This window comes from Acidocella sp. (assembly GCF_050253495.1).
GTDB lineage: Bacteria > Pseudomonadota > Alphaproteobacteria > Acetobacterales > Acetobacteraceae > Acidocella.
In genome coordinates, this window is record NZ_JBFWIX010000014.1 from 1 (window position 1) to 83759 (window position 83759).

At 61.6% G+C, this 83759-nt stretch carries 66 protein-coding genes and 1 pseudogene; 30 read left to right on the forward strand and 37 right to left on the reverse strand.

The genetic code is table 11. The features are described from left to right. The coding region (locus tag AB7D48_RS11535) for a helicase-related protein (RefSeq protein WP_427979144.1) at window positions 1-1244 on the forward strand (1244 nt) is incomplete at its 5' end. Between the two features lie 26 nt (window positions 1245-1270). Here the strand turns inward: AB7D48_RS11535 and AB7D48_RS11540 are convergent. The 6 genes from AB7D48_RS11540 to AB7D48_RS11565 all read right to left on the reverse strand — a co-directional run bounded on the left by AB7D48_RS11540 (window position 1271) and on the right by AB7D48_RS11565 (window position 13614). Further along, window positions 1271-2215: a hypothetical protein gene (locus tag AB7D48_RS11540; RefSeq protein ID WP_427979146.1), complete on the reverse strand. Its 945-nt coding sequence runs from the start codon at window positions 2213-2215 to the stop codon at window positions 1271-1273. Next, on the reverse strand, window positions 2216-2764 hold the full coding sequence (locus AB7D48_RS11545; protein ID WP_427979149.1) for a hypothetical protein: 549 nt from the start codon (window positions 2762-2764) through the stop codon (window positions 2216-2218). It lies immediately after the preceding gene. A gap of 364 nt (window positions 2765-3128) precedes the next feature. After that, on the reverse strand, window positions 3129-6413 hold the full coding sequence (locus AB7D48_RS11550) for a DUF499 domain-containing protein (protein ID WP_427979151.1): 3285 nt from the start codon (window positions 6411-6413) through the stop codon (window positions 3129-3131). Window positions 6414-6415: 2 nt separating this feature from the next. Next, window positions 6416-9289 carry a DUF1156 domain-containing protein gene (locus AB7D48_RS11555; RefSeq protein WP_427979153.1) on the reverse strand — a complete coding sequence of 958 codons (2874 nt, stop codon included), beginning with the start codon at window positions 9287-9289 and terminating at the stop codon, window positions 6416-6418. 14 nt (window positions 9290-9303) lie between these two features. Continuing rightward, window positions 9304-12744, reverse strand: a complete 3441-nt coding sequence (locus AB7D48_RS11560) for a protein NO VEIN domain-containing protein (RefSeq protein WP_427979156.1) — start codon at window positions 12742-12744, stop codon at window positions 9304-9306. Between the two features lie 111 nt (window positions 12745-12855). Continuing rightward, window positions 12856-13614, reverse strand: a complete 759-nt coding sequence (locus tag AB7D48_RS11565) for a hypothetical protein (protein ID WP_427979159.1) — start codon at window positions 13612-13614, stop codon at window positions 12856-12858. 391 nt (window positions 13615-14005) lie between these two features. Between AB7D48_RS11565 and AB7D48_RS11570 the strand changes: the two genes are divergently transcribed. Then, on the forward strand, window positions 14006-14938 hold the full coding sequence (locus AB7D48_RS11570) for an ArdC family protein (protein ID WP_427979161.1): 933 nt from the start codon (window positions 14006-14008) through the stop codon (window positions 14936-14938). Between the two features lie 58 nt (window positions 14939-14996). On the opposite strand, the gene AB7D48_RS11575 is transcribed toward AB7D48_RS11570, so the two are convergent. The 3 genes from AB7D48_RS11575 to traD form a co-directional block, all read right to left on the reverse strand. Further along, complete coding sequence (locus AB7D48_RS11575) at window positions 14997-16577, reverse strand: type IV secretory system conjugative DNA transfer family protein (RefSeq protein WP_427979163.1); 1581 nt, start codon at window positions 16575-16577, stop codon at window positions 14997-14999. Between the two features lie 73 nt (window positions 16578-16650). Then, on the reverse strand, window positions 16651-17004 hold the full coding sequence (locus tag AB7D48_RS11580; RefSeq protein WP_427979165.1) for a hypothetical protein: 354 nt from the start codon (window positions 17002-17004) through the stop codon (window positions 16651-16653). A gap of 168 nt (window positions 17005-17172) precedes the next feature. Then, window positions 17173-17718 carry a conjugal transfer protein TraD gene (gene traD, locus AB7D48_RS11585; RefSeq protein ID WP_427979167.1) on the reverse strand — a complete coding sequence of 182 codons (546 nt, stop codon included), beginning with the start codon at window positions 17716-17718 and terminating at the stop codon, window positions 17173-17175. A 300-nt stretch (window positions 17719-18018) separates the two neighbouring features. Between traD and AB7D48_RS11590 the strand changes: the two genes are divergently transcribed. The 4 genes from AB7D48_RS11590 (at window position 18019) to AB7D48_RS11605 (ending at window position 22558) form a co-directional block, all read left to right on the forward strand. Next, window positions 18019-20403 (forward strand): AAA family ATPase, encoded by a 2385-nt coding sequence (locus tag AB7D48_RS11590; protein WP_427979169.1) that lies wholly within the window; start codon window positions 18019-18021, stop codon window positions 20401-20403. Between the two features lie 144 nt (window positions 20404-20547). After that, the gene (locus AB7D48_RS11595; protein WP_427979171.1) at window positions 20548-20781 is read left to right on the forward strand and encodes a helix-turn-helix domain-containing protein; all 234 of its coding nucleotides are present in this window, start codon (window positions 20548-20550) and stop codon (window positions 20779-20781) included. Next, a complete protein-coding gene (locus AB7D48_RS11600; protein ID WP_427979173.1) occupies window positions 20781-22103 on the forward strand; it encodes a type II toxin-antitoxin system HipA family toxin in 1323 nt (440 codons plus the stop codon). Before AB7D48_RS11595 ends, AB7D48_RS11600 begins: the two co-directional genes overlap by 1 nt. Before the next feature lie 185 nt (window positions 22104-22288). After that, complete coding sequence (locus tag AB7D48_RS11605; protein ID WP_427979175.1) at window positions 22289-22558, forward strand: ribbon-helix-helix domain-containing protein; 270 nt, start codon at window positions 22289-22291, stop codon at window positions 22556-22558. A 20-nt stretch (window positions 22559-22578) separates the two neighbouring features. Here AB7D48_RS11605 and AB7D48_RS11610 read toward each other — a convergent pair whose 3' ends face one another. Together AB7D48_RS11610 and AB7D48_RS11615 are read right to left on the reverse strand one after the other, a co-directional pair. Continuing rightward, window positions 22579-22965, reverse strand: coding sequence for a PIN domain-containing protein (locus tag AB7D48_RS11610; RefSeq protein WP_427979178.1), 387 nt, complete (start codon window positions 22963-22965; stop codon window positions 22579-22581). Next, window positions 22965-23210: a FitA-like ribbon-helix-helix domain-containing protein gene (locus AB7D48_RS11615; RefSeq protein ID WP_427979181.1), complete on the reverse strand. Its 246-nt coding sequence runs from the start codon at window positions 23208-23210 to the stop codon at window positions 22965-22967. The genes AB7D48_RS11610 and AB7D48_RS11615 overlap by 1 nt, the downstream gene beginning before the upstream one ends. Window positions 23211-23767: 557 nt before the next feature. On the opposite strand from AB7D48_RS11615, the gene AB7D48_RS11620 reads away from it, so the two are divergent. Then, on the forward strand, window positions 23768-24676 hold the full coding sequence (locus AB7D48_RS11620; RefSeq protein WP_427979183.1) for a tyrosine-type recombinase/integrase: 909 nt from the start codon (window positions 23768-23770) through the stop codon (window positions 24674-24676). 6 nt (window positions 24677-24682) lie between these two features. Beyond that, window positions 24683-25882 (forward strand): IS91 family transposase, encoded by a 1200-nt coding sequence (locus AB7D48_RS11625; RefSeq protein ID WP_427979186.1) that lies wholly within the window; start codon window positions 24683-24685, stop codon window positions 25880-25882. Window positions 25883-26358: 476 nt separating this feature from the next. Here AB7D48_RS11625 and AB7D48_RS11630 read toward each other — a convergent pair whose 3' ends face one another. From AB7D48_RS11630 to AB7D48_RS11645, 4 genes are all read right to left on the reverse strand, one after another. Then, on the reverse strand, window positions 26359-27297 hold the full coding sequence (locus AB7D48_RS11630; protein ID WP_427979188.1) for a hypothetical protein: 939 nt from the start codon (window positions 27295-27297) through the stop codon (window positions 26359-26361). 332 nt (window positions 27298-27629) lie between these two features. Next, on the reverse strand, window positions 27630-31613 hold the full coding sequence (locus AB7D48_RS11635; RefSeq protein ID WP_427979190.1) for an NACHT domain-containing protein: 3984 nt from the start codon (window positions 31611-31613) through the stop codon (window positions 27630-27632). A 6-nt stretch (window positions 31614-31619) separates the two neighbouring features. Next, the gene (locus AB7D48_RS11640) at window positions 31620-32027 is read right to left on the reverse strand and encodes a DUF6375 family protein (RefSeq protein ID WP_427979192.1); all 408 of its coding nucleotides are present in this window, start codon (window positions 32025-32027) and stop codon (window positions 31620-31622) included. Next, on the reverse strand, window positions 32024-32899 hold the full coding sequence (locus AB7D48_RS11645; RefSeq protein ID WP_427979195.1) for a radical SAM protein: 876 nt from the start codon (window positions 32897-32899) through the stop codon (window positions 32024-32026). The genes AB7D48_RS11640 and AB7D48_RS11645 overlap by 4 nt, the downstream gene beginning before the upstream one ends. Before the next feature lie 369 nt (window positions 32900-33268). On the opposite strand from AB7D48_RS11645, the gene AB7D48_RS11650 reads away from it, so the two are divergent. The 3 genes from AB7D48_RS11650 to AB7D48_RS11660 all read left to right on the forward strand — a co-directional run bounded on the left by AB7D48_RS11650 (window position 33269) and on the right by AB7D48_RS11660 (window position 37438). Beyond that, window positions 33269-34480: a DUF932 domain-containing protein gene (locus AB7D48_RS11650; protein WP_427979306.1), complete on the forward strand. Its 1212-nt coding sequence runs from the start codon at window positions 33269-33271 to the stop codon at window positions 34478-34480. A 190-nt stretch (window positions 34481-34670) separates the two neighbouring features. After that, complete coding sequence (locus AB7D48_RS11655) at window positions 34671-36836, forward strand: ParB/RepB/Spo0J family partition protein (RefSeq protein ID WP_427979197.1); 2166 nt, start codon at window positions 34671-34673, stop codon at window positions 36834-36836. 68 nt (window positions 36837-36904) lie between these two features. Further along, window positions 36905-37438 carry a hypothetical protein gene (locus AB7D48_RS11660; RefSeq protein ID WP_427979199.1) on the forward strand — a complete coding sequence of 178 codons (534 nt, stop codon included), beginning with the start codon at window positions 36905-36907 and terminating at the stop codon, window positions 37436-37438. An 85-nt stretch (window positions 37439-37523) separates the two neighbouring features. On the opposite strand, the gene AB7D48_RS11665 is transcribed toward AB7D48_RS11660, so the two are convergent. Together AB7D48_RS11665 and AB7D48_RS11670 are read right to left on the reverse strand one after the other, a co-directional pair. Continuing rightward, on the reverse strand, window positions 37524-37949 hold the full coding sequence (locus tag AB7D48_RS11665; RefSeq protein WP_427979201.1) for a type II toxin-antitoxin system VapC family toxin: 426 nt from the start codon (window positions 37947-37949) through the stop codon (window positions 37524-37526). Next, complete coding sequence (locus tag AB7D48_RS11670; RefSeq protein WP_427979204.1) at window positions 37946-38188, reverse strand: type II toxin-antitoxin system Phd/YefM family antitoxin; 243 nt, start codon at window positions 38186-38188, stop codon at window positions 37946-37948. Before AB7D48_RS11670 ends, AB7D48_RS11665 begins: the two co-directional genes overlap by 4 nt. Window positions 38189-38385: 197 nt before the next feature. On the opposite strand from AB7D48_RS11670, the gene AB7D48_RS11675 reads away from it, so the two are divergent. The 8 genes from AB7D48_RS11675 to AB7D48_RS11710 all read left to right on the forward strand — a co-directional run bounded on the left by AB7D48_RS11675 (window position 38386) and on the right by AB7D48_RS11710 (window position 51550). Further along, window positions 38386-39570 (forward strand): DUF7146 domain-containing protein, encoded by a 1185-nt coding sequence (locus AB7D48_RS11675; RefSeq protein WP_427979206.1) that lies wholly within the window; start codon window positions 38386-38388, stop codon window positions 39568-39570. 403 nt (window positions 39571-39973) lie between these two features. Beyond that, window positions 39974-40912: a DUF2493 domain-containing protein gene (locus AB7D48_RS11680; RefSeq protein ID WP_427979209.1), complete on the forward strand. Its 939-nt coding sequence runs from the start codon at window positions 39974-39976 to the stop codon at window positions 40910-40912. A 701-nt stretch (window positions 40913-41613) separates the two neighbouring features. Further along, window positions 41614-41937: a DUF736 domain-containing protein gene (locus tag AB7D48_RS11685; protein ID WP_427979211.1), complete on the forward strand. Its 324-nt coding sequence runs from the start codon at window positions 41614-41616 to the stop codon at window positions 41935-41937. Between the two features lie 969 nt (window positions 41938-42906). Continuing rightward, window positions 42907-44766: a DUF7380 domain-containing protein gene (locus AB7D48_RS11690; RefSeq protein WP_427979214.1), complete on the forward strand. Its 1860-nt coding sequence runs from the start codon at window positions 42907-42909 to the stop codon at window positions 44764-44766. A 127-nt stretch (window positions 44767-44893) separates the two neighbouring features. Beyond that, window positions 44894-45142, forward strand: a complete 249-nt coding sequence (locus AB7D48_RS11695; protein WP_427979216.1) for a FitA-like ribbon-helix-helix domain-containing protein — start codon at window positions 44894-44896, stop codon at window positions 45140-45142. Beyond that, on the forward strand, window positions 45139-45558 hold the full coding sequence (locus AB7D48_RS11700) for a type II toxin-antitoxin system VapC family toxin (RefSeq protein ID WP_427979218.1): 420 nt from the start codon (window positions 45139-45141) through the stop codon (window positions 45556-45558). Before AB7D48_RS11695 ends, AB7D48_RS11700 begins: the two co-directional genes overlap by 4 nt. Before the next feature lie 45 nt (window positions 45559-45603). Beyond that, window positions 45604-50562, forward strand: a complete 4959-nt coding sequence (locus AB7D48_RS11705) for a hypothetical protein (RefSeq protein ID WP_427979221.1) — start codon at window positions 45604-45606, stop codon at window positions 50560-50562. Window positions 50563-50707: 145 nt separating this feature from the next. Continuing rightward, window positions 50708-51550, forward strand: coding sequence for a hypothetical protein (locus AB7D48_RS11710; protein ID WP_427979222.1), 843 nt, complete (start codon window positions 50708-50710; stop codon window positions 51548-51550). A 498-nt stretch (window positions 51551-52048) separates the two neighbouring features. Here the strand turns inward: AB7D48_RS11710 and AB7D48_RS11715 are convergent, their stop codons facing one another. The 8 genes and pseudogenes from AB7D48_RS11715 to AB7D48_RS11750 form a co-directional block, all read right to left on the reverse strand. Further along, on the reverse strand, window positions 52049-53254 hold the full coding sequence (locus AB7D48_RS11715; RefSeq protein ID WP_427979224.1) for an IS91 family transposase: 1206 nt from the start codon (window positions 53252-53254) through the stop codon (window positions 52049-52051). Between the two features lie 3 nt (window positions 53255-53257). Next, the gene (locus AB7D48_RS11720) at window positions 53258-53464 is read right to left on the reverse strand and encodes a tyrosine-type recombinase/integrase (RefSeq protein ID WP_427979226.1); all 207 of its coding nucleotides are present in this window, start codon (window positions 53462-53464) and stop codon (window positions 53258-53260) included. Window positions 53465-53544: 80 nt separating this feature from the next. Next, a pseudogene (locus tag AB7D48_RS11725) lies at window positions 53545-54171 on the reverse strand (tyrosine-type recombinase/integrase); the annotation flags it as partial. A 161-nt stretch (window positions 54172-54332) separates the two neighbouring features. Then, window positions 54333-54572 carry a hypothetical protein gene (locus AB7D48_RS11730; protein ID WP_427979229.1) on the reverse strand — a complete coding sequence of 80 codons (240 nt, stop codon included), beginning with the start codon at window positions 54570-54572 and terminating at the stop codon, window positions 54333-54335. 749 nt (window positions 54573-55321) lie between these two features. Next, complete coding sequence (gene hpnK / locus AB7D48_RS11735) at window positions 55322-56101, reverse strand: hopanoid biosynthesis-associated protein HpnK (RefSeq protein WP_427979231.1); 780 nt, start codon at window positions 56099-56101, stop codon at window positions 55322-55324. A gap of 3 nt (window positions 56102-56104) precedes the next feature. Continuing rightward, window positions 56105-56572, reverse strand: a complete 468-nt coding sequence (locus tag AB7D48_RS11740; protein ID WP_427979234.1) for a DUF1178 family protein — start codon at window positions 56570-56572, stop codon at window positions 56105-56107. Further along, window positions 56569-56826, reverse strand: a complete 258-nt coding sequence (gene grxC / locus AB7D48_RS11745; protein WP_427979237.1) for a glutaredoxin 3 — start codon at window positions 56824-56826, stop codon at window positions 56569-56571. Before grxC ends, AB7D48_RS11740 begins: the two co-directional genes overlap by 4 nt. Before the next feature lie 42 nt (window positions 56827-56868). Then, the gene (locus AB7D48_RS11750) at window positions 56869-57603 is read right to left on the reverse strand and encodes a ComF family protein (protein ID WP_427979239.1); all 735 of its coding nucleotides are present in this window, start codon (window positions 57601-57603) and stop codon (window positions 56869-56871) included. On the opposite strand from AB7D48_RS11750, the gene AB7D48_RS11755 reads away from it, so the two are divergent. Beyond that, window positions 57604-58380 (forward strand): methyltransferase domain-containing protein, encoded by a 777-nt coding sequence (locus AB7D48_RS11755; RefSeq protein WP_427979242.1) that lies wholly within the window; start codon window positions 57604-57606, stop codon window positions 58378-58380. On the opposite strand, the gene radC is transcribed toward AB7D48_RS11755, so the two are convergent. The 4 genes from radC to AB7D48_RS11775 form a co-directional block, all read right to left on the reverse strand. Beyond that, window positions 58375-59130, reverse strand: coding sequence for a RadC family protein (radC, locus tag AB7D48_RS11760; RefSeq protein ID WP_427979245.1), 756 nt, complete (start codon window positions 59128-59130; stop codon window positions 58375-58377). The two genes, AB7D48_RS11755 and radC, sit on opposite strands and share 6 nt — an antisense overlap. A 73-nt stretch (window positions 59131-59203) precedes the next feature. Continuing rightward, window positions 59204-62266, reverse strand: a complete 3063-nt coding sequence (locus tag AB7D48_RS11765) for an efflux RND transporter permease subunit (protein ID WP_427979248.1) — start codon at window positions 62264-62266, stop codon at window positions 59204-59206. Between the two features lie 7 nt (window positions 62267-62273). Beyond that, complete coding sequence (locus AB7D48_RS11770) at window positions 62274-63419, reverse strand: efflux RND transporter periplasmic adaptor subunit (protein ID WP_427979250.1); 1146 nt, start codon at window positions 63417-63419, stop codon at window positions 62274-62276. 13 nt (window positions 63420-63432) lie between these two features. Then, window positions 63433-64929 carry an efflux transporter outer membrane subunit gene (locus tag AB7D48_RS11775; protein WP_427979253.1) on the reverse strand — a complete coding sequence of 499 codons (1497 nt, stop codon included), beginning with the start codon at window positions 64927-64929 and terminating at the stop codon, window positions 63433-63435. A 108-nt stretch (window positions 64930-65037) separates the two neighbouring features. Between AB7D48_RS11775 and AB7D48_RS11780 the strand changes: the two genes are divergently transcribed. After that, entirely contained in the window at window positions 65038-65688 is a 651-nt protein-coding gene (locus AB7D48_RS11780; protein ID WP_427979256.1) for a TetR/AcrR family transcriptional regulator, read from the forward strand. A gap of 22 nt (window positions 65689-65710) precedes the next feature. Here AB7D48_RS11780 and moaA read toward each other — a convergent pair whose 3' ends face one another. The 7 genes from moaA to AB7D48_RS11815 form a co-directional block, all read right to left on the reverse strand. After that, window positions 65711-66682 carry a GTP 3',8-cyclase MoaA gene (gene moaA / locus AB7D48_RS11785; RefSeq protein WP_427979259.1) on the reverse strand — a complete coding sequence of 324 codons (972 nt, stop codon included), beginning with the start codon at window positions 66680-66682 and terminating at the stop codon, window positions 65711-65713. Between the two features lie 36 nt (window positions 66683-66718). Beyond that, on the reverse strand, window positions 66719-66895 hold the full coding sequence (locus AB7D48_RS11790; protein ID WP_427979261.1) for a DUF3553 domain-containing protein: 177 nt from the start codon (window positions 66893-66895) through the stop codon (window positions 66719-66721). Then, entirely contained in the window at window positions 66882-67484 is a 603-nt protein-coding gene (locus tag AB7D48_RS11795) for an RluA family pseudouridine synthase (RefSeq protein WP_427979264.1), read from the reverse strand. The genes AB7D48_RS11790 and AB7D48_RS11795 overlap by 14 nt, the downstream gene beginning before the upstream one ends. A 46-nt stretch (window positions 67485-67530) precedes the next feature. Next, on the reverse strand, window positions 67531-68127 hold the full coding sequence (locus tag AB7D48_RS11800; protein ID WP_427979267.1) for a GNAT family N-acetyltransferase: 597 nt from the start codon (window positions 68125-68127) through the stop codon (window positions 67531-67533). Window positions 68128-68235: 108 nt separating this feature from the next. Then, window positions 68236-70155, reverse strand: coding sequence for an RNA polymerase sigma factor RpoD (gene rpoD, locus AB7D48_RS11805; RefSeq protein WP_427979269.1), 1920 nt, complete (start codon window positions 70153-70155; stop codon window positions 68236-68238). Window positions 70156-70234: 79 nt separating this feature from the next. Beyond that, on the reverse strand, window positions 70235-72055 hold the full coding sequence (gene dnaG, locus AB7D48_RS11810; RefSeq protein WP_427979272.1) for a DNA primase: 1821 nt from the start codon (window positions 72053-72055) through the stop codon (window positions 70235-70237). Next, window positions 72055-72513, reverse strand: a complete 459-nt coding sequence (locus AB7D48_RS11815) for a GatB/YqeY domain-containing protein (RefSeq protein ID WP_427979274.1) — start codon at window positions 72511-72513, stop codon at window positions 72055-72057. Before AB7D48_RS11815 ends, dnaG begins: the two co-directional genes overlap by 1 nt. An 83-nt stretch (window positions 72514-72596) precedes the next feature. Between AB7D48_RS11815 and carA the strand changes: the two genes are divergently transcribed. The 5 genes from carA to AB7D48_RS11840 all read left to right on the forward strand — a co-directional run bounded on the left by carA (window position 72597) and on the right by AB7D48_RS11840 (window position 79378). Then, window positions 72597-73925 carry a glutamine-hydrolyzing carbamoyl-phosphate synthase small subunit gene (gene carA / locus AB7D48_RS11820; RefSeq protein WP_427979277.1) on the forward strand — a complete coding sequence of 443 codons (1329 nt, stop codon included), beginning with the start codon at window positions 72597-72599 and terminating at the stop codon, window positions 73923-73925. Further along, window positions 73925-74314, forward strand: coding sequence for a hypothetical protein (locus AB7D48_RS11825; RefSeq protein ID WP_427979280.1), 390 nt, complete (start codon window positions 73925-73927; stop codon window positions 74312-74314). Before carA ends, AB7D48_RS11825 begins: the two co-directional genes overlap by 1 nt. Window positions 74315-74385: 71 nt before the next feature. After that, window positions 74386-77628 (forward strand): carbamoyl-phosphate synthase large subunit, encoded by a 3243-nt coding sequence (gene carB, locus AB7D48_RS11830; protein WP_427979283.1) that lies wholly within the window; start codon window positions 74386-74388, stop codon window positions 77626-77628. Between the two features lie 78 nt (window positions 77629-77706). Continuing rightward, on the forward strand, window positions 77707-78180 hold the full coding sequence (gene greA / locus AB7D48_RS11835) for a transcription elongation factor GreA (protein ID WP_427979286.1): 474 nt from the start codon (window positions 77707-77709) through the stop codon (window positions 78178-78180). Between the two features lies 1 nt (window position 78181). Next, window positions 78182-79378, forward strand: coding sequence for a threonine ammonia-lyase (locus tag AB7D48_RS11840; RefSeq protein ID WP_427979289.1), 1197 nt, complete (start codon window positions 78182-78184; stop codon window positions 79376-79378). A 305-nt stretch (window positions 79379-79683) separates the two neighbouring features. Here the strand turns inward: AB7D48_RS11840 and AB7D48_RS11845 are convergent, their stop codons facing one another. Beyond that, window positions 79684-80013, reverse strand: a complete 330-nt coding sequence (locus AB7D48_RS11845) for an FYDLN acid domain-containing protein (RefSeq protein ID WP_427979292.1) — start codon at window positions 80011-80013, stop codon at window positions 79684-79686. Window positions 80014-80112: 99 nt separating this feature from the next. Here AB7D48_RS11845 and aroA point away from each other — a divergent pair, with 99 nt between their 5' ends. From aroA to AB7D48_RS11865, 4 genes are all read left to right on the forward strand, one after another. Next, window positions 80113-81447 carry a 3-phosphoshikimate 1-carboxyvinyltransferase gene (gene aroA, locus AB7D48_RS11850; protein ID WP_427979295.1) on the forward strand — a complete coding sequence of 445 codons (1335 nt, stop codon included), beginning with the start codon at window positions 80113-80115 and terminating at the stop codon, window positions 81445-81447. After that, window positions 81444-82070, forward strand: coding sequence for a (d)CMP kinase (gene cmk, locus AB7D48_RS11855; protein WP_427979298.1), 627 nt, complete (start codon window positions 81444-81446; stop codon window positions 82068-82070). The genes aroA and cmk overlap by 4 nt, the downstream gene beginning before the upstream one ends. A gap of 140 nt (window positions 82071-82210) precedes the next feature. Next, a complete protein-coding gene (locus AB7D48_RS11860; RefSeq protein WP_427979301.1) occupies window positions 82211-83023 on the forward strand; it encodes a transporter substrate-binding domain-containing protein in 813 nt (270 codons plus the stop codon). A gap of 181 nt (window positions 83024-83204) precedes the next feature. Beyond that, window positions 83205-83759: amino acid ABC transporter permease (locus tag AB7D48_RS11865; protein WP_427979303.1), on the forward strand; the 555-nt coding region annotated here is incomplete at its 3' end.

Below are 83759 nucleotides of genomic sequence, written 5' to 3' on the forward strand. Positions count from 1 at the left end.
AGTCCGCTCCAGACACAGAGCAACGGCTATATTCAGAAATTGAGAACACGGACAATTGGCCGGCACTTGTCTTCGTCTCTTCACCAGACAAAGCGAATAAATTAGCAACTGACCTAGTCAAACATAAAATCCGCGTCGGTGCCGGGCAATCCTTATCGCGGTGGATGGTTGATAATTACGGCGCGAAATGGGAGCTAAGCGATGCCATTCTTTCAGGCATAGGCGTACATCATGGGCGCATTCCTCGCGCCCTTGCCTCAAGATTTATTAAACTCTTCAATGACAAGAAAATTCCGGTTTTGATATGCACCTCCACCCTTATCGAAGGCGTCAACACCGCGGCAAAGTCTGTCCTTATATACGACAAAACTATCGCAAAGCGTCCATATGACTTCTTCACATTCTCTAATATTAGAGGTCGAGCAGGGCGCCTTGGGCAGCATCACGTAGGTCGTGTATTCCTGTTTCACGCGCCACCCGCTCAAGAAAATGTAGAGGTCACAGCTCCGTTGTTTGGTGACCCTGATGAGGCGCCTGACGAATTCGTAGTTCATATGGAGGAGGAGGATGCTTCTCCGAAAGTGCTCGATCGCGTGCAAGATATGGCGCAACGCATCGGGCTTGAGGCTTCTCAAATAAGACGATTTTCAGGATTAGGGATCGATACATTGCTCGGTCTACGATCCGCAACGTACAGTGCCATGAGAGCTAGGGCAGATATCGTTTGGAATGGTTGGCCATCATACGAGCAACTACAGGCTGTCTGCACGGTAATATGCAAAGTCGTCAATTCTCACGCTTTTGGTTGCGCATCCGAACGCCAGCTCGCAATGTATATAAATAAGCTACGACATGCGACAACAATGCGTGAGTTTTATCACTGGCATTCCTCCAGCTACAAAGGGCAGCCTGAACTGATCGACAATGTTTTCAAGTTTCTTCGTGCTGCGGAATACAGTCTTCCAGAATACTTCGCGGTCGTAGAGCTATTCATCAAAACATTCGCATCTCACTCATACGCAGATTATTCGCTTGTTTTAGCTGACCTACCTCGGTGGTTTCGCGCTGAACCGTTGAAGATTCTCGAAGAAAGAGGTGTGCCGATTCAGATTTCAGAACGCATTATCCGAGACGGCGACACAGTGGCCATGCTTAGTGACCGTTTACGCAGAGTTGCCAACAGCGATAGCACAACGTTCACTCCCATGGAGAAACACTGGATTAATGATGCGTTGCCCAGATAAAACCGGCTAGCCTTGACCTTTCCCTCTTACCTCTCCGGTACCCACCCAGCCGGGGCAGCCCCGGCCGGAATGATGAGTGCGCAGGGCTGGTTGGGTGCGGAGGCGGTCAGGGCCCGCAGCTGGGTCAGGGTGGGGCCATCGAGGGTGAGGCCTTCGATTTCGAAATATTCGGCGGCGCTGGCGCTAGGTAGGCGGGGGAGTTCGGTTTTGGCTTCGTCCCAAGCGGTGGTTGTTACGCCAAGCAGGTTGCTCAGGTGGCTTTCCGGCTGGCGCAAGGCGGCGGTGAAAATACCGCGCTTGCGACGGTAGTCTTCGGCATCCTGCACGATTTCGGCTTTGGCTACATCGGCACCGCTGGCCAGAGTGATGGCCCAGGATTTGGCCTGGGTGATGGCTACATACATGCGCCCGGTCTCGGTGAACAAGGCGCTCGATTGCAGTGGCGCGGGCAAGGCGCTGATGTTGTCCATCTGCTGCAACAAAAAATGCTGGCTCGCGCGAAATGTGGCGATATGCGGTGCCAGTTGCTCGTACCGGCCGTCGCGTTCGGCGTCTTCGCAACCTTTGAAAGCGGCATAGACGGCAGCGCGCTTATCGGCCCATACCGCCTGCCGCAGCCACGTAGTATCCTCTTTTATGTCTTTAACGTGCGTTAAAATCTTATCGATCTTGCTCTCGATACGCTCCAGTTTTTTCATAACCACAACAAAACCAACCACCACCACGGCAATAACCGCTGTTGCCGCCACCGCCACTGGTGCGGCCAGCGCAGCACCTGCCGGCAGGCCACCGATGGCCGGTACAGCTTCAAGCGCATTCCCGCTAGCGTCGGTGGCCGGTTTCAGCCAGGCCACAACCGTCTTACTGTCGATTTTACGGATCACACCACCGACTTGTTCATAGACCCCGCTATCCAGCCCGGCACGAATCCAGTCCGGCATTTTGAACGCAACTTGAATGATTTGCTCCACTCAGTCCTCCAGCAGGTTGCCGTACACCAGCGCCCGGTTGCGCAGACGCATGATCGCGATTTTCAGCATGATAAAGGTGGTGATGCCCCAATTGGCCGAGAGCGCGTACTCCACCATTCCCGGCATAGAAAGCCAGCTCGCCCGGCGCGCGAGGGAGGCTGATCCCTTATCCTTAAACGCAGAAAACTCAGCCTTGCTGATGGCATTGATATCGTATTTCTCCAGCACCAATCGTTCAATTTCGACAACAGGCGCGGTCCCGGCGGCATCGATACGATGCCGCCCACCGATCCAGCGCACACAGTCTTCATAACTCAAGGTCTTGCCCAGGGAATGTGAACCTTGGTTTGCAATATCTGTAACGATATCAGGAATCAGCGCATGTCCGCGCATCCTCCGCTCTCGTAGCGAGCGCGGCACATGGACGGTGGTGACGGAGAGCATTTTATTGCCATAGGTCCGCGCCATCAGCTCGGCCAGGGCGGTAACTTCATCGGCAGGACAGGCACCCAGAAAATTATAAAGTTCCGGTGATTCCAGACGCTCCAAATGTGCAAGCCCCGCCATACGTCAGCCTTCATCGCGTTACCTGAACGATGTCTGCCGCAGATCCGTTGCGCCGTCCATAGCATTACCTCAGCCGCAGCCGCACCAACCCGCTTTCGCAAGCCATTCTCTAGCCGCCTCGCGATGCACCGTTAGCCGTGCGGTTGCGGCCCAAAACGCTTTGCTCTGGTTCTCGTGCAGCAAATGCGGCACCACATAATCCCGCACACAATCCGGCGTGCATATCTAGCGCCAGCAGGAGCCGAAGCGCTGTACTACGCCAAGCTGGAAATACAGCCCATGACTGCGTAACTTAAACCAAAACGCCTCCGATAAATACGGGGCGGTTCAGTCCGCAGTCTTTGTGTTACTCAAACCCCGTCGAATCCAGCTTGAACTTTAACTGCCGCGCATTATCCCTCACCACGCCAATATCCGCTTCCTCAAACCCTTCCTCCGCGTCCGCCTCTATTTCTAGCGTCAACGTCACCTTTGCCGAACCATTGCGCTGCAATTCCAGCACCACGGAATTCAGGATCGTCTCGAACGATTTGATCGGCCGCGACGGGTCGATTTCGACTGCTCCATAGAACCGGGTCGGTTTCGCGGCAGGTTTCGGCCCCACCACTGATTCGCTCGGCCCTCCCCCTGTCACCACCCACTCCGGCTTCGCCTCTGGCGGCGCTGATACCTGGCTCTTCTGCACCAGCGCCGCCGCCGTACTCACCAGCACCGCGCTCTCGGGAAAATGTTCCGGAGCCGCTCGCCCAAATGCCAGGCCAATATAATTTCCCGTCGCTTCGTCATACTTGTCCGCGTACCCGAACCGCGCGTCAGTGTTCGCCACACCCTCCCGAATTGCGCCTTCCAATACCAGCCGGTCGCGGATTTTCGGCAGATAAGCGTATGAGGCAAACCATTTGGCCACTTCACTGACTGTCAGATGCGGCGAGCCCTCCGGCCAGAGTGGATTTAGCGCCACCCATAGGCTTTCCGGCCCTAACTTATCCTTTACGATGCTGTCGCCTTTGATCTTCTCATTCACCGCCGCTGGAATCGTGATGCGGTCCTTACTCGCCAGCGTCACCTGATCCAGGTCGAACGGCTTGCCTGCCGTCTCGCTCTTCACCGGGTAGAGAATATGGCTCCACGCTAGTCTCACGGCCCGTGCCGCGCCATCTCGCTTGCTCTTCGCTTTCTCGGCCGCGTCACGCATCTGTGCGGGGGGCAACTGGTCCTTCATCCGCTGGTCGCCCGCAATATCCGCCCACGCCAGCGCCTGCCGCACCGCATCCCGTGCCGCCGCGAGCTGTCCCTCATCTGCCGCGACAAAAATCAGCGCGTTGCGGAAACTCCGCTGCGACGATCTGCACCGAGTCAGCCCTTCAACTACAGCGTCTGTCGCCAGAGATTTCGCCGCTGCCTTCCCCGCGTGCGGGGTTCCCGGCCCCAAAATCACGAGGGACAACGCAGAGACATCATCCATCGCCGCCGGATCATCCGGCGCCGCAAATACCCAGGCAAACCCGCCTTTGCTCTTCGCGTCGGTTTTCAGTAGCTCGATAATGTCGGCATCTACCTCATGCTCGGCTAGCGCCTTCGCCTTGTCGTCCGCCAACCGATTCAGCGTCGGCTGGGTGGAGAACCAATACCGCCCACTTTCCTCGTACAGATACGTCGCCCGCTCGCTCAGCTCACGCAGCGCCTCGCCGAAAATCGCCAACTGGTCACCGGGCTCCGCGCAGGCCAGCCGCAGCCCAGGCCCTGTCACCCCTGCATTCGGTTGCCCAGCCAGAGGAGCTGTACACAAAAACACTGCCCTTGCCGCCCGTGTCGCTGCCCGTTGCTGCGAGATTCGGCGTGCCGGATTCACCTCCATCCGATCTGGCAGAGACCCAACCCCATCCACTTCCCTGTCGATGACGGCGCCAAACCCTGCATCCAACGGATTAAGCGCACTCGCCCGCACCCGCTCGTTCGCCACCGGAATACGTGCCGGCGTAATCAACGGATCAGGCACACGGGCCTGCCACAGCACGCCAATGACATTCGCCATAAACTGCAACACCCCGCGCGTGCGCTGGAATTTGTCCAGGCTCGCCCAGTCCTTTGAGAGCCTGTCGAACAGCTCTGGGTGGATGGGATAAGAAAGCCGCAGCAATTCCTGATAGCGCGGCTCTTTCGCCTCCGGCGGAAACTCTGCCTGGTTCTTGCGGTAAAGGTCGTAAAACGCCTTCACCGTCTCATCCCGCGCTTTCTCGCCATCGGCATCCAGCGGCTGAAACAACCGCCGCCGTATGATCTCATACGTCTCGTTGCCCGAGGCCGGCAGCCACGGCGAATGCACGCGCCCGAACACGCTCTCCAATCGCTTCAGCGCCGCCAGCCCCTTGTCGCCGCCTGCCTGCAAATTGCTCTCCGGCAGCGAGCCGATAATGAGAATCCCCGGCACCATCTTTGCCGCTTCTGTCAGCGACTGGATGAACGACAAAAATGCCTCAAACCTTTCATCCGGCAACTGCCGCGCATAGGCCACCAACTCATCCAGCAGAATCAGTGCTGGGCCGGAGCGCTTGAACAGCTCCACCAGCCGCGCTGAGCCCGGATTCGTCTCCTTCGCCTCGGCCTCCGCTACCAATTCCAACCCATCTGCTCCCGCCAAACGCCAGGCGATGTAGCCCCACAGCGTCTTGACCTTCGGCCCGTCCTTCAACGCTAGATGCGTATCCACCCCCGCAGCGGTTCCGACGAATGCGGCCACCTTCGCGGGCTGCCAAGCCGTCACCCCTGCTTTTGCGGCAAGCTCGGGCACACCTTTCAGCGGCCCCAACTCGCTCGCCTTTGCCAAATGATACGCCGCCAACATTGTATGTGTCTTGCCGCCACCAAAAGCGGTTTGCAGACCGATCACCGGGTCGCCGCCTTTGCCGCCCAGCCGCTCCAGCACCGTGGTCAGCACGCGCTGCAACCCTTCGGTAAGGAAGGTGATGCCGAAAAACCCATTGGCCGTGGCGTAATCGCTCGCAGCGTCCACATTGCCGGAATCCACCGCGAACAAATCCGCCGCGAATTCCGCCTGCCGGAACCGCGCCTCCATCACATCCGCGTGCGGCAGCGCCACCTCGATCCAAGGCTTCAGTTTCGTGGCCGGAGCGTCCTCCGGCTGCGCAAGGGACAAGGTTGGCCGGGCTTCCGGCACGGGCGCAGGCGTCGCGGCCACGCCGGAGGTCCGCTGCGCTTCATACAGCCGCTTCACCTCCGCCGTGATGTTTTCCGCCGCTTTCACCGCGCGCAGGAGTTCCAGAATTGCATCCAGATAGCGCAGAGCCTCCGCATCTTGCAGTGGCAGCGTCAGATGTGAGGTGCTGTTCCGCGCATCGAATGCGACTGTGACGAAACTGCGAATCCGGTGCCGCTCGTTGCGGGAAAATCCTTCCTGGAACGTCTCGTTCCAATTATCCAGGATCGTCTTCAGCAACCCGTACACATCCAGTGATGCATTGGCCGTACTGCCTGCCGCGCGGCTAGCATAATGCAGCCAGTTCGCCCCGTGTCTGGCCTTCATCTTGGCTTCGACGAATGGCCGCAAACCATCTTGCAGATGGTCGAGCCCTTCCCTTACGCGCCGCAACGTTTCCTTCGCCCCTGACATCTTTACGCCCCTAGATCGAACAGATCACGTTCCCTTGGCGCACCCTTTGGCGCCAGGGTCTCGATATTCGCAGCCTTGTCTTCCAGCTTCGGCCAAATTTCGGCGAGTTCGTTGTAAACCAGCGCCTCGGCGGACCACCCTTTTTGCGTCGCGATCTCGAATAGCCGATAGGCCAACTTGCGGGCCTCAGCGGATTTCGGCCCCATGTCGGCAACCAACCGTGCCGCATCCTCCTCTCCACCATCATCGGCGCGGAGCGTGCGGGCCACATGCTGCACGCATTCCCACACGGTCAGATGTGAGTCCTTGGCCGGGTTCCAATCCACCGGTAAGTTCTCCCGCGCGGTAAGAGCCGCTTTTCCCTTGCGGTCCTCGAACACTTCGGAATGAAACAAAGCGCGGTCTGACGTGTTCTTAGCAGTGCAGAGCATGATGAGGTCACCAGAGGGCCGCGGATCAAAACCGTAGGAGGCGTACCATACCAGTGCCACCTGGGTTTCGGCATCGAATGCCGCGTCCAGTTCGTTCTCAATTTCCTCCCAAACGCGATTGATGAGCGCCAAAGCGGTTTTCACGCTCATGGCGCTGTCGTCATCCTCCAGAATTTTGGCGTAGCGCGAGAACACGCCCATGCCTGGGCCGATAACTGATTGCTGCATATCTACTGGACCGACACCGGCTTTGCGAATATCGTCGATGGCATCGGGTAATTCACGTTTCAACAAGCGAAGAAATTCACCGCGAGTGATCGTCGGTGCGTCTATCTGTTTCTTGCGGCAAACGAGGACGATGGATGATGCGAGCGCGTTTGTGTCTATGCTAATAGTGCGTGCTCCACGCTCCGTTCTCACCGGCCAAGTACCATCGACGATCAAACCTGCATCGAAAACTGCCTGGAGAAAACTCGCCCAGCCTGCGGACGTAATTCCATCTTGCGCGACTTCAGATTGCTTAAAGGCGTAATAGATCGCGAGCGGCTCACTTTCCGTTGCCGCATTGCGAACGGCAATGAGCGCTTTACCCATACCTTTCATGAAAAGCGCTTCCGCTTCTTCTTTGCCGCCATGTCTATATGGCATCGCAACCAATTCCTCGACCTTCGGCACGGCCAGACGTCGGAACAAGTCTGGCCAGACGCCGGGCAGACAACGCCGCAGCCAGACATAAAAGAAATCGGAAAGGTCTGCGTATCCAATATTGTCGTAGTAGGGAGGATCAGTAGAGATCAAAATCGGTCGGACCGGAAATGAGTTGGCAGAAGCGTTGATATTAAAAACCCTCCCGCACGACGCGGTCGGAATATCTCCAAGAGTCCGAGAAATACCGGCAATTGAGACGGAAAAATCACCAGCAGCCTCAGCTAAAATGTTAACCTCGGCGAAATCCCACGTCATGGGCAACGCTTGCCTGGCAAAGGTGGATTTTGCCTGATCCCTGGTAGGGCTCCAAAGGACTACCGTGGACGAGTAGTCAGCCATTTTGCTCACGCCCAAACCCAAATATGTCGCCACAGCATCGGCATAAGCGATGGCGCCGGAGCCGCCTAGGTGGAGCGGCGTGGGGTCGTTGCTGAGACCAGCAGTGCGGGCAGCTTCGACCATGAGTTCGCGCGCGTCACTCACCAAATCCGAAAAAGTCGTGAGCGCAACGAGCTGCCTTTGTGTGAATAGGGATGCGGGTGTATTCAAACCAAAATTGCGGCACCAGACATCACGAGGATTTGGCGCCAGTTCAATCTCAAGACCATTAAGGTCAACTGTAGGGAGCTGGTTCGGTATCTGAGCCGCCGCGGCGGGAAGATAAATGCGTCCACCTTTGCCTTCAGCAACAACGGCGGTTACGACCTTTCCAATTCGATTGGCGGTGCCTTCGGCTGCAACATAATCTCGGCTTGTAACCTCGCCACAATGCAGACATTGAAATATACCTGACATACCGCGCTTGAGGCCCTTAGACGGATCGGTACAATGTTTTGGTACTTGGTTTGATACGTCGAAGCTCAGAGGTGCCCCCGGCTCGGAGGGCACGAGATAACGCTCGCGGCCCTTTTTTGAAGATAAAACAAAAGAGCTAAGTAAAGGCATTTCCTTTTGGCATGCAGGATTGGGACAAACAACGGTACGCGCCCAGAGCCAGGCAATCACCGTCGCCTCGGATCCATTCGGCAATTTCGCTTTCGGGTACAGATGGCCAATGCGCTTTTCTGCCATTTCGCGCATCCATTTCCCGTAATAGCGCACATCCTCTGCCAGCCCTTGTGCGCCTTTGCCGTTCCAATGTCCGCGCGCAAGCTCCTTCTGCGCGTCGGGGTTGACCGGCGGCAGTCCGGCAAATTTCGGCGGAATTTCCACCAGTGCCTTGCCGATGAGCACGGCGACGGGGTTGAGGTCCGACCCATAGGCCCGCAGCCCTAGCCGCTGCGCTTCCAACGGAATCGATCCGCCGCCGGAAAACGGGTCATAAACAGGCGGTGCCTTGGTTTGCAGGTAGTCGAGAATCGCCTTGCCGTCATCCGGCGGCGGCGGTTCCTCGTCCAGCCCCCAGGCGACGGAACGCGCAATCTCGTACCTCGCCTCGTTCAAAATATCTTCGTCGTTCGATGCCTCCCACGGCACCATCCGCGCGATTACCCGATGCAGTCGCCGCCGCTCAACATCCTGCGCCTCAACCGTGGGGAATTTTTCGGGCCAAGATGACGGGTCATCGACCAGTTGCGCGAACAGCACTGCCCGGCACGCTGCCAAGGGCCGCCGCGCCCACCACAAATGCAAGGTGGAAGGATGCCCGTGGCGGATGGATTTTTCCCGCGCCGAGGCTTTGTTAATCTCTTCCAGAGGAATAGAGATTTCGATGAGCTTTTTACGAATCTTCGTCACAATTAGAAACTACCTCAAATCGCCAGTTTGGACAGGGATGCGGCCATCGTTTCAAGTTCTTTGAGGTTGAATACCACCGCCGTCTCGGCAAAGCCCAACTCGCGGCGGAAGAAACGCTGCACATAAACAGGTTGTTGAGCAAACCCGGCGCTCACCCGCACCAGCGCCAGGTGAAACGCCTCCGGCGCGTTCAAGGAGGCGAGGATTTCGTTTTTGGTCACGATCACGTCCCGCGCATCCTCATGCCGCCCCTTCACCTCGATGAAGCGCAGGTGGCCGGTGCGGGCATCACGGCTCTCAATGTCCCAGCCCTTCTTCTCGGCCGAGACATCGCACGGATCATTCCCCAGCCGTCGCTCATGCTCCATCACCGCCTCCATCGCCAGACGTTCCACCGCCGCCCGCGCATCCGGGTCTTCCGAGAAGCCCGTTGCCTTGGCCGGTTCGGCCGCGCGCAGCATTCCACCGGGAATGATGAGCGCCGCTCCTTTCAGCACGGGAGCGAGGGCGCTTATTTGACGTTCCCGGTCAAGCTCCGCCTGGCGCTTGTGCAGCCTGTCCGCCATGCGCTGGGCTGTGGCCTCGGCATTTTGGGCGTTGATCCGCTGTTCCTTGCCGGCGCGCTCCTCCTCCCGCAGCCGGGCGGCGCGGGAGTCCCAGTAATTGATTTCACGATTCAGCCGGTCGCGCACCTCACGCTCGACCTTGGCAATCTCAGTCAGCCGCCGCGCCTTCACCGATGCCAGATGCTCCGGCACCAGAGAGGCGATCGCGTAGCCAAGGGCACGCTGTTCCACGCCGTCCGCGAGCCACGGAGCAGTCATCACGCCCGCAACCTGTTCCCGCTGCTCAGGCGTGATGGGCTTGTAGTCGAGGTACGGGGCTGAGCCACCATCCGCCGCCGAGCCGTCTTCTTTAATATGTATGAATTGCAGCTTTTGGGAGATAACCCGCGGCTCCCCCGCGCGGCCCACACGCCCATCACGGATGGCATGTTCCAGATAGACCAGCAACCGTGGCTCCTGGCTCTCGTCCGATTCGTCAACCAATACCCCACCCTGGGAGAGCAAAGGCTGGAAGCGTTCCAGCACGACGTCCACCACAGCGTCGAGCAGCGGGTGGCCGGGGGCGACCAGCTCCGCCTGCGGCTGGCCAGGGATGAGGGTCTTCTCGAAAGTGATGCGGGCATAGCGGTCCAGCACCGGGTCGCCACGGCCAATCAGCCGGTCACGCTCCTTCAGTATTCCAGGCACGCGGGTGATTTCGAAGCGGTCCTTTTCCCGTTCCGTAATGCGACCGCCGAGGGTGGTGAACGCCTCACGGAAAAACCCGCCGATGAAATGCGGTTGCAGGCGCCTTGCCTGGGCGCGCTCCATCTCCTCGCGGATGGCCGTCACCGTGCGCGGGTCCAACCCTTCGGAAGTCAGCTTCCGCTCGGCCACCAGTGTCTCGATGGTGGCGACATCCACGGCGCCATCCACCTTGCGGAACAGTTCCGCCTTTACCTCCGGCTGGTCGCCATAACGGATGGCATCGACCAGCAAGACGCGGAGTGGCTGGCCCTCGAACAATTCGCCCAGCACGTCGTAGACCTTGCCGCCCAAGGCCGCGCGGGCTTCTTCCAGCTTTTCCAGCAGGCGGCGATAAACCTCGCCCTCGCGCGTATTGGCGGCGCAGAGGTTCCACAGATGGCAAACTTCTGTCTGGCCGATGCGGTGGATGCGCCCGAACCGCTGCTCCAACCGGTTCGGGTTCCAGGGCAGGTCGTAATTGACCATGAGGTGCGCGCCGCGTTGAAGGTTTACGCCTTCCCCCGCCGCGTCGTTGGCGATCATCACGCGGACGACCGGGTCGCTGTTGAAGGCGGCAATAGCTGCGCGCCGCGCCTCCCGTGCCACGCCACCATGGATGGTGACGACGGCGTCCGGGTCGCCCGTGCGGGCTTCGATCTTCTGCTTGAGGTAGTCCAGCGTGTCCTTCGGCTCAGTAAAGATGAGGATTTTACGCCGCAGGCCCGTGGCCGGGTCGAACATGATCGGGTCGTCGAGAATCGCTTCCAGCTCGCGCCATTTCGTGTCTCGGCCGGAGAGCTTCAGCCGCAGGGCGCGTGATTCGAGGTCTTTGAGGATCACAATTTCGGCCTCAAGCTCGGCCAAGGTCTGCGCCGCCGTGGCGGAATCGACGATCTGATCCTCCGCCGCCTCACGCTCAGTACCTGGGGCTTCATCGTCATCGTCCGGGTCGATCTCAGGCAGGACAGCGCCCCTGGACAGCGCGCCGCCGCCATCGCGGACCAGGCGCTCCTCGCGCAGCCGTTCTTCCAGCCGTTTGCGGCGGCGTTCCAGCGATCGATGAATTGCGGCAGGAGAAGATGCGAGCCGGCGTTGGAGAATCTGCAACGCGAAGCCGACAGAATTGCGCCGCCCATCCTCCGCGCGGTCGGCACGGTTCATCTCATCGCGGACGTATGTGGTAACTTCCTGGTAGAGTGTGGCTTCCTCAGGCGAGAGGTCATAGCTGGCAGTGTAGGCAAAGCGTTTGGGGAACAAGGGCGAACTGTCAAAACGGTAAAGCTCCTCCTTGGTCAGGCGGCGCATCATGTCCGATACATCGGCCTTGTGCACGCCTTCGCGGAACCGGCCCTCAAAGCGGTCAGCGTCGAGCAACCCCATAAAAAGCTGGAAATCGGCCTCCTTGCCGTTGTGGGGAGTGGCCGACATGAGGAGCAGGTTGCATGCCCGTGACCCAAGCAGCTTGCCGAGCTTATGGCGCTGGGTCTCCTTGACCTCCCCGCCGAAATACGAAGCGGCCATACGGTGGGCCTCGTCGCAGATGACAAGGTCCCATTCAGGGGCAGCATCCAGCCTGGATTTCAGATCGTCTGACCGGGCTGCCATGTCGAGCCGTAAGATAAGACGGTTGCGTTCGACAAACGGGTTGCCGGTACGAGAAGCTTCGATCTGGTCGCGGGTTAGAATGTCGAAGGCAAGGCCGAATTTGTCGGCCATTTCCTCTTGCCATTGCTCGACCAGGCTGCCCGGCGCCACGATAAGGCAGCGCTCCAGGTCGCCGCGGATTAGCAACTCCTTGATGAGCAGGCCGGCCATAACGGTTTTGCCGGCGCCCGGGTCGTCAGCCAGCAGGAAACGGAGCGGTAGGCGGGGGAGCATTTCGCCGTAAACCGCCGTGATCTGGTGCGGCAGGGCCTCGATCTGGGAGGCGCTGACAGCGAGATATGGGTCGAAAAGATGGGCGAGCCTGATGCGGTACGCCTCTGAGGCAAGGCGCAGCAGCGCGCCATCGGCGTCGAAAGCGAAGCCCCGGCCGGGTTCGACCAAATCGAAGGCCGCCTCTTCTCCCCGGTAGACCAGGCGCTCACCGACCTTGCCGTCGGCCCGAAAGACGATGTTAAGCGCATCCGCTCCGAACCGACTGACCTGGACGATTTCTGCCACGCCCGCGGGGGCGAGGCCCCCGAGACGCGTTCCCGGCCTGAGATCGTCAAAATGGATCACTCAGCGATACTCCCCGTTGACGGTAGGCAGATGTGCCCCGCGCCAAAGACATTATGACCATTCCGGCTTATAGGCGACCTCCAGGATGGCTTTTGATGCGTCACCCCGCGTACGGTAACGGCCAATCGAGGTGCCTCGCTTATCGTCGAGCGTCTTGACCTCTAAAACTTCGAACTTCGGCGCAAGGGGAGAGGTCTCCTTTGGCAGGGGCTTCAGCCGAAAGAGGCGGCCATTTTTGCGGCAATGGAGGTCGGGAACACCAGCGGCTACGGTCCATGGACAGTCGGCACCCGAACGCAGCCGAGCCTCAACCCGCCGCTTATTTTGTTCAATCCGCTCACTATTCTCCTCCTCCCGCTGACGCCTTAGGCGCTCCTCAGCACCCCAGGTCCACTCCTCCAGCCATCCCAAGATGGCTATGAACTCAGTGCCTTTGGCCTTTTCCTCGGCATACGCGGTGAGTGACGCCTCTTTGATGGCCTCATCCGGCCCGCGTGAATAACTACCATATTCATTCCGAAGCGCATAAAGCCGTTGCACAACATCTGTCGTGGTCAACTTCTCTCCCGGCAATATGTTCAGAGCGTCCAAAAGGTCATCCAGAGGCACCCAAACATCCACCACACGGCCGATAATTTCTTCTCGATCCTTGTCCCACTTGGTCCAGAGCGATGTTGGCCCGTAAGCAACATCAAGAATTTTTCTGGCAATTTTCGGAATTTCTGCGTCCGACGGAAATTTCAGCGGCGGTCGGGCGCTATATTCGTATAACATCCGGATAACATCGTGCAGCCGGTCATCATCGCGCATGTAACCTCCTATGTTTACTCAGACATAGTTTAAAAGATTGCGCAGCCCGATATTTTGCCGTGATCAGCATTTTCAAAGAAAATGCCATTATATTGCTTTTTCGAACCAATGTTCCGTCAGGTTATATCTTCCATTCCAACAACCTTGATCGGCCGAGCAAATCCTCTGGCCGCAGACGCGGCCATGCCCTGGCTGCGCCAGGCTTAGGGGCCAGCCCCTCGGCGCGCTGCAAGGCGCTTCCGCCCAAAACGACAGACGAAATGTCCCGCTACGCGGTCAATTTCGTTGCGTTTTGGTTCCCCGCGAAGCGCCTTGCAGCTTGCACACCCCGGTCTCGCCGACGGGCAGAGGAGCAGCGCGCTGCCCCTCACCCCTAAAGGAGATCAAGGATATGGCCCAAACATCAAGCCGTTCCGATATTTATTCCCGGATTACGGACAAGATTGTCATGGATTTGGAACAGGGGGTTCGCCCCTGGCTGAAACCATGGAGCACCGAACATACGGCGGGCAAGATTACCCGTCCGCTGCGGCACAATGGCATTCCTTATAATGGCATCAACGTTATCATGCTGTGGTCCGCGGCCGTGGCAAAAGGCTATTCCTGCTCGCATTGGCTGACCTTCAAGCAGGCCTTGGAACTGGGCGGCAACGTCCGCCGTGGTGAAACCGGGGAGCTTGTGGTCTATGCTGACCGTATCAAGCGCACCGAGATCGACGCGCATGGCGAGGAATGCGAGCGGGAAATCCCTTTCCTCAAGGGCTATACCGTGTTCAACGCCGAGCAGTGCGAAGGCTTACCGGCACAGTACACGGCTAAGGCGGAGGGCTCGGTGCTGCCCCCTGCCCAAAGGCTGGAATCAGCAGACCGATTCTTTGCGGCGACCGGCGCAGATATTCGCCAAGGTGGCACGCGCGCCTATTATGCCGAAGGCGCCGATTTCGTGCAGATGCCGCCATTTGAAACTTTTCGCGATGCCGAGAGCTACGCCGCGACCTTGGCCCATGAGCTGACCCATTGGACGAAGCATGACAAACGCCTGGCCCGTGATATGGGCCGCATCAAATGGGGCGATGAAGGCTATGCGCGGGAAGAGCTTGTTGCGGAATTAGGCAGCGCGTTCCTGTGCGCTGATCTGGGCATCACGCCTGAAACCCGTGAGGATCATGCCGCTTATATCGCGACCTGGCTGAAAGTGCTGAAGGACGACAAGCGTTTCGTCTTCTCGGCGGCGAGCCACGCGCAACGGGCGACGGATTATCTGCACAGCTTGCAGCGCCAGGATTTCCGCGGTCCTGCGGAAGCGGAAAGGGCCGCCGCTTGAGGCGGCCCATTACCAAAATTTTCGGGCGCCTCGCGGCGCCCGATTTGCGTTGCATCGGCTACGGCCTGTCGAATTTTCCGGCAAATTCCGCGTCCGCGTAATATCGCAACTTCCTGGCAAGGATCGGCCTTTGCCCGGTGAGGAACAGCAGTTGCTTGCTTTGGGCCATATTGCGCACCTCATCGGGGGTGAGCAGCGCCCGGCCGGTATGTTGTTCGGAGAAAGTCAGGCGATCATTGGTCCAGCCCTGATTAGGATCGCGGCTGGTGGTCTCGAATACCCTGGTTTCCTGGCCGAGCAGATCGGAGACCAGGCGCGCGCTGTCATGGTCATTGACGCCAAAAACCTGAAGGACACCGGCGTTGCTGAGGAAGGTTCCGGCACTCTGACCGTAATTGGCGCGAAGCTGGTGGATATCCTGCAGAATGGGCCAGAGTTGCACCCCATAGCCTGCCATTAGGCCCATGGCCCGTTCGACCGGCGCCAGATGGCCAAGTGCCGCAAATTCATCGAGGAGGTAGAGCACCGGCGCGGCGGGCCGCCCCGTCGCTCGGGCCATATCCTGCAAGCTTTGCGTCACCATCAGGCGCAGCCATCTTGCATAGGCACCAAGGCGATCCGGCGGCAGGACCAAGAACACCGTCGCGGTTTCTGCCTTCAAATCGCCGAAGGCAAAATCCGAATGTCCGAGTGCTGCCGTCATGCGCGGGCTGTCGAGGAAATGGGTGTGGCGCTGCGCGGCCGACAACACCCCAGCCGCCTCGCGGTGGTCCTTGCCGAGATGCCGGTTGGCGGCGCGCGCGACGAGTCCCGCCACGGCCGTGGTACCTTGCATCTGCATGAGCAAGTCCGCGAACGCATCGGGTGCTGCCGTCAAATACTCGCGCAGCGTTGCGAGGGATCGCCGGCCAGGCTGCTCTTGCGCGACGATGTACAGAATGAGCCCGGCGATGAGCGCCTTGGCCTCCTCGTTCCAATGCGCTTCCGCCACCTGAGCGGGTGGGTCATAAACCAGTGCATCGGCCAGAATGGCCGCTTCCTCCGCCACGTCCAGACTGGCCGCATCAAGCGAAGCCAGCGGGTTGAAGGAGGCCGAGACCCGGCCGGTGACGCTGAACGGATCTAAAATATGGACCTTCCCGAACAGGCCGCGGGCACGTCCGGCGATGCGGGTATTTTCGCCCTTGGGGTCGATGCAGATCACCGAGCGGTCGAGAGTCAGCAGATTCGGGATGATGGTGCCCACGCCCTTGCCGCTACGCGTCGGGGCCATGGTCAGCAGATGGGCGGGACCAGCATAACGCAGCAGCTTGCCGGAATTGAGATCGCGGCCAAGCAGGAGACCATGCTTATTCTGCACCAGGCGCGCGGTCTCTTTCTCCGTGGCAAAGCGTGCCGTGCCATGGGTGCCGCTTTCCCGGTCGCCAAAATGTTCAAGGAGGGGACGCGTGAGCCCCCAGACCATCGCGACGAGCAGCGCGATGACCGTCACGACGATGAAGACGGTATTGGCGATCTTGGAATGATCGAGATGAAAGTCCGTCATGACACCGGCGCCGGCGAGGCCGATCAAGGTCATGGCCAAGATCATCCACAGGATCGTCTTCAGCAAATAGAGTGGCGCCCATAAAGGGCTCAAAAGAATCGCCTTGACGGCCCAGCCTGGATTACGGCGTATCTGCCGCAGCAAATTGCGGAAGGCTTGTGCGGTCTTACCCAAAGAGCTGGTGCCAAAGGGCCGGAAACGTCGTGAAGCTCGCATCCGTCACGACGACGCCCAGGACGAAGCCGACCCCCGCCCAGATATAGCGGTCCCATTTGGTTGGCTGCTGCCCGGCTAGGCGCTGGAGCGCGATGGTTACGGAGCGCATATCGGCAGACATGGCATCGGCCTGCAGGGCTGACTTGCGCATGGCCTCGGCCATGGCCCTGCGGGCCGCCTCGGATTCGTCCTTCAGCTCTTTGGTGACGGCCACATTGTCCAGCAATGTCTGCACAATCGCCACGGTGGGATCGGTGATATCGATGTTTTCGGATGGATCCGCCTTTTTCGGAAGATCGGGCATTTCCGGCCTCCGATGCGGCCCGGCCGCTTGGCTTGCGTCAACCTGCCCCGCCAGTCGCCGCCAATAGGCCCCCTCCCCCACGTCTAAATCTCGCCGCCCATGGCCCGCGGCTTCATCACTGCCCTCGGCTCCGCTCATATGCCGGACCTCGTCAGGACTGACATGGGCCTATTCCCGAGGTGCCAGCGGCAGCGGCTCGACCAAGCCGCCGCCAAGCTCGGCCTCGCTTTGAATGTCGGCGGGCTCCCCGGTGCCATCCCATGCCTTGGCCGCCGCGTTCCATTTAAAGCCGCGTTTTTTCAGCGCGGTCAGCACCGCCTCACCTGGCGCCTCCCCAAAGGACACGCGCAGCGGCACCAGCACGGTTTTAGCGGCTTCCGCCGCCCTCGCCTGCTTGCCGTTCGCGCCCAACTCGGCCCTTGCCGTATCGGCCAGTTCGGCCAACATGGCGAACCCGCCTTTCAGCTCATCATCATTCCACCGGCTCAGCCCGGCGGCCACGGCGAGGCCGCCGACGCGGTATTTCTCCCGGTCTTCGATCTTGCGTTTAGCAACAGCTATGCTGGCTCGGCGCGTGGCAATCTCGGCCGTTTGGCGCAGGAGCTTCAGCTCTTTCAGCTCCAGCGCCTCGGGTGCTGGCAGTTTGCTGCCCCCCTTTGACTTGGCGACCAGCTCTTCCAGGCGCCGCAGAGCAGCCTCATCGAATCCTGCCATGTTCTGTCTCCAAAAACTGACAAAAACAACGGAACAGAAAACGGCTACAATTTTCACGAGAACAATGTAAACTTAATACAACCAGGCTGAACGACTCTTCATGTTCGAGTCACCCTGAAGACAGACGCGCCCTAGAAAATCAGTCTAGGCTCAATATACGCTTTGCTCCGCAAAACGTGGTTGAGGGTGGTGCCGATGCACCGCCGAGAGAGTTGGCCCCGCTCGCTGGACCGCCTGCCCTGGGACGGCATGGTGCCACCAGTAGCGCCAAATGAAGGCTGCCGCAGAGGAAGGACAAAGATGGCGAGCCGGTTTGTCCGCGTCGAGATCGTCAAGGCCGGGGCGGGCAGCAGTGCCACCGGCCTGTCGGCCTATATCGCGCGCGATGCCCGCCTCGACCAAAGCGGCACGCCGTTTAATTTTGCGCACAAGGCGGATGAACTGGAGGCTCGCGGCCTGATCCTGCCCGCCAGCGCGCCGGAATGGGCGGTGGACGCGGCGCAGGTCTGGCGAGCAGCGGAGCGGGCCGAGCAGACGATCGATCGGCAAACCAACGAGCTGCGTTGGAAGAAGAACGGGCAGATCGCCAAGCACATGACGATCGCCCTGCCACGTGAGGCCACGCCGGAACAGCGCGAAGCCATGTTGATGGAATTCGTGCATCGGGAGATCGACCCACAGAAGCATGGCGTCGTGGTGGAATGGGCGATCCACCGGGAAGAGAATAATCCCCACGCGCATCTGCTGATCAGCACGCGCACCTTGGAAGGCGGCGGGTTTGGCAAGAAGGCCCGCGCCATGAACCCGGACTTCGTCAGTAAAGGGGCCAACCATTTTATCAGCGAAGCGGAGAACTGGGACATTCGCTGGGCGGAATTCCAGAGGGAATATTTCGAGCGGTTGGGGATCACCGCCGACATCCGCGAACGCCGAACGGTGCCGGAGGAGCATTACACGCGCGGCCAGCTTTTGAATGAGCAAGTCATCGCCGACCGAGCGGAAATCGCCCGCGCCAATGCAGCCGCCGAGCAGGCGAAGCTGCGCGACCCGGACGAAATTTTGCTCCGCCTCACCGCGCAGAAAGCGGTTTTTACGGCGCGCGATCTGCGCCAGGCTTTGAACAAATCCGGACTGGAGGGCGAGGAGCGCGCGGCGCTGGAAGCCCGGATCATTGGTCATGCCGATGTTGTGCCGCTGCTTGCCGATGGCCGCGATGAGATCGGCTGGACCACACGCCAGGTCCGCGACGAGGAAATGGCGATCATCGGCGCGGCTGAGCGCATTAGCGAGTCATCCGGCCGGCCACTTGGTCGCGCCGGCCGCGCAGAACTGGCGCGCGCCGAGTTGACGCCAGAGCAGCGCGCGGCGGCCGAGCACGTCACGGACGGCCGGCAGATCAGCATCGTCATCGGCCGAGCCGGGACGGGGAAGAGCCATACCTTGAATGCGGTGCGACACGCGTTCGAGGCGGAGGGGTATCGCGTGATCGGCCTGGCCCCGACCAATGCCGTGGTGGCGGATTTGCGCAAGGATGGCTACGGCCATGCCGCGACCTTGCACCGCGAACTGGGACAGTTGGAGCGGGACCCGTCACGCTGGGATCGCAAGACGGTCGTCATGGTGGACGAGGCAGGGATGATGGATAATGCCATCATGGCGAAGCTGCTGAAGGGGGCAGAGCAGAGCGGCGCCAGACTGGTCCTGGCCGGTGACGACCGGCAATTCGCCTCGGTGTCGCGCGGCGGGATGTTCACCGAATTGGTCAACCAACATGACGCGGCTGAGCTGAAAACCGTCTTGCGGCAGCGTCAGGCCTACCAGGCCAAAGCCAGCGAGGATTTTGCGCGAGGCGATATCCATGCCGCGCTGGAGGCGTATGACGCACGTGGCCAGGTTGTCTGGTGCGACAGCTTGGCCGATGCGCGACAACGCGCGGTGGCGGCGCAGGCGTCAATCGACGGGCTGAGCTTCCTCTATGCCAGTACCAACAAGGAGGTGGAGGAGCTGAACCGGGCTGAGCAGCAACGGCGCCGAGCGGACCTTTCTGTGAAGGGCAATCCGATCCAGGCGCATGAATTCAAGACGGTGCGCGGTGACGTGTCGATTGCCGCCGGAGAGCGGGTGCAATTTTACGAGACCGACCGGCAGCTCGGCGTGGCGACATCGGAGTTTGGCACCGTCAAAACCGTGGCACCGAGGCGCATGGAAATCATGAAGGATGACGGGGCAACCGTCGCGTTCGACCCGGTGAAATACGACAAATGGGGGCTGGGCTATAGCGGCACGGGCTATAAGGGCCAGGGCAAGACGCAGCCCACAACGGCGGCCGTCTATGACAATTCCTATGCCTGGGATGCCCGCGCGGCCTATGTCATCGGCACACGGCACCGGGAGGATTACCGGCTCTTCGTGCCGCGCGAGCTGGCACCGGACCTGCCCGCCTTGACCGGACAGATCATGCGGCAGCGGGAGGATAAGGGGGCCTCACTGCGGTTCGAGGCGGCTCAGTCGAACCGCGCGCGCTCCGGCTTGGCAACCGACCAGAAACTGCGCGCGTCCTTGGCGAAGGGCCGGGAGACGCTGATCGCTGCGCAAGCCGAGCAGGCACGGCAGGCCGAGGAAATAAGAAAAGCCCAGGAACTGCGAAACACGCTCAGGCCAAGGGGGCCGAGATTGGGGAGATAAGCCTCGCACCGCGATATTCCCGATCGCGCGTATTTTGCCGCTTCCGAGGCACAATTTATCAAAATATTCCCGATCTGGCATATTTACCTTGAAATCCAGAGAAACCAGGAGCATGTTCCCGATCGGGAATTTTTTTGACGTTGCATGACTGACGATCTGGCAAAAGCATTTGGAGACATGGTTAGGGCCAACCGGCGCAAGGCTGGGCTGACCCAGGCCGAGCTTGCCCTGATCTCCGGGACCGGCCTGCGCTTCATCATTGACCTCGAAGCGGGCAAAGCGTCCTGCCGGCTGGGCATGGCCTTGAGGGTGGGCAAGGCCCTCGGCATAGAGATGACGAGCGCCAGCACGAATGCTGATTTGTCGGAGGCGCCATAATGGCAGCCACGCCGGTTTTCTATGAGACCCAACTCGTTGGCGAAATCCAGGCAAACCCGGATGGTTTGTTGTCATTCAACTATGCCGACGCATGGCGGTCATCGGCCGCTGCCTTCCCGATTTCCGTGCTGGCCCCACTCAGCGCCACGGGCATGCCACCTTCTGTCTTCACGCCCTGGCTGACCAACCTTCTTCCGGAAGGCCATGCGCTGACCATGATCGGGAAAACAGCGGGCGTCTCACCCGGTGACGTTCTCGGCATTCTGGACAGGGTAGGCCGAGATACGGCCGGTGCGCTGAGTTTTGGCGGCCCTGCCGAACGAGGGGAACCGCGTTATTCGAAGCCTGCTGGCGACCAGTTGGAGCGGATCATCAATGATCTGCCCAAAAGGCCGTTCCTGGTTGAGACCGAAGGTGTCTCGATGAGTCTGGCGGGGGCGCAGGAGAAGCTGCCTGTTGTCCTCGTGAACGGAGAGATCGCGATTCCGCTGAACAACAACCCGTCCACCCACATCCTGAAGCCCGACAATTCCCGACTGGAAGGAAGTGTGCAGAACGAGGCTTTATGCCTCACGCTCGCGAGATTGCTGGGGCTGAACGCGGCAAGCGTTACGACCGGGCGGGCGGGGGCGCGATCCTATTTGCTTGTCGAACGGTATGACCGGATGTTGAAGCATGATGAATGGACCAGGCTGCACCAGGAGGATTTCTGTCAGGCTAGCGGCAAACCGCCAGCATCGAAATATGAACATAACCAGTCCGGTCTGCGCGGCCCCAGCCTGCCGGATTTGTTCGACGTCGCTGCACGGTTTTTACCACCGAGAGACCGGCTCGCCCTCTTGGACGCAGCGATCCTGAATGTGCTGATCACGAACGTTGACAGCCATGCCAAGAATTATTCAATCCTGATCGATCATAACGGCGCCCGGCTGGCACCTCTTTACGATCTCATGTGCGGCCGCGTCTGGGAAAACATCACAAAAAACATGGCCCAGGAAATCGGCGGCCAACGCCGGGGGCGGCATTTGTATCGCCGGCACTGGAAGAGACTGGCTGAAGCGTGCGGGTTCAACAAGCGAATGGTCGTGCAGCGCGTCGTTAAACTCGCGAACCAGGTTATAGCCAAGGTCGATAATGCCGCAGCGGCGGTTGCGGCGATGCCCGCCGGGGGCCATTGGGGGCTCGAACTGGCAGTTAATGAAATTAAGAACCAGGCGAATAGCACGATACGGAATGCTGAGGCCGTTGATCAGCTCGATGGTGCAATGGATGAAGGTGGGCTGGGGGATGATGGCGAACTCATCAGTCCCGTGGATTCTTGAAAAATGCTCGGTTACATTTGGTTTTTTACCAACATAGCGTGATCCGCATTACCGCCTGATGGTTATTCGCCGCAGAGCTTGCAGTGAATAGGGCCGCAATCGCCGCACGGTGTATCTCCGTTTTGCATATTTGGGGAAACCATGTCCTGTAGGTGAGCGATAAGCGCTCATCTACAGGAGTGACCATGCCCAACGACACCATGACCCGCTGGACGGTATCCGTGTCGAAGGATACCGACATTTCGGTCCGCAGCTTTCTCGCCCAGCGAGGGATGAATAAGGGGGATTTGTCCAAATTTATCGAGGATGCCGTCAAATGGCGCATCCTGGACCGAACCATGGCTGAGGTGCAGGACAAATTTTCTGATCTGGCGCCGGATGAGCTGAACAACCTGCTCGACGAAGCCGTTGCCGCTGCGCGTGGCCCCCGTCACCCTATTCTGTCCAGGGATTGATAACCTCGACCTCACAGCCCTCAAAATCGCTCACATTGCGGGTGGCAAGCTCTGCGCCGCGCGACTGGGCGATAGCCACGATCTGTGCATCGAATTGGGAAATCGGCTTTCCTTCTTGCCGGCGGCCGGCGGCCGGCGGCGATGGCCGCGTATGCGACCGCCGCCGCGCTGTCAAAGGGCAGAATGCGTCCGGTGAAATCCTCGGCAAGCATCGCATCGACGGCCGCCATAAGGTCTGCCCGTCTCCGCCCCTCAGGGAGCAGCGTGGCGCCGTAACGCAACTCAGCCTCCGTGACGGCGGAAATGAACAAGCTGGCTGCGGGCTGTGCGGCAAGCCAGGACATGACGGCCGGTGCGGGCGCCGGGCGCATCAGTTCCGAGACGACGTTGGTGTCGAGGAGGATCATCAGTCAAATATCGGCGGTTCACGCATCGGTTCGCGCGGTGCCAGAGGCAGATCAACACCTCCCAGGGCGGCAAATCGGCCGCGAATGGCCTCGGCCAGATTGGCAGCGGGCTGGGGTTGCCGGTTGAGGGCAGAGCGCAAGATGTCCCGTGCCTCATCCTCCATCGACCGGCCGTGCACAGCCGCCTGAATACGCAAACGCGATTTCAGCCCCTCATCGAAGTTACGAATGGTGATACTCGCCACGGCCGTCGCCTCCAAAACGCAGCATTGATGACAATGCCATCATTGATAGCAAGAATTGGCGAAAATTTCTACCCCTTCTTGTGAACGGGAGGCGCGCAATCCATCCGGGCGCGGAGATTGAATGGCTTAATCTCCGCACAACCGGCACGGCATGGATTACCCGTCCGTGATGGGGGCGCCCGCTATTTAAGAGCGCTTACCGTAGCTCAGTCGCTATTTAAGCCAATCACCAATTGATTAAATAACGCAGCGCCAGCCACGGCGACGCGCGACCTCGCCGATCTCGTCGACAAAACGCCCTGGTTCGCGTTGGCGAACAGCGGCATGCCCTTTACGCCTTGCCTATTCCACTCGTCCCGGTTGCACCGGTTGTGATCAACACAAATGGGGATGTCGCAAGACAACCATCGGCGGGATTGGGCCGATGAACGAACCCGCTGCGCGGGAATGGTGCTTGTGTTGATGGCGCCGGCTGGGTGTGGCGTGAAGGTTTTGTTTGAGGATTTGGGCGGCCCAGCCTGAGGATGCGGGCTTCTTTCATTGCAAAGGAGCCAGCCATGACCAAGCCTGTTTCACCAACCTCGCCGATCGATCTGCGCCAGCGGATGATCGAGGATATGGAGATGCGCCGTTTCTCGCGGGCGACGCAGCGCAATTACCTTCGCGATGTCGGACGCTTTGCCCGTTTTCTGGGCCGCTCGCCCGATACGGCAACTGCGGATGATGTCCGGCGGTTCCAGATTGAGCAGCGCGATAGCGAGACGCCTGTGCCGACCATGAACAGCATCGTATCGGCGTTGCGGTTCTTCTTCACCATCACGGTCGACCGGCCGGAGCTGGCGCGCAAACTGGTGCGGGCCAAGCAGCCGCGCCATTTGCCGGTGGTGCTGAGCCAGGACGAAGTCGCCCGCCTGCTCGACGCCACAACCTGCCTCAAACACCGAGCAGCGCTGTCTGTCGCCTATGGTGCCGGGCTACGGGTGGCGGAAGTGGCGGCGCTCAAGGTCAGTGACATTGACAGCGAGCGCATGCTGCTCCGGGTCGAGCGCGGCAAGGGAGGGCAATATCGCAACGCCATGCTGTCCAATGACCTGCTGGCCGTGCTGCGTGCCTGGTGGAAGGCCGGGCATCAGCAGGGCATCATGCACAAGACTGGCTGGTTATTTCCGGGAGAACAGGCGACGAAGCCGATTTCTACCCGGCAGTTGCATCGTGTGGTTGTTGAGGCGGCGCGGACGGCCGGCCTCACCAAACATGCCGGCCCGCATACGCTGCGGCACAGCTTCGCCACGCATCTGCTCGAAGATGGCGTCGATATCCGCGTCATTCAGGTGCTGCTTGGTCATTCCAAGCTCGAGAACACCGCGCTCTATACCAAGGTGGCGACAAAGACGGTGCGAACCGTGACCAGTCCACTCGACAAGGTGATGGCGTTGATGGAGGCTAAGGCGGCGCCCGGCCCGTGACGGGCGGTGCGTACGGCCCTTGAGGTCGCCGACATCTTCCGGGGCGCCGGGGCGGAGTATCGGGCCGCCCAGGCCGGACATTTGAGCCTCGCCCAACTCAAGGTGATGTCGGCGATCGAGCGCTGCCGTACCGCTTCGCTTGGCGGCCATGTCGAAGGTTGCCAGGACTGCGGCCATCAGCGCATCGCCTATAACAGCTGCCGCAACCGGCATTGCCCTAAATGCCAGGGTGCGGCGGCGCGCGCCTGGCTGGCCGAGCGCGAGGCCGATCTGCTGCCGGTGGGCTATTTCCATGTCGTGTTCTCGCTGCCGGCCGAGATCGGCGCCCTCGCCTGGCAGAACAAGGCGCCAGTCTATGATTTGCTGTTCCGCGCCGCCGCCGAGACCATGCTGACCATCGCCGCCGATCCCAAGCATTTGGGCGCACGCATCGGCATCACCGCCGTGCTGCACACCTGGGGCTCGGCGCTCACGCATCATCCGCATATCCACATGATCGTGCCGGGCGGCGGTCTCTCGCCCGATGGCCAGCGCTGGATCTCATCCCGCCCGGCCTTCCTGCTGCCGGTGCGCGTGCTCTCACGGCTGTTCCGCCGTCTGTTCCTGAGCGGGCTGGCGACGCTGCATGCCAATGGACAGCTCAACTTCTTCAATGACGCCAAGAACCTGGCTGATCGGCGCGCCTTTCTGCGCCATCTGGCGCCGCTGCGCCGCAAGAACTGGGTAGTCTACGCCAAGCCGCCCTTCGCTGGGCCGCAGGCCGTGCTGGCTTATCTGGCCCGCTACACCCACCGGGTGGCCATCTCTAACCGCCGGCTGATGGCCATGGACGAGCGCGGCATCACCTTCCGGTATAAGGATTACCGGCAGGACGGCGCCGCGCGCTACCAGACCATGACGCTGGCCCCGGCGGAATTCATCCGCCGCTTCCTGCTGCACGTGTTGCCAAAGGGCTTCCACCGCCTGCGCCATTACGGGCTGTTGGCCAGCGCCAGCCGCAAGGCCAACCTTGCCCGTATCCGCGATCTGCTGGCCGTGCCTCAGCCGGTCACCGTACAGGTTCCGGCCGGTGAGCCAGCGCCCGAACCATGGCGCTGCTGCCCATGCTGTGGCGGGCCCATGATCATTCTGGAAATCCTGGTGGGCAGCCTCCAGCCCAGAGCTCCGCCAGCGGCGGCAAGACCAACCCGGAGATGGCTATCGTGACCCGGCACGGCATGCGCCCACCAAACGCTTTGGCGATCATATCGCAGGCTACGGGCGACCTCGTGCCTTTGCCGTCAGACGGCAGCACCAGCGCAGCAAACGTTGCTCACCATACCAAAAATCCGCTGGCTGCGGGCGCAGCTTGCAAGAAAACACGCGCAATGGCGGGGCAAAATCCAATCCCAGGAACCGCCGTCTGGTGCCACGCCAGCACCACCACGTTCCCCAAAAATCTTAAATCCCCATAGCCAACGTCTCTGGACCGCGGGTTCGTTCTTCGGGGACTTTCGTACGCCTACGGCGCCCGAAACTCTCCACGTAAGCGGACAGGCAGCTTTTGAAGGTCCGATCGTGAAAAGCAGACATAGCCGGCTCGAAGCTCCCAGGCAGCAAACGGCCCTTCTCTGGCTGACATTCTTGATCTCTCAAGAGCACACGTTCGATGAAGTATAAACTGCGCTAAATGACACCACGAATTAGCTGTCTTGCTTTTTGGAGGTGTTTTTACTTTGAATGTCGACACCAAGCATCCTAGACATTGATATATCAGAGCCAGTAATTTTTTGGTTTTTCTCCGCATCTGCCTTTATCTTATCGAGGTTATTCTTACTCATTTCTGTTTTTAACTCAGTAAATTGCTTGTGCATATAATCGACGTATGCTCGCAATTCGTCAGGAATGACCGCGATATTGTTCAAAGCTATGTTTCCCTCCACTAGCTCTGAAGACTTGTATATCTCGCTCCCTTCCCACCCGTCGCTAAAGATATAGAAATAGACAAATGGCACCTTGAATGTAGCGAAAAATCGGTGGGGTTTGTCATAAAATCTAACATCTTGCCCCCCGACGCTCCGCTCAAGCTGATATACATAATCCAAAGGCAAGTTATAATATGGAGGCTCCCCTACAAACGGGGTGAAATATATCTTTGTCGTGCATCGCTCAGATACTATCTGGTTTTTTAACGACAATAAAAAGGAATCAAGAGCTGCATCGTCATCACCTGTTCGGTTGTTGTCTCTGCTGCGCGTAGTCAGAAGAGCACGCCAAAATATGGATAAAATCCCGACACGCATCGACTCTGTGACAACTACGCTGTTCTGTTGAGCGCGATAATTCGCAATTTTCTTGAACAGTTTAGCCGCTATCTCACGTTCCATAACCGATAGTTTACCCTCGCATTTTCTACACAAGAGATACTCCTTCGGTCCGTCCTGGAGCCTGGAATTTACGTCATCAGAACCTCGAATATAGAGAGTTTTTGAGGTTTCCTTCAGCCAATCGTATACGAATTTTGGAATGCTGTGAGATTTCTTCAATTCAACATTTTTAGAATCACACAAAGCACAGTTACCTGTATGATCCACTTCTATTCTTGCCTTTGTCATTACGTTTTTCTCTTCGTCATTTAGCATTGCTGAACTTTTGGTCGAAATAGAATGCGGCTTGACATCTGCTATGGCTATTTATGCATCGGGAGCAGGCCCGCAGATACTCCTGTCTCGCCCATAAGCAGTATAGCGGCAGACGGGCCATGAAGAGGAAAAAGCGGTCGTTGTATGGAGGCTGGGGATTCGACAAAAAAGACCAGAAAACAGAGATAGCAGAGTTGAAAGAATACCTCACCGGTTCGGTTCAGCGGCGGGCAGCGCGGCGGAACGACCGCCTCAACCGGTTGTTAACGGCCGGTTCCGTAGGCAGCGGAGGTGCAGCGTAACCACGGTTCCGTCCCGGCTTTCTTCGAACCCTACTTGAAATCTGCATCGGTCAGCACCTCACGCCAATCGTTTGCCCGCTGCCGCTGCACCTCCATAAGCCAAATGGGCGGCGACGGCGGATAAGGCTGTAGCTCCCGCTCGCCAAACCCATACCACACGATGGCGCGCTCGCCGACGTATTCCCGAAGCAGGTCTTCTCGGATGTAAAGGACGTCGCCGACGAGCCCATCGACACCGCCGAGAGTGATCGTGGCTGGGGTTCCATCGGGGAGGAACTGGTTAAACGATTGTGGGTCGCTGCGGAGATCAAACCGCGCCGAAAAGGGATACGATGGTACCGGTACACTAACTGCTCGGTTCATCTCGCTGTGGTGGCTTTCCCACACATATTCGTGTGCGAGCACCTCAATGTTCACCCTATTTGTGCCGACCTTAACCTTCTCGCGGTAAGCATCCTCGTCGACGCCTACGGAGGTAAAATTTGGATGCCATGGAATCTCGCCTGCAAAAATATAGTAGTCGCTTGGTAGTTCACGAGCCCTCTCGGGCCTCATTCCGTCTCTGAGAGCTGAGCACAGTAGAGGCGCGCTCGTTTTCTCTGTTGCGAAGGCCGAGATGAATGCCCAGACTTCGCGCCCGAGGATACGATCGGTGGCCTTAACGAATCCATGAGCGGCAAGCCACGGGCCAGGATACGCGCCGATCTTCTCCCTTCGAATGAGACTCAACGGCATCGATGTGTTGCCCTCACGCATCCAGCTCTCGTCATCTGTTATACTCGGGAGTAACCAAGCGTCAGGAACCAAGATATTACCGTCAGTGCATGGCTTCTCCGGGAATGACGGATCGATGTCGACATCGGGAAACGGGTAATTCTTGCGTGGGAACCGTCCGCGTTCCTCCAAGACCCCCGCATACGTAAAGAAGCCAATCCAGCCGTACTTCTTCCCATAACGTTCCGCTTTCGGCCGGTTTCTATTCACATATCCATAGGCATCCTCAGCGATACTTTTGTCTGTCGCATCGAAAACCGCCCGTCGCCATCCAAGTGCCCACACTACGCCGCGCACATATGCCACGGCCGCTCGGTGTCCTGCGTGGTCCATATCGTAGTTGCCGCGATCATCGAACAGCCTCCCCAACGTGTAATTCTTAAAGTCCATATGGAGTGGCCGTTCTGCTTCGTCAGCTTCTGCATCATCATCTGTGAGAATTTGGATGGGGGCAGGCGAGGCAAATACCCATGGGCCACTCAGCGCATTAGGCACTGCGGAAACGTAGAATCTCCGGGCGAAGGCGACTATACCCCGAACATATAGCCGTGCGAGATAGTGAAACGTCGGTGCGCTTGCTGACGGCCCAACGAGCGTATCTGCGAGCCGGTGAAGGAAGAGCTTCAATGCATCGGTGAAATCGGCGTTCTCGAGCTGGTGACTCATCACAACGCCGTAGGAGGCTGCGAGCATGCGCTCACCCACATAGGCGTCGTTCACGGTAAGCGAGTCGATAGTCAGTTCGAAGAGCCCCTCAGGATTGGCCCGCCCGAACCAGTAGAGAGCCCGTGTCGCTTGATCGCGCAGCCGTCGGACTGTGCTTGTGAGTGTCCACATCACCCAACGAGCGCGCAGTAGATCACCTTTGCGCATTTGCCGTGACCGCCAACGCTGTTCCAAGCGCTCAAGGTCCAAGAGGTGATTGCCGTTTGGCCTAATGACGCCGTCTTTGTTTCTTCGAACCCACTCCGTCCATCGCAAGTCGCGATCTGAAACCGACATCATTCGTAGCACTCGGTCAAGCGCCTCAGCATTCAACGGATGCCCTGATATCCCGCGCACATTCCATAGGCGATCAAGAATATCTGCGTCCCCTTTACGAGCGAGATCAAGTAACGCATCGACTGTTGCTGCGTTAAGAAATGCCGGCTCAAGCTGAGCCGCCAATCTGAGTGCCCGCCCACATAGAGGTTCATCTACCAGCTGCCAGAGCTGCTTCGCGTGAAATCTTCTAGGAAGCTGGCCAACCAACGAAGCGACGATATCGTCGGCGAACGGATGACGGTCATCGTAGCCGCCAGCAAGTAACGTCTGCGTCGAAGACAGCCGAATCCACTTTTCAAAGCCACTCTGTCCATGCTTCGCTAGCAGCGCCCCAGCGATGACGTGGCCAGCAAGCAAGTCGTAAACAGGCATGACTGTATCATTTCCAGATGAAGGCATCCGGAGCAGGATTCCCTCATGCTCCAGTGCGCGTACTAGACTCTGATCCCACGGCCGCTGCGCGTCATTCAGAATGCTTCGTAACTCAGCGAATTCTATAGAGCGGCTTTGTGTTTCCCATAACTTTTTGGCGATGGTCGAGATCGCCAAGTTTACGTCCTGAGCAAAGAACCGGTGTGTACGAGGGGCCAAGTCGACGACCCGAATGCCAACTTGCTCCAGATAGCGGTCGAAAAGCGCTGTCAACGAACCCGGCATTGCGTTGACGCCGACTAGCTGCCGCCGAGTCGGATTTGTCACTTCGCAGAAGAGCCGTAGTGTGAGCGGATGCCCCAAAAATTCGGGCAAAACGGCGTCAGTTGCATCAATATTCCAATAACGGAAGTGTTTCTTAATTGCCTCAACGGCCTCTTCGTCGTAGTTCTGGAATTCAACTCGACGAGCTCCATCGGGGAGAGCATCTTCAACAAACTCGGGACGCAATGTGCAGACCAGAAGTACATATGGGTACTTCGCGAGAGTAGTCTCCAACGATGCCAGGAGACTCTTCCACATTCGCGGATCTTCAGACTCGTTGAGACCATCAATGACTACAGGAAGACGGTGGCGCGCGCGCTGCCCCGCAGCATCTACCGCCGCGAGCAACGCCTCCATGCTGGGTACAGGTTGCGCCGCGATTGATAGGTGGCGCGCCAGATCGTCAGTGGTCTGAGTTGCATGCAGTTCTCGGCCGTGCAATAGCACTCCAGCAGGCCGCAATGTCGTGCCGGATGTAAGCTGGACAGCGAGCTGCGTCTTCCCACAGCCTGCAGGTGCAAGGACCGCAACTATCCGCGAAGAGAAACTTGTCTCAACATCATCGAGGGTCCGTAATGCGTCGTGGCAAGCAGCAACGGCGTTTGTCGCGTGGAGGCCAGCTCGGTGATTCCCGGATCGAAGCCTCCGAGGAGCAGTTGCTATATCGGCAGGGAGCGCGCGCGGACGCGCAGTCAGCTCATCGCGAAGCAGGTCGAGATCGCCGCCGCGAATGCTTTCCGCGACCTTATCCAGGGTGTCGGCCGATTGCCTTGAGATTGCTATGACATCAGTTACCGTCGGCGCAAGCAGAGGAGGCGCTGGTGGCGAAATCTCTACCGCATGTGCGGTCGCGCGCAGTTCGGACGACAGCCCGTGCAGAACGTCCCATGAACCTGAATCCCCGAGCATTTTACGCAGTTCCCGCTCGGCTTCGCCAACCTGATGCACGTCGGGCTGCCACCTTGCTCTAATCGGGGCGACGGCATGCTCGTGACGCTCACGCAGTACCTCCGGCGTCAGCACCAACTCACCAAAGTAGGTGCTTCTAAGAACAGAAGCCTGACCACTTAGAAGGTTATCAACCTCGTCGCTGGTCCAAAGATGAAGCTTCATCTCCGAGGAGAGGCCGTTGAACCATTCTTGATCATTCTTTGTCAGCGTGCGGCGCGTCCATAGAACCCAGTCTGTAACGCCGGGGACGTGGATTTCGGTTTTGCGCAGTCCCTCCTCGATCTTCGCACGTCTTGTGGCCCCTAACTCGCCATTGGTAGGGAGATCATACCATTTGCACTGCCAGCCCCACCAACAGCCTGCTTCTCCGAGCCCATCGCACTGCCTGTCGAGCTTGAGATGGAACTCGACTCCTGGCTGGTTCGCGAGGGCACGAAAACTGCCGTAACTTCCATAATTTTGGCGTATGATGCCTCGGCAGAGCAGTTCAAAGTTCTTTTCTGAGTTCCCCGGCAAATTTGTGAAAATTTCCCAATTCAGTGCAGGCATTGTATTTCAACGCCCTCTTCCATGAGCAGACTCGGGGAAATCATGGGCGGAGTAAACCTCGATACGCGCGCCTTTCAGAAACATAACCTTGAGAAATGCTGATATGTCGAGTTCTTCTGTCGTCAACACCACATTGTTGCCTTCCACCTTGACGCTGACGTCGTAGGCGAATTGTTCAACCTCCTGTGGCCCGATCGAGAGATTCAGACGCCCGAGTAGGTCAAGCATCTCAGTGCTGTACCGATCCGTTGGGCTACCGATGGTCAAAGTACCATTGGACTGATCCTGGGCAACTTGGTTCGTCAGTTGATCGATGATCTCCTTGACTCTCGGCGCCTCAGTGACGTCCTCAAAGTGGCCGATCATCACCAGGTTCGCCGAGTGTTCGGTGCCGTATTGATACCATACCTTCATTTGCCGTCCTCCCCAAGAACGTTAGCAAGCTGCTCCATGGCCTGTAGTACCCCACCCTCATCGAGCGGCACGCCAGTCTCCGCGTAGGAAGAAGACTTGAGTACGCCCATGGCGTCTATGTGTGCATATGCAAGAAGGCCGCTCTCATCCGCTAGAGGATCGCAGATCGGAAAGCCGTCGGCACTCCCCTCATTGATGCAGAGCTTTAGAGGTCCCTTGTAAGAGGCCACCCAGCGGCGAAGGCCGCATAAGATATAGGGAGAGATGGCCGGGACCCCGCGTACCGGCACCTGCGGGAGCAGCAACAGCTCACTGGCTCCAGCATCTTCGGCAACGATAGCGACCTCATCGAGATCGAGCAGCGTGCGCTCGTTGATCACAACGTTGACGCCGAAATCGGAGATGGTTCTGATATGCTTCAGACGAGCGAGAAGCGCAGGGAAGGATCGCCGGCGGATTGATTCATAGGTCGTTCCGACGCCATCCATGCTTACGCGCACGAAGTTGACGCTGCCGTGGAGACCCTCCGCGAGAGCGCCATCGATGTGGTGCCCGTGGGTCGTGAATGAGACGGAGAGCTGGGTCTCGCGCGCTACGTGGTGACAGAGCCTTTCAAACTCTGGGTAGAGCGTCGGCTCTCCACCGCCGAATCCGACGCCGAGAGTACCATGCGAATCAAGCTCGGCTAACCATTGCAAGATGGCGTCGAACGGAAGCTGATCGCGGGATTTCGGCGCATAGCAATGAGCGCATGTCAGATCGCAGCGGTTTGCGAGGGCGATGGAGACTTGCCGTGGTGCTCTCGAATGGTGCGAGGCAGGAATATGGATTTCGTCGAAGAGAACGTTCAGGCCAGAGCTGCGATTGAACATGTGGAGCCCCGCCGAACCATAACGCAATTTCCAACCATCAGCATGGTGGCTGTTTGCCGACACTTTCACAATCACACGCCCCCTATTTCTTGGTCGACATCCAGCACGTCACGTTGCACTGCATCATAGTTTAAACTTTACATAACGGTACCACAATTTCGCTCCTGCCACGAGATAGGATTTCTTTCGGTGAATGACCGCTATCTGGATAGCGCTGCCGTCCTCCGGAATGGCGATAAAGGGCGCAGAGCCGTCGGTTCCAGGGCGAGCTGCCCAGCTTCATAGAGCGAGAGGCTGGCGGCGATTTCATGACTGGTTTTAGTCCGGAGGAGAGGCTTCCGGGGCCTGTCATGGAGAAGTGCCATGGATATGAGTGCGTCTTCCGCGGTGGCGGTTATGGGAGCGAACGCTGGCCGGTCTGGGGCGGCGGGTTTTAAGGTCGATGTTAGCCGGGGTGAGCGGCTGGGACGGGTATCGTCGGAGTGGTTTTCGCGCCCCGATGACGAGAGGTTTTTGTCCCTGCCTGAGCTTTATGCGGCGGTGCGGGGCCGGGCCGAGCGGGCCGAGGCGCGGACGGTGGAGAGCCGGGCGATCCGGGTTGAAGCGCGGCGAGATGACGGTGAGAACCTGTCGCTGATTGTGCCGGGGCAGGAGCGGCCGGTGGCGCCGACGCATTGGAGTTTTGGCCAGCTCTGCGGGCTGGTCGGCGCCCCGGCGGGGTATCTGCGGGAGCTGCCAGCCCCGCTGGCGGGGATCAATTTGCAGCACGGGCTGCTGAACCACCGCGCTGAGCTGGTCAAAACCCTGGAGACCGATGACGGGCGGGTGGAACTGCGCGCCGTCACCGGCCCGGATTATGGCCGCATCTGGGACCATGAGCTGGTGGCGGCGGTAATGCGGATTGCCGGCAATGGCACAGGTGACACGAATTGGAAGGTGCCCGGCGTGCTGGATTGGGCAACCATGACTCATAACCCCTATGTGGATGTGACGAAGGAGACCACCACGCTCTATGCCAGCGACAGGGATGTGTTTTTGTTCCTGGTCGATGACACGCATCCGATCGAGGCGGGGCGGCTGCCCAATGGCGAACCGGATCTGTTCTTTCGGGGGTTCTATTGCTGGAACAGCGAAGTCGGCTCGAAGACCTTGGGCATCGCATCGTTTTATCTGCGCGCGGTGTGCGCCAACCGGAACATATGGGGTGCCGAGGATTTTCAGGAGATCAGCATCCGTCACAGCAAATTCGCCACCCAACGTTTTGCGCATGAAGCGGCGCCTGCGCTGCGGCGCTTCGCCAATTCGTCGCCTGGGCCGTTTGTCGCGGGCATCAAGGCAGCGCGGGAGCAGATAGTCGCCCGCCAGGATGATGAGCGCGAGAGTTTCTTGCGCAAGCGTGGTTTCAGCAAGGGGGAAACGGCGAAGATAATCGCCACGGTGCTGGAGGAGGAAGGCCACCCGCCGGAGTCCGTGTTTGATTTCGTGCAGGGCATCACCGCCCTGGCGCGTACGCGCCCGCACCAGGATGCCCGGCTGGAGCTGGAGGGGAAGGCCAAGCTGCTGCTGGAACGGGTAGCCTGATCGCCTGATCCCCTGAACGCTGTTTTGCCATTGGTATTCTTTCCGCCGTGGGCCGGTTTGGTCCACGGCCTTTTTTTGTGGGCAGGGCCAGGGGCGCGTCGCGACCAGAGTGAGAGGGCGGCGGCAAAATCTGTGATGGGTTTGCAGGTCAGGAGAGTGGCTCCGAGCCGCCCGTCATGGAGTTTGTCCCATGGGTAAAACCACGAAAGCCGTTCAGAAAATCACGCTGAGCGCCTCGCGCGATATTCCGTTTGACCGGCTGGTGCTGAGCCAGGCCAATGTCCGGCGGGTGAAGGCCGGTGTCTCGATCGAGGAGCTGGCGGCGGATATCGCCCGCCGCACGCTGCTGCAGAGCATCACCGTGCGGCCGGTGTTGGATGAGGCGGGTGCCGAGACCGGCATGTTCGAAATCCCCGCCGGCGGGCGGCGCTACCGGGCCCTGGAATTGCTGGTGCGGCAAAAGCGTCTGGCCAAGACCACGCCCATCCCGTGCGTCGTGCGCACCGACGGCATCGCCGAGGAAGACAGCCTGGCGGAGAATGTGCAGCGCGCGCCGCTGCATCCGCTGGATCAGTTCCGGGCGTTTCAGGCGCTGCGCGAGAAGGGGCAGAGCGAGGAGGAGATCGCGGCGGTGTTTTTTGTCGCGGTCTCGGTGGTGAAGCAGCGCCTGCGCCTGGCCGCCGTCTCGCCCCGGCTGCTGGAGGTTTATGCTGAGGATGAGATGAACCTCGACCAGCTGATGGCCTTCTCCGTCAGCCCCGAGCATGAGCGCCAGGAGCAGGTGTGGGAGGCGCTGCAGCGCTCCTACAACAAAGAGCCCTACCAGATCCGCCGGTTGCTAACCGAAGGCGCGGTGCGCGCTTCTGACAAGCGGGCGCAATATGCTGGCGAGGATTATATCGCGGCCGGCGGGGCGGTGATGCGCGATCTGTTCCAGCAGGATGATGGCGGCTGGCTGCAGGATGCCGGGTTGCTGGCCCGCGTGGTGGCGGAGAGGCTGGAGCGCGATGCCGATGCCATCCGTGCCGAGGGCTGGAAATGGGTCGAGCAGGCTCCCGAATTTCCGTATGGCCACAGCTACGGCATGCGGCGCATTCCGGGCACGCGTCGTCCGCTGACCGATGAAGAAATCGCCCAGGTCGAGGCGTTGCGGGCCGAGGCGGAACAACTTGAGGAAGAAGTCGCCGAAGCGGATGAGGTCTCTGATGATACCGATGCGCGTCTCGCGGAAATCGAAGCCGAGATTGACGCGCTGACCCAGCGTCCACCGGTGTACGATCCCGCCGAGATGATCATGGCGGGGGCGTTTGTCAGCATCGACGGCAATGGCGCGCTGCGGGTGGAACGCGGCTATGTCCGGCACGAGGACGAACCGCCAGTGGTTGAGGAAGCCGATGAGGCCGCGTTGGCGGGTGAAGGCGATGTGCAGGGGCAGGACGGATACAATGCCGCCGATGGCACCGATCCCGGCCGCGCGGATTCCAGAATCATCACCGCCCATATTGGTGGCGGGGCGGAACATGAGGCCGAGTCCGAGGAGGAAGACGGGCTGAAGCCGCTGCCTGACCGGCTGCTGACCGAGCTGACGGCCTATCGCACGCTGGCGCTGCGTGACGCGTTGGGCAACGAGCCTGGCATTGCCTATTTGGTGCTGCTGCACGCGCTCTGCCTGCGGCTTTTCTACCGCTATGGCGCGGAATCCTGCCTGGAGATCGAAGCCAAAAGCGTGATGTTCGGCGCCCAGGCGCCGGGCTTGGCCGACACGCCCTTGGCGGTACGGGTGGATGCGCGGCACGAGGCTTGGGCGGCCCAACTTCCTGAGGATGCCGCCGAATTGTGGGATAGCCTGTCGGGGTTCGATACCGACAGCCGCGAGGCTCTGTTTGCGCATTGCGTGGCGCTGACGGTGAACGCCACGCATGATGCCTATAACCGCCGACCCCGCGCGCTGGCACATGCGGGGCGGCTGGCCGAGATATTAGCACTCGACCTGGCCGCTGCGGGCTGGGCGCCGAATGTGGACAATTATCTCGGCCGGGTGACCAAAGCGCGCATCCTCGAGGCGGTGCGCGAAGCCAAGGGTGAGCAGGTCGCGCAACGGTTGGAGGATCTGAAGAAGGGCGACATGGCCGAGGCCGCCGCGCAGGCGCTGGCGGGCTCCGGCTGGCTGCCCGAGGCGCTGCGCACGAAGGGCGTGGAGACCATGACGATGCCGATAGAGGCGGTGACGCCGGCCATGCAGAGTGCCGCCGCCGACGCCAGCGCGGATGCGGCTGGTGAGGCGGCAGAAGCGGAGGATCTTCCATCCGCAGAGGACCATGAACAGCTCGAGCCGCATGAGATTGCGGCGGAGTGATCCCAGAACCCGAGGCGGCCCAAAGGCTGCCTCGGGTCTATTCCTTCATCCCATCAAAGCCTGGCTTCGTGCCGGGTTTTGCATTTCTGGAGGCCGACATGGCGGATTATTTTTCACCGACCGTGATCCCGGAGATCATCCCGAACACGGACATGACGAAGCTGGAGCTTTTGTTGCTCTCGCATATGTTCGACGCGGACTCGGATGGCGACGGAACCTATTTCCATTCCTGGCAGGGACCATCGGATCTGATCTTGGTCAATCGTGCCGAACTCAGCGCGGCGCTGAATGAAGCCCGCGGCAACGGCAGCCAGGTGCGCGCCTATGTGGAAGACAAACTCAAAAGCGCTGCTGCGGATGAAACTTCCGTTGAGCTGGATATGAGCGGCGTGTCCTGGGAGGTGATTCTCCAGGATATCGTGCGGCGTTCCACCAAGCTGCGCTATATCACGGTAACGACGGCGTTCACCTGTTCAAAGATGCGCGCCGACGGGTTTGGCGGTATGGCGCTGTTCATCACCACCGATGCCATCAAAGCCTGCTCAACCACGGAGTTTCTGTCAGATTGTCTTGCCGACATCGCCGGGCAGGAGAGCGGGTAACCCGACGCTCTGGGCAATCCACGAACAACCATGACCAATGCGGATGGGCCGGACCTGGCAATGGGACGGCCCATTTTACCTGGGGTTACAACAATAGCGTTTTCACGCCGAGTGCTGCGCCGGCTTCGCCGAGCCGGCGGTCGAGCGTGCATAGGGTGGCGCCGTGATCCGCGCAGATGGCGAGATGCAGAGCATCGCCCGCGCGTAAACCCAGCATATATTGGTCCGAGAAGCGGGCGGCGGTGCGGAATTGCAGCCCGCTGACGGTCAGGTGCAAAAAGCTTTCGGCCGCCAGTTGCGCGAACATGGCCAGGGCATCGGCACGGTGCGCCGGTTGCAGCTGGCCGGTGCGCAGCTTGATCGACAAGGCCGAGGAGAATTCGGTGACCACCCAGTCGCTGATGGTGAGGTCTCCGGCCTGTTGCGCGGCCAGCCAGGCCTGCATGCGCTCAGTCTCGGCTTCATTCGTCAGGGCGGCAACCAGTAGAGACGTGTCGAGATACAGGCTCAATAGCGTGCCTCATCGCGCATTTTGCGGATTGCCTCCCGCGCGGGTTCCGCCTGTTTCGGCATGGCGGCGGTCACGGCTTGCAAGGCACTGAGACTGACCGGCTTGCGCGGCGTGTTGGCGGAGACGATCTGCGCCACTGGCTTGCCCCGGCGGGTGATGCCCACGGCTTCCCCGGCGGCGGCCCGTTCGACCAGCTCGCTTAGATGTGCCTTGGCGTCAGCGAGATTGACGCTGTTCATGGGATACTCCTGACCAGTTAGATGGTCATGTATAGCATGAAGCCCAGCTGAGTGGAAGATTTTCGAGGGAATGCCGCACGCGTACTTCCGATTTGGAAGTGGCGCGCGGGCAGGGCGGAGCGATAGGCTGCGCTGTTCGGCCCAACGCCGAAGGCGAACCCGGATTGGGGGCAATCTGTAGCGATGGAGGGGCAACGATGCCCAAGCCTGATTTTTCCATGCCGGTGGCCGAGCTGGCACAGATGCTGGCGCGGCAAGCCGAGGCTGTGTGCCGGTATTATCTGCCCGCCGGACGGCGCGAGGGGCGGTATTGGCTGGTGGGTGATGTTCATAACACGCCGGGGCGGTCCTTGTTTGTCCGTCTTACCGGCGGCGGCACGGGCAAGGGGGCGGCGGGACGCTGGCAGGACGCCGCCGAGGGTACGCATGGCGATTTACTGGATTTGATCCGCGAATGTCGCGGCCTGACCGAGTTCCGGGATGTGGCCGAGGAGGCGCGGCGGTTTTTGGGACTGGCAGGAGGTGACCATGCTGCGGCACGGGAACGCCGCCGCCACCCTGTGGGGCATATGGCGAGTTCACTTGGTGCTTGTGCTATCCCCGGATCCCAGGCGGATGATGGCAGTGATCCTGCCCCTGATGCCGCCCAAGCCCAACGCGCCGCCAGGCGGTTGTTCGGCATGGCGCAGCCCCTCTCAGGCACCCTTGCTGAAACCTATTTGCACCGGCGCGGCATCACGCGAGCGGCACTTACCGGAATCGACACCTTGCGGTTCCATCCGCGCTGTTACCACCGCTCGACGCCTGAGGCACAGCCGGAACCCTGGCCCGCATTGCTCGCGGCGGTCACGGACCTCGATGGCGCAATCACCGGCATCCAGCGCACTTGGCTTGATCCAGATGGGTTTGATCCCCTCGATCCCATCCGGCTGGGCAAGGCGCCACTGGCAACGCCACGCCGGGCGCTGGGGTTGCTGCTGGGCCATGCGGTGCGGTTTGGCACCACAGCAAGGCTGGAAGGCGGGCCGGTGAACGGCTTGCTCGTGGCGGGCGAGGGCATAGAGACCGTGCTGTCCCTGCGCTGCGTGCTCCCCGCCATCCCGATGGCGGCCGCGCTCTCGGCCGGGCATCTGGCTGCCCTCCTGCTCCCCGCTGGGCTGCGCCGGCTCTATATCGCCCGTGACGCCGATGCGGCTGGGGATCGCGCCATGGTAAGTTTGACCGAACGCGCAATTGCCGCCGGGGTCGAGGCGATCACGCTCTCACCCCGCTTGGGCGATTTTAACGATGACCTCCGCGAACTTGGCGTCGCTGAATTGCGGGCAAACCTGCGGGTGCAACTGGCGCCCGAGGATGCCGTCCGTTTCATGACGTCCGGCTGAGATTTGGTCTGGCGGATGACGAGATGATGGCCCACCAAAGCCGGGATCATCGTGCCCGTTGGGCACTGCATACCTCTGCCTACCAGGAGGTCGCGCCGGCGGCCTTCCGAGAGGGCGCTCTGTGCCGTGGGCGGCGGCGGCCCGCAATGGCGGCTGGGCCGCTATTTTCCGCCGCCCCGGGAATGATCGGCAACATCAATCATACCATGTGATGTCCCGGGGCTTTGCATCGCGAAGCAAAATAGCGGCCCCGCCGCCATCCTCCGCTCCGCTACGGCGCAGTGCCCACCCCATTGCGCAGGCGCAATGGGGGCCCCGGGGCGTGCGGGCCGCCGCCGCCCACGGCCAGGATCGCCATGGAAGGCCGCGATGGGCGCGGGCTTCCGGCAAACAGGAGCATCCCATGACCCGCGAGCATGACGATACCGGCTATGAGCCACCGCACGCATCCTCACCGACCGCGCATATCCTCAGAGAACTGCAACTCTATGGCTACCATCCCGGCCAGGACGAGCCTGACCCGCGGCCCTTGCCCGAAGCGCCACTGATTTCCGGGGCGATCGCGGATATCTTCGATGCATTCACCGCCACTTTGAGCGACACGCGCTTGGAGCCTGACCTCGAGGAATTGCTCTGGGCCACGGTTAATCTGTTCCACCGCGCCGTCGGGCGGATCGAACGGCAGCTCGACGATAACGAGCAGGCGCAAAAACGCAGCCAGAAGGAGCAGGACGGTTCAGAAATCCGCTCCGTCGAATTGGAACGGCTGACGGCGGAGGGGCAGACCTTACTGGAACGCCGGGACTGTCTGGAATTCTTCCGCGACCAGGCATCCGAGCAGTTTGAACGCCACACACGTACAGCTTGGCGTCCACGCTCAGGCTCGATGGTCAACCACCGGGCGCTGACCGCTTCCCTCATCGATAGCCGCGACTTCATCACCGCCAAGCGCCAGGCACAGATCGCCCCTCTTCTGCCCCCCGGCCCGAAAATCGCCTTCACCGGCGGGATGGAGTGCAATGACCACATGCTGATCTGGGACAGGCTGGATAAGGTGCATGCCAAGCACCCGGACATGGTGCTGTTGCATGGCGGCAGCCCGAAGGGGGCCGAGCGTATCGCCGCGGCTTGGGCGGATGCCCGCAAGGTTACCCAGATTGCCTACCGCCCCGACTGGACCCGGCACGCCAAGGCCGCCCCGTTCCGGCGCAATGACGCCATGCTGGAGGCATTGCCGATCGGCGTCGTGGTGTTTCCCGGCACCGGCATCCAGGACAATCTCGCCGACAAGGCCAAGAAGCTCGGTATTCCGGTGTGGAGCTTTGGAAGCGGGGGCGCATAGTCCCCAAAATTCAGCCCGCGCATGCCGTATCCCCGACGACGGAATAAGGCTGCCCCGACCGGGTGGCCTATTTCGTCAGACAAGCTCCCGCCAATGCCCCGCCCAGCGTCACTGGCGGAATTCATCGCGGCGTGTGTCCCGTTGTGCTCGCGGAACCGGACGTGAAAGGTGTTGCCCTCGCGCGGCATTGTCGTTGATTGGCAGAGTCAGGTGTGCCTCTCCGACTCATCGCTTGGTCAGAATGATCGCTCCACGGCGAAGTGCATGACCATATGCCGTCCAATCCGCCGGTCCATCGATGTGAGGGCAGGGGGCGTCGGGGCAACCGGTAATTCGCGGCATGATGACGCGGAGATGTCTGCAAGGCAGGTTACGCTCCCATGCCATGGATGGTGCCGCTGTGATGAAGCCCCCGAGTGTCGCCAGACATCTCCTGGATGCCTGCCCCAAGCCGCGCCACGCGGCCTCTCCCTGGCTGATCTGACCGAAGGACGATCGCCTTCCTGCAATGGAGGCTTCTGGCTTTTTTCCCCGGCAGCGATACTGCCTCCTCGCGGGCGCTGCGCTCCAAAAAAGCCAGAAGCCGCCATCCTCCGCTTACGCTACGGCCGCATGCGGTGCAGGCCGATCGTGCCCCCGGTCGATAGATCGCCATCGAGGCTGCGATGGTCGCGGGCTCGAAACAGCATAGGAGAATTGACATGGCTACCATCGGAACCTTCAAGAAAGCCGGCAATGAAATTCACGGCGAAATCGTGACCTTGAGCGTGCAGACGAAGAACGTGCGCATCGTGCCCGAAGCCAACCGTAGCAACGACAACGCCCCCAGCCATCGTATATTCTGTGGACGGGCTGAGTTAGGTGCTGGCTGGTCCAAACGTTCCGCCGAAGGGCGCGATTATATCTCGGTCAAGCTGGATGATCCAAGCTTCAGCGCGCCGATCTATGCCAACCTCTTCGACGATGAAAGCGGCGAGGGCTACACCCTGATCTGGTCCCGCAGCCGCAAGCAAAACGGGGAGTAAGAACCGCGAGGAACCCCGCCCGGCGATGCCGGGCGGGGTTTGTTGTGTAAATTGGTGGGAGCTTTTTGGAAATGTCGATATCAGCGCGAAAGAAAGTTTTAGTCCGAAAAGGCAGCTTTTTGAAAAAAGCTGCACCAAAAACTTTTTTGAATTATCAGAGTAATTTGGTCATGGTGGATCAGAACTCACGAATATTGACGCCCAGTATCAGTCGTAAATGATTTACCTATTTGCGGTGACTCCAAAAATGGCTGCTCTCTTCCCAACATCTGCCATTCCGCGGCTCCCATCAATGTTTCCGATTATAGGCAGGATGGGCCGTAAGCAGTCGGGCCGCTTTGGAGCGGCGCACGAAAGTAAGCTGCCGTTGGCGGTCGACGGTTGCGCCGGCAGATAACGAGCTGATTTGCATGGCCGGTGTGTGGATGTTCGCGCATGAAGTGCTCCATCGGGTCTTCGAAGTCGCGCAAGACTTCTCGCCCTAACCTCTCCATAAGGAGATTGAATGCGGTTACTGGGCGTTCGACTTACTTTTGGATCGAGCTGAGGGGTATGCCCGGCAGCATAGCTGGGATCCCGTGACGGTACGCGCGAAATGCCTGTGGGGGATCCTGATTGCAAGGATGACCATTCTCAGCGTAATGCCTCGCAGGAGTTGGGGGACGGGTAGTCCTCCCGGGATCATGGAACGGCCCGTGATGCTGCTTGATTTGACGAGTGACCCGGTACTGGATTGATTTTAGAAAACATCCGCGTCGATTCTGGCCGCCTTCGTCCGGAAATTAGGCCGGGTCCAAACACCGATCGCCCTCTCGGGAGGCTTTCGTCACTTCAGTTACGAAGCTTGTCGCTTTGATGCACCCCTGATAGGGCCACGATTTGAGATTTGAGTGGAGATGCTAAGGGCGCAGGACCGACAATATAGCAGCTGGACAACGCCGGCGGCTGCGCAGCGATGGGGGCATAAAGATGGATGGCGAGAAGGACCCGCAAAGTCCGGTTGAAACATGGCGGCTCCCCACTTTGGAGGATTTTGAACTCGTCGATTTCGAGGCGCCTGTGCGTGGGAGGCAATGGTCTGATCCGCATGATATGGATTGGCTCTATGGTGAGGCCTTCGCGGCGGCGCGTGCTGAGGACAATGAGCCTGCCCAGCTGGTCTACCGCTTCTTCGGCCATCTTTGCAGCATGGTCTTGCGGCCGTCGGATGCGGCCTCTGTTTGGCACCCCTTGTTCTCGCTGACGGATCGGACGCGCGCTGCTGGTATCGACGACTACAAGGGTGCCCCGGTCCTTCTCCTGCGCAGCCTTGCACCGCGGATCGAAACCCTCGCCCTGCGGGCGCGGGCCTTCGACATCATCTGGTCGAGCGATCGGCGTTATGGCGATGCAGCGATAGCTGCCGTCGAGACCTATTGCGCCATCGCCCACGGTATCATGGATGGGCGCCTCACATCGCGGCACGGCATTGCCGCCGCCATGCATGCCAAAACACCACTGCACCGGGCGCTACAAATTGCCTGGCTGACAACCAAAAGAACCGGCCGGCCTCAGAATGTCATCGATACCTTTAACCGGCTCTATGACATGACCCGCAGCCAAGGCGAGATTGGGATACTGGTTCACTTGGCAAAGCTTGCGATTGAGTTTGACCTCAAGGACCGGATGACAGTGGCATCGGAACTCGAGGCCTCAGCCAACGCCAACCCGCTTGAGAAATTCCCACTCGCCGTAAAGGCCGCCTTTGATCTCGCAGCGGGACTTTACCACAAACGAAACCCGGATGCCCGCCAGCGCTGCCTGTTGGGAGCGGTCAGCCAAACGCTGGCCATGCGCGAGCAGGTGAGTGGCCCCGGGGCCGAGAGCCATTGGGTCTTTGCCGCGCTTCAGCAACTTCGCCATATCCAGGGTCAGGACGATCTCAAAGCCGGACTGGAAAGCGAGCTTCGTCAACTGCAGCAGGCGGCCGCGGCGCAGATGGCAGAGTTTTCTGTCGACCTGGGGATTGGCGACGCACCGGCGCAAGTCACGACACATTTCGAGGGCTTGGATCTTGCCGATGCGCTATGGGCCTACGCCTTGCTCGACCAGTCACGTGACCCGGACAGGCTGAAGGCGGAGGCGCTAGAGCTGGCAAAACTCTCGCCTCTGATGGCGTCAATGCCGACATCTTATATCGACGGAGACGGGCGAACGGTAATCACGGTGCCCGGCCTGCCGTCGGAAGGAGAGCCGGATCCGCTCTGGTTCACGCACATGATCAACCGCGCCGAGGATTTGCATCGCCACCGCCGGATCGCAGCGCGCATCGAGCCCGCCCGTTTGGCCATCCAAGCCAAGTTTGCCCCCGACCAGACTGTATTTGAGGTCATCCTTGGAGCCTCCTCATTCGTCCCTGAAGCGCAGGTCGAGGTTATGGCGCTCGGCTTTGTGCGGCTGTTTCAGGGAGATTTCGTGTCGGCGGTCTATCTCCTGATCCCGCAGCTGGAACCGTGTCTGCGCCATATTCTGAAGATCCATGGGGCCAATCCGTCGAAACGGACTGACGAAAGCACGGAACAGGATCTGTCTCTGAAAAATATCTACGTCCGTTACCGAGCCGCGTTGGAACAGATTCTATCCCCCGGCCTAGCCTGGGAAATTGACCGCCTGTTCAATACAAAGCCGGGCCCGGCTTTGCGTCATGAGGCCGCGCACGGACAACTGAGCGCCGGGGATTGCTATCACCCGAACGCCTATTACGGGGTCTGGCTGATGTTCCGGCTGTGCTGCCTCTTCGCCTACCCGGCCTGGAACAGCGTGGTATCTGTTGCGCTATGTGGCGAGTAAAGCTGAACAGATCGTCTGAACATCGCGGCGGCCGACCTATCTCAGCCCAAGAATCCAATCGGACGGAGCTGGACTTTCATGCAATCATTGATTAATATAGCATCATTGCAGTTTTGGTACGCGCCACATGGCCAGCATTACGATCCGGAACCTAGATGAGCCCCTCAAAGCCCGCCTTCGGGTCCAGGCGGCGATTCACGGGCGCTCCATGGAGGACGAAGCCCGTGACATTCTTCGGACCGTCCTGAGCCGCGAACAAGCTCAGCCGACCAATCTCGCCGCCACCATCCGAGCACGCTTTGCCCCGCTGGGCGGGGTCGATTTACCGGACATTCCTCGTGACCCGGTGCGCGAGCCGCCGGATTTTGGGTCATGATCCTGCTGGATACCAATGTCCTCTCAGAGCTGATGCGCCCCTCACCAGCGCCAGCTGTCGAAACGTGGGTCAGCGCCCAGCCTGCCGCCGGCATATTCATCTCGGCCATTACCGAAGCGGAGCTGCGCTATGGTCTTGCCCTACTGCCGGATGGCCAGCGCCGCCGGCGTCTCCTGGTGCAGGCTCAAGCCATGCTGGCGGAGGATTTTGCCGGTCGCATTCTGCCCTTTGATAGTGCCGCGGCCGAAGCCTATGCACCCATCGCGGCAGCGCGCCGCCTGGCCGGCCGGCCGATTTCGCAGGCCGACGCCCAAATCGCCGCGATCGCGGCATCGCGGGGGGCGGCGCTTGCCACCCGCAACGTGATGGATTTCACTGATTGCGGGATCACCATACTCGATCCCTGGGCCAAATAGGAGGGAGCGGTCGCACAAGCTGCCAGGGAGGGCGGCACGGCCCACATGTCGATGGCAGCAAAAAAGGCAAAACGAACGCCGAAAGGGACTTCCAATCGTGCAAGCAGTGGTGGCCGGGCGGAAGCGTCGGGATCCAATTTCGAGGTTCGCGTGCAGGCCTGGTACTGCGTTCTGCTGCTCGCCGAAGGCGGCGCGCAGCCGCCCCACGAGCTGACAACTGACACCCGCCTCACTGCGATCGCTTGTCAAGCGGTGACGGCGGTGGACGACGTGGTTGCGCAAACCTCGGCAGAGGGGTGGATTTTCGCGCAAGCCAAGCGAAGGGTGAATCTCAGCACGTCAGCCGATTCAGCTTTGGCATCTTCGCTCGACCAATTCGTCAAGCAATATAAGGCGTGCCGCGAGATGCAGCTAGGCTCTCAGCCGCCCCGGCCGCTTGACCATGGCCGCGATCGGCTCGTGCTGGCGCTGGGGTCAGGAAGCTCGTCAAAGGTAAAATTGATCCTCCCCAATCTCCTGCGAAGCGTTCGCCATGGCGTCGCTGCGACCTTGCGCGCCGCAGCACACTCGGAAGCCGAAATCGAGGTTGCGCAATCCGTGGAAGCATGTCTTCAGCAGAGTTGGACCGCGGCTTTTGGACAGGCGCCGACTACCGGAGAGCTGAAGGACATACTGTCGCTGATCTATGTCCAACAATTCGACATCGAGTCCGGGGAGGCCGACGAACGCCGGGCACTCGACATCTTGCGTACCGCTTTGGCCGTCCGTACCGAGGCCCCGGCGGCCTGGGCTAAATTGCTCGAACTTTGCGCGCAAATGCGGGCGGATCGCTCCGCCGCCGACTTCACCGGGCTCGTCCGTGCGCTTCGGCAAGCGGGTATCGGGTTGAACGCGCCGCCTGATTATCGTGCCGACATTGCCGCCCTCAAAGCTTGGACGGGACGCAGCCTTGGTGCCGCGCCACGCTGTCGGCAGCTGCTGAGATCGCGCGCAGAGACGCGCCTCGAGCGCGACGTGTGGCCAGCCGTGCGCGCTGCGGCCGGCCATGGGTCATTCCTGATCGTGGGCGAGCCTGGTGCCGGCAAGAGTGGCCTCGCCTATGAATTGGGTCTCGATTGGCAGCAGGCGGCCAAGGATATTGTCTTGCTGCCGGTGGACGCGTTGAACGCCAACTCGCAGCCGGCGCTGCGCGCCGCGCTCGGCATTACCCATGATCTGGCAGATGTCCTCGTCCATTGGCCTGGCACCGGCGACGCGCTGCTCGTTGTCGACGCCCTCGATGCCGCGCGCGATGGGGAGACCCGAAACGTGCTTCGTTCGGCCATCGATGAAGTGATGCGTGACGCCGACGGGCGGTGGCGGGTCATCGCGTCGGTCCGCAAGTACGATCTTCGCCACGGCCTCCAATGGTCACAACTTTTCGCTGGATCGCCGCCCGCCGCAGATCATGCCGACCGCGCCTTTCCGCACGTGTGCCACATCTCCGTCGGCCCGTTGAGCGAACCGGAGATCGGGCAGATTGCCGCAACTTACGCCCCACTGCATGATTTGGTCGCGACGGCATCGCCGCGCTTGTGCGCCTTGCTGGGCAACATCTTCAATCTGCATCTCCTCGCTGAATTGCTCGCAGATGGAGTCATCGGCGCAACGCTCAGGGAGGTGCGCAGCCAAACCGAATTGCTTGATCTCTATTGGTGGCATCGGGTCATCCGTGACGATGATAGGCGCGACGCCCGCGAGGCCCTGCTGCTGTCGATCGTCGAAGGGATGATCGATGCGCGGCAGCTGAAGATTACGCGCCGTTTGCTGGTGCAGAGCCCACATGTCGGATTGCTGTCCGATCTTGAGCGTCATGGTGTATTATCGGCTGACGAATTGGACGGGCGTGCGGATGAGGGCATCATCCTTTTTGCCCATAATGTGTTGTTCGACTATGCCGCCGCCAGGCTCTGGTTGGACCGTGGACGTGACATTGACGATCTGATTTCCCGCTTGGCGGCGCGACCTGAGCTCACCCTCATGCTCTCGCCCAGCCTGTCTATGGTGCTGGGTGAAGCGTGGGCCAGTTCGCATTCCGGCCGCCCACGATTTTGGGCAATCGGGTTTCGGATGGCCACCGCGGACGGGCTCCCCGAGGTCGCCCGCTTGATGGCGCCCATGGTCGCGGCGGAGCAGGCGCGAGCGACGGAAGATTTCGCACCGCTAATCGCGGCGCTGCAACAGCCCAGTACAAAGGACGCCGCCGAAAGCTTCGCGCGCCATCTGGTCGGCGCTGCCCTGTTCCTTGCATCGACCGGGACATCGCTGCAGGGGCCGGCGGCGGGACCATGGGCGCAGCTTGCCGAGGGACTGTCCGCACATCTGGGCGATGCTCTGATCGACGCCGTTCGCCCGCTGCTGCTGAAACTCACAGAGCCAGTCGCCGCCTTGACCGGTGAAGACCTTGCCAATGCCGGCCAGGCGGCGCGGCGTTTTCTGGCCTATGTCTGGCAACGCCAGCCGCGGCACAGCAGGCTGATCGTCAACGGCATCCAGCTCGTGTCCAGGACGATTGCATCTGACCCGGAAGCGAGTGCACAGCTGCTTCGCCGCGCCCTTGAACCGTCGCAAATCGCGGCGTTCGGCTATCAAGAGCTGCGCTGGATGGCCCACGAGGTGCGGCACCTGGCCGCCTCCGCCCCCGATCTTGCGGTCGATCTGTTCGCCGCGGCCTATGCTTTCGAGGATCAGTCCTCAGACAAGACGTCGATGGGTGCTAGCCTATTGCTGCCGCTCACCTCGCACCGCCGCCAGGATTATGGCATGATCTGGTGGGAGCTGGCAGAGGCATTTCCGACTCTCATTGGCCAGGATGTTTCCATGGCGGTGCAGGCTCTCTGCCGGGCCGTGGACGGATTCATCGATCGCCGAGACCCGCTTGCAGAGGGTGAGCAACGGCAGCTAGAACAATTTCCCTTCGGCCCAGACATCGCGCAGATCAGCCCTGATCTGAGTCATATCTGGCATCGCGGTGGTGTTCAGCCGTCAACCGACGTTCCCGCGCTTCTCGCCAAATTTCAGCAATATTTGGCTTCGCTAGCACAATATGGTGCTGACCCAGAACGATTTCGTGAGGTTCTGAACCTCATCGCCGCACATGGTCATGCGGCGGTGCTCTGGAGCATCATGCTGTACGCCGGCGCCCGTCGGCCGGATCTATTCGCGGTAGAACTACTACCTGTCGTGACGGCCGTGCCGATCCTGCAGTGTATTGACACACGTCATGCAGTCGGAGATTTCCTGCAATTTGCCTATCCGCACCTCAGCGAAGACGATCGCCGTCGGATCGAGGATGCCCTGCTCAGTTTGGATGGGGCGGACGCCCATCATACGCAGACGCGTTTATTCTCATGCATGCCAAGCGAGCATATCGTGTCGGACGCGGCGCGACAGCGCCAGCAGGAATTGGTGCCGCCTGAAGCCATGGGCCAAAACGTGCCACCGTGCCAGTTGGTTGTAACTTCAGCACCGTACAGCGCCGATGACTGGCTTCGCGATCGACAAGTTCCACTGGACACACCGATTAGCCAACGGCTGCGGGAGTTGGAGAAGCCGATCGAACGCTTCATCGAGGATCACCGCAGTGCCGACGTAACCGGCGGCGCTTTGGCAGCATTGCTACCGGGTCTCGACAGCCTATCCACCGAGCTCCAAGCGGCTGCAGCTGACGGCGCCGATTCCACACTCATTCTACACGCTTGGTACATGGCTGCGAATGCAGTCGTGACAGCCTGTAGCGCGACGCAGGAAATTATCGCTGCTGTCGATGCAGTACCCATTTTGCGCAAAATTCTACTGGCAGCAAGTAACGTTCCACCTCCGTCAACGCCAGACGAGACCAGCAGATTGCTGCCGAGAGCCCCTGCCGCTCTGGGCCTGATCCTGCTTGTGCCGCGCGCTGGTATGCTAGATGCTGCGCATCTGGCGGCACTCCAACGATTGATCGTGGATCCGATACCCGACGTCCGGCGCGGAATCGTGGAGAATCTCCATATGCTGTGGCACGCTGATCCAGAGCTCGCATGGTCGACAATCGAACGAGTGCTCGAAACGGAAGTGCAGGACGACGTGCTTTGCGGTGCTCTGCATGCTCTTTCTGAACTCGCCAAGGTGGACGCAGCGCAGGCAGAGCAGCTCGCACAAGGGGCGTTCGACCGGATCACCAACGGTGACAACCAAGAAGCTGAACAAGCACGTGAACATGCGAGGCTGTTGTTGGGAGATCTCTTCATCTGGAAAGGGCAACCAGCAGGACAGCGCGTGTTGAACGATCTTGCCGCGGACCCGGTCAATAATTCCGCGATGATCGCACGAACTCTGGGACGCTACGCGGATGCCCTCTTTGTGGGACGAGTGGGCGAGCCTGACGATGAACTGCACCAGATACGTCAGCGGGTACTCACTTGGTACGCGCTCGTCCTTGATGTGTCAGCGAATATCCTTGAGGGGATCCTGGCCACATACCCTGCCGACGCCGAGGTTCCTGAAGCTGACGGCAAAGCGCTCCAGGCAGTATGTGATATTTTCGAGGCGCTGGCGGTCCGGTTTCTTGCCGCCGCAGGCGGTCTCGGCCAGCCTGGCGAGCAGCCCGAGCAATCAGCGGAGCAGCGTCGGCTATTCCACGAGACAAAACCAATGTTTCGACGGTTGGCGGTGTTACCCATCGCTCCGGTCAGCCACAATGTCATTCAAACGCTTGCTCTATTCCGCGACGAAGATCCCGATTTCGTTTTTGCGCTCATCGCCTTGTGTATCCGATCGACTGAGAGTTCAGGCTATGCTTATGATTCAATCGCATCGACCACGATCGTCGCCATCATCAACGCCTACCTTGCAGATCATCCGGAGGTGTTTGCTTCCGCTGAACGCCAACGGGATTTGCTGAAAATCCTGGACATTTTTGTGCGCGCCGGCTGGACGGAAGCGCGCTCGCTTGTGTTCCGGATCAGCGACATTTGGCGGTGAGATCGCAGGTAAGGTCGCGGATTACTAAATGGCTGCGGGCACCGCGTTCAAGGGAGTGCGTCATTATGAATCCGCAGCGGGATGGCGGCCATTAAAACCCGAAGCGGAATCTGTCCGCCTAACTCAAAGGGGATGAGAGGTCATCATGGATTTAACGGTCAATAATCGTCTCATTGCCATGGTCGATCCTCGACCCATTCAGCTCGGCCGCCTTCTCGGAGCGTTCGAGCTGACCATACCGTTTTCCGGCACGGTGCATGCGGTAGTTGACGGCATCTATCGCTCGTTGACCATCGCCGGCGCTCGTATTTCGATGAGAGGGAAGAACGGGCAAGTGTCTGCGCTCGGGCGCGCCGTTCCAGATAATACCGTTGTCATTCGCCAATACGAGAATTCGGCGCGTGCTGACTTCGCGCTCAGGCTTACGCTCCAGCCTCATCAGCTGGAGTTACTCGAGTGTGAGAGAGATGGTGCGGATTTGCATTTGACGGTGGTGTTGCTGGCGAGGGCGACCTCCAGCGATCAAACCGGTGCCGATTGGGAACAATATGTCGGTGAGGCGCAGATCATCGTTCCGAGATCGCTTTGGATCGAACAGCTCAACCAGTCGACGGCATCTCGGATCCTTTTCCTCGAGATACGTCTGCCTGATGGCGAGATTCGGCACCCGGCTGAGCGGCACCTGCGGCGTGCCCAAGAGATGCTCACCGCTGGGGACTGGCGCAGCTGCATTTCCGAATGCCGGCAGTTTGCAGAAGAGCTTGGGGAGGGGAAGCTGGCCCCAGCAATGAACATGCTGCAGTCAGATCGGCGGAGTATGACGAAACAGCACCGGGAAGATCTGCTTCTGGCCGCCTTGCATCATTATGGGCACCTAGCCGCCCATTCCGAGAGCCAGCGCGGCGAACTGGGATTTGAGAGAGCAGACGCGAAGATGGCGGTATCACTCGCGGCCTCTTTGGCAGAGCATCATTTTGGCCGCGCCTAGACGCGGAACTGAACTCATTCTTTCGAATCTGAAAATGTCCGCTTCTGAGCACCGTTGGCAAAGGCGTCCAAACACCTGGGATGTGCGTCTCTGCCCCTTGAACCGGCTTGCGTGCCCATGTCCGCTTTCGGGCAGGCAGCCGACGACCGAGAATGACCAGGATGGTGAAGGGTTTCGGATGCCGCCCTGGCACGGCTGGAGGCGTACCGTAGAGGGCGGCGTTCGAAAACCGCCCATGTACGAACCCGCGGGGCTGGCTGGATTATGGGGTTTTGACGAATTTGCTGGGTTGTGCGGTAGCGCCGGGCAGGTGATTTTGCCCCTGTCCTGTCCCGCTGCTTCTGGCTTCTGATCTGGTGATCGGGCAGTTCTTCTCGCAGGCCAACGTCGATACGGGCCCGTTGCCAGCTGGTGCGGTGACGCGTGTGCCCGTATGGGCGCGTTTGGCCATTACCCGCAGCGTGGCCTTGGGTTGGGCGGGACATTGGCCGTGCCGGGTCACGACGCGATCCTCCGGATTGGGGAGAGCAGATTTGGTGGGGCGCGTGGCTGTGCACCGCGCTGGAAGATTTCGATGACAATCATGCGTCCGCCGCAGCAGGGACAGGGCGGCAATGGTGGCACCGCTGGCTCGGCGGGCGGTTCCACGGGGTCTCTGACGATTGGCGTGCCCGCGAGTAATTCCCTGGCCCGGGCGATATTGGCCTTGTGGGTGGCGCTGGCCAGCAGGCCGTAATGGCGGATGCGATGGAAGCCTTTGGGCAGCACATGGATGAGGAAGCGACGGATGAACTCATCGGGGGCCAGCGTCATGACGCGCTGACGTTCGGGGCCATCGCGGCGGTAGTCCTTGTAGCGGAAGGTAATGCCGGTCTCGTCCATGGCGATCAGGCGGCGGTTCGAGATGGCGACGCGATGGGTGTAGCGCGACAGATAGGCGAGCACGGCTTCGGGCCCTGAGAAGGGCGGCTTGGCGTAGACCACCCAGCGCTGCTTGTGCAGCGGTGCGATGCGCCGGAGAAAGGCACGCCGCTCGTTCAGGCCGGCCTGCTCGCCGAAGAACTGCAAGCGGCCGGCATCGAACAATGCTAGTAGCCTGGTCAGGAACAGGCGGCGGAACAGCTTCCCCAGCACCCGCACCGGCAGCAGGAAGGCCGACCGGGAGGCGACCCAGCGCTGACCGTCGAGCGAGATGCCGCCACCCGGCACAACCATGTGGATATGCGGATGGTGGGTAAGCGCCGAGCCCCAGCTGTGGAGCACGGCGGTGATGCCGATGCGCGCACCGAGATGGCGTGGGTCAGCGGCGATGGTCAGCATCGTCTGAGCGGCCGTGTGGAACAGCAGCTCATAGAGTTCGGCTTTGTTGTGGAGCGCCAGCCCGGCGATCTCGGCTGGCACGGTGAAGACGACGTGGAAATACCCAACCGGCAGCAGATCGGCCTCTCGCGCCGCCAGCCAGTCACGCGCCGCCGCACCCTGGCACTTGGGGCAGTGCCGGTTGCGGCAGCTGTTGTAGGCGATGCGGCGGTGGCCGCACGCCGGACAGCCTTCGACATGACCGCCGAGCGCGGCGGTGCGGCAGGTCTCGATCGCCGACATCACCTTCAATTGGCTGAGGCTGATATGGCCGGCATGCTGGGCCCGGTAGGCTGCCCCATGACGGCGAAAAATATCGGCGACCTCCAGCGGCGGGCGCGCCACCGCTCAGTCGCCGGGATTGCCGCCTTCCATCAACAGCTGCAGCTTCTCGAGCGGGCTGGTGACCGCCCGGATGGTTTTGGTGGCCACACGCGCGTAGAGCGCGGTGGTGTCGAGCTTGGAATGGCCGAGCAGCACCTGGATGACGCGAATATCGACATCCTGCTCAAGCAGATGGGTGGCAAAGCTGTGCCGCAACGTGTGCGGCGACACATGCTTGCGAATGCCCGTGCGACCTCGGCTGCTTCATGCACCGCGCGGTTGATCTGGCGCGTCGAGACCGGCTCGGTGCAGCTGCGGCCGGGGAATAGCCAGCCATGCGGCAGCATGACGTTGCGGCGCTTGCCCTCGCGCCACCACAGCCGCAGCAGGGCCAGCAGCTGCGGCGACAGCATGGCGTTGCGATCCTTGCGGCCCTTGCCTTGCTCGATGCGGATCAGCATGCGGGTGCTGTCGATGTCATCGATCTTGAGCGAGGCGACCTCCGACACGCGCAAGCCGGCGCCATAGGCGGTGCCGAGCGCGGCCTTGTATTTGAGGTTCGGCGCAGCTTCTAGCAACCGCCCGACCTCCTCGACGCTGAGCACATCAGGCAGTTTGCGCGGGAACCGGACCAGGACCAGCCGTAGCGACAGGTCGGGCCGGTTGAGTGTCACGGTGAAAAAGAACCGCAGCCCCGACACCGTATTATTGATCGACTGCGGCTGCATGCCGCTCTCACGCTGATACACCTGGAAACGGCGGATATCCTCGGCCGTCGCCGTATCGGGGGAGCGCCCGAGAAACGTGGCAAAGGCTTTGACGGTGCGGATATAATCGCGCTGCGTCTCGGTACGCAGGCCGCGCATCGCCATGTCTTCGAGCATACGCTGGCGCAACGGGCTAACGGGGGCAGAGGCAAGCTGGGTGGAGATGGACATGGGAACTTCCTCTCAAGCTGAAGGGAGACCCTTCATGCTCGGACGCAGTTCCATCTCAGTTCAAGCAATTACCGTGGCTCAAAGCCCAAGGCCCCGCCACCAGCACCAATCCCGCGCAAGCGGGTTCGTACATGGGCGCTGAGTCGCTGAGGCGTGTCGGCTCAGAAGGACGGCTTTAGAGGGCCGCCAATTAAACAATCCTCCGGCGACGTGGAGGGGCCGATAGCCAATTGGCCATTCGCGCGACTCGTCTCCGGACGCCTGCGCGATCCAAATCGCACGAAAGCGAGGACGATTTCCGCTTTGACGACGCCCAAAACCGCCAATTCTTGAAAATTCACAGCAAAAACAATATCTTGCCAAGTCGACGCAATCATGCTGAGAGCGAACAGAACGGCCAAAGTTTACACATTATCTCACACATAAAAATCGAAAAGTCTATTTTTGTCTTTTTTATCAACTTCTTATAATACACCGCACCGGACTTAAAAAATATTGCTCGGCATTAGTGGCGCAACACGTGTGCTCGCTGCGGTACGTCAACGAGGCCGGCAAAGGGGGGCTACAATCATGTCGGGGAACGCAAGGCGCCGGACCGCTTCACCGACCAAGCGACTCTGAACGTGGATTTTGGACCCATTCAGGAGATTGCCCGGCGCGATGACCACGACGCGAATGCCTCGCATCGTCACATGCAGGCGCTAGTGATTGCCGGCGCGTGGTCTTTCCCTATGATGCGGTGCATGTGGACTTTACCTTGTGAAAGGTGGCCTGATGAGCAAGAAATCTACCAGACGGCTTTCACAGATCATTCACAGGTTCATTTCGTTCAAAAACAATCACGGAAACAACGATGCCTTGCAAAGCTTCCAGTCCTCAAAAGCAGGATCGGCTTCTCCGGAAGAAAGGGGGTTCGATACGGAAGGTGCGCCTAATGGCCAAGCAAGCCATCCAATTTTTTTCACAGATCGTTCACAGATTATTTTCGTCAAAAATAATCAAGCAAAAACAATGCATTACAAATCTTCCAGTTCTCCAAGCGCTGACGCGTTCTCCAAAAACCCGGCTTCGGCCGGGTTTTTCATGGGTGGAAGATGGGCGGAATATCCCCTGCCCGGACCAGCCCCGCTCGATCGCGCCCCCTATCGCCTCAAGGCGCGGCCAGCAGCGCCTCGAACTCGCCGACATGGTCGTAATCGGGCATCAGCCTCACCAGCGCCTCGTCGCGACGGGTCGCGGGGTGGCTATAAATCTCGGTGCGGCCATCCGGCAGCAATTCCAGCAGCCGCTCGACCCTCTCGCGTGTCATATGGCCGGACCATTTGATGCCGAACACCTGGTCGGGCACTTCCAACCCTCGCGCCTGGCGGCGCAATAGCCGCGTCCAGGCATAAAGCGCGCGCTCGCCAAACCCGACCTTCTCCCCCAGCGCGGTCATGATCGCGGGCGGCTCGGCGGGCACGCGCAAGCGTTTCAACCCGTAGCGCCTGCCCACCTCGATCATCATGGCCGCGATGGTGGGATGCAGCAAAAAATGCTTATGCGCGTCGGCGTGATGCAAGGGCAGCCCCGTGGCGGCAAACCCAGCGAATTGCGCCTCGATCTCGGCACGCAATTCGCGCCTGGCCGCCGGCGAGAAAAAATATTTCACTCCCAGCGCCGCCTGATCGGTGGAAAACCGCCCATCCGCCCCGGTGATATGCGCCAGCGCCGCATGGCCGAGCATCGAATCGCCATCCACCAGCACCAGATGCAACCCCACCTTCAACCCCGGCAATGTTCTGGCGCGGCGCACCGCATCCGCCGCCGCCGGGGCCGCCACCATCAGGCTGGCCTGGGTCAACCTGCCCTCCCGGTTGGCGCGCTCCACCGCCTCGTTCACGGATTCCGTCAGGCCGAAATCATCGGCCGAGAAAACAACCTCGCGCATGGTTCAGCTATCGTTGCGCGGCACCCAGGGGATCCGGGCAAAGGCAATGCCGTCCTCGGCCAAGGCCTCGGCCTCCTCCTCGGAGCTTTCACCATAGATCCCACGCTGCGCGGCCTCGCCCTGATGGATGCGCCGCGCCTCCTCGGCGAAATCCGCGCCGACATAGTCGCAATTCTTCTCCACCTCCTCGCGTAATTTCTGCAAGGCGGCGCGCACGCTATCTGGAATGGCCCCGCCCGCGGCCTGAGGCGCCGCCAGCGTGGCGGGCGGGGGCTCGGGCACGGGCACCGGCGCCACCTCACGCCCCTTGCGGGGGATGGACGGCGCCATCAGCGCGCGGGAGACCTGGACATTGCCGCAGGACGGGCACGCCACCATTCCGGCGGCGACCTGCTTCTCGAAGCCGGCGCTATCCTTGAACCAGCCATCGAACTCATGGCCGGCCTCGCAATGAAGCTGATAATGGATCATGGCGTCAGCAGCGGATCAAGCTTGCCGGCACGCTCCAGCGCCAGCAAATCGTCGCAGCCTCCCACATGCCGCTCACCGATGAAGATCTGCGGCACGGTGCCGCGCCCGCCGGAACGCCGGATCGCCTCCTCGCGCGCGGCCGTGCCGTGCGGGGCGTTGATCTCCTTGAACGCGACGCCCTTGCGTTTCAGCAACGCCACGGCGCGTATGCAGTAAGGGCAATAAGGCTGAGTATAGATGTCGATCTCGGGCATTTGCTTCCAATTAGCCGAGAGCATGCCGAATGCAAGGTGAATTTACAAAAGACGCGGGTCAGCCACGCGCGCGACCGTGAGAACATCCACCCGCGCCGCGCCGCCGCCGCGCAAGGCCAGCGCGCATTGATTGGCCGTGGCGCCGGTCGTCATCACATCGTCGATCAGCAGCACGCGCTTCCCCGCGACATTGGCATCCTCGCGCAATGAGATGGCCCCGACCAACTCCGCGCGGCGCTCCTGCGGTCCCAGCTTTTCCAACGGCTTGGTGGCGCGGTCGCGCCGCAGCGCATCCAGCCCCAGCGGCCGCCCGGTCAGGCGCGCCAAGGCAATGGCCAGCACCGCCGCCTGGTTATAGCGGCGCTGGCGCAGCCGCGCGGCATGCAGCGGCACCGGCACCAGCAGATTGGCGGCTTGCAACATCTCCTCGCCCGGCCGGCGCATCAGCCGCGCCAGCCCGGCCGCCGTCTCGCTCTGGTCGCTATATTTCAACGGCAGGATCATCCGCTTGGCGATGTCGTCGTAACGCAGCGCCGCGCGCGCCATGTCGAAGGCCGGGGGGGCCGCCTCGCAGGCGGCGCATAATGGTTGCGTCCCCGCTTCCGGCTGGGCGAAGGCCAGCGGCACGCCGCAATGGGCGCATAAGGGCGGTGAAATGAAATTCGCCTTGCGGAAACAATCCAGGCAAAGCTGCCCCTCGGCTTCCACCGGCTCGGAACAGACAAGACAAGAGGGCGGCAGGACGCTATCCAGAACCCAGCGGAACAGGGGTTTCATGTGCAACAAATCTTCGATTTCAAAGCGTTGGTGAAATACCGGGACAGGGCGGCCCAGCGCCTGGGCACCGTCACACCGGTGCTGGAGGAACTGACCGACCGCCTTCTGGACCGGCTGGACGACACGACGAGTCGCTTTTCCACGGCATTGGATTTCGGCGGCCGCGGGGTTCTGGCGCCAATGCTCAAGGCGCGCGGCATCAGCGTGGACAGCGCCGATTTCTCAGCCTTGCTGGCGGCAAAAGCCGGCGGCACGCCGCTGCCCCTGCCCGGCCCGGCCGATTTCAAGCTAACCCAGGCGCGGTATGATCTGATCGTCGCGCCGCTTTCCCTGCATGGTCTGGACGATCTGCCCGGCGCGCTCATCCAGTTCCGCCGGGCGCTCAAGCCCGAAGGACTGCTGCTGGCCAGCCTGCCCGTGCTGGGCACGTTGCACGAATTACGGCTGAACCTGCTGGAGACGGAAGAAACGCTGACCGGCAAGGTCAGCCCGCGTATCTCCCCGTTTCCTGAACTGCGCGACTGTGCCGGCCTCCTGCAACGCGCGGGGTTCACACATCCGGTCGCGGATATCGAGGAGTTGGAATTCCTGTACGCCAACCCCCTGGCCCTGCTGCACGAGCTGCGCGACGCGGGCGAAGGCAACGCCCTATGCGCGCGTAGCCGCGCCATCCCGCCGCGCGCCTTGTTCCCCGCCGCGCTGGCGGCGATGCCACGCAAGGAGGGCCGCATGGTGGCCAGGCTGCGCATGGCGGTGCTCACCGGCTGGGCCTCATAACAGCCCCGCCTTGCGAAAGCTGAGCCAGCGCCCATTGCCGACAATCACATGGTCGTGCAGCACCACGGACAATGACGTGGCGGCGCGCTTGATCTCCCTGGTCATCGAAATATCGTCATCGGACGGGGATGGATCGCCACTGGGATGATTATGCACGAGAATCATCGCCGTCGCATTCAGCTCCAGCGCGCGCTTGACCACCTCGCGCGGATAAACCGGCGTGTGATTCACCGTGCCGCTGCCCTGCGGCACGTCCGCCAGCAGGCGGTTGCGATTATCCAGGTACAGAACCCGGAACTGCTCGACCTTCTCACGCGCCAATATGGCCTGGAGATATTCCATCAGCCTGTCCCAGTTGCCGAGCACCGGGCGGTAGAGCACCTCCGCCTTGGCCAGACGCTGACAGGCCGCCTGCACCAGCTTGAGCGCCGACACACCGGCCTCGCCCAAGCCCTCCACACTCAACAGCTCCGAAACCGGGGCGGAAATCGCGTTGGCATAAGACCCAAAACGCGCCAGCAAGGCCCGGGCGATGGGCTTGGTGTCCCGCCGCGGCAAGGCCAGGAACAACGTCATTTCGATCAGCTCATGATCCGCCAGCGCATCGGCCCCGCCGGCGAGAAACCGTGCCCGCAACCGCGCCCTGTGCCCCTCCGTCCCGACAGCGAGAGGCGCTGGCCGGATCTCCGGCGGCAACGCCTCAAGGATCGGTAATTCAGCAAAGCCCGTTGGCGCGCGCTGTTTCTTCATCGCGGCCAAATTGACACAACTTTAAAGTATTACAAACCTTATTTTAATTATTTCGGTTGTGCGAAATTTTGTTTCATTCCGGGACGATCGTTTCGCTCGCGCGATGCTCGGCGGCCAGCACCATATACACCGCCGGCACCACGAACAGCGTGAACAAGGTGCCAATGGAAAGCCCCGTCGCAATGACCATGCCCATGGCATAGCGCGAGGCCGCCCCCGCCCCCCCCGCGAAGATCAGCGGCAGCACGCCCACCACCATCGCCGCCGTGGTCATCAGAATCGGCCGCAACCGGATATTGGCGGCATATTCAATGGCCTCGCGCTTGCTCATCCCTCCCAACCTGGCCTCGTTCGCCACTTCGGTCATCAGGATGCCATGCTTGGAGACCAGCCCCATCAACGTCACCAGCCCGACCTCCGTATAGATATTCAGGCTCAAGCCCCCGATCCCGATATAGATGAAGATCAACGCGCCCGCGATCGACATCGGCACGGAGACGAGAATGATCAGCGGATCCCGGAACGAGTTGAACAAGGCCGCCAGCGCCAGGAAGATGATGATCAGCGCGAAGATGAAGGTAAACACGAACGCGTCGCTGGTCTGCACATATTGGCGCATCAGCCCGCCATAATCCACCGTGTCTCCGGGCGGCAGAATCCGCTTGGCCAATTGCTGCAAGGTCTGCAACGCATCGGCCTGCGCCACCCCCGGCGCGACCACGCCCTGCAACGTCGCGGAATTCTGCTGCTGGAAATGATTGATCGCTTCCGGGATCACATTGGTCTTGATCGACGCGATCGAGGAAAGCGGCACATTGATGCCGTTCTTGGAGAGGACATAATAATTCTTCAGGTCCGAGACATTCAGCCGCGCGAGACGGTTGGTCTGCGGAATCACCTTGTAGGAGCGCCCGTCGAGATCGAAATAATTCACATAGCCGCCGCCCAGCGCCTCGCTCAGCGCCGCGCCGACATCGCTCATATTCAGCCCCAGCGCCGCCGCCTTGTCACGGTCGATCACCACGGTCGCCTGCGGCTGATCGATCTTGAGATCGCTCTGCAAGAAAATGAACTTCCCGCTCTTCAGCGCCTCGTGCAGTAATTTCTGAGCATAAGGATAAAGCGCCTGGAAGCTGCCGGTGCTCTTGATCACGAACTGCACCGGCAACCCGGAGGAGCCCGGCAAGGGCGGCAGCGGAAAAGCCGCCACCTGCTGCCCGGCATCCTCCTCATTCGCGGTTTTCTGCATCATGGTCTGCAATGCCGCCGCCGGCCGGCGTTCGCCCCAAGGCTTGAGCACCGCGCCGAGAATATCCATGCCCGGCACGTCGATCTGGAAGGAATGCGCGACATCCGGATATTTCAGGATCGCCGCGTTGAGATGCGTATCCCACATCGCCTTCTGGCCGATCGTCGCATCCGGCGCGGAGGTGGCGGTGAACAGCACGATACCCTGGTCCTCCGTGGGCGCCAGCTCGCTCTTGGAATCCGACGCCAGAAAATAAATGCTGCTGAGCACGAGCGCCGCGAAGGTCAATGTCACCGGAATGGTATCGAGGCTGGCATTCAACAGCCTGGTATAATTGCGGTGCAGCCTTTCAAAGGTGGCGTCGATGAAATTGATCATCTTGCCCTCCCAGTTCGGCTGCTCGCGGTTCACGTGCCGCAAAAAGCGCGAACTGAGCATCGGCGTCAGCGTCAGCGCCACCACGGCGGAAATCGTCACCGCCCCCGCCAGCGTCAACGCGAATTCGGTGAACAAGGCGCCGGTCAGGCCGGATTGAAAGGCGATGGGCACATAAACGGCGATCAGCACCACCGTCATCGCCACGATCGGCCCGCCCAGCTCCGCCGCCGCCTCGCGCGCCGCCTGCATCGGGCTCTGCCCGAGATCGAGATGCCGGTTGACGTTTTCCACCACGATGATGGCGTCATCCACCACCAGCCCGATGGCCAGCACCAGCGCCAGCAGCGTCAGCAGATTGATGGAGAAACCAAACGCCGCCATCATCGCGAAAGCGCCGATCAGGGATAGCGGGATCGCCACCACCGGGATCAGCACCGAGCGCGGCGAGCCCAGAAAGGCGAACACCACCAAGGTGACGATCAGCAGCGCCTCGGCCAGCGATTCCACCACCTCGCGGATGGAGGCGTTCACGAACACCGTGGAATCATACACGACCTGCGCGGTAAGCCCGGAAGGCAAGTCGGCCTGGATCTGCGGCATCCGCGCCCGCACCTCGGAAATCACGTTCAGCAGATTGGCTTCCGGCGCCACCTTGATGCCGACATAAACACCCGGCTTGTTATCGAAGGTCACGTGCTGCTCGTAGGTATCGGCCCCCAGCGCCACGGTGGCGACATCGCGCAGCCGGACAATGGTATTGTTCTGCTGCTTGAGGATGAGCTGACGGAACTGCTCGGGCGAATGCAGGCCGGTGGAGGCATCCAGCGAAACCTGCGTCATCGTGCCCTTGGTGTTGCCCAGCGCGGAGATGAAATCATTCGCCGCCAGCGCGTTCCATACATCGGTCGGCGTCAGCCCATAGGCGGCAAGCTTGTCCGGATTCAGCCAGATACGCATGGCGTAATTCTCGCCGCCCAATATCTCCGCCGTCTGCACCCCATGCACCGCCTGCAATTGCGGCTGCACGACACGGGTGATGTAGTCGGTGATCTGGTTGGCGTTGAGCACGGAACTGCGGAAGCCGATATACATGGCGTCCACCTCCTGCCCGACCGCCAGCGTGATCACCGGCTGCTCGGTGCCCGAGGGAAGCTGGTTGAGCACCGAATTCACCCGCGCCGAAACCTCGGTCAGCGCCTGATCCGGGTTATGGTTGAGCACCAGATTGATCGTGATGGTGGACACGCTCGTCTGGCTGGACGAGGTCATGTAGTCGATGCCGTTCACCTGGGCGACGGCATTTTCCAGCGGCGTGGTCACGAACCCGGCGATGGTGGCGGGCGCGGCGCCGGGATAGGTGGTGGTGATGGTGATGGTGGCATTCTCGGTCCGCGGGAATTGCTGCACCGGCAGCGTCCCCACCGCGCGCAGCCCCATCACCAGAATCAGCACCGACACGGCGATGGACAGCACCGGCCTGGTAATGAACAGATCCGTGAAGCGCTTCATCGCCGCCTCACTCGTTCGGCGGGTTGGGGTTGGGGTCGTTGCTCGGCTGGATCTTGTTGTTCACCACCACCGGCGAGCCATTATGCAGCTTCACCTGCCCGGCCGTGACCACCGCATCCCCCGGCCGCACGCCCGAGAGCACCTGCACCTGGTCGCCGCGCGTCGCCCCCAGCGTCACGAAAACCTGCTCGGCCACCAGCCCGTCCTGCTCCTTGCCGCCGCTGGCATGCTTCACGAGATAGACCGTATCGCCATAGGAGCTGTAGGTGATGGCGGTCTGCGGCAGCGTCACCGCCTCGACCGGCTTGCTGGTCTCCACCGAAACGGAGACGAACATGCCCGGCCGTAGCGCCAGCCCGTCATTCTCCATCACCGCCCGCACCGGGATGGAGCGCGTGTCGGAATCGATCGTGGCGCCGATGGCGGTGATCTTCGCCTTGAGGCTCTTGCCCGGAAACGTGTCGATGGAAACATCCACCGTCTGTCCCGGCGCCAGCCGGGAGACCTCCTGCTGCGGCAGATGGAAATCCACGAATAACGGATTCAGCTGCTCCAGCGAGACGATGGCCGTGCCCGCCTGTAGATATTGCCCGACATCCACCTGCCGGATGCCAAGCCGGCCGGAGAAGGGCGCGCGGACGATCTTCTCGTCCATCGTGGCTTGCTGGGCCGCCACCTGGGCGTTGGCCGCGTCCAGATTGGCGCGGTCGGTATCGAGCTGCGAGCGGGAGACGGCATCGGCGGCGAACTGCTTCTGGTCGCGCGCATAATTGATGGCGTCCAGCCGGGCCTGGGCCTTGAGCTGCGCCAGCACGGCCGGGTCGTTGTTCGGGCGCAGCGTCAGCAGCACATCGCCCTTCTTCACATCCTCGCCGGACCGGAAATCGATCGTATCGACGATGCCGCCCACCTCGGCCGAGAGCGAGGCGCCGTTGATCGCCGTCAGCGACCCGACCGATTGCACGACCGGCTGCCAGGGTGTCCGCCCCGCCTCGATGGTGGCCACGGTCTGCGCCTGGTTGGCGAACCCCTTCAGAAATTTCGCGATGAAGATGGAGCGCAGCACACCCCAGCCGAACACGAGCGCGAAGATCACCGCCACGGCGATCAGCATGATGCTCATGCGCTTGGCGGTCTTGCCCGATTTGCTCATCTACCGGTTTCCTTCATGGAATCACCCCGCAACATGGCGTCGCCACATCCTGCCTGTGCCACCAGCCACCCCCCAGCGCCTGATAAAGGGCGGCGGTGTCGGCCAGCCGGGCCGCCCTGGCTTTCACCGCGGAGATCACGGCACTCTGATAGCTGACCTCCGCCGTCAGCACGGCTGAGAAAGGTTGTCCCCCCAGCCTGTATTGCGCCTCGGTCACCCGCAGGCTGCTGGCCGCCGCCTCGCGCGCCGCCTGCGCCGCCGCCAGCGTGGTCGCGTCATATTGCAAGCTCGAAAGCGCATCCGCGACATTCTGAAAGGCGGAGATCACCGTGGACTGATATTGCGCCCCGGCCACCCGCAACGCCGCGATGGCGGATTTGCGCTGGGCGGACAAAGTCCCCCCCTCGAAGAGAGGCTGGGTGATGCCCGCCACCAAATTCCAGAGCAGGGTCTGCGGCGTGAAGAGCGTTCCGGCGGTCAGCGCCTCGCGCCCCACCTCGGCCGAAAGCGTGACCTGCGGCAGCATGTTCGCATCCGCCACGCCGACATTGGCCGAGGCCTCGTGCAATTGCGCCGCCGCCGCCGCGATATCCGGCCGCTGCGCGACAATGGCGGAAGGCAGGCTGACGGGAATATCCGCCGGCAAGGTGAGATCCGCCAGCGTGAAGCTTTGCAGGTGGAAATGACCCGGAAACTGCCCCGCATAGGCGGCAAGCTGGTTGCGCGCCTGGGCCAGCTGGGATTGCAAGGGCGGCAGCGTGGCCTCCTGCTGGGCCAGCGTGGCCTCCTGCTGCAACAATTGCGCCCGCGCCGCCCCGCCCAGGCTCACCTGGGCCCGCAGGATGGCCAGCAATTGCGTTTCATCGGAGATCAGCTTGCGCGTCGCCTCGATCTGCGCGTTCAGCGAGGCCTCGTTCACCGCGGCGGTGACGATATTGGCGGTCAGCGTCAAATAAGCGGCTTCCAGCTCCCAGCGCTCATATTCCGCCTGGGCGGCAATACTCTCGATCTGCCGGCGCTGCCCGCCGAACACGTCCAGCGTGTAGGAAACGGACAGCGAGGCATTGTAAAGCGTATAGGCCGGCAACGAGGCGCCGCCGCTGCTGCCGAAAGCCGCCAGCCCGGCGCTGGAGCCCTTGTCGCGCTGCGCGCCGAAACTGCCGGAAAGCGTGGGCAACAGCGCGCCCTGGGCGGCCCGGAAATTCTCCTGCGCCTCCAGCAACGTGGCCTGGGCGGCGGCGAGGCTGGGATTGTTCTTCAGCGCGCTGGCGATCAGCTCATCCAGTTGCGGGGACTGGAACAAATGCCACCAATCCCCCGCTATATCCCCGCCCGTGACAAAATGCTGGGCCGTTCCATCCGCCATGGCGGTGGCGGCGGGCAAGGGGCGCGGGGTGAGCGCCGTATCCGGCGGGGCTGGATGATGATAGTCCGGCCCCACGGCGCAGCCGGAAAGGGAAATCGCCAGCAAGGCGATGCAAGACCGAAACGGGAAACCGGTTGGTTTCATGGTCTCCGAGCTAGCGGCGTTTTTTGAAGCCGTCAAGCCGGACTTTCTTAACAACTCAATCGCTGTGGAAACTTGCCGGTTTCTAAGCCTTGATTGTATAATTTTATAATGAATATGGAGAACCCCTCGCGCAAGCCGCGCTCCCGCCTGGCGGAAGACCCCGCTCCGCGGCTGGAGACCCTGCTGGATGCCGCCGAGCACGTCTTTTTGTCAAAAGGCTATCACAACGCCACGATGTCGGAGATCGCGCGGCAAGCCGGCATGTCCAAGCGCACGGTCTATCTGCTGGTGCAGTCCAAGGGTGAATTGTTCGGCGAACTGCTCGCCCACCGCCAGTCCCGGCTGCGCCTGCCCCCGCCCCAGCCCGGCTGGACGATGCACGACACGCTATGCGCTTATCTGAATCAGATCGCGAAATTCATACTCGACCCGGCCCAGATCGCCATCACCCGGCTGGTCATCGCCGAATATGCGCATAGCCCCGACTTCAACCGGGTCTTTTTCTTCAGGCGCATGCGCAAGGCCAAGGCGCATCTGGAAACCAGCCTGCTTGAGCTTGCCGATCTCAACGGGGGGGAACGCTGCTCCCGCGCGGAGATCCGCGAGCTGGTCTCCATGCTGTTCGGCATGGCTCTGGGCGATTTTTATTTCGGCGCGCTGTCCGGGCTGCGCACCCGCCCCAGCCTCAAGACGCTGGAAGCGCGGATCGACCGCGCCGTCGGCATTTTCCTGAGCGGGGTTTGCTCCCACAAATCATAAACCGCCTGACCGCCCACCGGCCCTACCCGCCCGTCACCGACATATGGCGCGCCACCGCCACCCGGCCAATGGCGAAATCATGCCCCTCGGGCTTGGCGGCGATCCCCTGGCGGATCGCCGCTTCCAGCCCCGCGTCGCCGGTGCCGGCGCGCAAGGGCTTGCGCAGATCGACCGCATCCTCCTGTCCCAGGCACATATAAAGCGTGCCGGTGCAGGTCAGCCGCACCCGGTTGCAGGATTCACAGAAATTATGACTGAGCGGTGTGATGAAGCCGAGCCGGCGGCCGGTTTCCGCCACGGTCACATAGCGCGCCGGCCCGCCGCTGTTATAATCGTCGGGCGACAGCGTCCAGCTCCGCGCCAGCGCGCGGCGCACGCCGGCAAGCGGCAGATGCGTCTCCTCCCGGTGTGTCACCTCGCCCATCGGCATGGTCTCGATCAAGCAAAGATCGAACCCGCGCTGGCCGCACCATGCCAGCATGGCGTCGAACTCGTCGTCGTTCATGCCCTTCAGCGCCACCATGTTGATCTTAACGGCCAGCCCCGCCGCCTGGGCCGCCTCTATGCCCGCCAACACCTGCGCCAGTCGTCCCCAGCGGGTGATGGCGGCAAAGCGCCGTTCATCCAGCGTGTCGAGGCTGACATTGACACGCCTGACCCCCGCCGCCACCAGCCCTTGCGCATGCCGGGCCAGTTGCGCGCCGTTGGTGGTGAGGGTCAGCTCTTCCAGCCCATGGCCCAGATATTGCCCCAGCCCCTCGATCAGGCTCATCACATTGCGGCGCACCAGCGGCTCGCCGCCGGTCAGGCGCAGCTTCTTGACCCCCATGCGGATGAACGTGGCGCAGAGCCGTTCCATCTCCTCCAGCGAAAGCAGCTCCGCCTTCGGCAGAAAGCTCATATCCTCGGCCATGCAATAGACACAGCGAAAATCGCACCGGTCCGTCACCGAAACGCGAAGGTAAGAAACTGTCCGGCCAAACGGGTCGATCATGTTCCTCTATTTCGGACCAAACCGGTCCTTTTGCAATCACTCCGGCTGGGCATGTTCGAGCATAACCACGCTCGTATCCACCAAAATCTTGCCGGCATGCTCGAAATTCACCGTCACGCGGTGGCCGATGGCGCTTTGCACCTGGCCCAGCCCCCAAGCGGGCTGGCGCGGATGGCGGACATATTGGCCAGGTTCAAATTCAGAGCGTTCCAAGACAATCCTCCACGAAAGGCGCCATGTGCGCCGGCGCCGGCGCCGTGGCGTCGATGGGCGCCGCCATGGGCAGGCGCAGCCGCCGGGCCAGCAGACACATCGGCCCCTCCCCCTTTACCCCATAAACGGGATCGCCCAGCACCGGATGGCCCAGATGCGCCGCATGCGCCCGCGCCTGATGCGTGCGCCCGGTGAGAAGCGAGAATTCCACGAGCGCCCTTCCTTGTCTGGCGCCCAAAACCCGCCAGAGCGTGCGGGCGGGCTGGCCATCCGCCCGCACCGCCATGCGCCAGCGCCGCCCCTCGGTGACCTTGGCCAGGGGGGCGTCGATCTCGCCGCTCGCCGCTTCGGGCACGCCGCGCAAAATGGCCCAATAGCGTTTTTCCGCGCCGCCAGCCCCCAGCAGCGCCTGGGCCTCCAGCAAAACCGCCTTCTTACGCGCGATCAGCAGGCAGCCCGCCGTATCCTGGTCCAGCCTGTGCGCCAGCCACGGGCCGGTCTTGCCCTTGCGCCAGAGAGGAAAGAAATCCTCGATGGACGCACCGCCCGCCCGCCCGGGATAGACCGGCAAACCCGCTGGCTTGTTCACCACCAGCGCGCGATTATCCTCAAAAAGTATCTCCGGCGGCAGAATCTCAGCCCCGCAAATGCTCGGGGATCTTAAACCCAAGCCGCACGGGAATATCCCACTCCACCTGAGCCCGGCGATATTCGCTGAACCCCGCGGCGAGATAATTGGGCAACGCGCGGGGATGGTCGGCATTGCAGGTATTCACGCTCATGCCGCGCAGCGCGGTGGCCCCCCCGAACACGGTATCCACCGCGTGGTCCAGCAGGGGCTTGCCCAGCCCGCGCCCGATGAACCCCGGCATCAGCCCGAAATAATTGAGATTCACATAAGGCCAATGACCGGAATCAAGCTCGTAGAACCCGGCCGTCTCGCCCCCCGCGCGCAGCATATGCACGGAGACGGTGCTGCTGGCGAGATGTCTTTCCAGCAGCGCGTCCGGCATCACCCGGCGCAGCCACCACAGCCAGGGCCCGCCGACCTGATCGTAAAGCTCACGATATTGCGAGAGGCTTAGCCGCTCGCGCGTCACCGTGGCGCCGGGCGGCAGCCTGGCCGGGGGGCGTTGCGGCTGGTTCAGCATGCGCAGGAACACGACCGTGACAATGGCGCGCTCGGTGGCCTCACCCGGAGCAGGCTGCGCATAGTCCAGAATCTCAGGCATTCACCGCCCCCGGAGCCAGAGTTTCAAAAGTTTTTGGGGTGCCGCCCCTTTTTTCAGGAAGGGTGGCGTTTTGCGGCGTTTTGAAAAAAGCCGCGCCAAAAACCTTTATCAATCATCCAAAAAGCTGCGCAGCTTGCGCGAGCGCGAGGGGTGCTTCAACTTGCGCAGCGCCTTCGCCTCGATCTGGCGGATACGCTCTCGCGTGACGTTGAACTGCTGCCCCACCTCTTCCAACGTATGGTCGGTATTCATGCCGATGCCAAAGCGCATGCGCAGCACACGCTCCTCGCGCGGGGTCAGGCTGGAGAGCACGCGCGTCGCCGCCTCGCGCAGATTGGCCTGCACCGCCGCATCCAGCGGAATGATCGCCGCCTTGTCCTCGATGAAATCGCCCAGATGGCTGTCCTCCTCGTCGCCGATCGGCGTTTCGAGCGAGATCGGTTCCTTGGCGATCTTCAACACCTTGCGCACCTTCTCCAGCGGCATGCCGAGCTTCTCGGCCAGCTCCTCCGGAGTCGGCTCGCGGCCGATCTCGTGCAGCATCTGGCGCGAGGTGCGCACCAGCTTGTTGATCGTCTCGATCATATGCACCGGAATCCGGATGGTGCGGGCCTGGTCGGCGATGGAGCGGGTGATCGCCTGGCGGATCCACCACGTGGCATAGGTGCTGAACTTATAACCGCGCCGGTACTCGAACTTATCCACCGCCTTCATCAGGCCGATATTGCCCTCCTGGATCAGATCCAGGAATTGCAGCCCGCGGTTGGTGTATTTCTTGGCGATGGAGATGACCAGGCGCAGATTGGCCTCGATCATCTCCTTCTTGGCGCGCGTGGAATCACGCTCGCCACGCGAGACGGTGGTATAAACCCGGCGAAATTCCTCAATCGGCAGCCCGGCCTCGGCCGCCACCTTGCCGATCTGGGCGCGCAGCTCGCCAGCCTGGCCCTCATGCTTCTTGACGAAATCCTTCCAGCCCCTGCCCGGCATCTCGGCCATATGGGCCAGCCAGTTCGGATCCATCTCATTGCCGCGATAATGCGACAGAAAATCCTCGCGGCTCACCTTGGTGCTCTCGGCCAGGCGGAGCAGCTGCCCCTCCAGCCCGTTCAGCCTCTGGTTGAGCACCTTGAGCTGGGCCACCAGCTCCTCGATGCGGTTATTATGCAGGCGCACCTGCTCCACCTTGGCCACCAGCTCGTCGCGCAGCTTCTCATAAGCCTTCTCGGAGCGGGAATTCACATCCTCGCCGGCGGTCAGGGTCTCGATGCGCTTGGTCTGCATTTTCGAGAGCTTGTCGTAGAGCTTCTCGATCTCGTCGAAATTCTGGAAGATTTCCGGCTTCAGCTTCTCTTCCAGGGCGGAGAGGGACATGCCGGCGCCTTCGCCTTCCTCATCCTCCTCCATCTCCTCGTTATTCTCGTTATTCTCGTTCTCGAAGCTCTCGTCGCTCGGCTCGGCGCCGTTCTGCATGGCCTCCAGATCGATCACGTCGCGCAGCAGCACCCGGCCATTGTTCAACGCCTCGTGCCAGGCGATAATCGCGCGGAACGTCAGGGGGCTTTCGCACAAGCCCCGGATCATCATGTCCCGCCCGGCCTCGATGCGCTTGGCGATGGCGATCTCGCCCTCGCGCGAGAGCAGCTCCACCGTGCCCATCTCGCGCAGATACATGCGCACCGGGTCGTCCGTGCGGCTGACGGAGGCCTCGGAGATGTTGCCGGCCTGCTCATCCTCCTCGTTCTGCTCGTCCTTGGGGGCGGCGGCGGCCTCGGTTTCGTCGTTCTCCTCGGATTCCACGACCTGGATGCCCATTTCATTGAGCATCGCCATGATGTCTTCAATCTGCTCGGAGCTGTTCTGCTCAGCGGGCAGAACCGCATTCAGCTCATCGAAGGTGATGTAGCCGCGCTCCTTGCCCTTGGCGATCAGCCTTTTGACGGCGGCGGACTGGGTGTCCAGCACGTTGGCGTCGGCCTCGGCCTCGGGGGTGGCGTTTTCCGTGGTGGCGGTCGGCTTGGTGGCCATGGTCAGATCAAGTCTCCGGTCTAAGCGGCTCGTATATTTTACAAGTCAATAAATAGGCAACAACCTTGCCCGGTTTGAGTCAGAAATCTTCATTTCCGGCGGCACCCGAGCGGGCGCGGGCCAGAAGTTCATTATAGCGCACCAGCCTCTCGCAGGCGGCGCGGTCGTCCGGATTGGCGAGCCATAGGGCCTGGGCCTCGTCACGCTGCGTCCGCAACATGTCGATGCTGAAATCCATCAATTCATACAAGCTCCACCAGTTCCGCGCGGCTTCCGCCGGGCTCGCCTCCGGCGCGAGACGGAATTCGGCATTCGCATCCTCGCGCAAGGCCCGCGCCGGCCCGCCCAGGCCGAGGCTGTCGAGATGGGTGAACAAAGAGGCCGTGTCAAGGGTTTTGGCCCGTGAAACGAAATCTCGCAGCGCCTCGCGCAGCACTTCCTCCTCCGGCTGTAGCCGGACATGGGAAAAAGCCTCCTCCACCTCCGGAATCAGCATGGGAAACGCCAGCAGAACCGCCAGCATCAGCTTGGCGCGGCGCGCCTGAGCGGCCCGCGCGTCGGGAGCGGCGCGCGGCGGCAGGGCCACGGGCGGCGGTGCGGGCGCGAAACGCCCCCTGCCGCCCGGCGTGAACGCGGACCGGGCCGGGCGGGTCCGGCCGGCGAAAAACTCATCCATCAGCGCCGTGCGGTATTCACCCGCCAGCATCTTGTCCGGAATCGAGTTGGCGGCGGCGGCAAGGCGCTGGCGCAAGCGCGCGCGCCCTTCCGGGGTGGCGACATCCTGCCCGGCCCTCAGCATGCCAAACAGCACCGCCGAGAGCGGCTGGGCCTTGGCCAGCTCCGCCTCGAAAGCCGGCTTGCCCCCCCGCTTGATCAGGCTGTCCGGGTCGTCCTTGGCCGGCAGGCGCAGGAGCTTCAGGGATTTTTCAGGGCTGAGCTGGGTCAGCGCCAGTTCGGCGGTTTTCAGCGCCGCGCGCTGGCCCGCCGCGTCGCCATCGAAGCAGATGACCGGCTCGGGGGTCAGCCGCCAGATCTCCTCCAGATGCTCCTCGGTCAAAGCGGTGCCAAGCGGCGCCACCGCCCCCCCAAACCCGGCCTGGGCCAGGGCGATGACATCCATATACCCCTCGACGACGATCATCGCGGCCCCCTTGCGGATGGCCTCGCGCGCCAGATTGAGCCCGTATAGCGAGCGGCGCTTGGAAAACAGCGCGGTTTCCGGGCCATTGACATATTTGGGCTGGCCATCGCCCATGATGCGCCCACCAAAGGAGATCAACGCCCCGCGCCGGTCGCGGATGGGAAACATCACCCGGCCGAAGAACATATCCGCCGGGCCGCGCTCCCCCTGTTTCATCAACCCGGCCTCGATGAGCTGGTCCGGCTTGATGTCCCGCCCGCGCAAGGCGGCGGCAAGCTGCCCCCGCCCCTCGCCCGACCAGCCGAGCTGGAAACGGCGGATGGTGTCCTCCGCCAGTCCGCGCCCACGCAGATAGTCCAGCGCCGCGCGGCCTTCCTGCCCCCAAAGCCAGAGTTGATATTCCCGGCAGGCAAGCTCCAGCACTTCGGAAAGCCCGGCCCGGCGCTGTTCCGCCTGCGCCGCCTGGGGGGTGGGCTTGGGCACTTCCAGCCCGGCCTGACCAGCCAGATCCTCCACCGCCTCCATGAAGGACGCGCCGGTGGTTTTCATCACAAAGGTGATGACATCCCCATGCTCGCCACAGCCAAAGCAATGGTAATGATCGTCATAGACATAAAAAGACGGGGTCTTTTCCCCATGGAAGGGGCAGCACCCCTTACGCTCCCGGCCGGAGCGCGTGAGCTTCACGCTGCGGCCGATCACCGTGGCGATCGGCACGCGGGCGCGCAGCTCGTCGAGAAAATTGGCCGGAAGCGCCATTAGCCGGCCAGGGCCGCCTTCACCGCGGCGGAGGCCACGGCCATGTCCAAGGCCGCGCCATGCTTGGCCTTCAGCGCGCCGACCACCTTGCCCATATCCTTCATGCCCGCCGCCCCCGTGGCGGCCACGGCCTCCTTGACCGCCGCCTCCAGCGCGGCGCCTTCCAGAGCCTGGGGCAGGAATTCGGCAATCACGGCGATCTCATGCTCTTCCTTCGCGGCCAGCTCCTCACGCCCGCCCTGGCGGTAAAGCGCCACGGAGTCCCGGCGGGATTTGATCATGGAGCGCAGCATGGCCAAAATCTCCTCGTCCGGCACCTGCTCCACGCCCTTGGGGCGGGCGGCGATATCGGTGTCCTTCAGCTTCGCCTGGATCATGCGCAGGGCCGATGTGCGCTCCGCATTGCGGGCCAGCATCGATTCCTTCACGGCGGCGGTCAGTTTTTCACGTAGGCTCACTTCGGTCTCTCCAGTCCGGAAAAAATTTCCGGCACCTATATAGTATCGTTGAGGGCGGAGTAAAATTCCGCTAGAAGGGCGCCATGCACACGCCCATCGAAGATATACTGCGCCGCCTCGGCGGCAACGAGGCCGCCGCGCAACTGACCGGCGTCTCCCCCGAAGCCGTTCGCAAATGGCGCAGCGCCGGGTCCATCCCGCCGCGCCACTGGCCCGCCATTATGGCCGCAACCGGCCTGGCGTGGGAAGATTTTTCGGGCACGGCGGAAAGCGGCGAGGCCCCGCCCGGTGCCACCGCCGCCCTGGTGCTGGCGGATGGCACGGCCTTCTGGGGCCGGGGGTTTGGCGCTTTCACCACCACCGCGCCCTCCGAATTGTGCTTCTCCACCGGCATGACCGGCTATCAGGAAACCCTCACGGACCCTTCCTTCGCCGGGCAGATCGTCACCTTCACCTTTCCGCATATCGGCAATGTGGGGACGAACAAGGAGGATATGGAGGCGCCGCAGATTTTCGCGCGTGGGCTGGTGACGAAAGAGGATTTCACCGCCCCCTCCAATTACCGCGCCACGAACGATCTGGGCGGCTGGCTGAAGGCGATGAACATTCCCGGCATTTCCGGGGTGGATACGCGCGCCTTGACCCTGCGCATCCGCGATCTGGGCGCGCCGAGCGCCGTGCTGTGCCACCCGGAAGACGGCAAGTTCGACCTCAAGGCGCTGGCCAAGCAGGCCGCCGACTGGGCCGGGCTGGAAGGGCTGGATCTGGCCAAGGAGGTTTCCTGCACCCAAGCCTATAAATGGGCCGATGGCGTCTGGAGCTGGGAAAACGGCTTCGCGGAAACCAATGGCGGCAAGCGCGTGGTGGCCATCGATTATGGCGCCAAGCGCAATATCCTGCGCTCCTTGGCCTCCGCCGGGTGCCAGGTGACGGTGGTGCCCGCCACCTATACGGCCGAGCAGATTCTCGCGCTGACCCCCGATGGCGTGTTTCTCTCCAACGGCCCGGGCGACCCGGCGGCCACGGCGACATATGCCGTGGCGACCATTCAGGGCCTCATGCAGACGGGCGTGCCGATTTTCGGCATCTGCCTTGGCCACCAATTGCTGGCGACGGCGCTGGGCGGCAAGACCTACAAGATGGAGCGCGGCCATCGCGGCGCCAACCAGCCGGTGAAGGATCTGACCACCGGCAAGGTGGAAATCACCTCGCAGAATCACGGCTTCGCGGTGGATGAGAAGAGCCTGCCCGAAGGGGTCGAGGTGACGCATGTCTCGCTGTTCGACGGCTCGAACGAAGGCATCGCCTGCAAGGCGAAGAAGGTATTCTCCGTGCAGTATCACCCGGAAGCGAGCCCAGGGCCGAGCGATAGCGCGTATCTGTTCAAGCGGTTTGTTGAGCTGATGGGCTGATGATCGTTACGCTTACTTCCGCTCTTATTGGTGCTGTAGCGGCTTTATTGGTTGCAATTCTAACTACAACCAATAATAGCCGCCGCGACCGGGAGGCTGATTGGCGGAAGCTAAAGTTAGAAATTTATCGCGAATACGTTACCGCCATATCAGGAATAGTTGAGGGCAGAGCAGACAACCATGCTCAAGATCGTTATTTAGACGCTTCGCATAGCCTGATGTTGATCGCTTTACCAGAAGTGTTGAAAGTCCTCTTTCAATTCCAAAAAGATCACCTCGATAAACGGCACCTGACTCCTCTGATGAAAGCTATCAGGAACGACATTAAACCACGACCAGACAACTCCGACGAAGGAATTGAGTTTCAAATGTTCAAATTTATCTTGTGAGAATTCTAAAATCTTAAACCAGAAACTCCATTGAATTTTGAAAACTCAAATAGTCTATCTAGGAATTTTCCATGCCCAAACGCACAGACATCAAATCCATCATGATCATCGGCGCCGGGCCGATCGTCATCGGCCAGGCCTGCGAGTTCGATTATTCCGGCGCGCAGGCCTGCAAGGCGCTGCGTGAGGAGGGCTACCGCGTCATTCTGGTGAACTCCAACCCGGCGACGATCATGACCGATCCGTCGCTGGCGGATGCCACCTATATCGAGCCGATCACCCCGGAGATGGTGGAAAAAATCATCGTCAAGGAGAAGCCGGACGCGCTGCTGCCGACCATGGGCGGGCAGACGGCGCTGAACACCGCCATGTCCCTCGCCAAGTCCGGCGTGCTGGACAGGCTCGGCGTGGAACTGATCGGCGCCAAGGCCGAGGTGATCGACCGTGCCGAGGACCGTTTGAAATTCCGCGACGCGATGGCCGAGATCGGCGTGATGGGCCCGAAATCCGCCATCGCCCACACGCGCGAGGAAGCCGCCGCGGCACTTGAGATTGTCGGCCTGCCGGCGGTCATCCGCCCCAGTTTCACACTTGGCGGCACGGGAGGCGGCATCGCCTATAACCGTGAGGAATTCTTCGAAATCTGCCTGGGCGGCATCGAGGCTTCGCCGACCGATGAAGTGCTGGTGGAGGAATCCGTGCTCGGCTGGAAGGAGTACGAGATGGAGGTGGTCCGCGACAAGGCGGATAACTGCATTATCATCTGCGCCATCGAGAATATCGACCCGATGGGCGTGCATACGGGCGACTCCGTCACCGTCGCCCCGGCGCTGACGCTCACCGACAAGGAATATCAGATCATGCGCGATGCGAGCATCGCCTGCCTGCGCCGTATCGGCGTGGAGACGGGCGGCTCCAACGTGCAGTTCGGCATCAACCCGGAAGATGGCCGCATGGTGGTCATCGAGATGAACCCGCGCGTCTCGCGCTCCTCGGCGCTGGCCTCCAAGGCCACGGGCTTTCCAATCGCCAAGGTGGCGGCGAAGCTGGCCGTGGGCTACACGCTGGACGAGTTGCAGAACGACATCACCAAGGCGACCCCCGCGAGCTTCGAACCGGTGATCGACTATGTCGTCATCAAGATCCCCCGCTTCACCTTCGAGAAATTCCCCGGCACCCCGGCCTTGCTCTCCACCTCCATGAAGTCGGTGGGCGAGGCGATGGCGATCGGCCGGAATTTCCAGGAGGCGTTGCAAAAGGGCCTGCGCTCGCTGGAAACCGGACTTTCCGGGCTGGATGAAATCCCCGCCCCTGGCGATGGCGGGGCGGATGCGTTCCGCGCGGCACTCTCCACCCCACGCCCGGACCGGCTGCTGGTGGCCGCCCAGGCGCTGCGCGCCGGGCTCTCGGTGGAGGAGGTGCACGCCGCCACCAAGTTCGACCCGTGGTTTCTGGAGCAGATGCAAGACCTCATCGCCGCCGAGACCGAGGTGAAGGCAAACGGCCTGCCGCGCGATGCGTTCGGCCTGCGCCGGCTGAAATCCTTGGGTTTCGCCGATAAGCGCCTGGCCCAGCTCACCGGACAGAAGGAAAGCGCGGTGACGGCGCAGCGGCTGAAGCTGAACGTCACCCCGGCCTATAAGCGCATCGACACCTGTGCCGGCGAATTCGCCTCCGCCACCTCTTATATGTATTCGACCTATGAGGGCTCCTACGGCACGCCGCTGGACGAGGCGGAGGTTTCGGACAAGCGCAAGGTGGTGATCCTGGGCGGCGGGCCCAACCGCATCGGCCAGGGCATCGAGTTCGATTATTGCTGCGTCCATGCCGCCTATGCGCTGCGCGAGGCCGGGTATGAGACCATCATGGTCAATTGCAACCCGGAGACCGTCTCCACCGATTACGACACCTCCGACCGGCTTTATTTCGAGCCGCTCTTCGCGGAGGACGTGATCTCGCTCCTGCGCAAGGAGCAGGAGAAGGGCACGCTGCTGGGCTGCATCGTGCAATATGGCGGGCAGACGCCGCTGAAGCTCTCTTTGGCGCTGGAGGCGGCGGGCATTCCCATCCTCGGCACCTCGGCCGACGCGATCGATCTGGCGGAGGACCGCGAGCGATTCCAGGAATTGCTGAAGAAACTCGGCCTGCGCCAGCCCGATAACGGCATCGCCCGCTCCACCGAGCAGGCCGAGGCGATCGCCGAGCGGATCGGCTACCCCGTGATCATCCGCCCTTCTTATGTGCTGGGCGGGCGGGCCATGGAGATCGTGTATGACCGCTCCGGGCTGGAGCGCTATATGCGCGAGGCGGTGCGCGTTTCCGGCGATAATCCGGTGCTGATCGACCGGTATCTGAACGAAGCCTCCGAGGTGGATGTGGACTGCATCTGCGACGGCACGGACGTGTATGTGGCGGGCGTGATGGAGCATATCGAGGAGGCGGGCATCCATTCCGGCGATTCCGCCTGTTCGCTGCCGCCTTACTCGCTCTCACCCGCCATCGTCGCGGAACTGCGGGCCGAGACCGTCGCCATGGCCAAGGCGCTGGGCGTGGTGGGGCTGATGAATGTGCAATACGCCATCCAGAGCGACATGATCTATGTGCTGGAAGTGAACCCCCGCGCCTCGCGCACCGTGCCCTTCGTGGCCAAGGCCACCGGCGTGCCGGTGGCCAAGATCGGCGCGCTGGTGATGGCGGGCGCCAAGCTCGCCGGGTTCGGGCTGGATGATTCCGTCTCGCTCGGCCATGTCGCGGTGAAGGAGGCGGTGTTCCCCTTCGCGCGCTTCCCCAATGTGGACACGCTGCTGGGGCCGGAAATGAAATCCACCGGCGAGGTGATGGGGCTGGACAATAATTTCGCCCGCGCCTTCGCCAAGGCGCAGCTCGGCGCCGGGGTGAAGCTGCCGCTCTCGGGGGCGGCCTTCGTCTCGGTGAAGGACGCGGACAAGCCCGCCATCCTGCCGGTGGCGCGGCGCCTGGCGGAGCTGGGGTTCGCCATCCTGGCCACGGGCGGCACGGCGCAATGCCTGGCCGAGGCCGGGATTCCGGTGAAACGCATCAATAAAGTGCTGGAAGGACGCCCGCATTGCGTGGACGCCATTCTCTCGGGCGATGTGCAGTTGATCATCAATACCGCCTCGGGCGCGCAATCGGTGGCGGATAGCTTCGACATACGCCGCTCGGCCCTGACTCACGGCGTGCCGAACTTCACGACCATAGCGGGCGCGCGGGCGGCGGCGCACGCCATCGCGGCGCTGATGTCCCGCACTCTTGAAGTCGCGCCCTTACAGTCGTATTTTCACCAATCCTTCTGACCGGCTCCGGCGCTCAGGCGCCGGAGGCGGCCAGCCATGCAACCCCCATCGGGGGCATCCCGCCCTTGAGGAGATAAAGTGCAGAAATTTCCCATGACCGCGGCTGGTCTCGCGGCACTCGAAGACGAATTGCGGACACTCAGGGCCATTGAGCGTCCGGCGATCATTCGTGCCATTGCCGAAGCCCGCGCCCATGGCGACCTCTCAGAGAACGCCGAATATCACGCCGCGCGCGAGCGCCAGTCCTTCATCGAGGGGCGGATTTCGGAATTGGAAGAGATCGTCTCGGCGGTGGAGGTGATCGACCCCACCGCCCTGACCGGGGATACGGTGAAATTCGGCGCCACGGTGCTGGTGGTGGATGAGGACACGGACCAGGAAGCGACCTATCAGATCGTCGGGCTATATGAGGCCGACATCAAGCAGGCCAAGCTTTCCGTGACCTCTCCGCTCGCCAAGGCGTTAATTTCCAAGCGTGTCGGCGACACCGTGGCCGTGCCCGCCCCCGGCGGCGACCGCTCCTACGAAATCCTGAAAATCAGCTACGTTTGACATGATCACTTACGATGATGTCCTGGCCGCCTCACGGCGGATCCAGGGTGCTGTGCTGCGCACGCCCTTCCTGCGTTCCGACGCGCTGTCCCGCCTCACCGGGGCGGAACTCTATGTCAAATACGACCATTTGCAGGCGACCGGCGCCTTCAAGGAGCGCGGCGCCGCCAACCGCATCGCCCTGCTGACGCCAGAGGAGCGCCAGCGCGGGGTCGTCGCCATGTCGGCGGGCAACCATGCCCAGGCCGTGGCCCGGCATGCGGCGCTAACGGGCATCAAGGCCAGCATCGTCATGCCCCGGCACACGCCCGCCACCAAGGTGACGCGCACCGCCGCCTGGGGCGCCAATGTGGTGCTGCACGGCGACAATCTGGCCGAGGCCGCCGCCGAGGCGCACAGGCTGGAGAAGGAAGAGGGGCTGTTCTTCATCCACCCTTACGACGACCCGGCGGTGATGGCGGGCCAGGGCACCATGGCGCTGGAAATGCTGCAAGACGTACCGGATCTGGACGCGATCGTGGTGGCGACGGGCGGCGGCGGGCTGGTCGCGGGCAGCGCCACGGTGGCGCGGCATTTGCGGCCCGACTGCAAGATTTACGGCGTGGAGGTGGAAGCCTATTCCGCCTTCGCCCAGGCGCTGGCGGGCGAGGAGATCAAGGTTGGCGGGCCGACCATCGCCGAGGGCATCGCCGTGCGTGACATCGGCCCCAACCCGCTGGCGGTGCTGAAAACGCTGCAAGTCCCGGTGCTGGTGGTCTCCGAACATGCGGTGGAGAGCGCCATCGACGCCTTCGTCGAAAACGCCAAGCAGGTGACGGAAGGCGCTGGCGCCGCCGGGCTCGCCGCCGTGATGAGTTTTCCGGAATATTTCCGGGGCAAGAAAGTGGGGATCTCCATCTGCGGGGCGAATATCGACCCGCGCATTCTGGCCAACACGCTGATGCGCTGCCTGCTGCGCGACGGGCGGATGCTGCGGCTGGTGCTGGAAATGCCCGACCGGCCCGGCATGCTGGCTGAAGTCTCGGCGCGCATCGGCGCGCTGGGCGGCAATATATTGGAGGTCGCGCATCACCGGCTCTTCTCCAGCCCCTCGGTCCAGGATGCCCAGCTTGAAGTCATGATCGAGGCGCGCGACGCGGCCCATGGCGAGGCCATCGAGGCATCGCTGGCGGAAGTGTTCGTGCTGCGCCGGCTCTAGGGTATTTTCCCGCCGCGCCGGCGCGCGGCTTGGTCTGGTTCGATGAGGCCATCCGGCAGGGCGCGCTCCGCTATCGGCCATTTAGCCATCCCGCTTATCCCTGAAATTCATCAACGAATTTCAGGGGCGGGCCTCCAGCAAGCCCGCGAAGCCAAAAATTTCAATCAATTCGATTTATCGGCTCGATTTACCGGCCGGTTGCGCCGCAACGCGGCGGCGCCCGGCGGGCGTCTGAACCGCCTCGCGCCGCTTATCCGCCCCGAAGCAAGCGGGGCGGAGGGGCGCAGGCCAAGCGTGGCCGGGGCTCAGCGCTCGTCGTCGTTATTTTCGGTCTGCACGTCGATGTCGGCGTCGATCACGTCGGAATCATCCTCCAGATCGTCGGCGTCGTCGAGAATATCCTCATCGTCCCCGTCATCGGGCACTTCCACATCCGAATCGTCCGAATCATGCGCCGGCTTGGCGGCCTTCTTCTGCTGCTCCTCGGGCAACGGCGCGGCGCGCTTCAGGCGCGGCTGCTCAACCGGCTGCTCGGCGCCGCATTTGGGGCACAAAGCCGGTTCCTTGCCGAGATCAAAGAATCGCGCCCCACAGGAGACGCAGGTGTGTTTTTCGCCAAGTTCGGGTTTCGCCATGTCAAACCTCGGATGAATGGGCCGTTTCAATCAAGGGCGGCGCGATGCCATGCCATTGCTTCTATGTCAAACACTCTCAGCCATGCTAAGCGCGCGCGCATGGACCAGCATTCCCCCCGCCCCCATCTCTCCCGCCGGCCCACCGGCCCGCTTTCCGGCCGGGCCACGGTGCCGGGCGACAAATCCATCAGCCACCGCGCCCTGATGTTTGGCGCCCTCGCCGTCGGCCAGACCCGCATTTCCGGCCTGCTGGAGGGCGAGGACGTACTGCGCACCGCCGCCGCCATGCGCGCCCTGGGGGCTGATATTTCCCGCGACGGCGCGGACTGGCTGGTGAGCGGGCGGGGACTCGGCGGGCTGATCGAACCGGCGGACGTGCTGGACATGGGCAATTCCGGCACCGCCGCGCGGCTGCTGGCGGGGATTCTCTCCACCCATCCGCTTTATGCGGTGATGACCGGCGACGCCTCCCTGCGCAAGCGCCCGATGGGCCGGGTGGTGGACCCGCTGGGCGCCACCGGGGCGCAATTCCTCGCCCGGGCGGGCAACCGCCTGCCGCTGACGATTCTCGGCGCGCGCGACCCCCTGCCGCTCTCCTACCGGCTGCCCGTGGCCTCCGCCCAGGTGAAATCCGCCGTGCTGCTCGCCGGGCTCAACGCCCCGGGCTATACGGAGGTGGAGGAGCCCGAGCCCACCCGCGACCATTCGGAGAACATGCTGCGCCATTTCGGCGCGCAGGTCACCGTGACGCAGGCCGGCACCGGCCGCCATATCCGCCTCAGGGGGCAGCCGGAACTGCGCGCCGCCGATGTCGCGGTGCCGGGCGACCCTTCCTCCGCCGCTTTTCCCGTGGCCGCGGCGCTGCTGGTGCCGGGCAGCGAGATCACCATCGCCAATGCCGGGCTCAACACGCTGCGCACGGGGCTGTTTCTGACCTTGCGCGAAATGGGGGCGAGGCTGGACGTGGCCGACCAGCGCACCGAGGGCGGGGAACCCGTGGGCGACCTGACCGCCGGTTTTTCCACGCTGCGCGGCGTGGATGTGCCCCCGGAACGCGCGCCCAGCATGATCGACGAATATCCCATCCTCGCCGTGCTCTGCGCCGCCGCGCGCGGCACCTCGCGCCTGCGGGGCCTGGCCGAGCTGCGGGTGAAGGAATCCGACCGCCTGACCGCCACCGCCGCCCTGCTGCGGGTGAACGGCGTGGCGGTGGAGATCGAGGGCGACGATCTGATCGTGCATGGCGATGGCGGGATTCAAGGCGGCGGACTGGTGGAGACGCATATGGACCACCGCCTCGCCATGTCCGCCCTGGTGATGGGCCAGGCCTCGCGCGAGCCGGTGCGGATCGACGATGCGAGTTTCATCGACACCTCCTTCCCCGGCTTCCTGAAGCTGATGCGCGGGCTGGGCGCGGAGATGGCGGCGGCATGATCATCATCGCCATCGATGGCCCGGCCGCCGCGGGCAAGGGGACGCTGGCCCGGCGCCTGGCCGGCGCGTTGAAGCTGCCTTATCTCGATACCGGCCTGCTCTACCGCGCCACCGCCAAGCGCGTGCTGGAGGCGGGCGGCGACCCGGCCGACGCGCTGGCCGCCACGGGGGCGGCGATGTCGCTGCGCGACTCCGACACGGCCCGCACGGATCTGCGCGACGCCGCGACCTCCAGGGCGGCGAGCCAAGTCGCCTCCATCCCCGCGGTGAGGGACGCGCTGCTCGCCTATCAGCGCGCCTATGGCGACGCCAACGGCGCCGTGCTGGATGGGCGGGACATAGGCACCGTCATCTTTCCGCATGCGGATGTGAAGCTGTTCGTGACCGCCAGCGTGGAAGCGCGCGCCAAACGCCGCCAGGCCGAATTCGCCGCCAGGGGCGAGACGACGAGCCTGGCGAAGGTGATCGCCGACGTGGCGGCGCGCGACGAGGCGGACCGCGGCCGCGCCGCGGCCCCGCTGATTCCCGCCGAGGATGCGATTCTCATTGATACCACCAGCATGAATGCGGACGAGGCCTTTGCCCACGCGCTCGCCATCGTGACCCGAAAGATCCAGCCCTGACGGTTTGGGTCTTGTCTTGACTTCAAGAGCGGTCCATCCGCATAGTGTTTTAAGGGGGCAATGAGTGTTTAACCACGAATATCCTGGGATATTTCGTACCATCGCTCCAGCCTGACATAATTCTTCGAGAGGAGCCGATCTTGAAACGCAAAACATTCGTCTCGCTGATCGCGCCGCTGGCGCTCGGCCTGACCTACATGGCGGCACCGCAAATCGCCCGCGCCGCGGATAGCGGCACCAACATCGTTGTCGGCGCGGACACCACCTTTCCCCCCTTCGAGTCCGAGGTGGACGGCAAGGTCACCGGGTTCGACATCGACATGATCAAAGCCATCGCCAAGGCTGAAGACATGACGGTGACGATCAAGACATTGCCGTTCAACGGTATCATTCCGAGCTTGCAGACCGGCGCGCTGGACGCCGCCGTGGCCGGCATCACCATCAAGACCAGCCGGTTGCAGAATGTCGATTTCAGCGACGCCTACTATAAATCCGGCCTGTCGATCCTGGTGAAGAAGGGCTCCGGCATCAAGAGCTTCGCCGATCTGAAGGGACATGTGGTCGCCACCAAGAAGGCCACCTCCTCGGTCGATTATCTTCAGCAGCACGGCTTCGAAATGAGCCATGTCAAGCAGTTCCAGAACATCGATTCCGCCTATCAGGCGCTGGAAACCGGCGGTGCGGACGCGGTGATCTTCGACAATCCGGTCAACGTCAATTTCAAGACGATGCATACCAACGTGGAAACCGTGGGCCCGCTGCTGACCGGCGAATATTACGGCATCGCGATCAGCAAGAAGGACCCCACGCTGGTCGCCAAGATCAATGACGGCCTCGCCAAGATCAAGAAGGACGGTGTTTATCACCAGCTCTTCGTGAAATATTTCGGCGGCGATGTCAGCGGCGAGGTGAACGAAGCCCTGGCGCCCACCGCCGTCGCCGTTTCGGACTAAAATACCGCTCGCGGCGGCCGGTTGCCCGGTATGGGCAACCGGTATCATCCTTGGTGCCAAGGCCGCCGCGCCAAACCCTGAACATCGTGCTTCAAGATGCATCCCCAGACGATCGGGCTTCCGGACGGATCGTCTGGGGATGTGTCTTCCAGGGGCAGCAAGCGTGAGGTAGTTCCGAACCATGAGCGTTGTCTGGCAAAATCTTCCGGTCATTCTGGGAGGGTTATGGCTCACCATCCAATATTCGATCGTCGCCATCGTCCTGATGGTGGTGATCGGGCTGGTGGCCGCCCTCATGCGTCTTTCCTCGGTGGCGCCGCTGCGGTGGATCGCTTCCGCCTATGTCGAAATCTTCCGCTCCACCCCGCTGCTGGTACAGCTTTTCTTCATCGTTCTCGGCCTGCCCGCGATCTTGCCGGTCAATCAATGGTTCGGCCAGCTCATGTATCCGATCCTGGCCGCGGCACTCACGCTGAGCCTGAACGAGGGCGCCTATGTCACCGAGATCATCCGCGCCGGTATTCTCGGCGTCGACAGGGGGCAGAAGGAAGCCGCGATGAGCATCGGAATGACCGGGCTCCAGACGATGCGCTACATCGTGCTGCCGCAGGCCTTCAAGAGAATGATCCCGCCCTTGGTGAATCAGGCGGCACTGACGATCAAGGACACCTCGCTGCTGGCTCCCGTCGGCGTTGCCGAGCTGGTCTATAAAGGCGTGTTCGTGTTCGCCGCGACC

Coding starts and splice junctions, on each gene's coding strand:
- AB7D48_RS11550 (WP_427979151.1), bottom strand. CDS start 6,413: ATGTCAGGGGCGAAGGAAACGTTGCGGCGCGTAAGGGAAGGGCTCGAC.
- AB7D48_RS11800 (WP_427979267.1), bottom strand. CDS start 68,127: ATGCCTGAGATTCTGGACTATGCGCAGCCTGCTCCGGGTGAGGCCACC.
- carA (WP_427979277.1), top strand. CDS start 72,597: ATGCACACGCCCATCGAAGATATACTGCGCCGCCTCGGCGGCAACGAG.
- AB7D48_RS11630 (WP_427979188.1), bottom strand. CDS start 27,297: ATGCTAAATGACGAAGAGAAAAACGTAATGACAAAGGCAAGAATAGAA.
- AB7D48_RS11595 (WP_427979171.1), top strand. CDS start 20,548: ATGACTGACGATCTGGCAAAAGCATTTGGAGACATGGTTAGGGCCAAC.
- AB7D48_RS11680 (WP_427979209.1), top strand. CDS start 39,974: ATGACCCGCGAGCATGACGATACCGGCTATGAGCCACCGCACGCATCC.
- rpoD (WP_427979269.1), bottom strand. CDS start 70,155: ATGGCCACCAAGCCGACCGCCACCACGGAAAACGCCACCCCCGAGGCC.
- AB7D48_RS11565 (WP_427979159.1), bottom strand. CDS start 13,614: ATGCGCGATGATGACCGGCTGCACGATGTTATCCGGATGTTATACGAA.
- AB7D48_RS11620 (WP_427979183.1), top strand. CDS start 23,768: ATGACCAAGCCTGTTTCACCAACCTCGCCGATCGATCTGCGCCAGCGG.
- AB7D48_RS11645 (WP_427979195.1), bottom strand. CDS start 32,899: ATGTTCAATCGCAGCTCTGGCCTGAACGTTCTCTTCGACGAAATCCAT.
- traD (WP_427979167.1), bottom strand. CDS start 17,718: ATGGCAGGATTCGATGAGGCTGCTCTGCGGCGCCTGGAAGAGCTGGTC.
- AB7D48_RS11710 (WP_427979222.1), top strand. CDS start 50,708: ATGGATTTAACGGTCAATAATCGTCTCATTGCCATGGTCGATCCTCGA.
- AB7D48_RS11690 (WP_427979214.1), top strand. CDS start 42,907: ATGGATGGCGAGAAGGACCCGCAAAGTCCGGTTGAAACATGGCGGCTC.
- AB7D48_RS11675 (WP_427979206.1), top strand. CDS start 38,386: ATGCCCAAGCCTGATTTTTCCATGCCGGTGGCCGAGCTGGCACAGATG.
- AB7D48_RS11695 (WP_427979216.1), top strand. CDS start 44,894: ATGGCCAGCATTACGATCCGGAACCTAGATGAGCCCCTCAAAGCCCGC.
- AB7D48_RS11655 (WP_427979197.1), top strand. CDS start 34,671: ATGGGTAAAACCACGAAAGCCGTTCAGAAAATCACGCTGAGCGCCTCG.
- AB7D48_RS11590 (WP_427979169.1), top strand. CDS start 18,019: ATGGCGAGCCGGTTTGTCCGCGTCGAGATCGTCAAGGCCGGGGCGGGC.
- carB (WP_427979283.1), top strand. CDS start 74,386: ATGCCCAAACGCACAGACATCAAATCCATCATGATCATCGGCGCCGGG.
- AB7D48_RS11580 (WP_427979165.1), bottom strand. CDS start 17,004: ATGCCCGATCTTCCGAAAAAGGCGGATCCATCCGAAAACATCGATATC.
- AB7D48_RS11700 (WP_427979218.1), top strand. CDS start 45,139: ATGATCCTGCTGGATACCAATGTCCTCTCAGAGCTGATGCGCCCCTCA.
- AB7D48_RS11825 (WP_427979280.1), top strand. CDS start 73,925: ATGATCGTTACGCTTACTTCCGCTCTTATTGGTGCTGTAGCGGCTTTA.
- AB7D48_RS11610 (WP_427979178.1), bottom strand. CDS start 22,965: ATGATCCTCCTCGACACCAACGTCGTCTCGGAACTGATGCGCCCGGCG.
- dnaG (WP_427979272.1), bottom strand. CDS start 72,055: ATGGCGCTTCCGGCCAATTTTCTCGACGAGCTGCGCGCCCGCGTGCCG.
- AB7D48_RS11775 (WP_427979253.1), bottom strand. CDS start 64,929: ATGAAACCAACCGGTTTCCCGTTTCGGTCTTGCATCGCCTTGCTGGCG.
- AB7D48_RS11635 (WP_427979190.1), bottom strand. CDS start 31,613: ATGCCTGCACTGAATTGGGAAATTTTCACAAATTTGCCGGGGAACTCA.
- AB7D48_RS11640 (WP_427979192.1), bottom strand. CDS start 32,027: ATGAAGGTATGGTATCAATACGGCACCGAACACTCGGCGAACCTGGTG.
- hpnK (WP_427979231.1), bottom strand. CDS start 56,101: ATGCGCGAGGTTGTTTTCTCGGCCGATGATTTCGGCCTGACGGAATCC.
- radC (WP_427979245.1), bottom strand. CDS start 59,130: ATGAAGAAACAGCGCGCGCCAACGGGCTTTGCTGAATTACCGATCCTT.
- AB7D48_RS11685 (WP_427979211.1), top strand. CDS start 41,614: ATGGCTACCATCGGAACCTTCAAGAAAGCCGGCAATGAAATTCACGGC.
- grxC (WP_427979237.1), bottom strand. CDS start 56,826: ATGCCCGAGATCGACATCTATACTCAGCCTTATTGCCCTTACTGCATA.
- AB7D48_RS11780 (WP_427979256.1), top strand. CDS start 65,038: ATGAATATGGAGAACCCCTCGCGCAAGCCGCGCTCCCGCCTGGCGGAA.
- AB7D48_RS11770 (WP_427979250.1), bottom strand. CDS start 63,419: ATGAGCAAATCGGGCAAGACCGCCAAGCGCATGAGCATCATGCTGATC.
- AB7D48_RS11840 (WP_427979289.1), top strand. CDS start 78,182: ATGATCACTTACGATGATGTCCTGGCCGCCTCACGGCGGATCCAGGGT.
- AB7D48_RS11670 (WP_427979204.1), bottom strand. CDS start 38,188: ATGAACAGCGTCAATCTCGCTGACGCCAAGGCACATCTAAGCGAGCTG.
- AB7D48_RS11705 (WP_427979221.1), top strand. CDS start 45,604: ATGTCGATGGCAGCAAAAAAGGCAAAACGAACGCCGAAAGGGACTTCC.
- AB7D48_RS11650 (WP_427979306.1), top strand. CDS start 33,269: ATGAGTGCGTCTTCCGCGGTGGCGGTTATGGGAGCGAACGCTGGCCGG.
- AB7D48_RS11605 (WP_427979175.1), top strand. CDS start 22,289: ATGCCCAACGACACCATGACCCGCTGGACGGTATCCGTGTCGAAGGAT.
- AB7D48_RS11765 (WP_427979248.1), bottom strand. CDS start 62,266: ATGAAGCGCTTCACGGATCTGTTCATTACCAGGCCGGTGCTGTCCATC.
- AB7D48_RS11750 (WP_427979239.1), bottom strand. CDS start 57,603: ATGAAACCCCTGTTCCGCTGGGTTCTGGATAGCGTCCTGCCGCCCTCT.
- cmk (WP_427979298.1), top strand. CDS start 81,444: ATGATCATCATCGCCATCGATGGCCCGGCCGCCGCGGGCAAGGGGACG.
- AB7D48_RS11845 (WP_427979292.1), bottom strand. CDS start 80,013: ATGGCGAAACCCGAACTTGGCGAAAAACACACCTGCGTCTCCTGTGGG.
- moaA (WP_427979259.1), bottom strand. CDS start 66,682: ATGATCGACCCGTTTGGCCGGACAGTTTCTTACCTTCGCGTTTCGGTG.
- AB7D48_RS11740 (WP_427979234.1), bottom strand. CDS start 56,572: ATGATCCATTATCAGCTTCATTGCGAGGCCGGCCATGAGTTCGATGGC.
- AB7D48_RS11600 (WP_427979173.1), top strand. CDS start 20,781: ATGGCAGCCACGCCGGTTTTCTATGAGACCCAACTCGTTGGCGAAATC.
- AB7D48_RS11570 (WP_427979161.1), top strand. CDS start 14,006: ATGGCCCAAACATCAAGCCGTTCCGATATTTATTCCCGGATTACGGAC.
- aroA (WP_427979295.1), top strand. CDS start 80,113: ATGGACCAGCATTCCCCCCGCCCCCATCTCTCCCGCCGGCCCACCGGC.